The sequence below is a fragment of the Paraburkholderia sp. MPAMCS5 genome (assembly GCF_036016995.1).
Taxonomy (GTDB): domain Bacteria; phylum Pseudomonadota; class Gammaproteobacteria; order Burkholderiales; family Burkholderiaceae; genus Paraburkholderia.
In genome coordinates this window covers 342,779-458,121 of the sequence record NZ_JAYXBK010000005.1, presented here as the reverse complement: position 1 = coordinate 458,121, position 115,343 = coordinate 342,779, and the positions used below count along the sequence as shown (strand labels likewise).

The following is a 115,343-nucleotide window of genomic DNA, read 5'->3' as shown; positions in this document are numbered from 1 at the left end:
GCGCCGCTGCTGTCGTCGCGATTGAAGACGGCCGCGCGATTCGTGTCGCCGAGGCTCGATCCCGCCGTCATGGAGCCGAGCGTGACGATGACCTTGTCGCGTTCGCCAAGCGCAATGTCGGCGCGGCGATTGTCCTGTTCGCACACGATGGCGGCGACCCGCTTCAGCTCGCCACGCTCGTCATGGCGCAGATCGACGACCCGCGTGCCGTGGCGAAAGATCACGCCATGTTCGTCGAGCCATTTTCGCAGCGGCCGCACCATCGAATCGTACTGGTTGTAGACCGTGCGCATGACGCCGTGCAACTGGTTCAAGCCCGAGGCCAGATGCGCGAAACGCAGCAAATAACGCCGGAATTCGGCGGCGCTGTGCCAGGGCTGGAAAGCGAACGTCGTGCACCACATGATCCAGAAGTTCGTGTCGAAGAAATCCGGCGCGAAGTGATCCGAGATGCGGCTGTCGCCGAGCAGTGCCTCGGGTTCGAGCGAGAGCCGGCCGAGCGTCAGCAGATGCGTCTCGGCGAGCCCATACGCCGGCGCGCTTTCGCACTTGCCGTCGCGCACGAACCGCGCTTTCGACGACGTGCGGATCGTCTCGTTCCAGTCGAAGATTTCCTTTGTGACGCTGCTGCGGCCGTCGAGCGTGGGAATCGAGTCGAACAGATCGTAGGTGCACAGATACTTGCTTTCGAGCATGCGCCCGCCGCGCACGATGTAGCCTCGATCGGGCGAACCCGCACCGGCGGGACTGCCGCCTGTCTTGCCGAGCGCTTCGAGAATCGTGATGCGGCTGCCGGGCACATCGGCGTCGCGAATCAGGAATGCGGCGGCCGCGAGCGACGCAATGCCGCCGCCGACGAGATAGAAATGGGCTGGCGCGAGCGTGTCGTCGCGAGCCTGATCCGCCACCGGGTGCGCGCGAGCGTAGTGGGAGTTGTTCATGTTGAAATCTCGGTACGGTGATGGCCATGGAGCTATCGACCCTACCCGTGTAGCCGGGACGCTCGTTGCGCTGGGTCAACGGAAGGGCGACGCGATGCGCCCGCGTTGACGGCGGCGTCGTGCACAGACCTCCGGCAATGAACGACCAAAGGTGGCGGCGTTGCCGGTGTGGCTCGCGTCGTCGTCAGAAGAAGATTTCATAGAGACCGACGGCAATCAGCAGCGCGCCGGAGAGCACGCCGGCGGATCTTCCCGCCCAGCGCACGCCCACCCTCCCGAAGTAGATGCCGAGCCAGATCATGACGATGCTGGCGACAAAAACCACGGCGGTCATAGCGTAGATGTTCAAGCCCAACATCCCGGCGCCGATGCCGTTGGGAATGTTATTGATGCTCAGGCCGAGCGCTAACGCTAGCGCCTCTTTCACGTCGATATGGCCGGAGAAGTCCCAGTCGGCAACGATCGGATTGTCGAGAATCTGAGCGATATGGCGTAACCCGTATCGGGAGGGCTCGGCTTTCATAATCGGCTCTGATTCCCGAGGCTCGACGGCGCGGTGCAAGCACTTTTCCTGGAAGATGACCCAGAGCCCCGCCAGGATGATGATGACGCCTCCCAGCAAGCCATCCATTTTTTTGCTGGCGAACAGGTAAACGCTTTGCCCGAGAAGAATGGACAGAAATGTACCGGTGGCAGTGACCAGCGCGATCAGCAGGTTGGAGGTGATGGGGATGTTGATTTTCCTGACGCCGTAAGAGGCGCCCACCCCGATATTGTCGAGATTGCTCGAAACGGAAATCAGCAGGATCGACAGGATTGAAGCATACGAGACGACTTGGTTCATGTGGTGGCGCTACTTTTGAAAGCCGGCCATGCATGTTCGGTTCATGCCCAGCTTCGGTGATGGCTTGCGCGCTGACGGGGAGGGGAGTCGTGATCGCATCCTCGTCGTACGCATCCTTCAGCCGAGGGCTTCGGGCGATCCGCTGTTCGGCGAGCCTGTTCGCTTCGAACTGCATGGGACTGACTGCGACTGACGTGCTGGAGCGTCGAGTGTAGCCGATGGTCGTTACGATGGTCGCGATGCGGCGACACCGTCAATGCGTGCGGAGGTGGACTCGCCGGCACCCATTCCGGCACGATCAGTCAGTCGTACGCAACCGGCAGAATCGATCAGCCGTCCGGTCCTGCGGGTGGGGCCGGGCGGCGTAGTAGACCTGAACATCAACTGAGTCCCACCCCCGGCGACTATCACCGACGACGTCTACTGGAATATAGAAACGACAGTCGCAACAGTCGGCGTGCGTTCCGCCGCATTTGGCGCGTTGCCCGGTGGCGCGCAAGGCTTGGCTACCGTGCCGATGAGTACGCCGTCGAGCTTCGGTCCGACATACGACTGAGGCCCGGGTGGCGTGTGAGCGATGCCCGCTGGCGCGACGCGTCCCATCTTGCAGTGGCAGCTTGCTCAACAGGACGGACGGTTTTGCGCAGCCGTTTGGGACGGCGTCTTGTGGCATGTGCTGGCATCGGCACAACGGGCGTTAGATTTTGCCCGAAAGGCCAAGGACGAGATTCCGCTGAAAGAGCGGGAACAAACTTGTGCAAACCAACGGGGGCGCCTGAGGCGGCGCTTCGCAGGTTTGGTATTTGACATAATATAATTTATCAACGTTAGCGTTGTAGGAGCTTTTTAGTAATGTCCGCTTCTAGCCAAGGTTCAAATGTCCGCTTTCGCGGTGCGTATGCTGACTAGCGGCCGGTACCTCGGCGCTGGAGGCATCTCAGGCTGACGACAAGGCAGATCCGGCGTCTGGTTGCGCGACTGCGCGAACAGGGTCCGGCTGGTCTGGTGTCGCGCCGGCGCTCGATGCCCAGCAACAACCGGCTGGATCCAGCGAAGGCCGATCTGGCGCTGTCGGTCATTCGGGACCGTTACACCGATTTTGGCCCGACGCTGGCCTGCGAGAAGTTGTACGAATGCCACGGTATCCGTCTGACAAAGGAAACGGTGCGTCGATGGTTGCCAATAGAACCTGATTTTTTAGTTAGACATGCAAACCAAAAAGCGGAGCAGGCATCACACAGTCAGCGACACGAAGTAATGGCTGCCCCCGCGCGACGCCCGAATCAGGCGTGTCGCGCCGGGCAAGCGCGCGCTAGAACTTCGGATGACATTCGAAGCTCACCGACGACGCGTGCGTCGTCAGCATCTCCACCCCGCTCACCGTTTCCGCGTCGATGCTGCTTTGCATGCCGAGATGCTCGCAGTAATCGCGCGCCTCGTTGAGCGCCTCGCCGTGCGCGCGCGCCCATGCCATGCGGCCGCCCGTCGCGCTTGCCGCGACCGTGTAGGTACCGGGTTTATCGGTCGCGACGACCTGACCCGTGGACGCGCAGCCAGCAAGTAAAACGCCTGCGGCGAGCGCGGCAACGGCGACACGCGCCGGATCGCGAAGCTTGTCGAACATAATGCACCTGCTTTTCTTCTGATCGTTTCGCGGCCGCGCGCGTGAACACGCATGAACCCATGGCCAGGCCGCGAAAGGGGTTGGCTGATTTTCTTCGAGCCGGAATTATCCGGAATTGCGCGCGTGAAATCAGCCTCATGAATCGAAAACACTGTTGCCTTTGCCTGAACAATCGACGGCAATCGGAGTTTTGGCGCACATGAAGTGCTTAAAGCGCTTCCGGAATCGCGAGCGAGCGACTAGTCTGTAACGACCCCGCACAACCATCCGGACATTGAACTGGAGGAGACATTGATGGATCTCGAAACACGTACCATGAAACGTGTGATGGTTCGGCTCGTGCCGTTCCTGATCGTCTGCTACTTCATCGCTTATCTGGACCGCGTGAACGTCGGCTTCGCGGCCTTGCAAATGAACAAGGCGCTCGGGCTGTCCGCGAGCGCATTCGGCTTCGGCGCAGGCATTTTCTTTATTGCGTACTTCTTTTTCGAAGTCCCGTCGAATCTTCTGCTGGAAAAATTCGGCGCGCGCCGCTGGATCGCGCGAATCATGTTCACATGGGGCCTGCTCGCGGGCGCGATGGCGTATATCCCACATATCGCGCATTACACCGGGCTGTCGCCGGCGTATGTGTTTTACGGCTTGCGCATTCTGTTGGGCGTGGCCGAAGCGGGCTTCTTTCCCGGCATCATCTTTTTGCTCACATTGTGGTTTCCCGCGGCGTATCGCGGCCGCGTGGTCGGCTACTTCATGGCGGCGATTCCGCTGTCCACCGTGATCGGCGGCCCGATTTCCGGCGCGTTGCTTTCAATGGACGGCTTCGGCGGCCTTGCCGGCTGGCAATGGGTCTATCTGATCGAAGCCCTGCCCGCCCTGCTGCTCGCGATTGCCGTGCTGTTCTATCTGACCGACAAGCCCGCCGACGCGACGTGGCTCGCCGCCGACGAACGCAACTGGCTGGTCGCGCGCCAGAAGCAGGAGCGCGAGCATCGCGAGGCCGCGCGAGCTTTCACGGTGAAAGAAGCGCTCTTCAATCCGCGCGTGCTGGCCATCGCGCTCATCTACTTCGGTGCAAACGCAACGAATTACGGCCTGAGCTTTTTCCTGCCGCAGATCGTTAAGGCCTTTGGCTTGACCAACCTTCAGACCGGCTTCGTGACGTCGCTGCCGTATATCGTCGGCGTGGTCGCGATGTTGTACTGGGGACGTCACTCCGACCGCAAGCTCGAACGCAAGCGTCACGTGGCAATCGCGCTGACGGTCGCGGCGGCCGGCATCGCGGCCTCGGCCGGGCTCGACAATCCGGTGGAAAAAATGATTGCGCTGTCGATCGCCGGCTTCGGCATCTTCGGCTGTCTGCCGGTGATCTGGACCTTGCCGGCATCGTTCCTGTCGGGCGCGGCTGCCGCGGGCGGCATTGCGGCGATCAATTCGCTCGGCAATCTGGCCGGATTCTTCGGCCCTTACGCGATGGGCTGGATCAAGGACAGCACCGGCGGCTTCGGCGCGGGACTGCTGTGTCTCGCGGGCGCGGGGCTTGTCGGCGCGGCGGCCGCCCTGCTGCTGCATCACGATCCTTCACTCGAAACCTCGGCGGGCGTGGCGAAACCCGACACGGACGCGCGAGCGGGCTTCGCGGAATACTAGCCGTCAGGGCGACGCGGTGTTGCCGCTCGTCTGAGCTTCGGCGCCCACCGCATCCGGCGGTACGACGTCGTCCGGCGTGGGTGTCGGCGCCGAGGCCGCCGTGCCGGCGCCGCGCGCCTCGCCGTGAACGGGCTCGCTCGCGAAAGCCGTCGCCGATGCGGCATCAGGTGCGGAAAGCAGCGGCGGCAGCGGGCGCTGCGCCACGCTCGCGGACGAAGCAGCGGCCGACGCGGATTCCGGCGCGGCCGCCACCACCGGCGCACGCCTCACCGCGCCGCGAGCCGCGACGGGCGCCTCGGGCTTGACCGTCGACGTCGACGGGAACAGATTCCGGAACCAGTCGCGCAGTCTTTCGGAGCGCGCGGCGAACCAGCCCGGCTGCTGATCGGTGGCGAACTTCACGCGCGTGTCGATCAGCTTCGAGCGCTCGGCGCGCTGGAAGAAATCGCCCACAATCGGCAATGCGCTGTGCGCGCCCTGCCCCCAGTAATCGCTGCGCAGCGTGACGCGGCTGTCGTTGAAACCGATCCACGCGCCCGCCACCAGTTGCGGATGAATCAGGATGAACCAGCCGTCCGCGTTGCCCTGCGTCGTGCCGGTCTTGCCCGCCAGATCGCCGCGTACGCCGAAGCGGCTGCGGATCGCCGCGCCCGTGCCGCGGCTCACGACGTCGCGCATCACGTCGACGAGCGTGCGCGCGGTGTCGGCGGGCAGTTCCTGTTGCGGCGGCGCCGGAGCGAATTCGGCCAGCACGTCGCCCTTGCGGTTCTCGATGCGCGTGACCATCACCGGCTCCACATAGCCGCCGAGGTTGGCAATCGTGCTGTAAGCCGACACCATTTCCTTCAGCGTGACCGGGCTCGTGCCCAGCGCGAGCGACGGCACCGTCTCAAGCGGGCTGTCGCGCACGCCCATGGCGCGCGCGAGCCGCGCGACCTTGTTCGGGCCGACGGTTTGCATGAGTTGCGCGGTGATCCGGTTGCGCGAATAGGCGAGACCGTCGCGCAGCGTGATCGGACGCTCGCTCGGCTCGTCCTCGTCGCTCGGACGCCAGACCTCGCCGCCCGTCAGCTGGATTTCGACCGGCTGATCGATGAACGTGTCGCCCGGCTTCGCGCCCGCCTCGAACGCCGCCGCGTAGACGAACGGCTTGAAGGTCGAGCCCGGCTGACGGCGCGCCTGCTGCACGTGATCGAACGGGTCCTGGCTGAAATCGCGGCTGCCCACCCACGCCTTGATCTGCCCGTTGCGCGGGTCCATCGCGAGGAAATCGGCCTGCACGCGCGTCTTGGATTCGCAGACCGACTGCACGAGGCGGCGGTCGGACCACACGCGCTTGAGCGCGTCGTCGTCGCTCAGGCCCGCGTCTTTCGCGGCGCGATAATCGGGCGTTTCGCGCAGGAAGGTCGCGAGCAGTTCCTTGCCGTTCGAGCAGCCGGCGCGGCTGCCCCAAGCCGCATTGGCGATGCCTTGCAACTGATTGCCCTGCAAGGTCACCGCCTGCGTTGCCATGGTTTGCAGGCGCGAATCGATCGTGGTGCGCACCACGAGGCCGTCCGCATACATGTTGTAGTCGTTGCGATCGGCCCACGCGGCGAGCCACTTGCGCAATTGCTGCGCGAAATGCGGCGCGGGTCCGGGTGGCTCGGTCTGCCGTTCGAAGTCGATGCGCAACGGCCGGCGCTTGAGCGTCTCGAACGCGGCGGGCGTGAGCTTGCCGTACTTCACCATCTGCGCGAGCACCGTATTGCGCCGCTGCAATGCGCGCTCGGGATTGAGCACCGGGTTGTAGTAGCTGTTGCCCTTCAGCATGCCCGCGAGCGTCGCGCTTTCGAGCACGTTCAGGTCCGACGCGGATTTGTCGAAGTACGTGCGCGCCGCCATTTCGATGCCGTACGCGTTGTACAGAAACGGCACCGTGTTCAGGTAGGTTTCGAGAATCTCGTCCTTCGTGTAGAGCGCCTCGATCTTGAACGCGGTGATCGCCTCTTTCAGCTTGCGCGTAAGCGTCGGCGCGCGGCCGATTTCGTCCGGATACAGATTGCGCGCGAGTTGCTGCGTGATGGTCGAGCCGCCCTGGCGGTTGCCGGAAAACGTGTGCAGCGCGGCCGACGCCGTGCGCCGCCAGTCGAGGCCGAAATGCTGATAGAAGCGATGGTCTTCGGTGGCGATCAGCGCGTTCACCACATTCGGCGAGATGTCCTTGAGCTTCACCCACTCGCGATTCGACGGCTTGAATTCGGCGAGCAGCTTGCCGTCCGCCGAGAGAATCTGCGCGGGCTGCTCGATCTTGGCCTTGCGAATATCGCCGATGCCCGGCGTGAACGGAATCAGGATCAGCACATACAGCACGAACACCAGCGGCAGCGCCGCGCACGCCTTCAGCACGCCGCGCGGGGTCGGATGGCGCACGTGCCACCACGCTTGTGCGACAAGCGGATTCGCACGGGTCAACCCTTTTTCGAGGGCCTCCAGAAACATGGGAATAAGGCGCTTCACACTGGCTACCGTCTGCTGGAAAGGCTGAATCCTACCAAGATGTGCGGCGCCGGCGAACTTTTGCGGCGCAGGCGCCGCCAGAAGATACCCGCTCGTGGCCGCTCGTGCCCTCTTGTGCCCGCTCGTGCCCGATTGTGGCGACCGGCGGCCGATCCCGCGCGCCGCGCCGGGACGAGCGCGGGCCACTATAATGTCGCCAATTCCGACAAGAGGTGCTTCATGATCATCAAACCGCGCGTGCGTGGCTTTATCTGCGTCTCCACCCATCCGACCGGCTGCGAGGCCAACGTCAAGGAACAGATCGACTACGTCAAGGCACGCGGTCCCATCGCCAACGGCCCGAAGAAGGTGCTCGTGATCGGCGCATCCACGGGCTACGGTCTGGCGGCGCGCATCAGCGCGGCGTTCGGCTGCGGCGCGGCCACGCTCGGCGTGTTCTTCGAACGCGGCGGAAGCGAAACCAAGGCCGGCACGGCCGGCTGGTACAACACGGCGGCCTTCGAAAAATTCGCTGGCGCTGAAGGCCTCTACGCGACGAGCATCAATGGCGACGCGTTTTCCGACGAAGTGAAGGCGCGCACCATCGAGATCATCAAGCGCGATCTCGGCCAGGTCGATCTGGTCGTGTACAGCCTCGCCGCGCCCAAGCGCACGCATCCGAAAACCGGCGAAGTGTTCACCTCCACGCTGAAGCCGGTCGGCCGCGCGGTCAACCTGCGCGGCATCGACACGGACAAGGAAGTCATCAAGGAAACCGTGCTCGAACCGGCCACGCAAACCGAAATCGATCACACCGTCGCGGTGATGGGCGGCGAAGACTGGCAGATGTGGATTGACGCGCTCGCCGACGCCGGCGTGCTCGCGGACGGCGCGAAAACAACCGCGTTCACCTACCTCGGCGAAAAGATCACGCACGACATCTACTGGAACGGCTCGATCGGCGCGGCGAAAAAGGACCTCGACCAGAAAGTGCTCGGCATTCGCGCGAAGCTCGCGGCCAAGGGCGGCGACGCGCGCGTCTCGGTGCTGAAGGCGGTGGTCACGCAGGCGAGTTCCGCGATTCCGATGATGCCGCTCTATCTGTCGCTGCTTTTCAAGGTAATGAAGGAAAAAGGCACGCACGAAGGCTGCATCGAGCAGGTCTACGGCCTCTACAAGGAGAGCCTGTACGGCGCGACGCCGCACCTCGACGACGAAGGACGCCTGCGCGCCGACTACAAGGAACTCGACCCGGACGTGCAGAACCGCGTGCAGGCGATGTGGAACCAGGTGAGCAACGACAACATTTACGAACTGACCGACTTCGCCGGCTACAAGACCGATTTCCTGCGACTATTCGGGTTCGAGATCGCGGGCGTGGATTATGAGGCCGACGTCAATCCCGATGTGCAGATTCCGGGGCTGGTTCAGGTTTGATGCTGGATCTGTGCTGAGTTGTCGCTGAATTCTGGCGACAGCGGTCACGGGGCCTTCGTGGCCCCGTTTTTATTTTGTCTGTGTTTTCTCGTCGGGCGCTTACGGCGTGCCGTTGCGGCAATACGCCCGATACCCTTCGCGCTCGGCGAGGCGCGTCATATAAGCGGCAACCGCGGGCAGATCGTCGTGTTCGAACGGCGTTTCCAGCCAGCGGTTCACCGACAGCGCGATCGGAATATCGGCGAGCGAAAAAGCCGCGCCCGAGATGAACGCGCCCGTGCGCCGCAACTGCGCTTCCACGATTGCCATGTGCCTCGCCCAGTTCGCGCGCGATGCCTCGATCTGCTGCGGATCGCGGTGGGCCGGCGAGTGGCGCACGAGCGCAAGAAACGCGTAGCTCCACGAGCGGTTCAGTTCGCTCGCCTGCCAGTCGATCCACTGGTCGCAGCGGGCGCGCTCGCGGACGTCGCCCGGATAGAGCGACTCGCCGCGATAACGGCCGGCGAGGTAGCGAATGATCGAGTTCGACTCCCACAGCACGAAGTCGCCGTCCTCGATGACGGGAACCATCGCGTTCGGATTGAGCGCGAGAAACCCCGGATCGTTTGTCGCGCGAAACCCCGCGCCCCAGTCTTCCCGCTCGAACGCGAGCCCGAGTTCGGCGCACGTCCACAGCACCTTGCGCACGTTGATCGATGAAGCCTTGCCGAGTATCCGCACCATGAGTCTTCTAAATAAAAGGGTTGGGAAGGAAGCATAACGTCGGCGCGCGATGCGTTCGCGCTCCGACGCGCGGCGCAGCGTCAGCACGGCGGCGCGGCCGTGCAGGCGGAAAGCGCGCCGAAGGCCGCCCCGGCGGACGTTTCGGCCCGCGCGGACGCCGCTCGCAGCGCCGCGTGCGCCAGGGTACGCCCGGGAATTGCAGATGGTGAATTCTGCGTGATATTGTTAATCAATGCGGAGGACGGTCGCCCGCCGCCTTCCACCGGAAAGCACTTTACCGCAGCGAGCGTCGCCATGAGTGATGTACGCCACCTTCTCAGTCCGCGGGACCGCCTGGAGCTGTTGTGCTGGCTCACATGCGGCAGCCTCGGCGCTTATTACCTCAATGAGGACTGGCCCGACGCCGCGTTCCACGTGCAGGCCGCCCACAAGTGGCTCGACCGGCGCGCCCGCGAAGCCGACTGGCTCAGCATCGCGAAGTTGTCGGCCACCGCGCTGGAAATCGCGCGCCGCCACGCGCGTTTCGTCGACACCGACTGGGCGCGCGACGCCGTCGAAGAAATTCTCGATACCGACGAGCTCGATCCGCAAGCGCGGCTCGTCCGGCAGGTTCTCGCGGATTGCGAGAAGGCGCTGTCGGATCGGCGTCTGGCCGACTGATTTCCCTGCACGGGAAGATAGAACGCGGCTCGTCGACGAATCCGCTTGTCCGCCGCGCCTTCCGCTTTTGCGCAGACCTGAAAACCCCGCGAACAAAAGGGCCGCCGCGCTCGCGTCAAGCCGCCCGCCCTGGCAGCGCCGCCAGCTAGAATACCGGCCACATCGCGCGCCGCGCGCCCCTTCCGGTCCAACATCGTGAAACGCAAAATGCCCGCGCTGAACGCGCTCAAAGCCTTTGAAGTGGCTGGCCGCACGGGCAGCTTTACCCGCGCGGCGGAAATCCTGAGCGTCACGCAAAGCGCGGTGAGCCGGCAAGTGCGCCAACTCGAGGCGCAAATCGGCGAGACGCTGCTGCAACGCCATCATCATCATCTGGAACTGTCCGCCGCGGGACGGGCGCTTTTGCAAGCGCTGCAGCAATCGTTCGATCGGATCGAGCTGACCGTGCGCAGCCTGCAGGACAAAACGCACCGCAACCGCCTGCGGCTGAATGCGCCGCCCACCTTCGCGAGCCGCTGGCTGATGCCGCGCCTCAGCCGTTTGCGCGACGCGCATCCGCATCTCGAACTGAGTCTGTCCACTCGTCTCGATGACAACCTCGCCGAATCCGGCGTGCTCGACTGCGCGATCCGTTTCGGCGACGGCGAGTGGGAAGGTGTCGACAACCGGCTGTTGATGAACGAGCGGCACGTCGCCGTCTGTTCGCCGGCGTTGCTCGCGCGCGCGGCGGACCGCGATTCGATCGATCTCAACGAGTTCACGCTGCTGCACGTGCTGGCGCGCGCGGACCAGCGCTATCTCACGTGGCAACACTGGCTGAAGGCGGCCGGCATCGACAATGTCGATACGCGCGGCGGCTATGAATTCGATCTGCTTGACCACGCGATTCGCGCGGCCATCGACGGCCTCGGCGTGACGATCGCCGACCGTCACATGATCATGCGCGAACTCGCGGAGGGAAAGCTCGTGCAGGTGTTGAACGTGCACGTGGACGGCCACCAGTCGTATTGGTTCGTCACGCGCTCGGAGCAGGACGAACTGCCCCATGTCGCTCTTTTTCGCGACTGGGTGCAGGAGGAAATCTGGCTGGGCGAACGGGCTCTCGAAACGTCGGAAAGCGTGCCGTTCGACAACCCTGAATGACGGGCGTGGCGTTTTGACAGAACGCCGTGCCGCTCCCGCTCCGATAGTGGCCGCCGCGCGGGTTCTTCCGCCTGGAGTGAAGTCGAGCCGAGCCTGCCGGCGAGCACGCCATGCCGCATCGAGACGCATCAAGCCGCGGTGGCCAGGTGCGCGCTCTCCGCGCTCTCCGCGCTCGTTGCCCCTTCTGCCGCGGCGTCTTCGATAATCATGTCGGCGCCCTTTTCCGCCACCATCATGGTCGGCGCGTTGATGTTGCCCGACGTGATGTTCGGAAAGATCGACGCGTCCACCACCCGCAAGCCCGCCACGCCATGCACGCGCAAACGCGCGTCCACGACCGATGTGCGGCGGTCGTCGCCCATCGCGCACGAGCCGCACAAGTGGTAGATCGAACCGGATTGCTCGCGGAAATACCGCAGGAAGTCTTCGCGTGTCGTGACCTGCGGCCCAGGCGAGATTTCCTCGACGGTGATGTCGCGCAGCGCGGGGGACGCCATCACCTTGCGCACCAGTTCGCAGCCCTGAATGACTTCGTCGATGTCTTGTTGCGTCGTCAGCGCGTTGAGGCAAATTTTCGCGGCGTCTTCCGCGCGATCGGAGGCAATCTCGATCGAGCCGCGGCTCGTCGGGCGGCAAGGATTGAATGCGAGCAGGAAGCCCGAATACGGCTCCGGTTCGAGACTCGCCTTGTTGCTCTTCGGAATGCGATACGACAGCGGGTTGAAGTAAAGCTGCAGGTTGGCGTGCGTCTCGTGCTCGCTGCCTCTGAAGAACCCGCCCGACTGATTCACGCTCATTGCAAGCGGCCCCTTGCGCGTCAGCAGATACTGCAGCCCGAGCTTGAGCTTGCCGAGCAATGGACGCATTTCATCGTTCAGCGTCTTTACGTTCGCGCGATAGTAGAAGCTCACGCACAGATGGTCCTGCAGATTCCGGCCGACCGCGGGCAGTTCGTTGATGACCGCAATGCCGTGTTTCGCGAGCAACGCACTGTCGCCGATGCCGGACAGTTGCAGCAGCTTCGGCGAATCGACCGCGCCCGCCGACAGAATCACCTCGCGGTTCGCCATGAAGCGCCGCTCGGCGCCGTTGTGCATGACGCTCACGCCGATTGCGCGGTGCTTGCCCGCGAAAATCACGCGGTTGACGAGCACATTGTGCTCGACCTTGAGGTTCGCGCGCGCGAGCACCGGATGCAGATACTCGAAGCTGCTCGACGAGCGTTGACCGTTGCGCGTGTTCACATCGTAAATGCCCGCGCCCTCGAACTGCGCGCCGTTGAAGTCGTCGCTGCGTCGATAGCCGGCCTGATCGCAACCCTTCAGGAACACGCGGCAGATGGGATGCACGGATGCTTTCATCGGCGAAATGCGGATCGGACCGTCAGCGCCGTGATATTCCGTGTTGCCGAGCGGATGCGATTCGAGCTTGCGAAAATACGGCAGCAGGTCGCGAAAGCTCCAGCCTGGATTGCCAGCGGCGGCCCAATCGTCGAAATCGCGCGGCTGGCCTCGCACGTAAATCATTGCGTTGATCGAGCCCGAGCCGCCCTGAACCTTGCCGCGCGGACAATACAGAGGCCGGTTGTCGAGTTCCTTTTCGGGCTCGCTGTAGTACATCCAGTTGTAGGTCTCGTTGTAGTAGGTCTTGGTGAAACCCACTGGAATCTTGAACCAGAACGAAGTGTCCTTGCCGCCCGCCTCCAGCAGCAATACCGAGTATTGGCCCGACGCCGACAGGCGATTAGCGAGGATGCAGCCCGCTGAACCCGCGCCGACGATAATGTAATCGTAGTTCATGCTCTATGTCGCCAGACGGCGCTCAATGGATTGAATGCTGGTGAGAGGCCGAACCCGCGGTCAGCCTTTGGCCGGTGCGAGGTCTTTCACGTCGGCGGGTTGCGCGGCCATTTGCAGATGCAGACGCTCGCTCGTATAAGGCGTGTGCCCGGCGACGACCGTCATGTTCAGTTCGACGCCAAGCCCCGGCTCGCGCGACGGAATGATGTAGCCGTCTTCCCACTGAATGGGCTTTTTGAGTACGGCCGCGTGAAAACCGTCCCACGTGCCGATGCTTTCCTGAATCAGGAAGTTAGGCGTGCACGCTGCCAGCTGGATGCTCGCGGCCGCGCCAATCGGCCCGTTGTACAGGTGCGGTGCGATCTGCGCGTAATGCACCTCGGCCAGCGCCGCGACTTTCTTCGCTTCGAGCAGGCCGCCCACGCGCGCCACATTCAATTGCAGAATCGACGCGGCGCCCGCTTGCAGCAGCTTGAAGAACTCGTATTTCGTGGTGAGACGCTCGCCTGCCGCAATCGGAATGCTGGTGTGCCGCGCGACTTGCGCCATGGCGTCCTCCTGACCCGGAGGCACCGGCTCTTCGAACCAGAGCGGGTCGTATTTTTCGAGGCGCTTCGCCAGCCGGATTGCCGACGAAGGAACCATTTGCCCATGCGTGCCGAACAGCAGGTCGGCTTTGCTGCCCACCGCTTCGCGCACGCGGCGGCAGAACGTCTCGCAACGGTCCAGCACTTCCAGCGATAGCTGATGCCCCGAGTAAGCGGTATAAGGACCGGCCGGATCGAATTTCACCGCGGTGAAGCCGCGCTTCGCGTTCTGCGCGGCGCATTCGGCGGCGAGGTCGGGGTCGTCGTAGTCGTATTCGCCACGGCTGTTTTTCGGATACAGATAGGTATAGGAGCGCAAACGCGGGTTCACCATGCCGCCCAGCAGTTCGTATACCGGCTTGCCCGCCGCCTTGCCGATGATGTCCCAGCACGCCATTTCGAGGCCGCTCACCACGCCCATCATCGTCAGATCCGGGCGCTGCGTGAAACCGCTCGAATAGGCCTCGCGCCAAAGCCGCTCGATATGGTGCGGGTCTTTGTCGAGCAGATAGCGGCCGAAGACATCGTCGATGATGGGCGTCATGGCTTTCGGATGAAATGTCGCCGAATAGATTTCGCCCACGCCCTCAATGCCGCAATCCGTTTTCAGCTTGACGAAGATCCAGTACATGCCGCCCACATGCGGCGGCGGTACGGCAACGACATACGTGTCGAGCGAGACAACTTTCATTTACGCAACCTCTTTCCTGTTGAGCATGTTTCTCAGGGCGAGCCCGGCAAAGCCGCCGAGCGTCGCCATCGCGGCTATATAGCCGAAATACAGCTGATAGCCGAAGGCGCCGGGGAACGTCTGTGTCAGATAACCGTTGATGAGCGGCAGGAACACATCGGGCGAATAGCCGAGCACGGAAATGAGGCCGATGGCGAGACCCATGGTGGCGGCCGGAATGTTGCAGCGATCGAGCAGCGACCAGTACAGCCCGCGAATCGCGTAAGTCAGAATGCCGATGAACAGCACGAGGAACACCAGCAGCACATGGCTCGAAATACGCGGCGCGGCCATCAGGCCGACGAGCGAGAGCGCGGCGAGAAAGAGCGCGATCACCAGCACGGACACCTTCGAATAGCGGTCGCCGAGAAAGCCGCCGCCGATACCGCCGATTGGCCGCATCCACAACTTGAGCGTGGTGATCGTGCCGGCCATGACGACCGTCAGGCCAATATCGCCTTCATGCAGATAGGCGGAGAAGCTGTACGTCGCCCAGAACACCTGATAGCCGCAGAACACGATCGCGGCGACGAGCCACAGTTCGGGGATGGCGGCGAGCGTTCCCAGATCGGCGAGCACGTTGCTGCGCGGGCGCGCCGCGCGGTGCTCGCCATCCTCGCCTTGCGGGTCCTTCACGAGCGCGAGCACGACGCCGAGCGCGATGCACAGGAACGCGTACAGGTACACGACCATCCGGAAGCCGGTCGCGGCCGGCTCGCCTTTGGTCTGCGTCGCCCACGCGAACAGCGTGATCGCGACGGTGGCGAGCAGCGCTTCAATGAGCCCACGGCCGCCGTCGAGCAGACCGAAGAAGCGGCCGTGTTCGCCGGCACCCGCGATCATCGTCACGCGCTTGATGACGGCGGCCCAGAACGTCAAGCCGGTCGACAAGCCCCAGCCGCCGAAGATCATCATCAACATCGGGAATGAAGGCGCTGTCGAATACCAGAGTCCGAGCACGCCGGTGGCGATCAGCGAAAAGCAGATCAACAGGCGCGGCGCGATGCGATCCGCGAGCCAGCCGCTCGGCAGATAGCTGAGCAGAAAAATCGTGCCGAGGGACGAATAGAGGTAACCGAGTTGACTGTCGGTGATGTGGAACACGTCGAGCATCGTCGGCTGATAGACCTGCCGCAAATACAGGATCGGGTAAATTGCGCCTGCGGCGAGAACCAGCAACATGAGCTGCGTATAACGGCGCGCCTTGCAGTTTTGCGACGCGGCTTGCGCGCCGTTCAAGGCAAGCGCTGCCGGGCCTGAAGCGGATCGGGCGGATTGAGATGACACGTGAGTCTCCTGAGAGACGCGGCGTTGCCTGACGGCGCGCCGGCGTCTCCAATGAAATGTGTTGTTATGAATGGCAGCGCGCTCGCTGCTTCGGACGCGATCGCGAGTGGGATGTCAGTACTTCATGACGACGAGGCGCGTCTGCGTGAATTCGAGCATGCCGTGCTTGCCGTCGTCGCCGCCGAGGCCTGAGCGTTTCCAGCCCGCGTGAAAGCCCTGATACGGATCGGCCGGCGTGCGGTTCACATAAAGCTCGCCCGCCTCGATGCCGTTGGCAACCTTCATCGCGCTGCGGTAGTTCTCGGTGTAGAGCACCGACGACAAACCGAACTGATGATCGTTCGCCATGGCGAGCGCTTCGTCGAGCGTGCGGTATTTGACGACCGGCATGACGGGACCGAACGTCTCTTCCTGGATGATCTCCATGTCCTGACGGCAGTTCGAGAGCAGCGTCGGCGGATAGAAAAAACCTTTACTTCGCGCCGGATCGGGCAGTTTGCCGCCCGTTTCCAATGTGGCGCCCGCGGCCATCGCGCGCTCGACCATGGCGTGAATCGACTGACGCGACGCTTCGTTGACGAGCGGACCCATCAGCGAAGGCTGTTCGCTACGGTCGCCGAATTCCACCGCGCTCATGTGTTGCCGCAGCAAAGCGACGAAGCGGTCGTGCACGCTTTCCTGCACATAGACGCGTTCGATTGCCGTGCAAAGCTGTCCGCAATGCGTGCTTTTGGAGGCGACGAGTTCGCGCGCGGCCTTCTCCAGATCGGCATCGGCCTCGATGATGGCCGGCGTCTTGCCGCCCAGTTCGAGCGACGGCTTCGCGATATTCGCCTTGCAATAATCGAGCACCTTGCGCCCCGCGCCCACGCTGCCGGTCAAAGTGATCATGCCGACCTTCGGATGGGTGCAGAGTGCTTCGGCAGTCGCGTGGTTCATCGCGAGAATGTTGACGACGCCTGCGGGCAAGCCGGCCTGCTTGACTGCCTTGGCGATTTCGAACGCCGAGGTCGGCGTGTTGTTGCTCGGACGCACGACGACCGTGTTGCCCGCGATCAGCGCGGGCGCCACTTTGCGCATGAACGTGTAGACCGGATAGTTGAACGGAATCAGGCACGCAACCACGCCGATCGGCTCGCGATGCAACACGAGGTTTTCGTCGGGCGTGTCGCTTGGAATCACTTCGCCTTCGATGCGGCGCGCCCACTCCGCGTGGTAACGCGTGATCTGGCCGGCGTAGATGGCTTCGTTCGTGGCGTCGGCGAGGCTCTTGCCGGATTCGCCCGCAAGCGCCGCGCCGATAGCGGGCGCGCATTCGGTCAGCGCGTGGGCGAGTTTGTGCAGATAGGCGCCGCGTTCGGCGGAAGGCAGCTTGCGCCAGGCCTTTTGCGCGACGGCGGCGGCATCGACCGCGGCGATCACTTCGGTTTGAGTCGCGCCCGTGACGTGCGCAATAAGCGCCTCGGTCGCGGGGTTGTGGACGGCGATCAGTTCTTCATGCAGGGAACCGGCGCTCGCGGCCGGTTCGAGAAAGCGCCCATTGGCAAAGTTGCGGTCGAGTCGCACGGTCGTCTCCTTGTAATGCGGCAACGCATGGCCGCGCTCTGGCGGCTGCATGCGAATTTGCATGAAAGGAATTTTTGTCTGCGCCGTGATGGCCCACAAGCGAATAATTCGCGGGACAAACCTTCGAAAAAATCATGTTTGGCGAGGGTTCGATCCGAACAGCCGAATCGCCAATGCCGGTTCATGCCCCCCTTCTTCGGCGGCCTTAACAGGCAAACCCAGGCAAACCCAGGCAAATCCAGGCAAACTCAAGCGGCGGATGTTTTCTTCACGAAGGCGCTCACAACCGCTCTTCGAGTTCCTTCGTGATCGAAGTCATCACGCCGGCCACGACCGCGAACTCGCGACCCGTGACATCCGCGCGGCGTGCCGAACCAGCCGTTGATACGCCGCTTTATTCCGTTGCGTGAGCGTGCATCACGCCCGATTGCATCGACCACGCCATCCACGGGCGGCGCAGCGCGACGATCGCGACGAACGCGCAGGCGGCCAGCGCGCCGAAAGTCGCGAAGCCCATCTGATACGAACCGGTGCTTTCCTTCGCGATGCCCATCACGACCGGCAGATAAAAGCCGCCGATGCCGCCCGCCGCGCCGACGATGCCCGACATCAAGCCGGTGCGCCCCGCCCAGCGATGCGGCACGAGCTGGAACGTCGCGCCATTGCCGAGACCGAAGGCCACGTACAGGCACAGCAGCAGCGCGATGCCGCCTGTCATCGCAGGCATGGCCGCGGCAAACACGAAGTCGCACAGCGAAATAGCCGCGAGCAGCACGGTCAACGCGCGCACGCCGGAGACCTTGTCGGCGATCAGGCCGCCGAGCGGACGCACCATCGCGCCGGTTGCCGCGAGCAGCGCCATGAAGAGGCCCGCGTCGATCTTCGACAGTTGATAGAGATTGGTCAGCAGCAGCGAGACATACGAAGACATGCCGACAAAACCGCCGAACGTGATGCTGTACACGAGCATGATGACCCACGTGTCACGCTCGGCGAGCACCGAGCGGTAGCGCTTGGGCAACACGCCAATGGCGAGCAGCGCGCCGACCACCGGCAACAGCAGCACGCCGGTTTTGCCCGAACCGAACATGCCCGCTTCGACCAGCAGCACGAGCACGACGAGCCCGAAGAGCGTCACTGCGAAGCTGCCGAATGCGCGCAGCACGCTGCCAGTCTTCACGCCGGCGTCGTTGGCCCACAGATACAGCGTGATCGCGGCGATGGCGAGCAACGGCAGTGCGCCGCCCGCCGCCATCTGCCAGCCGTAGCGCGTGGCGAGCTGCGGGAACAGGAAGCCGTCGAGCACCGCGCCGATGTTGCCGGCCGCCGCCAGCCCCAGCACGAGGCCCTGCACCTTCGGCGGATAGTTGCTGCCGGCCATCGGCAATGCGACCGCGAAGCTCGCCCCGCCCACGCCGAGGAACACGCCGAGCACCAGCAGCGTCGTGTACGACGGAACGAACGGCAGCGCCGGCAATACGATAGTCGGGACCGCAGAAAGCAGCACACCGAGCAACGCGATGCGTTTGCCGTGCGCCGACTGATAGAGGTTGCCGAGCGTCACCCGCAGAATCGCCGCGGACAGCACGGGCACCGCGACGAGCAAACCCTGCTGCGCGGGCGTCATCGAAATGCTCTTGCTGATGAAAGGCGCGAGCGGGCCATATAGAACCCATACCGTGAAGCCGGTGTCGAAATAGAGGAAACACGCCACCAGCGCGCGCCAATCTCCGCTTTTCAGGGAGCTCATCACGTTTTTCATCAGACATCCTTATTAAACTGATTTTCGATTATCCGGCTGCTCGCAAGCTTCATCGCGCACCGGAATGTCACGTTGCTCGGTACCCGCCCAGTACATGCAACGTCCATGCCATGCGGGCCCTTCTGTCACCTTCTGTCAATGCCGCACTTCGTCAATACACGTCGCGTGCGTAGCGCTTTTCCTGCGCAAGACGGCTCACGTACTCGTTGGCCTTCTCTTCGCTCAGGCCGCCGTGCCGTGCGACCACTTCCTTGAGCGCCGCATCGACATCGCGGGCCATGCGGTTCGCGTCGCCGCAGACGTAGAAGTGCGCGCCGTCTTCGAGCCATGCCCACAGTTGCGCACCGTGCTCGCGCATGCGGTCCTGCACGTAGATCTTGTCGGCCTGATCGCGCGAGAAAGCCACGTCGAGCCGGGAAAGCACGCCGGCGTCGCGCAGCGCTTCGAGTTCGTCGCGATAGTAGAAATCGGTCGCGGCATGTTGTTCGCCGAAGAAGAGCCAGTTGCGTCCCTTGTCGCCGCGTGCACGCCGCTCGTGCAGAAAGCCGCGAAACGGTGCAACGCCGGTGCCGGGGCCGACCATGATCATCGGCGTATCGGATTGATGAGGAGGACGAAAATGCGCGGACTTTTGCACGAACACGGGAACGTTGACGTCGCCGGCTCGATCCGCGAGAAACGTCGACGACACGCCCTTGCGATGACGCCGCCCATTGTTGTAGCGCACCGCCGACACCGTCAGATGCACTTCGCCGGGATGCGCCTTCGGGCTCGATGCAATCGAATACAAACGCGGCTGCAAGCGCTTGAGCATGCCGGTCAATTCGGTGGCTGAGAGCTTCACCGGAAATTCGTGCAGCACGTCGGCCAACTGTTGTCCCCACAACCACTGTTTGAGGTCGCCTTTGCGCTCTGGCGTGAGCAGATCGCGCAGCGCCCCGTTGCTGCTGCGCGCGGCAATGAACGCGAGCGTGTCCGGATTCGGCCGCGCGATCTCGTAGTGCTTGCCGAGTGCATCCGCGAGACGCATGTCACCCGCGCCCGACACGTGCACCGGCGCATCGGCGCTCGCGCCCGCCAGCTCGACCAGTTCCTCGACCAGTTCGGGGCAATTGCTCGGCCATACGCCAAGCGCGTCGCCGGCTTCGTATTCGAGGCCCAAGTCGCCCGTGCTCAGTGAAAAATAACGTGTGTCCTTCGCTGCGCCGTGCCGGTTCAGGCGCAGGTTCGTGACGAGCCGCGAAGCGGCCGGCCGCGTTTTGGTCGGCACCGCGCCGGGCAGCACGGCGTTGATCATGCCGTCGGGCGGCACGGCATGCAGCGCGGCGTCTTCTTCCTTGATTCGCACGATTACGCGATCGAGCCACGCGTCGGCGCTCTCCTGATACTCGGCGTCGCAATCCACGCGCTCCATCAGACGCAACGCGCCTTGCGCGGCGAGGCGTTCGTCGAGCTGGCGGCCATGTCCGCAAAACTGATCGTAGTTGCGATCGCCGAGCGCGAGCACGGAAAAGCGCACGCCTTCCAGACGCGGCGCGCCGCCGCCTTGCAATTGCGTCCAGAAACCTTGTGCGTTGTCGGGCGCGTCCCCGTCGCCGAACGTGCTCGTCATCAGCAACACGTATTGCGCTTTCGCGAGCGTCGACATCGCGTAGTCGGCCATGCACGAGGTGCGGATTTCGAAGCCCGATTCCATCAGGCGCGTCGCGTAACGCTCGATGAGCGATTCGGTGTTGCCCGTTTGCGAGGCCCACAGCAGCGTCACCTTGGGACGCGTGCGCACGATGCGCACGCCCGACGCATGCGCGTCGTGCTGCGCGGCGGCGGGCGCCGTGCGCTCGGCGGCGGCGTGAGTCGCGCTGCGGCTGTAAAGGCCGGCGAGCAGGCCGTCCACATACAGACGGTTGCTGGATTCGAAAGGCGCATTGCCCGGCAGGATCGGCACGGCATTGACGCCATGGGCTTCCGCCGAACGCAATCCGCTGACAAAGCCCGACAGATAGGCGCGCTCGCTGTCGTTGAACGACGGCATGGGCGCCGCCGGCAATTGCAGCAGACTCGTGAGTGCGTCGATACGCGGCATATTTCCATCCTCGGCGCTTGCCGAAAGTGCAGTCGATGAAGCGGTGTTCGCTGCGGCGCCGCGCGCCGCGATTTCCGCCAGCGCTTCGCCCTCGTCCTCGAAAGCGGCTTGCATGGTGTCCACCTCCACGCGGCTCAGCGCGACCGCGCAAAACTTGAGTTCGGGTTGCTGCGAGACCGGATCGATCGCGTCGCTCGTCACCGCGTTGATGCACAGGTCGTCGCCGAACACGTCGTTCCAGTGCATCGGCGCAAAGCAGTTGCCCGCGCTCACGCGCTCGCTCACCACCGCGGGCAGGATCGCGCGGCCACGGCGCGAGCGGATCTCCACGGCGTCCTTCGGCTTGATGCCGAGCGTGGCCGCGTCTTCCGGATGAATCTCCACGAACGGCGCCGGGTTCAGCTTGTTGAGCATCGCGACCTTGCCGGTCTTGGTCATCGTGTGCCATTGGTGCTGCAAGCGGCCGGTGTTCAGCACGATCGGGAATTCGCGATCGGGCAATTCAGCCGGCGCGGCGTAGGCGCGTGCGAAGAACTGCGCGCGGCCGCTCGCCGTCGGAAACACGAGCCGCGCACGCGTGCCGTCGCCGTCTTGTTTGAGCGGCTGGCTCGCGCCATTGTGAAGGTAGCGAACCGGATTGCGCTCGGCGCAATCGTCGGCGGCGAGCGGCCATTGCAGCGGTGTTTCCTTTAGCCGGCGATAGCTCGCGCCGCGCAGGTCGTAACCCGTTTTCGGATTCGACGCACGCGTGATTTCGGCGAACACCTCTTCCGCGCTCGCGTAGTCGAAGGCCTCGGCAAAGCCCATTTCGCAGGCGATGCGCGCGATGATCTGCCAGTCGGGCAACGCCGCGCCCGGCGGTTCGATGCCCTTTTGCATCAGCGTGAGATTGCGCTCGGAGTTGATCATCACGCCTTCCGCTTCGGCCCACAGCGCGCCCGGCAACAGCACGTCGGCGTAGCGGTTCGTCTCGGTGTCGAGAAACGCGTCCTGCGCGATCACGAGTTCCGCCGCGCTCAAACCGGCAATCGCGTTCTGACGATTGGCCACGCTCGCCACCGGATTCGTGCAGATGATCCAGCACGCCTTGATCTCGCCCGCGGCCATGCGCGAGAACATGTCGATGGTGCCGTTGCCCACCTCGGTGCGCAGCGTCCCCTTCGGAATGCCCCACAGGTCCTCGATAAACGCGCGGTCTTCCGCGACCAGCACGGAGCGCTGGCCCGGCAAACCGGGTCCCATGTAGCCCATTTCGCGCCCGCCCATCGCATTGGGCTGGCCCGTCAGCGAAAACGGGCCGCTGCCGCGGCGGCAGATCTTGCCGGTCGCCAGATGCAGATTGCAGATCGCGTTCGTGTGCCACGTGCCGTGCGTGCTTTGATTCAGGCCCATGGTCCAGCAGCTGATCCAATCCTTAGCTATCCCGATCATCTGCGCGGCTGCGCGGATTGCATCGGCGGAAAGGCCCGTGATCTGTGCGACTTTCTCCGGCGTGTAGTCCGCGAGAAACGCGGGCATCGCGTCCCAGCCTTCGGTGGCCTCCGCGATAAAAGCGGCATCCGTATGGCCGTTTTCGTGCAGCAGGTGCAACAGGCCGTTGAGCAGTGCGAGATCGGTGCCCGGCTTGATCTGCAAAAACAGATCCGCCTTCTCCGCGGTGGCGTTGCGGCGCGGATCGACGACGATCAGTTTTGCGCCCGCCTTCACGCGGTCCATCATGCGCAGGAACAGAATCGGGTGACAGTCGGCCATATTCGCGCCGATCACGAAGAACAGATCGGCGTGGTCGATATCGTCGTACGATCCCGGCGGCCCGTCCGCGCCGAGCGAAAGCTTGTAGCCGCTGCCCGCGCTCGCCATGCACAAACGCGAATTCGATTCGAGGTTGTTGGTGCGGACAAAGCCTTTCGCGAGCTTGTTGACGAGGTACTGCGCCTCGATCGACATCTGGCCGGACACGTAAAACGACAGCGCATCCGGCCCATGTTCATCGATAAGACCGCGCAAACGCGCGGCTGTCGTGCTGATCGCCTGGGCCATCGGCAACGGCGCGGGGTCCTGCCCGCGCGCGTGGCGCACGAACGCGTCTTCGAGCCGGCCGGACTTGCGCAACGCGACATGGGCCGACTGTCCCTTCGTGCACAGTCGCCCGAAATTCGACGGATGCTCCTTGTCGCCGGAAATCTTGACGACCTGGCCGTCCTCGACGTGCAGCACCATGCCGCAGCCGACGCCGCAGTACGGGCACACGGTTTTCACGTTAGTCGAAGACATGGGCGGCAACGTCGCTCGAAAAGTAGTCGAAAAAGGCCATGACAATCCAGCGGCTCAAACGGCGACCCACACCTGGCCGTTTTCCACGCGCGTCGCGAAAGCGCTCACCGAATGCGACGGCGTTTCGAGGCATTCGCCGGTGCGCAGATCGAAGTGATGCTTGTAGATCGGCGAAGCCACCACCACGCGCTCGCCGAGGCTGCCGATCAATCCGCGCGACAACACGGCGGCATCCGAACCCGGATCGAAGTTTTCGATCGCGTACACGGCGGCCTGGTCTTCGTCCATGTTCACGTGAAATACGGCCACCTGTTCACCGTTGACGAGCGCGCACACGCCCGTGTTGGGGACAATGTCGTCGAGCGTGCAAACAGGCGTCCAGGTCTGCGGCAAGCGGTCGTTACTCATGGCGGAACTCCTTGTGGATTGACGCTGTGGATTGACGCGAAAAAATCAGACGGTTTCAACGACGACAGGAATCGCGGCGAGCTTCGATTGCCGCTCCTCGCGGGTCGCCGGACGAATCTGGCCGCGCTCCGGCACGAAGCTCACGGTGCTGTCGGCCTGATCGCTGTTGACGAAATGGCGGAAGCGCTTGCGGGTTTCCGGATCGGTGACCGCCTTTTTCCACTCGCATTCGTAGGTATCGATCACGCGCTGCATGTCCGCTTCGAGTTCGCCCGCGACGCCGAGGCGATCGTTGACGATCACGTCGGTCAGATACGGCAAGCCGCCTTCGAGGCTCTCGCGCCACACGCTCGTGCGTTGCAGACGGTCGGCGGTGCGCACATAGAACATCAGGAAGCGGTCGATGTAGCGCACGAGCGTCGCCTTGTCGAGGTCGGACGCGATCAGTTCCGCGTGACGCGGCTTCATGCCGCCGTTGCCGCACACGTACAGATTCCAGCCCTTGTCGGTGGCGATGACGCCGACGTCCTTGCCCTGCGCTTCCGCGCATTCGCGCGTGCAGCCCGACACGCCGAACTTGATCTTGTGCGGCGTGCGCAGCCCCTTGTAGCGGTTCTCCAGTTCGACCGCGAGGCCCACCGAATCGCCGACGCCGTAGCGGCACCACGTCGAGCCCACGCACGACTTCACGGTGCGCAGTGACTTGCCGTAGGCATGACCCGATTCGAAGCCGGCCGCGATCAGTTCTTCCCAGATGAACGGCAGTTGCTCGACACGCGCGCCGAACAGATCGACCCGCTGACCGCCGGTGATCTTCGTGTAGAGGCCGTATTTCTTCGCGACCTGGGCGACGGCGATCAGGCCGTCGGGCGTGACTTCGCCGCCGGCCATGCGCGGCACCACCGAATAAGTGCCGTCGCGCTGGATGTTGGCGAGGTAGTAGTCGTTCGTGTCCTGTAGCGACGCGTGCTCTTTCTTCAGCACGAATTCGTTCCAGCACGATGCGAGGATGCTGGCCACCACCGGCTTGCAGATATCGCAGCCGAGGCCGTGGCCATGCTTCGCGAGCAGTTCGCCGAAGCTGCGCACGTCCTCCACGCGCACGATGTGATAAAGCTCCTGGCGCGAATACGGGAAGTGCTCGCACACGTGGTTGTTCACGGCGAGGCCCTGCTTCTTCATTTCGGCCTTCATCACCTGCGTGACGAGCGGCACGCAACCGCCGCACGCGGTGCCCGCGCTCGTCGCGCACTTGAGCGCGCCGATGTCGGTCGCGCCCGCGCACACGGCGGCGCACAACTCGCCCTTCGACACGTTGTTGCACGAACAGATTTGCGCGCTCGCGGGCAACGCCTCGACGCCGAGCGCGGGCTTCGCGTTGCCGTCCGCTTGCGGCAGGATCAGGAATTCGGGGGAGGCCGGCAGTTCGATGCGGTTCAGCGTCATCTGGAGCAGCGTGCCGTATTCGCTCGCGTCGCCGACCATCACGCCGCCGAGCAGATACTTGCCGCACCCGGAGACCACGAGCTTCTTGTAGACCTGCTTGCGCTCGTCGCTGAACTGATAGGCGCGGCTGCCCGCCGTATTGCCGTGCGCATCGCCGATGCTCGCCACGTCCACGCCCATCAGCTTGAGCTTGGTGCTCATGTCGGCGCCCGTGAATTGGGCCTCTTCGCCGAGCAACTGTTTCGCGACGGCGCGCGCCATGTCGTAGCCCGGCGCGACGAGGCCGAACAACTGGCCGTTCCACAACGCGCACTCGCCGATCGCATAGATATGCGGATCGCTCGTGCGGCAGGCGTCGTCGATCACGATGCCGCCCCGCGCGCCGAGCGTGAGGCCAGCTTCGCGCGCGAGATCGTCGCGCGGACGAATGCCCGCCGAAAACACGATCATATCGGTATCGAGCTGGCTGCCGTCCGCGAACTGCATGCGGTGCGTGCCCGCTTCGCCGTCGACGATCGCCGTCGTGTTCTTCTGTGTATGCACCGTCACGCCGAGTTCCTCGATCTTCGTGCGCAGCACGCGGCCGCCGCCTTCGTCGACCTGAACCGCCATCAGACGCGGCGCGAATTCGACCACATGCGTTTGCAGGCCCATGTCGCGCAGCGCCTTCGCGCATTCGAGACCGAGCAGACCGCCGCCGACCACCGTGCCGGTTTTCGAGCGCGCGCCGCATTCCTGCATGGCTTCGAGATCGTCGATCGTTCGGTAGACGAAGCAATCCGCACGCTCGCGGCCCTGCACCGGCGGCACGAACGGATACGAGCCGGTGGCGAAAACCAGCTTGTCGTACGGCAGCGTCTCGCCTGTCGAGACCGTCACGGTGCGCGCGTCGCGGTCGATGCCCACGGCCTTCGCATTGAGCTTGAGCAGCACGTTCTGGCGCTCGAAGAAGCCGGGCTCGACGAGCGAGAGATCATCCGCGCTCTTGCCGGAAAAGAATTCGGACAGATGCACGCGGTCGTACGCTGGACGCGATTCTTCGCACAGCACCGTGATGTCGAGGCCGTGCGCGGCGTCCTGCGCCAGACACTCGACCAGTTTGTGACCGACCATCCCGTGACCGATAACGATGATTTTCATGACCGCGGCTTCCTCAATGTGCTGAATAAAAAACGGCGTCCCGCGAATCCAGTCGATGACTGAATCCGGGGGACGCCGTTGTCCTGACCTGGGTACTGCGGCGAGCGCGGTGTGTTGCGCTCGCGACGGGTCCACGTTGATCCGCTGACGGCATTAAACGCAAAGGCTGTGCCAATCGTGTTGAATGCGCGCGAAAGCCCCGCCGCGCGGGGCTTCACGGCTGCCGGCGCCTAACCGCGCGGGATTCGCCGCGCGACGCATTTCGATGCAGGCCGGCACAGGGATGGTGCGACGCAGCACTTTGCGCGTGCCAAAAGCGCGCGCTTTATCGGTGCGCGAGCGGGCGCCTCGCGATGTTTCGAATGGTCAGGCGAGACCTTGTGCAAACGCATTTTTGCGGGACGCCGGCGCTCTTTGCGATGGCAAGGCAGCACTTTGCGGGAGATCGGTGCCGCCCGTTGGCGTAATCCTTGCATAAGCATCGCGGCTATGAAGTCGCGACGGCACAACGTGGTGTCTCGCTCATCTTCGAACGATTCAACCCCACGCAGTAGCATTGGACAACGGCGTCCCTCGTGATGATCACGGGCGGACGCCTTTTTGTTTGACGGCGGCGGCAATGCTGCCGGCCACAGAGAACGAAGCTAAGGACATCGCGATGAACACGAACTCCGGCAAGGTCACCCTATTGAGCGCGGGCCCCGGCGACCTCGACCTGCTCACCTTGCGAGCCGCGAAAACGCTCGCCGCCGCCGACGTCGTCCTCCTCGACGATCTCGCGAATCCGGAGATCGTCACGCTCGCGCCGCGGGCGCGCGTGATTCGCGTCGGCAAGCGCGGCGGCTGCCGCTCGACGCCACAGGCGTTTATCGAGCGCCTGATGCGGCGTTACGCGCAAAAGGGCTTGCATGTGGTGCGCGTGAAAGGCGGCGACGCGCTGCTCTTCGGGCGCGCCGGCGAAGAGATCGCGAGCTTGCGCGAGGCCGGCATTCCGGTGGACATCGTCAACGGCATCTCATCGGGCTTCGCGGCCGCGGCGGGGCTCGGCGTGTCGCTCACGCATCGTCGTCATTGTCAGGGCGTCACGTTCGTCACGGCGCACAAGGAAGATCACGGCGAGCCGGATTGGGCCGCGCTCGCGGCGACGCGCACCACGCTCGCGATCTATATGGGAATGCGGCGGATCGAAAGCCTCGCCGCCGCATTGCTCGACAGCCTGCCCGCCGATACGCCGGCGGCGCTCGTACAGTGGGCCGGCAGCGTCGACGAGCGGCGCCTGCTCACGCGCCTCGACCGGCTCGCCGCCGACGCCGCGAGCGCGGGTTTCGGCAGCCCGGCCGTGATTCTGGTGGGCAGCGCGATGGGAGAAAGCGCCGAGCGTGTGTGGGAAGCAGGCGCGACGCCATCACGCGATGAAGCGGCGCACGCTCGCGCCGCGTGAAGCGCCTGCGTTGCTCCTTGCTCCTGTATTGCGCCTGCGTTGCACTCGCATTGCGCTCGCGCTTAGTTGCGGATCAGTCGCCGAAGGCCAGTTCCGCTTCGACCGTTTGGCCGACGCGCAGCCATGCGCCCGCTCCGCTCGCGACGAGCGCGTTGTTGCCGAACGTGAGCGCGCCGTCGCGCTGCGGATTCGCGCGATAGACGCTCATCGTGTCGGTCGGCTCGTTCGGCCACGCGGGATCGGGCGCGCCCTTCGTCTGGTCGATGGTGGGCATCGGACAGCGTGAGCAAAGCTTCACGAGGCGCAGTTCGACCGCTTGCTCGCCGTGAGTCGTGGCGGGCTCGACGCTCAGCGTTTCCACGAAGTCTTCTTCGTAGGCATCTAGGCCGTCCAGCACGACATTCGGACGGAAGCGGTTCATGGGAATCGACGGCGCGCCCTTTGCATGCAGACGCGTGTTGAGATCGTCGAGCGAGGCCTGACCGATCACGAGAAGCGGAAAGCCATCGGCGAAACGCGTCGTGGCGCCGCCGACGCTCTCCGTATAAACCGGATCGACCGTGCGCTCGCGCTCCGGATCGAAGCGCAACAACCGCGCGTTAATGCCGAGAAACGTGGAAAACCACGCGCCGCACGCGTCGCCGGTATCGAGCCCGTAGGCCGTGTCGCGCCACACTTTCGTGACGACCCTGGACCGCGCGGCGAGTTGCGCGGGATCGAGCGGCGTGCGCAACTCGGTCATACCGGGCGCTCGCAGCACGAGTTCGTGTTCGCCGATCTCCACCGCGATCAGGGCCATGCGCGGATACGCGCGCTGCGTGAGCATGTCGCCGTTCGAATCGACGGCCATCCAGTAGCGATCGTATTCGAGTCCCGTGGCAAGCAGGCGCGCTTCATTCAACGCGATGCCCGCGCACGATTTGACGGGATAGATAAAAAGCTCGCTGATGGTCGGCATGATGTGGGGCGTCAGTACGGGCGACGAGGGTGACTGGGGTGACAAGGGCGACAAGGGCGACAAGGCAGGCGCCGGCCGCGCTCACGCTGGTTCTTGTATGGAGGCTCGAATCAGCAAGCGATTGTAAATCGCCGCGCGCGTTACTCCCAGCCTTCGAGCCGTAGCGTCGCGCGCACGAGCCGCTGTTCTTCCTGTTCGATTTCGCGCAGGTTCGAGCACACGTTCGCAATGTGCTCGGACGCTGCCTTGCGCGCCTGCTCGGGCAGCTTGCCGGTGACGGCGTTATAAAGCCGCGCGTGCTGCCGGTCGATCACCCGTTTGTGCGGCTCGCGATGATAGAGGTTGTTCACCGACGCGAACACCGAACTCAGCAGCAGATCGGTCAGCGAACTCAATGTATGGACCAGCACCGGGTTGTGCGACGCCTCGCAGATCGCGAGGTGAAATGCGTGATCGAGCCGCGCATGCTGCGCCGCGCTCGTCTCCTTGTCGTGCGCGGCCAGCATTTCCTCGTAACGCCGCGTGATCAGCACGAAGTCGGCTGGCGTGCCGCGCAACGCCGCGAGCCGCGCCGATTCCGCCTCGAGCAGGCCGCGCACTTCGAACAGATCGTAGAGCGTGCGGGGCTGCGAGCCGAGCAGATGCATCATGGGCGTGGCGGCCGGCTGTGCGTTGAGACTCGCGACGAACGAGCCCTTGCCGTGCGATGTTTCGATGATGCCGCGCGCGCGCAGCAGCTTCAGCCCCTCGCGCAGCGCCGTGCGCGAGACGCCGAGCTTGTCGGTGAGGCGGCGCTCCGAGGGCAGCGCCTGCCCTGATTTGAGCACGCCGTCGACGATAAGCCGTTCGATCCGCTCCGCCACGACATCCGCGACCTGTCTTCCCGTGTCCTGATCCATTGTCTGCATGGGTATTCCTACTGGTATGACCACTGCTGGATGCTATCACGCCAATGTGACATGCAAGTCATTTAGCCCGATAAAACGGGCTGTTTTGCGTTCCAGACGCGAATCTCCGTGCAAAAAAACTGGTACGACCACCGTGAAGGGCCATCGACAGGCGCCTGGTTAGCCGCAACAATCCCGCTTCATATCCAGAAAGGGCTCGCGCGTCCGTGCGCGGCGCCAGGAGACGCCCTATGAGCTATCACTACGACGAAACCATCGACGGCCCGCTCGCGACGCATGACAAAAGCCGCGTCGTCGCGGAACTGCAGTCGCTGATTCCGAGCCTGCAACTGCTGCACGAACAGGAAGACTTGCGCCCGTTCGAATGCGACGGCCTCGCAGCCTACCGCACGACGCCGATGCTCGTCGCGCTGCCCGAGAACGTCGATCAGGTCGAGGCGCTGCTCGAGTTCGCGAACGCCCGGAAGATTCCCGTTGTCGCGCGCGGCGCGGGCACCGGTTTGTCGGGCGGCGCATTGCCGCTTGAAAAAGGCATTCTGCTCGTCATGGCGCGCTTTAACCGCATCCTCGAAGTCGATCCCGAGGCTTGCATCGCGCGCGTGCAGCCCGGCGTGCGCAACCTCGCGATCTCGCAGGCCGCCGCGCCGCATGGCCTCTATTACGCGCCCGACCCGTCTTCGCAGATCGCCTGTTCGATCGGCGGCAATGTCGCGGAAAACGCGGGCGGCGTGCATTGCCTGAAGTATGGGCTGACGGTCAACAATATCCTCAAGCTGGAAATTCTCACCATCGACGGCGAGCGCATCACGCTCGGCTCCGAGGCGCTCGATTCGCCGGGTTTCGATTTCCTCGCGCTGTTCACAGGCTCGGAAGGCATGCTCGGGATCGTCACCGAAGTCACGGTGAAGCTGCTCACGAAGCCGCCTGTCGCCCGCGCGCTGCTCGCGAGCTTCGACAATGTCGAACAGGCGGGCGCGGCGGTGGCGCGCATCATCGGCGCGGGCGTGATTCCCGGCGGCCTCGAAATGATGGACAACCTCGCGATCCGCGCGGCCGAGGATTTCATACACGCGGGCTATCCCGTCGATGCCGAGGCGATTCTGCTGTGTGAAGTGGACGGCGTGGAAAGCGACGTGCACGAAGACGTCGAGCGCGTGGAAGCGCTATTGCGCGAGGCAGGCGCGACCGACATCCGCATCGCGAAGGACGAAGCCGAGCGGCAGCGTTTCTGGGCCGGCCGCAAGAACGCCTTTCCCGCCGTGGGCCGCGTCTCGCCCGACTACTACTGCATGGACGGCACGATTCCGCGCCGCGAATTGCCGCGCGTGCTGAAGCGCATCGCGGAGTTGTCGAAGGAATACGGGCTGCAAGTGGCCAACGTGTTCCATGCGGGCGACGGCAACATGCATCCGCTGATCCTGTTCGATGCGAACGCCCCCGGCGAAACCGAACGCGCCGAAGCAGTCGGCGCGCGCATTCTCGAACTGTGCGTGGCGGTGGGCGGCAGCATCACCGGCGAACACGGCGTGGGCCGCGAAAAGATCAACCAGATGTGCGCGCAATTCAATCACGACGAGCTTGGCTTTTTCCACGCGCTCAAAGCCGCGTTCGATCCGGATGCGTTGCTGAACCCCGGCAAGAACGTGCCGACCTTGCACCGTTGCGCCGAATTCGGCTCGATGCACGTGCATCGCGGCGCACTGCCCTTTCCCGAACTGGAGCGCTTCTGATGCTCGTCGAACCTGTCTCTCTGGACGATAGCAAGCGGCTCGTCGCCGAAGTCGAAGAAGCCTTCGTGAAGCGCGCGCCGCTCGCGATTCGCGGTGGCAACAGCAAGGCCTTTCTCGGGCGCGCGGTGCAAGGCGCGACGCTCGACACACGCTCGCATCGCGGCGTGGTCAGCTACGACCCGACCGAACTCGTGATCACCGCGCGCGCGGGCACGCCGGTCGCCGAACTGAACGCCGCGCTCGACGCCGGCGGCCAGATGCTGCCCTGCGAGCCGCCCGCTTTCGACGACACCGCGACGGTCGGCGGCATGGTCGCGGCGGGCCTTGCCGGGCCGCGCCGGCCGTGGGCCGGCGCGGTGCGCGACTTCGTGCTGGGCTGCCGCGTGATCACGGGACACGCGAAGCATCTGCGCTTTGGCGGCGAGGTGATGAAGAACGTCGCGGGTTATGACGTGTCGCGACTGCTCGCGGGCAGCTTCGGCTGTCTTGGCGTGATCACCGAAGTCTCGCTGAAAGTGCTCCCGAAACCGCGTGCCGTCGGCAGCGTGACGCTCGAACTCGACGCGGGCGAGGCGCTCGCCGAACTGTCCGCATGGCGCCGCGCGGTGCTGCCGGTGAGCGGCGCCTGCTACGTGGATGGCCGCCTGCATGTGCGGCTCGAAGGTGGAACGGGATCGGTGGCCTCGGCGCTGGATCGCATCGGCGGGGACGAACTCGAGCCGGGTTTCTGGCGCGATCTGCGCGAACAGCGCCTTGCGTTTTTCGACGACCCGCGCCCCCTGTGGCGCATCTCGCTGCCCAACGCGTCGCCGCTCCTCGACTTGCCGGGCGACACGTTACTCGATTGGGCGGGCGCGCAGCGCTGGCTCAAGAGCGACGCGCCGGCCGCGACGATCCGTCAGATCGCGCACGCGGCCGGCGGCCACGCAACCTGCTTTACGCCGCACGGCGACGCCGAACCGTTCACGCCGCTGCCGCCCGCGCTGCTGCGTTTTCATCGGCAACTCAAGCAGCAACTCGACCCGCGCGGCCTTTTCAATCCCGGCCGTCTCTATGCCGACCTGTAATGCAGGTTAGCAGGACCGAAGCGAACTTTTCGAAGGCATTCATAGCATGCAAACCAATCTCAGCGATGCCGCCAGAACCCTGTCGCGCGCGGACGAAGCCGAGCAGATTCTGCGCTCCTGCGTGCACTGCGGCTTCTGCAATGCGACCTGCCCGACGTATCAACTGCTCGGCAACGAACTCGACGGCCCGCGCGGGCGCATCTATCTGATCAAGCAGATGCTCGAAGGCGAGCCGGTCACGCAGAAGACCCAGTTGCACCTCGATCGCTGCCTCACGTGCCGCAACTGCGAGACCACGTGTCCGTCCGGCGTCACCTATCACGCGCTGCTCGATATCGGCCGCGCGGAGCTTGAGCGGCGCATCGAGCGGCCCCTGTCCGAACGGCTGCTGCGCGAGGCTTTGCGCCGCTCGATCCCGCATCCCGCGGTGTTCGACGCGCTGCTGAAAACCGGCCGGGCGATGCGGCCGTTTCTTCCCGCCGCGCTTGGACGTAAAATTCCCCGACAAGGTGCGCGCCCGAAACCGCGGCCGTCGCCACGGCATCTGCGCACCATGCTGATGCTCGAAGGCTGCGTGCAGCCAGCGCTGTCGCCGAACACCAACGCGGCCGCCGCGCGCGTGCTCGACCGGCTCGGCATCAGCATCGCGAATGTCAGGGAGGCGGGCTGTTGCGGCGCGACCGATTATCATCTGAATGCGCAGGAGGCAGGCCTTGCGCGGGCACGGCGCAATATCGACGCGTGGTGGCCCGCCATCGAGGCCGGCGCCGAGGCCATCGTGCAGACCGCGAGCGGCTGCGGCGCGTTCGTCAAGGAGTATGGGCATTTGCTGCGCGACGATCCGCGCTACGCGTCAAAAGCGCAGCGGGTCAGCGAACTGGCGAAGGATCTCGTCGAGGTGCTGGCCAACGAGCCGCTCGAACCGTTGCAGGCGGGTCGAGCGGGCGAAGCGAGCCCGGCGCCGCGCAAGATCGCGTTTCACTGCCCCTGCACGTTGCAGCATGCGCAGAAGCTGGGCGGCGCGGTGGAGTCGATCCTGCAACGGCTCGGCTTCGATCTGACTGCGGTGCCCGACGCGCATCTGTGCTGCGGCTCGGCGGGCACGTATTCGATCACCCAGCCGGAGCTTGCGGAAAAATTACGCAAGAACCGGCTCGATGCACTGGAGAGCGGCAAGCCGGAGCTGATCGTGACGGCTAACATCGGCTGCCAGACACATCTGGACGGCGCCGGGCGCACGCCAGTGCGTCACTGGATAGAACTAGTAGAAGCATCCCTACCATGAACGAGACAGGACATTCATTATGCTGAGCAAACCCGTGTTGACCGTTGCCGAAACGACCCGCATCCTCGAAGCCGCGCGCGCGGAAGCCGAGAAGAACCAATGGGCCGTCGCGATCGTCGTGGTCGACGACGGCGGCCACCCGCTCGGCATGCTGCGTCTGGACGGCAGCGCGCCCGCGAGCGCCTACATCGCGACGGAAAAAGCCCGCACGTCGGCCATCGGCCGCCGCGAAACCAAGGTGTACGAAGACATGATCAACAACGGCCGCACCGCGTTCCTCAGCGCGCCGCTCTCGGGTACGCTGGAAGGCGGCGTGCCGGTGATCGTCGATGGTCAGGTGGTCGGCGCGGTCGGCGTGTCGGGTGTGAAGTCGGATCAGGACGCGCAGATCGCCAAAGCCGGGATTCAGGCGCTCGGCGTTTGAGTTTGCGCTCGCTGTGGATTGCTCATGCCGGCGCATCCGCCAGCGCGAATGCCATCGCGCCTGCGTTGTGTCCGGACCCGAAGCAGGTCACTTTGAAAGAAGCTTCTCAGTAGTAGCCCCAACACGGGCCGATGCCCCCTCATCGGTCCCACTAGACAGATGGAGCAGTCGATGACTCAGATGAACACGCGCGGCGGACTGCAGGTCGCCGCCAATCTCGACCAGTTCGTCGAAACCGAAGCCCTGCCCGGCACCGGAATCGACAGCGCCGCATTCTGGTCGGGTTTCGACGCCCTCGTGCACGAGCTGGCGCCCAAAAATCGTGCGCTGCTTGCCGAGCGCGACCGCCTGCAAAGCGAACTGGACAACTGGCATCGCGCCAATCCGGGCCCTGTGCGCGACTTGCGCGCGTATCGGGCATTTCTCGAAGGCATTGGCTATATCGTGCCGGCGCCGGCGAATGTGAAGGCCACCACCGCCAACGTCGATACCGAGATCGCCGAACAAGCCGGCCCGCAGCTCGTCGTGCCGCTGGCGAATCAACGCTATGCGCTGAACGCAGCGAACGCGCGCTGGGGCAGCCTGTACGACGCCCTGTACGGCACTGACGCAATTCCCGACACAAACGGCGCCGAGCGCCAGAAAGCGTTCAACCCGGTGCGCGGTGCCGCGGTGATCGCCTACGCGCGCAAATTTCTCGACGAGGCCACGCCGCTCGCGAACGGCTCGCATGCCGACGCAACGCGCTATGGCGTCGAAGGCGGCAAGCTCGTTGTCGCGCTGAAGAACGGCACGAGCGAACTCAAAACGCCGGCGCAGTTCATCGGCTATCAGGGCGAGCCGGGCGCGCCTTCGGCCGTGCTGCTCAAGCACAACGGCCTGCACATCGAAATTCAGATCGACGCGAACGATTCGATCGGCAAGACCGATGCCGCGCATGTGAAGGACGTCGTGGTCGAAGCGGCGGTGAGCACGATCATCGACTGTGAAGACTCGGTTGCGGCCGTGGATGCGGACGACAAGGTCCAGCTCTATCGCAACTGGCTCGGCCTCATGAATGGCGATCTGACCGAAGAAGTCACGAAGAGCGGTAAGACCTTTACGCGCCGTCTCAACGCGGATCGCGAATACGTCGGCGCGGACGGCAAGACGCCGGTCAAGCTGCATGGCCGCTCGCTGCTGTTCATCCGCAACGTCGGCCACCTGATGACCAATCCGGCGGTGCTGACGAAAGACGGCGCTGAAATTCCGGAAGGCATTCTCGATGCCGTCATCACCACGCTGTGCGCGCTGCACGACCGCCGAACGAAGTTGAATTCGCGCACCGGCTCCGTCTATATCGTGAAGCCGAAAATGCACGGTCCCGCCGAAGTCGCGTTTTCGAGCGAGCTGTTCGCGCGCGTCGAAGATGTGCTGAAGCTGCCGCGCAACACGATCAAGATGGGCATCATGGACGAGGAGCGCCGCACGAGCGTGAATCTGCTCGCGTGCATCGGCGAGGCCTCGGAGCGCGTGGCGTTCATCAACACGGGCTTCCTCGACCGCACCGGCGACGAAATGCACAGCGCGATGGAAGCTGGCCCGATGATGCGCAAGGGCGACATGAAGTCGAGCACGTGGATTGCCGCGTACGAGCGCAGCAACGTGCTGGTCGGTTTGCATGCAGGCCTGCGCGGCCGCTCGCAGATCGGCAAGGGCATGTGGGCGATGCCCGACCTGATGCACGCGATGCTCGAACAGAAGATCGGGCATCCGAAGGCCGGTGCGAACACCGCTTGGGTGCCCTCGCCCACCGCCGCGACGCTGCATGCGCTGCACTATCACCAGATCGACGTGCAGGCAGTTCAGCAGGAACTCGAACGCACTGACTACACCAAGGTGCGCGACGAACTGCTGGACGGCCTGCTGACGATCCCCGTCGTCGAAACGGCGAAGTGGAGCGCCGATGAAATCCGCGCCGAGATCGACAACAATGCGCAAGGCATTCTCGGCTACGTGGTGCGCTGGATCGATCAGGGCGTGGGTTGCTCGAAGGTGCCGGACATTCACGACGTCGGCCTGATGGAAGACCGCGCCACGCTGCGCATTTCGAGCCAGCACATCGCGAACTGGCTGTATCACGGCGTGGTGACGCGCGAGCAGGTCGAGGAAACGTTCAGGCGCATGGCCCAGGTGGTCGATCAGCAGAACGCGAACGACCCGTCCTATCAGCCGATGGCGCCGGGTTTCAACACCATCGCGTTCAAGGCCGCGCAAGCCCTCGTGTTCGAGGGACGCCAGCAGCCTAGCGGCTACACGGAACCGTTGCTGCACAAGTTCCGTCTGGAAGTGAAGAAAGGCTGAGCCTCATTACGGGCTGGCGGCCGCGGCTGGAACATCGGCCGCGGTTAAAAAAACGGGCGCCACGTGATTTCGTGGCGCCCGTTTTTCAATGCGCGCGAGATTCGGAATCTCGCACGCAGGTTCCGCGCGAGTTGCTGCAGCGTTTTGCTGCAAGTTGCCGCTTAAGCCGCTTAAGCCGCTTTAGCCGTGTACTGCGGCTGCACGTTCGCCTGCATATAGGCTTGCAGATACGCTTCGAAATCCGCCTTCACTTCCGGATGACGCAGCGCGAACTCCACCGTCGCCTTCAGATAGCCGAGCTTGCTGCCGCAATCGAAACGCGTGCCGAAGTAGCGATACGCGAGCACCTGCTCTTCCGTGAGCAGCGATTGCACCGCATCGGTCAGTTGCAGTTCGCCGCCCGCGCCCGGCTTCAACGCGCGGATATGCTTGAAGATGGTCGGCATGAGCACGTAGCGGCCGACCACGCCGAGGTCGGACGGCGCCTTCTCCGGAGCCGGCTTTTCGACGATGCCCGACATCTTGATCACGTTGTCTTCCCATTCGCGGCCATCCACCACGCCGTACGAGCGGCTGTCTTCGCGCGCGATGGTTTCCACGCCGATCACCGAGCTGTGATAGTGATTGAACGTGTCGACGAGCTGGCTCATGACGGGCTTCGAGCTGTGCAGGAGGTCGTCGGCGAGAATCACGGCGAACGGGCTGTCGCCCACCAGTTTTTCGGCGCACAGCACCGCATGGCCGAGACCGAGCGCTTCGGCCTGGCGAACATAGAAACAGTCGACATTGGCCGGCTTGATGCTGCGCACGAGATCGAGCAGCTTCTGCTTGTTGCGCGCTTCGAGTTCGGCTTCGATTTCGTAAGACTTGTCGAAATGATCTTCGATGGCGCGCTTGCTGCGCCCCGTGACGAAGATCATTTCGGTGATGCCGGCCGCAATCGCCTCTTCCACCGCGTACTGGATCAGCGGCTTGTCGACGATAGGCAGCATTTCTTTCGGACTTGCCTTGGTAGCCGGCAGGAATCGTGTCCCGAGGCCCGCTACGGGAAACACGGCTTTGGTGACTTTCAGCATGGTAGGCATTCCCAGATCAGTTAGAAATATTTGCGTTCGCGGGCATGACCCGTTCCACGTCGCCGGAAAGGCTAACAAAAAAGGCGCGCAAGATCACCCCTGAAAATTCTTAATTCGAAATTTATGAAACCGATTTACATCTATTGGCGGCGCAGCTGAAAATTCATCAGGCAACATTTACGTTGGAAAATCGGTTTATTTTTCAGCTAATCCGAAAAAATTACCCGTAAAAATGTCGGCGTGAGCGCCCGCCCAATGTGCGCGGCGAGGCTATTTTATGGGCGCGTTTCGTCGTTCTCGTCGAGTTGCGGCAGGCTGGCCGGATTGATGCAAAAGCGTCGGATTAGCGCTTGCGCAGCGCTTCGCGGTATGCGGACGCGGCCACGAAGACGAGCAGTGCGGCGAGGCTGGCGACCCCGCGCAGGTTCATCATGTCACCTCTCTTCAGGGAATCCTCGTTTGAAATAAGCATGACAAAAGCGATAAATAATTGTTCGCGCTGATTCTGGACCCTCAATTACAATTCGTCACAAAATCGACTGGAAAAATCCAGATTCCTGTTCGGATTTTTATCGACTTTTTGCGAGCGCGGTTGAACCGGCATGAGATGCACTGCGGGCGCAGACGGCGTGCGAGCAATCCGGCTTATCAGTTCGACCCGGGCAATTTCTGGGCGCGCCGGTTCGCGCGCATCTATCCGTTGCTGCTCACCCTCGCGTTCGACGGATTCAGTCTGCGATTGCCGCCTGTCAGCCTCGTGAAGCGGGGCGCGGGGCTTTCATGGCAGATGCCATCACTGCGCTCGTCACTCTCGTCCGTTCCGTTGATGGCCGATACCGCCCCGTGTTAGTGCGGGTTGCCCGGTTGCAAAGCACAAAACGTGGTCTCAAGCGTGCATGGGAGAATTTGTGCACGAGGCCTACCATCGTCAAGGTTTGCGTGAATAACGTTGAGCCGTGTTACCGCTTGAAGCAACCTGATTATTTCTCGCTCGATCATTTTTCGAAATGCCACAACGGAAACACTTTCACCATAACGAAACGACAAAATCCGAGAATAATCCGTTCGAGCCAGGCGATATCACAGCACACTCATTTCAGCGTAATTTTTTTGAGCCTTGCATACGCCGATTGGTTGTCGGCGCAGCGAATCGACAGTGCCGACGCTTCGTGACATGGACATCGCGGGAGAGACGCGCGCCAAGCTCCGTTTCCTTCTATTGCTGAGCGCCCGCCGCTGCCTTCACGTGACCGCCGCGCCTTCTAGCGGATCGGATTGGACGCCGCCGCGCCCGCCACGGTCGTCCATTCGCGCACGCGCCAGTGTTTGACAAGGCCGGCTTGCACATACGGATCGGCTTCCGCAAAGGCCTTGGCGGAAGCCGGCGAGTCGCCGCTGAACAGCAAAACGGCGGTGTCGGTCGGATCGGTCAACGCGCCGCCGAGCAGCAGTTCGCCACGGTCAGCCGCGGCCCACGCGAGCTTCAGATGCCGCTCGCGATGCTCGCCGCGCCGCTCGAGATAGTCCGGCACGAGGTCGTAGATCAATAGATAGTGCATGGCAGGCTCCTTAAAGATGAATGACACGAAAGGCCGGGCGACAACGCGATGTCTTTCCCGGACAATCGATGTTTCCGTTCGGCGTTAGGCCGTCTTCAGGCAATCCCCTACTGAATTTTCTTATTAACTACTCATCATGTTATGACGCAACACGCTGCAACGGTTCATGAATGAATTCTCACCATTTAGTCGATCTTAATTGGTCAAATACAGCCAAGCACATCGACAAGTAATTCGTAACGCACAAAACGCGTTCTCTCCGATTTTTAGCCTCATTCCATTTTCGCCAAATTCGGCGAAGCTCCTTTGTCAGGGAAAACGAGCGGCGGCCGCTGTCAACGCAGACGCAGATTTAACCGTTTATGCAGACGGCTTTTGCCATAATGGCTTGCCGAGGGCCGGATGCCGTCGACGCCCGCGTGCATGACGACCAAAACGTTTTCACACCGATGGAGTGTCACATGAAAATCCAATCCGCAATCGCTGCACTGGTACTCGGCGCCGTCCTCGTTTCCCCTGCCTTCGCGCAGAACAGTCAGCAGACCAAGATGGCCGACTGTAACAAGCAGGCCGGCGACAAGAAAGGCGACGAGCGCAAGGCCTTCATGAAAACCTGTCTGTCCGCGAAGCCGGCCGCCGCAGCGCCGATGAGCCAGCAGGACAAGATGAAGGCATGCAACACACAAGCCACGGGCAAGAAAGGCGACGATCGCAAGGCGTTCATGAAGAGCTGCCTGTCGTCCGCGCCGGCCAACTGAGTGTCGCGGCATTGCCGATAAACGCCGCGCCCTTCGCGCGGCGTTTGCGCTTAAAGCTCACGCCCGACGCCGCGTTTCGCCGCGTTTTCCGCTTCCGCGCGACGGCTTCCCCGTGGAGTGGCGCCGCCCGAGCGCGCCGTTTTTCTTCTATGATGGCTGCGGAGACGGCCCACCCCACACCACATTCCAACGGGCCGCCATCTTGTCGTTGATGCCGCAAAGCATCGATTGGAGGCAAGGATGGTATCGAAGCATAAAAACCGCTGGTTGAGGCGGTGGCTGGTCGTCATCGTATTCTGGGCCGTGCCCGTGGCGATCGTTGCAGTCAGCGAGATTCGCGAGGAAATGGCGTACAACGCCGTCGACCTCGAACGCGCGCTGACCACCTGGAATTTCACCGACGCCCAGCGCGCCGCGGGCGCTCCCGCGCGCTGTCATGGCAAGCCGGAAGAGGCGCAAGCCGCCGGTTGCCCCAACGACGTGCTCGCGGCCAATGCGCCGCGTCAGCAGGACGCGATTAACGAATACAGCGTGCGCCGGACCACGCTGATGGTGTATCTCTGGCACGCATTCGTCGGTTACTGGATCGTGCCCGCGCTCACGCTGTTCGCGATCGGCGTGGTGATCGGCGCGGTGCGCCGCGCGCTGCGGCGTCCGCCGGCGGTCAAGAGCCCTGCAAATCACGGCTGACGCTCGCTCAACGCCGCGCCATGGGAACGCGCTGCGGCGATCTGCTGCGTGCAGGCAACACTTTCAATTGAATTGCAAAGCGGATTCGCCGGGCTCGGGATCGGTAAAAATGAACGCCGGCACGCATGGCTCGCAATGGCGCGGCTGCGCGGCGCGCGTGAAAAACGCTTCGTCCGAAGTCTGCTCGAACGCGCTTGACGGGGCTCGCAAGCCGTGCTCCGGCAGCGGTCAAATTTACCGCAACGCCGTTTACGATCTGCCGCAAAGCCCCGTCGCATAAGGCTTTTCGCCCGTCGTCCGAGGGCGCCATTTGCTCATCCGTGTGATATAACTCAAAGGCGGCCGCGCGATATTCGACGGTTGCGCCCCGGAACCATACGGAGAAAAACGATGCAAAGACGACACTTCATGTTGAAGACTACCGCTGCGCTCGCTTTCGGAGGCCTTGCACTCGCCGGATGTACGACCAACACCGGCGGCCACGATACGGCCGCCACCGATTCGTCCAAGCGTCGCTCGATCGACGCGGACGTCGACGGCACCATGTCGCGGCTGTATACGACCGTGAAGGGTTCACGCGAACTCGTGTCCAAGGCGCGCGGCGTGCTCGTCTTCCCGTCGGTGCTGCAAGCGGGCTTTATCGTCGGCGGCCAGTACGGCGAAGGCTCGCTGCGTGTGGGCGGCAGCACCGTCGGCTACTACAGCACGATTTCAGGCTCGTTCGGTCTGCAGGCCGGCGCGCAGTCGAAGGCGATCATCTTCCTGTTCATGACGCAAGACGCGCTCGACAAATTCCGCAATGCCGACGGCTGGTCGGTGGGCGGCGACGCTTCCGTTGCGCTCGTGAAAATGGGCGCGAACGGCGCGATCGACAGCAATACCGCGACCGCGCCGGTCGAGGTCTTCGTGTTGACCAACGCCGGACTGATGGGCGATCTGTCGCTCCAGGGCACAAAGGTTTCGCGCCTGAAGATTTGAGATAGTCGTAGGAGGGCTTAGGCGGGTTGTGTGTGGCGGGCTGCTTTAACGCGGTCACGCCGCAGCCCGCTTGAGTCGGCCGCTGTTTGTGCGGCAGGCGGAATTGATTGGGCGGATTTGATTCGCTGGATTCGATGGGCGGCGAGCGGCCCGGATGCAGTCGTCGTCCAATCTATGCAATTGCGCGCCATCGCGGCAAAACCAAAGCCGCCAGCGCACTCATTGCCAAGAGAACTCCTGCCGGGCACTCCCGGCCGCGAGCTTTCGCCAAACGCTCTCGCCGCAGAACTCTGCCGAGACTTTTCGCCAGGCGCTCTCGCCGCGAACGCCCGCAAAGGCTAGCGCCCTCGCCTGCGCCAGCCTTGCCAACCAGCTCATGCAAGCCGCCTCCGCGGCGCTTAGCGCCCCGAACTATCCACCACCTTGAAGCGCGAACGCTTCTGCGCGCGAATCACCGATTGATACGCATCCACATACTGCTGCGCCATGCGGTGCGACGTGAAGCGCTCCTCGAAGCGCCGCCGCACGCCCGCGCGCGGCAACTTGTGCAGGCGGTTGACCGCCGCCACCGCGCCGATCTCGTCTTCGACGATAAAGCCCGTCACGCCGTCTTCCAGCACCTCAGGCACCGAGCCGCGATTGAATGCGACGACCGGCGTGCCGCACGCCATCGCCTCGATCATCACGAGGCCGAACGGCTCCGGCCAGTCGATCGGGAACAGCAGCGCGTGCGCGCCCGACAGGAACTCGGCCTTCTGATGATCCGCGATCTCGCCGATGAACTCGACATGCGGCAAATCCAGCAGCGGCCGGATATCGCGCTCGAAATATTCGCGATCCGCGGCGTCCACCTTCGCGGCAATGCGAATCGGCAGTCCGCAGCGCCCGGCGATCCGAATCGCGGTGTCGACGCGTTTTTCCGGCGAAATGCGTCCGAGAAACGCGAGGTACTTCTGCTCGACCGGCTGCGGCGTATAGAGCTGCTCGGGCAACCCGTGATAAACGGTGGTCAGCCAGCGCGCCTGCGGCAACGGATGACGCTGCGAATTTGAAATCGAGATAACGGGCGCGGTGTTGAACGTGTCGAACACCGGCTGTTGTTCGGGCAGATCGAGCCGCCCGTGCATCGTCGTGACGAACGGCGTGTCCTGGCGCTTGAAAACGGAGAACGAGTAATAGTCGAGGTGAAAATGCAGCACGTCGAATTCCTCGGCCTGGCGGCGCACGAGTTCCATCAGCAGCATGTGGGGCGCCACGCGATCGCGGATACCGGGGTCCAGGCGCAGCGCGCGCGGCCAGACGGGTTCGAGCTTCGCGCTCGTAACGGAGTCGCCGCTTGCGAACAGCGTCACATCATGGCCAAGTTCGACGAGCGCCTCGGTGATGTACGACACGACGCGCTCCGTGCCGCCATACAGCTTCGGCGGCACCGATTCGGTCAAGGGGGCGATCTGCGCAATCTTCATAGTTGTCTCCGTGAACTGACGGCCTGGGACTTGGCGTGCACCCGGTTTTACCCGAGCACTTCGACTTCGCCGCGCCGTCAGTGGCGCTGCCTCGCGCAGCGCCGGTCTTCGATCAATGCGCTGGTGGCCGCCCTACCTCGCACCTGTCTGCGCGACGCGTGCACGAGCACCACGAGCACCATGAACACCGGGTCCATTATTCCCTACCGGGGAACAAAAAGCGCCGGGTCTTGCATTTGTTCGGCGCTGTTACATCCAGTTTACATTGCCTGGGGCACCGAAATACTCTCCGCATCGCGCGAAGCCGCTCAGCGCGAAGGCCATTTCCACGCCGGGATGTCGCGCTCGTCGGCGTCGGCGATACGGGTCGCGCCGAAGTGCTTTTCGAGCAGTATCGATTCGCTCGCCTTCCCGCGTACGAGCGCCGCGATGAGCCGCGCCGCGTGCGACACGACAAGCACCTGCGAATGCTGCGCGGCCCGCGCGATCAACCGCGCCAGCGCCGGCAACAGGTCCGGATGCAAACTGGTCTCCGGTTCGTTCAACACCAGCAGCGCGGGCGGACGCGGCGTCAGGAGCGCGGCCACCAGCAGCAGATAGCGCAAGGTTCCGTCCGACAACTCCGCGCCCTTCAGCGGCCGCAGCAGGCCCTGCTGATGCATCAGCACCTCGAAGCGGCCGTCCTGTGTCGCGATGTCGAGACGCGAACCGGGAAACGCGTCGTCGATGGCGGCGTCGAGCGCGGCCGGATCGCCGATCTCACGGATGGTCTGCAACGCCGCGGCGAGGTCCGCGCCGTCGTCGGACAGCACCGGCGTATGCGTGCCGATCTGCGGCATGCGCGCGGGCGCGTCGGAATCCGTGCGGAAATGGTCGTAGAAGCGCCACGAGCGGATCTGTTCGCGCACCGTGATCATCTCCGGCGCGCAGCGCGGGTCGGCGAACTCCGTCATCATGCTGTCGAAGCTCGCGACGGGCTGCGGGACCGTTTGCCAGTCGCCGTTTTCATCGCGCGTGCGCAGCGCCGCGCCCTGCCGGTCGACCAGCAGCGCCGACGGCCGCAACACCGGCCCGCTCCAGATGCATTCGCGCTTGATGAGCGGATCGAGCACGAAACGGCTGGTGCCGGGAGGTGGCAGCCCGAGGTCGATTGCATAGCTGAACTGGCGGCCCGCGAAGCCGAGCCGCAGACTCACCGGCTCCGTGCGGCGCGTGCCCTGAACCTCGACTTCGCCGGTCAGCATGGCGCGTGAAAAGCGTTCGGGACCGGCCCATAACGTCGACGGCAAGCCGCCTTCGCGCGCCAGCGACGTAATCACGCCGCCGCGCGCCGTTTCCGCGAGCAGCCGCAACGAACGATAAACGCTCGACTTGCCGCTGCCGTTCGCGCCCGTGATCACGTTCAGCCCGCCGAGCGGCACGATCAGTTCGCGCAGCGATCGGTAACCGGCGATGGCGAGCGCGCTCAGCACGCGGTCATCCGCGAAAGGGAGTCACGCACGGCGCGCGCGCACGGCCGGAAGACGCGTTCCTTCGGCCACCTCATTACTTGTGCCCGCCGCCCTTGCCCGGCTTTTGCAGCGGCACACTGCGCAGATCGCGCAGGAAGCTGTCGCGCCATACGCCGAGATCGTTCTTGCGCAGCGCCGCCATGTTGATCTCGTGGCGCCGCTGACGCGCGTCGAGCGGCATTTGCAGCGCGCGCTGCAAGGCCTCGCACATGCCGATTGCGTCGTGCGGATTGACGAGCAGCGCGCCCGTCAACTCCGCCGCCGCGCCCGCGAAAATGGACAGCACGAGCACGCCCGGATCGTCGGGATTCTGCGCGGCGACATATTCCTTGGCGACCAGATTCATGCCGTCGTGCAAGGGCGTGACGAAACCGATCTGCGATTCGCGGAACAGCGACATCAGTTTCCAGCGGTCGTATTGCTGATTCAGATAGCGGATCGGCGTGTAGTCGAGGCCCGAATAGCGCCCGTTGATGCGCCCTGCTTCGTACTCCAGATCCTGGCGGATTTTCTGATAGGTCGCGACGTCGGAACGCGTGGGCGGCGCGATCTGCACGAGCGTGACGTTGCCGCGCCATTCGGGCGAACGCTCCAGCAGATGCTCGAAAGCGCGAAACCGTTCGACGAGTCCTTTCGAATAATCGAGCCGGTCCACGCTCATGATCAGCTTGCGGCCTTCCAGACTCTGCTTCAGTTCGAGCACATGCTGACGGCTTTCGTAGCGCTTCGCCTGCTCGGCGATTTCGTCCGGAAACACGCCGATGCGGTACACGCCCGTGCGCAGCTTGCGGCCAAACGCCTCGACATGCCCGTCCGACACCTTGCCGCGCGCGTGACGCGCCACGTAATCGTGGAACGCCTGTTCGTCGGTGGCGGTCTGGAAACCCAGCAGGTCGTAGCACGACAGCGACTTCACCAGCTCTTCGTGCGGCGGAATGTTGAGCAGGATTTGCGGCGACGGAAACGGAATATGCAGAAAGAAGCCGATGCGATTCGTGACGCCTTCGCTGCGCAACGCTTCGGCGAACGGGATCAAGTGATAGTCGTGAATCCAGATCACGTCGTCGGGTTCGAGCAGCTTGATGAGCTTGTGCGCGAGCCATGCGTTGACGCGCCGGTAGCCCGCGTATTCCTCACGCTCGTAGCGAGCGAGGTCGTTGCGATAGTGGAACACCGGCCACAGCGTCGCGTTCGAAAAGCCGCGGTAATACTGGTCGTAGTCCTTGCGCGTGAGGCCCACGGTCGCGAAGGTCACGGCGCCGTCCTGTTCGAGCGTGGGCCCCGCGTTGGCGACCGTCTCGCTGACCACGTCGCCACTCCAGCCGAACCACACGCCTCCGGCGTCCTTCAGCGCACCGAACACGCCGACCGCGAGGCCGCCCGCCGATCCTTTGGTTTCCGTCGGCGTTGCGACGCGATTCGACACGACGATCAGTCGGCCCATGTTGCTAGTCCTCCTTGTTTCGCGCGGCATCTGCCTGGGTGCGGACGGCGCTCGTCACGCATCGAGCGCCTCGACTGTTTTCTGCATGCCGCAACCCTGCCGCGCCGGATTGATCAGTGAGTGGACGGTTCGACTCCTTTGCCGGCCGATCGGTTGCATCGATTGCATCGGCTACGTCGTTTCCGTCGCTTCGCGCGAGAGGGTCCACCGGAACGCGTGGATCAAAAACGGCATGAAGGAAAGTCTCCTCCTCGCTCGAATGTGGACAGGCTGGCGGCGCCCGCGTGAGTGGCGCCCCGGCTCAGTTGAACGTGTGCGCTGCAAGCGGCACCCGCCAGAAAACAAACGCTACGACGAAAACGCTGTGAAGCACGCTTTTCGAAGCAATCGTCTCGAGGCAATCGTCTCGAAGCAATCGTCTTGAAGCCGGCGCTCGCGGCCTGATTGGCGAGGCCGCGAATCAGGCCACGAATCAGGCCGCGAATCAGGCCGCGATTCGCATCAGCACGTCAGCTGCCGCTTTTGCAAGGAAACGCCTTGCCGAGCCCGAGCGAAATCGCCGTGCTCGCGTTGTAGCCCGCGACGTTCGGATTTTCCGCGATGTACTTGCGTACCGCGTCGGTGAGCTGCGCCGAGCGCGCGTCTTGCGGCAGGCAGAAATACTGGCCGACGCGCGGCCCGGTCGTGCCGCCGATCGCGTCGATCGTGTTGAAGATGCCGTCGGCGGCGCCCTCGATATACGCGGCGCACGCGCTACGCGACGCTACGTCGGTCTTCGTGCACAGCTTGTTGAGGTCGCCTCCCGTGAACGCGGCTGCCGATAACGGTACGGCAAGCGCGCTGGCGAAAATCAAGGCCCGCAGCATGGTGTTCCTTTCCAGGGTCGTTTATCAGGCGGTCTGTTGCCGCATCGGGACGGCGCGCGCATGCCGCGCGCCAAAGTCGTCATTCTGCACTGTTTTACGATGCGGTAGCAGGCAGCCCGCCGCGATCTTCAGGCAATGTGAGGCGAACCGCGCACGGCGGCCGCCTCGCCGCGAGCCTCATTTCTGCTGCATCTGCTGGAGGCGCGCCGTCAAACCTTCGACCACGTCCGGCTCCTTGTAGGTCTTCGCGAAATCGAGCGCCGTCATGCCGATCTGGTTCTTCACCGTCAGGTCCGCGCCGTTGTCGAGCAACAGCTTCACCGTCGACACATGGCCGCCGCGCGCGGCCATCATCAGCGGCGTAGTGCCGTTCGGCGAGCCTGCGTCGACGTAAGCCGAATTGTCGAGCAGCAGCTTCACGATGTCGTCGTGGCCATTCGCGGCGGCGTAGTGCAGCGGCGCCCAGCCCTTCTTGTTGATCTCCGCTTCCTTGGCGATCAACTGCTTGACGAAGTCCAGGTCGCCGTTCAGCGAGGCCATCATCATGGCGTTTTCGCCGGCTTTGTCCTCGATTTCGACGTTGGTCTTCGGATTGGCGAGCAGCGCGGCGCCGACCTTGTCCGACTTCTCGCGCGCGGCGAGCACCAGCAGCGGAATACCCTGGTTATCGACGCTGTTCGGGTCCATGCCCTTCGCGAGCAGCGTCTTCACACCGTCGACGTCGTCGAACTTGACCGATTTGATCAACGAGTCGATCGGCGCGGCCTGCACGGGCGCGGCGACGAGCGAACCCAACGCGGCGCACACCAGTGTGGCCGCGGATGCAGCCCGGCTCAGCGTCATGGAAACAGTTTTCATGTTTTACTTTAGGGAGCGCCCCTATCCTATTGATATGTATGAATTTCACTGCACGCCGTTCGGCGCCGGAATCTTGAACAGGCGGAAGAAGTTCTGCGTTGTCGCGGCGGCCAGCGCCTCGTCCGCCATCTCGCGTTGCTGGGCGATGAAACGTCCGACATAACTCACGTACGCGGGTTCATTGGGCTTGCCGCGATACGGCACCGGCGCGAGATACGGCGAATCGGTTTCGATCAGCAGGCGATCGAGCGGCACACGCCGCGCGACATCCTGCACGTCCGTCGCGCTCTTGAACGTGACGATGCCCGACAGCGAGATGTAAAAATTCTGCGCGAGCGCCTGCTCGGCCACGGCCCACGGCTCGGTGAAGCAATGCATGACGCCGCCCGGCTCGCTCGCGCGCTCCTCGGCCATGATGCGCAGCGTGTCTTCCGACGAAGAGCGCGTGTGGATGATCAGCGGCTTTTTCGTCGCGTGCGCGGCGCGTATATGCGTGCGAAAGCGCTCGCGCTGCCATTCCATATCGGCGCTCGAGCGGCCTTCCAGACGGTAGTAGTCAAGCCCGGTCTCGCCGATCGCGACCACCTTCGGATGTCCGGCCAGCTCGACCAGTTCGGCGACGCTCGGCTCGCGCATGTCCTCGTGGTCCGGATGCACGCCCACCGACGCGTACACGTTCTCGTGACGGCTCGCGATCTCCAGCACCGACGGCAGCGTTTCGAGATCGACGGACACGCACAGCGCATGCGTGACCGAGTGGCTGCGCATGTTGTCGAGCACCTGCGGCAGGCGGTCGGCGAGTCCTTCGAAATTGATGTGGCAATGCGAATCGACAAACATGTTGATGTCCTGCAAATAAAAACCCGAAGCGGATCAGGCTGCGGCGGCGGACGCGCCAAGGCGCTTGCCGAGAATTACCAGATCGCGCTCCACGCCGTCCAGCACGGCCACGCGCGGCAGCGAGCCCCACGTGTCGAAGCCGAAGCCGCGGAACAGGCGCAGGCTCGCTTCATTGTGACCGAAGACGAAACCCAGCACCGTGTCGATGCCGAGCGCCGGCGCCACGTCGAGCGAAGCCGCCAGCAACTGCTTGCCGAGGCCCTTGCCGCGCGCGCTTTCGTCCAGATAGATGCTGACTTCGGCGCTGCGCTGATAGGCCGGACGGCCGTAGAAGTCCGAAAAGCTGAGCCAGGCGATCACGCGGCCGGGCTGTTGCGGGTCGTCCACCACCCAGAGCGGGCGTTTTTGCGGCCCATGCGCGTGAAACCACGCGAGACGGCTTTCGACGCTGACCGGATCGAGGTCCGCGGTGACCTGGCGCGAGGCCACCGTCGAGTTGTAAATGGCGACGATGGCGGGCAGATCGTCGAGCGTCGCATCGCGATAGGACAGGCTCATGGCGGGTTCAGGTTGAGTTTAAGGCGCGACCGGCGGATGAAACGGCGCGGCCGCAGGGTCTGGTGTCATGCAAAAAGCTCGCGGTAGCCGATAAACAGCTCCTCGAACACGAGCCGCGCATTCAGCGGATGATTCTCGACCGCGCGCTGGCGGGTCACGGTCCGCATGAAGCGGGCGAACGCGCTGGCGTCGGCTTGCGACGCGCAGCGCATCAATGCCGCCGATGCCTGCGGGAAATAGCGCGGCGCGCCGGCGGTGCGTTCCGCGAGCAGGTCGTACATCCAGCGCTGGAGCCAGCCGAGCACGAGCGGCACCGGCAGCTTTTGCAACGCCTCGCCGCAGGCGAAGGCGTCGCACTCGGGCCCGGCGGCCAGTTGCTTGAGCGTCCAGTCGCGCAGCGTGCGGTTTTCGTCGCTGGCGAGCGCGAGAGCGGCGAGCGGCGCGCCGCCGGCTTCGGCGAGCAGCGCGGGTGCTTCGGCCACGCCTTGCGCTGCGAGCCAGCGCGTGGCCGCTTCGGGCGCGGGCAGGCTCATCGGCCATTGGCGGCAGCGGCTGATGATGGTTGGCAGGAGGCGGTCGATGCGCGCCGACACCATCAGAAACACCACGCCCGCCGGCGGTTCTTCGAGCGTTTTCAGCAGCGCGTTGGCCGCGGCGATATTCAGCGCTTCCGCCGGATACAGCACGACCACGCGCGCGCCGCCGCGATGCGAGCCCACGCCGACAAAATCGAGCAAGCCGCGAATCTGCTCGATCTTGATTTCCTTGCTCGGCGTGCGGGTTTTCTTACCTTCGTCGGCGTCGGCTTTATCGGCTTTTTCTTCGGCCGCGCCGACTGCGCCGGCCTCGGCCGCCAACGCTTCCGGCACGACGATCCGGTAATCGGGATGGTTGCCCTGCGCGAACCAGTTGCACGCGACGCACGCGCCGCACGGCTCGCCGTTGGCCCGCTGATCCTCGCACAACAGCCCTTGCGCGAGATGCTGCGCGAAGCGCAGCTTGCCGATGCCCGCCTGTCCGTGCAGCAACAGCGCGTGCGGCCAGTGCCCGCGCAACTGCTGCAGACGGTTCCAGTCATCGGCCTGCCACGGATAAATCATCGTTTCTCTTTCTGCTTCAATGGGTTGGGAGCGTCACATCAGGTGCTGGGTGAAGTTCGGCCAGCGCAATAACGTTCGCTTATATGTATTTTTAATCAGATAGTTGCAATCAGTTCTTCCAGCTTCTTCTGAATACGGACAATGCTTTGCGAAGAGTCAATGATAGCGAAACGATACGGCGCTTCTTCCGCGCGGCGCAGATATTCCGTGCGCGTGCGGTCGAAAAACGCCGCCGATTCGCTCTCGAAACGATCCGGGTCGCGGGCCGCGCTGCGCCGTTCGTTGGCGATTTCCGGCGCGAGGTCGAACAGCACCGTCAGATCCGGCTGAAAACCGCCCTGCACCCAGCGCTCCAGCGTTTCGAGCTTGTCGCGCGGCAGGCCGCGGCCGCCGCCCTGATAGGCGAACGTCGCGTCGGTGAAACGGTCGGACAGCACCCAGTCGCCGCGCGCGAGCGCCGGCTCGATCACTTCGGCCAGATGCTGGCGGCGCAACGCGAACATCAGCAGCGCCTCGGTTTCGAGGTCCATCTTCTGATGCAGCACGATTTCGCGGATCTGCTCGCCAAGCGGCGTGCCGCCCGGTTCGCGCGTCATGACGACCGAGCGGCCGGTCGCCGCCACTTTCTGTTCCAGCCGCTCGCGAAACCACGCGAGATGAGTCGTCTTGCCGGCGCCGTCGATGCCTTCAAACGTAATGAATTTGCCGCGCGCCATTATTGCCCTCGAATGTATTTGTCCACGGCCTTGTTGTGATCGCCGAGGGTGTCGGAAAAGATACTGCTGCCGTCGCCGCGCGACACGAAATACAGCGCGGTGGTTTGCGCGGGGTTCATCGCCGCCTGCAGCGACGCGACGCCCGGCAGCGAGATCGGCGTGGGCGGCAGTCCCATCCGCGTGTAGGTATTGTAGGGAGTGTCCGTCTGCAGATCTTTCTTACGGATGTGGCCGGCATAACTCTCGCCCATGCCGTAGATTACTGTCGGATCGGTTTGCAGCGGCATGCCCACCCGCAGACGATTCGCAAACACGGCGGCGACCATTCCGCGGTCTTCCTTTTTGCCAGTTTCCTTTTCAACAATCGACGCCATGATCAGCGCGTCGTACGGCGTCTTGTACGGCAGGTTCGGCCCACGGGCGAGCCACGCTTCGTCGAGCCGCGCGCGCATCAGCCGGTAGGCACGGCGGTACACGTCGAGATCGCTCGTGTTCCTGTCGAACAGGTACGTGTCCGGGAAAAACAGCCCTTCGCCATTGCCGATCGACGCTTCCGGCGCGCCGATCGCGCTCATCAGCTGGGCGTCGTTCATCGTCACGCTGTCGTGCTTGAGCGCGGGATTGGCGTCCAGCTCGGCGCGCATGCGCTTGAACGTCCACCCTTCGATGATGGTCGCGACATACTCGTTGACATCGCCGCGCGCGATCTTTTGCAGCACTTCATACGGCGTCACGCCGGTCTTGAACTCGTAATTGCCCGACTTCAGTTCGCTCTGAAGGCCGAGGAGCCGCGTCATCAGCACGAACAGCTGGGGCTCGACGGGCACGCCGCCGCGGTTCAGTTGCAACGTGACGCTGCGCAGACTGCTGTGCGGTTTGACGGTGACGTCGAGTTGCGCGGGGTTCAGCTCGAGCGGGCTATTGGCCCAGTGGTATCCGCCAGCAACCGCGGCGACGGCCAGCACGACGACAATCGAGCCGGCGATGAAACATTTCTTGAAGAGGGACATGAAAACGTGGCTGGGTTGGACTGCATATAATACTTGTTTGCCTTAGCCAAAGTCAGAATTGACTGTTCCGGGAATCCATGAACACACCGCTCGCCACCGCTTCAGGTATGTCCTCAGGTATGTCTTCAGGCACAGCTTCCAGCGCCGCTTCGAGCCACGCGGCCACGCTGCTGCCGGCATTGCCGCGCCCGTCGGCCGATGAATTCGACGCCGTCCTCCAGCACGGCGCCTACATGCCGCTCACGCAGTTCGGCGTGATCGACGCCACCGGCGACGACGCCGCGAGCTTCCTGCACGGACAGTTAACCAACGACACGCAGCATCTGGACGCCGCCAACGCGCGCCTCGCGGGCTACTGCTCGGCGAAGGGGCGCCTGCTCGCATCGTTCCTGACGTGGCGCAGCGGCGACACGATCCGCCTGCTGGTATCGAAAGACGTGCAAGCCGCCGTGCAAAAGCGTCTGTCCATGTTCATCCTGCGCGCGAAGGCGAAACTCGCCGACGCGAGCGGCGAACTGGCGGTGCTCGCGTTGGCCGGCGACGTGCGCAAGGCGCTCTCCGGCGTGTTCGACGCGCTGCCCGACGGCGTCCACGTGAAGGTGGACGGCGCGGCGGGCTCGCTGATCCGCGTGCCGGACGCATTCGGGCGCCTGCGTTTCCTGTGGATCGGGCCGAAGGCGCAGATCGAAACGCACCTGCCCGCACTCGACGAAAAACTGAAGCGGGTCTCGCCCGCCGTGTGGGACTGGCTCGACATTCACGCGGGCGAACCGCGCATCACGCAGCCGGTGGCCGAGCAGTTCGTGCCGCAAATGGTCAATTTCGACGTGCTCGGCGCGGTCAATTTCCGCAAAGGCTGCTATCCCGGTCAGGAAGTGGTCGCGCGCAGCCAGTATCGCGGCACTATCAAGCGACGCACCTCGCTCGCCAACGTGGCGGGCGAACTGGACACGGTGAAGGCCGGCGTCGAACTGTTCCATTCCGACGACCCGAGCCAGCCCTGCGGCATGGTGGTGAACGCGGCGTCGGCGCGAGACGGCGGCGTGGATGTGCTGGTGGAAACCAAGCTCGCGGCGCTCGAAAGCGGCTCGGTGCATCTGGGCGCGGCCCACGGTCCGGCGCTGCAATTCCTGCCGCTGCCCTACGGATTGCCCACCGAAGTCTGACGCGCCGTCCCGACGGCGCGAAGCGGCGCTGCCAGCAAGCAGGCGCCGCTTTTGGGCGCCACCGTTCGAGCGGAATCTTCAGTTTTCAAAGCCTCCAACCGGGAGACGTCCCCGATGTGCCTGATCGTCTTCGACTGGCGACCCGACGCGGTCGACGGCCCGCTTTTCACGCTCGCCGCAAACCGCGACGAGTTCTTCCGGCGCACCGCCGAGCCGATCGGCTGGTGGAGCGACGCGCCGGCCGTGCTGGCGGGCCGCGATCTGCTGGGCGGCGGCACGTGGCTCGGCATGTCGCGCGACGGCCGGTTCGCGGCGCTGACCAATTACCGCGCGCCGCACGACATGCGCGCCGACGCGCCGACGCGCGGCACGCTCGTGAGCGACTGGCTCAGCTCGGGCGCCGCTGGCGCGAACAGCGGCGCGCATGACACGCATGAATCGTATGAAACGCCGCTCGCGTATCTGCGCCATGTGGCGCAAACCGGCGACATCTATAACGGCTTCAATCTGCTGGTCGGCGACTGGACGCGCCGCGAACTCGCCTGGTATTGCAACCGCTCGAACCTCGCGCCCGCTCTGCTCGCGCCCGGTACGCACGGCATTTCGAACGCGATACTCGACACCGCTTGGCCGAAGCTGGTCAAAAAGCGCGCCGAACTGGGCTCGCTGCTCACGCGCAATGCGATGCCGCCGCTCGAGCGCCTGATCGATCTGATGCGAGATCCGCGCGTCGCGCCCGACGACCAGTTGCCGTCCACCGGCATTGCGCTGGAGCGCGAACGGGCGCTGTCGGCGGCGTTCATCGAAACGCCCGAGTACGGAACACGCAGCACCACGGCCTTGCGGGTGACCGCGCTGGGAGACATCGTCAATGTGGCGGTCGCCGAACGCAGCGACGACAACGGCTCTCACCGCATCGTCCGGCCCGGCGACTTCGAACGCAGCTTCGCGTTCAACGTCGAGCGCGAAGTGGTCTGAACGCTGCGCCATCTTCGCGTAGTCACGCCACGCCGAACGCCGCGCGCAATGCAGCCGCCGCATCGGCGTGCGCCTCGGCCACATCGGGCACGTAGCCGCCCATCTTGAAGAATTCGTGGATCATGCCGGCATAGCGCCTGAGCGTGACCGGGTTGCCGAAACCGCGCAGCTTCTGCGCATACGCGTCGCCCTCGTCGGAGAGCGGATCGTATTCGGCGGTCGCGATCCAGGCCGGCGCGAGCCCACTGAAACCGGGCGCGCCGCGCGTGCCGTCGAGCGGCGCGAAACGCCAGTCGTCGCGATCGCTTGCATCTCGCACGTAGTGCTCGAAGAACCATTGGATTGTGTCGCCCGACAGCAGGAAGCCGTCGGCGAGACGCGAATGCGAATCCGTTTGCTGATGTCCGGTCGTGCCCGGATAGATCAGCAATTGCAGCGCGAGCGCGATGCCGGCGTCGCGTGCCAGCACCGCGCAGACGGCTGCCAGCGTGCCGCCCGCGCTGTCGCCGCCTACCGCGAGCCGGTTTGCGTCCACGCCGAATTCCGCGGCGTGCGCATGCAGCCAGAAGAGCGCGCCGGACGCGTCGTGAACGGCGGTCGGAAACTTGTGCTCCGGCGCGAGCCGGTAATCGACGGAGAGCACCGCGCACCGGCCGTCGCGCGCGAACATGCGGCACAACGCGTCGTGGGTATCGACGCTGCCCACCGTAAAGCCGCCGCCGTGGTAGTAGATCAATGCCGGAGCCGGTTCGGCCCAACTCGGCTCCGTGGCGTGATAAAGACGCGCGCGAATCGTCGCGCCGTCGCGAGTCGGGACGCGCAAGTCTTCTACGGCAAACATCGGCGCGTTCGGGATTTCCAGGATCGGCGCGCTTTTTTCATACGACGCGCGTGCTGCCTGAGCGGTCATTTCGTGAAGCTTCGGGCGCTTGGCGCGCGCGATCATGTCGAGCACCTGCTCGATCTTCGGATTCAGCGGCATGAGACATTGGGTGGCGCGTACGCGCCGAAGGTTGATAACAGATTGAAGCGCCGTCAAAGCGGGCTTGCGTTTTTCACTTCCGGTTTCAGCGACATCGGATCGGTCGGCTCGCGCAACTGCTCGATATCCTCGTGGCGCAGCTTCACCGTCGCCATGATCGCCGGGTGCGTGACGATATAAAACCGCCGCGCGGCGATGGCGTCGAACGTGAGTTCGGCGACCTCGGCGGCACCGAGCTTGCCCGATCGCACCGCGCGCTGCAGTTGCTTGCCTGCGGCGACCTGCGAGCGTGTCGGAGCACTCTCGTTGCGCCATTGCGCGGGCCGCGCGCGCTCGGCATCGGCGATGCCGGTCGGCGCGAAAGCCGGACAGAGCAGCGAGCAGCCGACCCGGCCGCTCGCCTCGCGCGCGGCCTGCGCGAGTTGCAAGTCGTGGTGGAGCGTCTCGGTGAGCGACACCACCGCATGTTTCGACGCGTTGTACACGCCCATGGCCGGCGGCGACAGCAGGCCCGCGACCGACGCCGTATTGACGATATGCGCGGGCTCGTTCTGCGCGAGCATGATCGGCGTGAAGACGCGCACGCCATGCGCGACGCCCATCACGTTGACGCCGAATACCCACGACCAGTCGTTCGCCGAACTCTCCCAAAGGAAGCCGCCCGCGCCCACGCCCGCGTTGTTAAAGAGCAAATGGACCTTGCCGAACGCATCGAGCGCGGCGTGCGCCAGCGCTTCGACCTGCGTGGCGCTCGATACGTCGGTCGGCACGCCGATCGCTTCGGCGCCTGCCGCGCGCAATGCGTCGACGGTGTGCGCGAGCGCCTCGGCGTTCACGTCGGCGAGCACGAGCCTCATGCCGAGCGCCGCGCCCTTTCGCGCGAACGCCTCGCCGAAGCCGCTTGCCGCGCCAGTGATGACCGCGACCTTGCCTGCGAATTCGAACATCCTTGACTCCGGTGCAAGAGAGTGTGGTTTGATCCGCGCGCTCAGATCAGCTTGACGAGCTGCTTGCCGAAGTTGCGCCCCTTGAGCAAGCCGATGAACGCCCCCGGCGCCGCATCGATTCCTTGAGCAATGCTTTCGCGATAATGCAGTTTTTTCTGCGCGACGAGCGTGCCGAGTTCCTTGAGCGCCTGCGGCCAGACATCCATATGCTCGGTAACGATGAAGCCCTGCGCGAGCAGGCGCTGCGTGAGCAACAGCGACGGATGTTTGAGCGGCAGCGGCTGGCCGTCATAGCCCGCGATGAAGCCGCACAACGCGATGCGGCCGAATGCGTTCATGCGCGCGAGCGTCGCGTCGAGCCCTTCGCCGCCGACATTCTCGAAGCAACCGTCGACGCCGTCGGGCGTCGCGGCCTTCAGATCCCGATACAGGTTGCCGGCCTTGTAGTCGATGCACGCGTCGAAGCCGAGCGTCTCCACGACGTAGCGGCATTTTTCCTCGCCGCCCGCAATGCCCACTGCGCGCGCGCCCGCCTGCTTCGCCAGTTGCCCCACCACGCTGCCGACCGCCCCGCTCGCCGCGCTGACCACGACCGTCTGACCCGCTTTCGGCGCGATGATCCGGTTCAAGCCGTACCACGCGGTCACCCCCGGCATGCCAACCGGACCCAGATACGCCGACAGCGGCACGTGCGTGTCGTCGACTTTCTGCACGCCCGCGCCGTTCGAGGTGCCGTATTCCTGCCAGCCGAACATCGCGACGACTTTGTCGCCCACCGCGAACTTCGCGTTCTTCGACTCGATCACCTCGCCGACCGTGCCGCCGATCATCACTTCGTCGAGCGGCTGCGGCGCCGCGTACGATTTGCTGTCGTTCATGCGCCCGCGCATGTACGGATCGAGCGACAGATAGTGATTGCGCACGCGCAGTTCGCCATCGGCCAGCGGCGCGAGCGGCGTTTCGACGAGGCGGAAGTTCTCAGGCGTGACGGCGCCTTGCGGACGCGAAGCCAGCACGAACTGGCGGTTGGTCTGGGTCATGACGATCGTCTCCTTGAGTGCCGGATTGTGAAGCCGGTGAGTGGTGGTTGGGTTGCGGAGTTGCTGAGTTGCGGCTGAGTTGCGGCTGAGTTGCGGCTGAGTTGCGGCTGAGTTGCGAGTGCTGCAGGTTCTGCTGCTACGGCAGAGACACGCCGCGCGCGTTGCACGCATGAGCGCGCGCCCTTGCTCAACCGTCGCTAGGACCCGGTTTCGCCGACGGGTCGCTGCGCAAGCGCTGGCGCGTCACGTCGCGGCCCACGGCGAGGCGGCGCATGTATTTGAACGTGCCGAGCGCCTTGGCGACGAAGTGCCCTTCGCTGTCGCGAATCTCGCCCTCGCAATAAGCCATCGTGGTGGATCGGTGCAGGACGCGGCCGGTTGCGCGCAATTCGCCGCGCCCAGGCTGCATGAAGTTGACCTTCATTTCGACGGTGACCACGCCGACGCCGTCGCCCGCGAGACTGCGCGCGGCCATCGCGAGCGCGACGTCGGCGAGCGTCATCGTGACGCCGCCGTGCGCGACGTCCCACGTGTTCATATGCTCGGGAAGCAAGGGCAGCAATACTTCGCTGACGCCGTCCGCCGCCGACACCAGTTGCGCGCCGAGCCGGTCGACAAAGGGACTTTCGGGCAACGACGCGCCGCCCGCGCTGGATGAAGAGGAATCTGAAGAAGAATCGGTCATTGCTGCGTTCACATTTCCCTGTCTTGATGTGGGCGCGGCGCGCGTTGCATCGGTGTCGATGCGCGCGCGAAACGTCGCGCCCGAAGAGCAGAAATGATACCCGCTATGGCGCTTCGCGGTGGCGGCGCGCCCATCGCGCCGATGCCTCGCTCACGGCGCCGCGCGCGGTATATCGCCAGCTACAATGCATGACCCCATTCGCTTTCCGAGGTGCTGGTATGTCGTTCGTCCGCCTGCTCTTTCGCTCGCGTCTTTGCGGCATGGCCGCGCTCTTCGCCGCGCTCGCATTGACGCTTGGCGGATGCGCCGGATGGTTCGGCGGCGACCCGTTGCGCGTGAGCGTGGCGGGCATCGAACCGATAGAAAGCGAGGGCATGGAAATGCGCTTCAACGTCAAACTGCGGGTGCAGAATCCGAATGAATCGGCGGTGAAATTCAATGGTGTGTCGCTTGATCTCGACCTGAACGGCAAGCCGTTTGCCAGCGGCGTGAGCGATCAAAGCGGCAGCGTGCCGCGCTTTGGCGAAACCGTGGTGAATGTGCCGTTGACGGTGCCCGCGTTCGCCGCCGTGCGCCAGGCGTTTGCGTTCGCCGGGGCCGCGCAGTCGGGGCAGATTCCGTACATTTTGCGCGGCAAGCTCGCGGGCGGCCTGATCGGCACGACACGTTTCGTCGATCAGGGCACGCTGAGCCTGCCGGGGCCCGGCGCGGCCCTGCCGTAATTACGCGACTTCGAAAAGACCCGCCGCGCCCTGCCCGCCGCCGATACACATCGTCACGACCACCAGCTTCGCGCCGCGCCGCTTGCCTTCGATCAGCGCATGGCCCGCGAGCCGCGCGCCCGACACGCCATACGGATGCCCGACCGCAATCGCGCCGCCGTTCACGTTCAGGCGCTCATGGTCGATCCCGAGCCGATCGGCGCAATACAGCACCTGCACCGCGAACGCCTCGTTCAATTCCCACAGGTCGATGTCCTCGACCTTCAGGCCTGCCTGCTTGAGCAGCTTGGGCACCGCGAACACCGGGCCAATGCCCATCTCGTCCGGCTCGCAGCCGGCCACCGCGAAGCCGCGGAAAATGCCGAGCGGCTGCAGGCCTTCGCGCTCCGCGACTTTCGCATTCATCACGACGCACGCCGACGCGCCATCCGAGAACTGGCTCGCGTTGCCCGCGGTGATGACGCCGCCCGGCATCGCCGTGCGAATCTTCGCGACGCCTTCGAGCGTGGTGTCCGCGCGAATGCCCTCGTCGCCGCTGACGGTGACTTCCTTCGTGTAGAGACGCCCGGTCGCTTTGTCGGCGACGCCCGCGAGCACCGTCAACGGCACGATTTCGTCCTTGAACCGACCGGCTTCCAGCGCCGCCGCGGCGCGCTGCTGCGAGCGCACGCCATATTCGTCCTGGCGCTCTTTCGAGATCGAATAGCGTTTCGCGACGTTTTCGGCGGTCTGCAACATCGACCAGTAGATTTCCGGCTTGTGCTGGCTGAGCCAGCCGTCGGCCATCATGTGGCGGTTCATCTCGTTCTGCACGCACGAGATGGATTCCACGCCGCCCGCGACGAACACCTCGCCTTCGCCGGCGATCACGCGTTGCGCGGCGAGCGCAATGGTCTGCAATCCCGACGAGCAGAAACGGTTCACCGTCATGCCCGGCACGCTGACCGGCAAACCGGCGCGCAGTCCGATCTGCCGCGCGATGTTCATGCCGGTTGCGCCCTCCGGATTCGCGCAGCCCATGATTACGTCCTCGACGCGCGCCGGGTCCAGCTTCGCGCGCTCGACCGCGGCCTGCGTCACGTGGCCGCCGAGCGTCGCGCCATGCGTCATGTTGAAACCGCCGCGCCATGATTTGGCCAGGCCCGTGCGGGCGGTCGATACGATTACAGCGTCAGTCATGCAAGTCTCCTGCCTGTAGATGTCGATGGTGGCGCGCGGCGCGACCGGCTCGCCGATGCGCGAGCCGGCGCCACCTCAGTGTTTCGATGCAAGCGGCGGCGTGCGCCGCGTCAGCCGTTGAAGCCGCGGCCTTGCGCCGCGAGTTCCGCGATGCCCGGCGCGAGCTGCCATGCATGGCCGTTCGGTTGCGCGGCATAGCGGCGGATCGCGCGCTCGACGTTGTAAAGGCCGACCGTGTCCGCGTACAGCATCGGGCCGCCGCGATAGAGCGGAAAGCCGTAGCCGGTCAGATAGACCATGTCGATGTCCGACGCTTTCGACGCAATGCCTTCTTCGAGAATCTTCGCGCCTTCATTCACGAGCGCGAACACGAGGCGTTCGACGATTTCCTCGTCGCCGATCTTGCGGCGTGCGGTGCCGGTGTCTTTCGAATACGCGACGATCATTTCGTCGACCAGTTTCGACGGATACGCGGTGCGGTCGCCCGCCTTGTAGTCGTACCAGCCGCCGCCGGTTTTCTGGCCGAAGCGCCCCGTCTCGCACAGACGGTCGGCGATCTTCGAATACTGCATCTCCGGATATTCCTGATAGCGGCGCTTGCGGATCGCCCAGCCGATATCGTTGCCGGCCAGATCGCTCATGCGGAACGGACCCATGGCAAAGCCGAATTTTTCGATCGCGCGGTCGACCTGCGCGGGCAGCGCGCCTTCGTCGAGCATGAAGAGCGCCTGGCGGATGTACTGCTCGATCATGCGGTTACCAATGAAGCCGTCGCAGACGCCCGACACCACCGCCGTCTTTTTGATCTTTTTCGCGAGCTTCATGACCGTGGCGAGCACGTCTTTCGCGGTCTCCTTGCCGCGTACGACTTCGAGCAGCTTCATCACGTTGGCCGGGCTGAAGAAGTGCATGCCGACCACGTCTTGCGGACGCTTCGTGAACGCCGCGATCCGGTTCACGTCGAGCGTCGACGTATTGGAGGCGAGAATCGCGCCGGGCTTCGCGACCTCATCCAGACGCCGGAACACCTGCTCTTTCACGCCGAGTTCCTCGAACACGGCTTCGACGATCAGATCCGCGTTCTTCAGGTCGTCGTAGGACAGCGTGGGCGTGATCAGGGCCATGCGCGCTTCCAGCGCCTCGGGCTTGAGCTTGCCCTTCTTCACGTTCGCTTCGTAGTTCTTGCGGATCGTCGCGAGGCCGCGTTCGAGCGCTTCCTGCTTCGTCTCCAGCAGCGTGACCGGAATGCCCGCGTTGATGAAGTTCATCGCGATGCCGCCGCCCATCGTACCCGCGCCGATCACACCGACCCGGGCGATCTCGCGCACCGGCGTATCGGCAGGCACGTCGGGAATCTTGCTCGCCGCCCGTTCGCCGAAGAACGCGTGACGCAGCGCGCGGCTCTCAGGCGTTTGCACGAGCGCGACAAAACATTCGCGTTCGAACGCGAGGCCTTTGTCGAAGCCGTTTTTCACGCCCGCTTCGACCGCGTCGATACATTTGAGCGGCGCCGGGAAATTCTTCGCGAGCCCCGCGACGCTATTGCGCGCGAACTGGATGAAGCCCTCGGCATTCGGATGCTCGATCTTGCGCTCGCGCACCTTCGGATGCGGGCCTTGCAGCGCGCCGACTCTGCGCGCGAACGCAAGCGCCGCCTGGCCGAGATCGCCTTCCACGAGTTCGTCGAAGAGGCCCGGCTGCTCCAGCCCGCTAGGGGCCAGCCCGCTATGGGCCAGCTTCTCCGACATCACCGGCGCGCCGGTCACGATCATGTTGAGCGCGGCTTCGAGGCCGATCGCGCGCGGCAGACGCTGCGTGCCGCCCGCGCCTGGCAGGATGCCGAGCTTCACCTCGGGCAGCGCGATCTGCGCGCCGGGCGCGGCGAGCCGGTAATGCGCGCCGAGCGCGAGTTCGAGCCCGCCGCCCATCGCGACGCTGTGGATCGCGGCGACCACCGGCTTCGCGCTGTTCTCGACGGTCTTGATGACGGTGGCGAGCGTCGGCTCCTGCATGGCCTTCGGCGAATTGAATTCGGTGATGTCGGCGCCGCCCGAGAAGGCCTTGCCCGCGCCGGTCAGCACGATGGCCGTGATGGCCGGATCGTTCTGCGCGCGCTCGATGCCGGCGACGATCCCGGCCCGCGTCGCCAGGCCGAGCCCGTTGACGGGCGGGTTGTTCAGCGTGATGACGGCCACGCCGTCATGGGTTGTGTAATCCACTGCCATCTGCCTGCCTCCGTGCGATGCATCGCATCCGTGGGATAAGGCGGCGCAGCGCGCGCCGCCCGTCCGGCTCGTCGAGCCGATTTGTCGTTCGACTCGGCTGCTCCGGCCTTCGGTTCAACTCAAAGTCAACGTCAGGTCGGATGATCCGGTGTCAGCAGGCAGAATACACAAAAAAGCACGCTCGTTCAATTTACGGCGACGCGGGATTTCCCTAGTGTCCGCCCGTCAGCGGGCAATCCTTTTCGTCTTCGAGCGCAGACGGCAGCACGTGCTCGCGGAACAGTTCGCGCAACTTGAGTTTCTGCAGCTTGCCCGTGGCGGTATGCGGCAATTCGTCGACGAACACGACGTCGTCGGGAATCCACCATTTCGCGACTTTGCCCTCGTAGAACGCGAGCAGTTCCGCGCGCGTCACGTCGAAGCCGGCACGCCTGACCACGACGAGCAGCGGCCGCTCCGTCCACTTCGGATGCGCGCACGCAATGCACGCCGCTTCCGCCACCGCCGGATGCGCGATCGCGACGTTCTCGACGTCGATCGAACTGATCCATTCGCCGCCCGACTTGATCACGTCCTTCGAGCGGTCCGTGATCTGCAGGAAGCTGTCGCGGTCGATGGTCGCCACGTCGCCCGTCGGGAACCAGCCGTCCACGAGCGGCGAGTCGTCCTTGCGGAAATACCGGTCGATCACCCACGGCCCGCGCACATACAGATCGCCGAACGCGACGCCGTCCCACGGCAAGTCCTCGCCGTGTTCGCCGACGATCTTCATGTCCACGCCGTACAGCGCATGTCCCTGTTTTTCGAGCAGCTTGCGCTGGTCGGCGAGCGGACGCTGCGATTGTTCCCACGTGAGCTTCGATAAGGTGCCGAGCGGCGACATCTCCGTCATGCCCCATGCGTGAATGACCTGAACGCCGTAGTCGTCTTCGAACACGCGCAGCATCGCGGGCGGACACGCGGAGCCGCCGATCACCGTGCGCTCGAGCGACGAAAAGCGCGAGCCCGTCTCGCGCAGATGGTTCAGCAGTCCTAGCCACACCGTCGGCACACCCGCCGAATAGGTGACGCGCTCCTGCTCCATCAACTCGAACAGCGACTTGCCGTCGAGGTCCTTGCCGGGAAACACGAGCTTCGCGCCGGTGAGCGGCGCGGCATGCGGAATGCCCCACGCGTTCACATGGAACATCGGCACGACGGGCAGCACGGAATCGCGCGCGGACAGGCTCATGGCGTCGGGCAAGGACGCGCCGAACGCATGCAGCACCGTCGAGCGATGCGAGTACAGCGCGCCCTTCGGATTGCCGGTGGTGCCGGAGGTATAGCAAAGGTACGAGGCCTGGCGTTCGTCGAGGGGCGGCCATGCGAAGTTGCCGTCCTGTGCGCCGACGAGCGTCTCGTAGCTGAGCACGGGCGTTTGCATGGCGGGCAGATGCGCTTCGCCGGCGAGCGCGATCCAGCCGCGCACTTTCGGACATTGCGGCGCGAGCGCGTCGACGAGCGGCGCGAACGTGATGTCGAAAAGCACGTAGGCGTCGTCGGCGTGATTGACGATGTAGGCGATCTGTTCCGGAAAGAGACGCGGATTGATGGTGTGGCAGACGGCGCCGAAACCGGTCGTGCCGTAATACGCTTCCAGGTGCCGGTAGCCGTTCCACGCGAGCGTCGCGACGCGCTCGCCGGGCTCGACGCCGAGCTTGATCAGCGCCTGCGCGAGCTGCTTCGCGCGCTTTTCGCAATCGCGATAGGTGTAGCGATGCACGTCGCCTTCGACGCGCCGCGACACGATCTCGGTGCTGCCGAAATGCCGCGCGGCATGCGCGAGCAGCGAGGACACGGTGAGCGGCACATCCATCATCTGGCCAAGCAGCGGCATCGTCATATAGGAATGTCCCTCGACTCGATTGGTGTCTGGAGTTTGCAGTTCCGGCCCGCCCACCTGCAGCGCCGCGGGTGCGGACTTACAATATCGGTTAATAGTGAGGCGCTCAACATGTCGTTTTCCCCAAGCATTGCAGGCCTGTCCGGGCCTTTGGCGGCACTTTCCGAAGCTCTTGTCACCTCCCCCGAAAGCGCGTTCGCGCGGCTCGGCAGCGCGTTTCTCACGCGCCTGCCGGCCACGCCGTTGAGCGCGCCGTACCTCGTCGGCTTCTCCGCCGAGACCGCCGCGCTGCTCGGCCTCTCGCCCGGACTGGAGAAAGAGCCCGCGTTCGCCGAACTGTTTTCGGGCAACGCCACGCGCGCATGGCCGGCAGAGGCGCTGCCCTATGCATCGGTGTATTCCGGACACCAGTTCGGCGTGTGGGCGGGCCAGCTCGGGGACGGCCGCGCGCTCGGGCTCGGCGAAATCGGACACGACGGCGAGTGCTTCGAGCTGCAACTGAAAGGCGCGGGCCGCACGCCCTATTCGCGCATGGGCGACGGCCGCGCGGTGCTGCGCTCGTCGATTCGCGAATTCCTGTGTTCCGAGGCGATGCATCACCTCGGCATTCCGACCACGCGCGCGTTGTGCGTGATCGGCTCCGATCAGCCGGTGCGGCGCGAGGAAATCGAAACCGCGGCCGTGGTCACGCGCGTCGCGCCGAGCTTCGTGCGCTTCGGGCACTTCGAACATTTCTATTCAAACGATCGCGTCGACGCGCTGCGCGCGCTCGCGGACCATGTGATCGAGCGCTTCTATCCGCATTGCCGCGAAGCCGACGATCCCTACCTCGCGCTGCTGAACGAAGCGGTGCTCTCGACGGCCGACCTGATGGTCGAGTGGCAGGCCGTCGGCTTCTGTCATGGCGTGATGAACACCGACAACATGTCGATTCTCGGCCTCACGATCGACTACGGCCCGTTCGGTTTCATGGACGGCTTCGACGCCGGCTACATCTGCAATCACTCCGATTCGCAAGGCCGTTACGCGTACCGGATGCAGCCGCAGATCGCGTACTGGAATCTCTTTTGCCTCGCGCAGGGACTGCTGCCGCTACTTGGCGAACGCTACGAGGAAAGCGCGCGCAACGACAAGTCGATCGAAGACGCGCAGCGCGTGCTCGCCGGCTTCAAGGACCGCTTCGGCCCGGCGCTCGAACGGCGCATGATGGCGAAGCTCGGTCTCGAAGTGGCGCGCGAAGGCGACACATCGGCGGGCGCGACATCGCCGGCCGACGCTTCATCGGGCGACGCCGCGCTCGTCAATCGCCTCTTCGAGGTGATGCATGCGAACCGCGCGGATTTCACGCTGACCTTCCGCAATCTGGCGCGCCTGTCGAAGCACGACGCGAGCGGCGACGCGCCGGTGCGCGATCTGTTTCTCGACCGCGCCGCCTTCGACGCCTGGGCGAACGACTATCGCGCGCGTCTGTCCCATGAAACACGCGACGACGCGGCGCGCGCCATTGCAATGAACCGGGTGAACCCCAAATTCGTTCTTCGCAATCATCTGGCGGAAACGGCGATCCGTCGCGCGAAAGAGAAGGATTTTTCCGAAGTGGAGCGGCTGGCGGCCGTGCTGCGCCGTCCGTTCGACGAACAACCCGAGTACGAAGCGTATGCCGGCTTGCCGCCCGACTGGGCGAGTTCGCTCGAAGTCAGCTGCTCGTCGTGACGCGCGAAATCCGAACCGCTCCCATCACTGCCCGAGACAGGAACCGACCATGAACAATCCCGACGACCTCAAGCACGACGCCCCCGCTGTGCAGAAAGACGACGCCGAGTGGCGCAAGCAGCTTTCCGACGTCGAGTATCAGGTGACGCGCCATGCCGCCACCGAGCGCCCGTTCACCGGCCGCTATCACGATCACTGGGAGCGCGGCATTTATGACTGCGTGTGCTGCGGCACGCCGCTCTTCGAATCGGATACCAAGTTCGACGCCGGCTGCGGCTGGCCGAGCTATTTCCGGCCGATCAACGGCGAGGTGATCGCCGAGAAAACCGACCGCTCGCACGGCATGCTGCGCATCGAGGTGCAATGCAAGAACTGCGGCGCGCATCTGGGTCATGTGTTCGAAGACGGACCGGCGCCGACCGGTCTGCGCTACTGCATCAATTCGGCTGCGTTACAATTCGAGCCCAAGTAACGCAGCGCGGCGGCGGGCGGCGGCGGACACTCAGGCGACTCAGTCGCGGGTTCGCCGCAAAGTGCCAAGTGCATGGACGCTCGCGAGGCAAATCGTCATGTTCGCGGCAAAGCCGCTGCATCGGCGGGCGCGCCGCGCGAGCTTCGCGCGGCGCTTCGCTCAGGCGCGCCGCACCGCGCCACCGATCATCCGACCCACACTCGACTCCCCGTCCAGACAATGAAATTTCTGTTCGATCTGTTCCCGATCATCCTGTTCTTCGTCGCCTTCAAGCTATGGGGCATTTTCACGGCGACGGCAGTGGCGATCGTCGCCACGCTGGTGCAGATCGCGTGGGTGGCTTTCCGCCACCGCAAAGTCGACCCCATGCTGTGGGTGAGTCTCGGCGTCGTCACCGTGTTTGGCGGCGCAACGCTCGTGCTGCACAACGACACCTTCATCAAATGGAAGCCGACCGTGTTGTACTGGGCGTTCTCGGTCGCGCTGATCGTCTCGCAGCTGGCCTTCAACAAGAACCTGATCGAAGCGATGATGGGCAAGCAGATCGCGCTGCCACACACGATCTGGGGCAAGCTGAACGTCATCTGGGCGATCTTTTTCGTCCTGCTCGGGCTGCTCAATCTGTTCGTCGCGTACAACTACACGACCGACCAATGGGTCAATTTCAAGCTGTTCGGCGCGACCGGCTGTCTGGTTGTGTTCATCGTCGGACAGAGTTTGTGGCTGTCGAAGTACATGAAGGAGGAATGACATGAGCGACCTGTTCATGCACGCCACCACCGCCGAGCGCGCCGCGCTGATCGAGGCGCGCCTCGCCGCCGCGCTCGCGCCTGTCGCGTCGATTCGCATCACCGACGACAGCGCGCAGCACGCCGGCCACGCGGGCGCCGCTGCCGGCGGCCATTTCAGTGTCACGATCGTGGCGCTCGCGTTCGCCGGCAAGCCCCGCGTGGCGCGGCATCGCATGGTGTATGATGCGCTGGCCGATGCCATGCAGCGCGGCATTCACGCCCTTGCAATCACGGCGTACACGCCCGAAGAATTCGCTTTGTTGCCCCGCTAGGAAAACTTCCGATGACCTTGAAGAAAACCCGCCTTTGGGTATTGCTGGCTGCGTTCGCGGCCGCACCTGCATTTGCACAGAACATCGCCGTCGTGAACGGCACGCCGATTCCGAAAGCACGCGCCGACGCGCTGATCGACCAACTGGTTCATCAAGGCCAGCAAAACACGCCGCAACTGCAAATGGCGGTGCGTGAAGAACTCGTTAACCGCGAAATTCTGATGCAGGAAGCGCTGCGTCGCGGGCTGCCGACTCATCCGGACATCAAGGCGCAAATCGCCGTCGCGCAACAGACGGTCGTGCTGCGCGCGCTGATCGAAGACTTCGTGAAGAAGAACGCGCCGAGCGACGCCGAAGTCACCGCGCGCTACAACGCGCTGATCAAGGACGCGGGCGGCAAGGAATATCACCTGCATCACATCCTCGTGGACAACGAGCAGCAGGCCAAAGACCTGATCGCGAAGATCAAGGGCGGCGCGAGCTTCGAAGATCTGGCCAAGCAATACTCGAAGGACCCGGGATCGGGCAAGAACGGCGGCGATCTCGACTGGTCGGACCCGAAGGCGTACGTGCCTGAGTTCGCGGACGCGGCCACGCATCTGCAGAAAGGCCAGATGACCGACACGCCGGTGCACACGCAATTCGGCTGGCACGTCATTCGTGTCGACGACGTGCGCGACGTCACGCCGCCGCCGCTCGAACAGGTGCGCCCGCAGATCGTGCAGCAGATCCAGCAGGAAAAGCTGCAAGCGTTCGAAGAAGGTTTGCGCAAGAACGCGAAGATTCAGTAAGCGTCGCTGCTGCGATTTTCAGCTTCATATGACAAAGCCGCCCGAGGGCGGCTTTGTTGTTTCTGCGTCTGGCGCATGCGGCGCATGCGGCGCTTGGTGAGGCCGGCGCTCGCGAAAACCAGGCCACGCGCAGCGGCCTCGTCTCGCGTGTATCGACGCCTATCAGTCCAGCCAGCGACGCGCGTTCTGGAACACCCGCAGCCACGGGCTCGCGTCAGTGCTGCCCTCGCCCCAGCCCGCCGGATGCCAGCTCATCTGCACCGCGCGATGCACGCGCTCGGTGTGCGGCATCAGCACCGTGAAGCGGCCATCCGGCGTGGTGACGGACGTGATGCCGTTCGGCGAACCGTTCGGGTTGAACGGATACTGCTCGGTCGCCTGACCACGGTGATCGACGTAACGCATCGCCACCGCGACCTTCGACGCATCGCCCTGCTGCGAGAAGTCTGCGAAACCCTCGCCGTGCGCGACCGCGACCGGAATGCGCGAGCCTTCCATGCCGGCGAAGAAAATCGACGGCGACGCCTCGACCTGCACCAGCGAGAAGCGCGCTTCGAATTTCTCCGATTTGTTGCGCGTGAACTTCGGCCAGGCCTGCGCGCCGGGAATCATGGACGCGAGGCTGCTCATCATCTGGCAGCCGTTGCAGATGCCGAGCGCGAAGGTATCTTCGCGGCCGAAGAACGCCGCGAACATCTCGGCCAGTTGCGCGTTGAAGCGGATCGCCTTCGCCCAGCCCTCACCGGCGCCAAGCGTGTCGCCATACGAGAACCCGCCGCACGCCACCGCGCCCGCGAAGTCCGCGAGATTGGCGCGGCCCGCGAGCAGGTCGCTCATGTGCACGTCGTGCGCGTCGAAACCGGCGCGGTCGAATGCGTAGGCCGTTTCCAGATGCGAGTTCACGCCCTGCTCGCGCAGGATCGCCACGCGCGGACGCGCGCCCTTGCCCACATACGGCGCGGCGACGTCTTCAGCCGGATCGAAGCTCAGCACCGGCGTGATGCCGGGGTCGGCGGCGTCGAGCAGCGCGTCGTATTCGGCGTCGGCGCAAGCGGGATTGTCGCGCAGGCGCGCAATGCGCCAGCTCACTTCGCTCCATGCACGATGCAGTTCAGTGCGCGGCGCTCCGTACACCTTCTTCGCGTCGCGATAGATTTCGATCGCGTCGCGATCGTTGATCTTGCCGATCACGTGCGAGCAGGCGGACAGACCATGCTCGCGCAACGCAGCGAGCACCGCGTCGCGATCCGCCGCGCGCACCTGCACCACGGCGCCGAGTTCTTCGGTGAAGAGCGCCCGGATCGTGCGGTCTTCGCGACGGCCGCTCGTCTGCTTCGCCCAGTCTTTCGCGTCGCCGTAATCCGACTCATGGTGCGGATCGAGCACCAGCATGTCCACGTTCAGCGATACGCCGACGTGACCCGCGAACGCCATTTCGCACACGGTCGCCCACAGGCCGCCGTCCGAGCGATCGTGGTAAGCGAGCAGCTTGCTGTCGCTGTTCAACGCCTGGATCGCGCTGAAGAAACGCTTGAGGTCTTCCGGATCGTCGATATCGGGCACCGTGTCGCCGATCTGCTGCGTGACCTGCGCGAGCACACTGCCGCCCAGACGATGCTTGCCGCGGCCGAGATCGATCGCGATCAGCACCGATTCGCCCACGCCTTCTTCGCCGCTCGGGCGACGCAGTTGCGGCGTGAGATGACGGCGCACGTCTTCAACGGGCGCGAAGGCCGAGATGATCAGCGAGACCGGCGCGACGACTTCCTTGGCCACGCCGCGCTCTTCCCACTTGGTGCGCATGGACAGCGAATCCTTGCCGACCGGAATGCTGATGCCGAGCGCCGGGCACAGTTCCATGCCGATCGCCTTCACCGTGTCGTAAAGGGCGGCGTCTTCGCCCGGCGCGCCGCACGCGGCCATCCAGTTTGCCGACAGCTTGAGTTTGTCGAGCGACGCGATCGGCGCCGCCGCGATGTTCGTGACCGCCTCGCCAACCGCCATGCGGCCCGACGCCGGTGCATCGATCACGGCGAGCGGCGTGCGCTCGGCCATCGTCATGGCTTCGCCGCGCAAGCCCGCGTAGTCCATGGTCGTAATCGCGACGTCGGCCACCGGCACTTGCCACGGGCCGACCATCTGGTCGCGCGCGGTCGTGCCGCCCACCGAACGGTCGCCGATGGTGATGAGGAACGACTTGCTCGCGACCGTCGGATGACGCAGCACGCTCACCGCGACCTCGGACAGCGCGATGCCGGTCACGTCCACTGGTTCGAGCTTCGTCTCGACGCGCTTCACGTCGCGATGCATGCGCGGCGCCTTGCCGAGCAGCACTTCCATTGGCATGTCGACCGGCTGGTGCGCGTTGTCGCCCTTCACTTCGGGATCGACCAGCTTCAGCTGACGCTCGGCCGTGGCCGTGCCGATCACCGCGAACGGGCAGCGCTCGCGCTCGCACATGGCTTCGAAGGCAGGCAGATCGGCCGGCGCGATGGCGAGCACATAGCGTTCTTGCGCCTCGTTCGACCAGATCTCGCGCGGCGACAGGCCACTTTCTTCGAGCTGGATCTTGCGCAGGTCGAAAAGCGCACCCTTGCCCGCGCCGTCGACCACTTCCGGGAACGCATTCGACAACCCGCCCGCGCCCACGTCGTGAATGCTCAGAATCGGGTTCTTGTCGCCGAGCTGCCAGCACGCGTTGATGACTTCCTGCGCGCGCCGCTCGATTTCCGGGTTGCCGCGCTGCACCGAGTCGAAGTCGAGTTCGGCGGTATTCGTGCCGGTCGCCATGGAGCTCGCCGCGCCGCCACCCATGCCGATGCGCATGCCCGGGCCGCCGATCTGGATCAGGAGCGAGCCTTCCGGCAAGTCGTGCTTGTGCGTGTGCTGATCCGAAATATTGCCGATGCCGCCCGCGATCATGATCGGCTTGTGATACCCGCGCACCACGCCCGCCACGTTCTGCTCGTACGCGCGGAAATAGCCGCCCAGATTCGGCCGGCCGAATTCGTTGTTGAACGCTGCGCCGCCGAGCGGGCCGTCGATCATGATTTGCAGCGGCGAAGCGATCCGGTCGGGACGGCCATATGCTTCGTGCTTCTCGTCCGGATTGCGATGCGCGAGCGGCTGGGCGACGTCGCGTGCGTTTTCCCAGCTTTCGTTGCCGTCCGGCAATTCGAGATTCGACACCGTGAAGCCCGCGAGGCCCGCCTTCGGACGCGCGCCGCGGCCGGTCGCGCCTTCGTCGCGGATCTCGCCGCCCGCGCCGGTCGCGGCGCCGGGGAACGGCGAAATCGCGGTCGGGTGGTTGTGCGTTTCCACCTTCATCAGCGTGTGGGTGAGTTCGACGCTGCGGCGATAGTGCTCCGCCAGCTCGTTGCCGCCGATCTCATCCGCCGTGCGCGGGAACCAGCGCTCGGCCATGCCGCCTGCCATGATCGCCGAGTTGTCCGAATACGCGACGATCGTACCTTGCGGATTCAGCTTTTCGGTGTTGCGGATCATGTTGAAGAGCGAGATGTCCTGCTTCTCGCCGTCGATAGTCCAGTCCGCGTTGAAAATCTTGTGGCGGCAGTGCTCGCTGTTGGCCTGCGCGAACATCATCAGCTCGACGTCGGTCGGATTGCGGCCGAGTTTCGTGAAGGCGTCGACCAGGTAGTCGATTTCGTCGTCGGCGAGCGCGAGGCCCAGTTCCACGTTCGCGGCTTCCAGCGCGCCGCGGCCGTGGCCGAGCACATCGACGGTTTGCAGCGGCTTGGCCGGCAGTTCGTCGAACAGATGCAGCGCATGGTCGCGCGACGGCGCGACGCTTTCCGTCATGCGGTCGTGCAACGCCACGGCGACGGCCTGGCGCGCTTCGTCGGACAGCGCCTTCTTGCCGCCGAGCAGGCCGCTCTTCAACGTGACCGTGTACTCGACGCCGCGCTCGATGCGGCGCACCTGCGTGAGTCCGCACAGATGCGCGATATCCGTTGCCTTGCTGGCCCACGGCGACACTGTGCCGAAGCGCGGCACCACCAGAAACGTTTCGGCCGCGCCGCGCTCTTTGGTGTCTTCGAGCGGGTGGCCGTAGTGCATCAGCGCCTCGATCTTCGCGTTGTCTTCAGCGGAAAGCGGGGTCTGGGCGTTGACGAAGTGCAGATATTGCCCGCGCACGCCCGTGATGTTCGGGTCGATGCGCGTAAGCGTTTCGAGCAGGCGGGTTTGACGGAAATCGGAAAGGGCCGAAGCGCCGGGGAAACACGAGAAGTGGGCCATGGACTTGACGTTGCGTCGCTCAATGATGCCGAAGAGTCGCGCGTGATGGCGACATGAGGCGGAAAGGAAGTCCGGGATTATACCCCGGGAACGCGCTTCCAGCGGGCCTCGCCGTGCGTCCGGCGCGCGTTCGGCGTGGGTTTCGCGCGGGTTCTCCACGGGTGTCGGGCAGGTTCTGGAGCGCTTCGGCGCGGCTTTGGCGCAAACGCCGGGCACGCCGCGAACGGCGCGCATCCACACGCCGCGCGTGACCGCGCGCGGGCTTTGACTGCTATCATTCGGCGTTTCATCAGATCGGCGTGAGCAAGGTTCGAGCCTTGCCGCCGGCGCCATGTCGCAAAGCGTGCGCGGACGAAATCCGGCCATCACGCATGCGCGTCAGGTCCGGCCGCGCCGCATGTCACGCCTCGCGGGGTTCGCCCATTGGCACCCCGCACGGCAAATCGAATCAGAAGAATGGATGTCATCGTCATCGGCGGCGGGATTGCGGGCGTCGCCACCGCTTATCAGCTGCGCGCGGCCGGCCATCGGGTCTGCGTCGTCGAGCGCCACGCCACCGTCGCGCAAGGCGCGACTTATGGGCACGGGGGCACGGTTCTGCCCACGCCGCTCGACGTCTGGTTCGGCCCGACCTTCATGGCGAGCCGCCACAATGCCAGAAACGGCGTGATCAGCAAGCCGGGCTTCAACGGGCCGGCGCGCCAGTTCGTCAAGACGCTCGCGCAATTTCAGCAGCCGGACCAGTTCGAGAGCCAGTACGGTCGGCTGCGTCCGCTCATCGAGTCGTCGCGCGAAACGATGGCGGACATGGAAGCGCGCTTCGGCTTCGAGTTCGAGCAGACGAACGGCGTCCTGTATCTGGTTCGCGCCGCCGAGGAGTGGGAGCAGTTGCAGCCCGCGCTCGGCCTGCTCGCGCGCTATGAGGTGCCGCACCATGTGCTGAGTCCCGCCGAATGCGCAGCCTACGAACATTCGGTACGCACGGAGCCGGAATTCGCGGGCGGCGTGCTGTTCGATCACGAGCGCACCGCCAATTGCCCGCTCTTCTCGAAACTGGTCAAGCAGACGCTCGATAGCCAGGGCGGCGTGCAGTTTCTGGTCGGCTGCGAGGTCTCGTCGATCCGCCTCGACGGCCAGCGCGCCGCGGTGGAACTCGCGACACGGCCGGGCGCGAAGTCCCGTTCGCGCGAAGTCGACGTGATCCAGGCCGACGCGGTCGTGGTCGCCGCCGGTCACGGCAGCCTCGCCCTGCTTGAACGGCTCGGCTTGCGGCTGCCGCTGCATCCGCTGCGCCTGCATACGCTCGTCGCGCCGATCGCGCATGAGGAATGCGCGCCGCACGTGGCGATCGTGGACGCTGTCAAGCGCATCACGATCAGTCGCATGAACCATCGCCTGCGGATTGCGGGCGGCGCCGTTCTGCAGAGCGCCGCTCAGATCGACAAGCCGCTCGGCGAAGCGGTGACCGAGGAAGCCCTCGCGCTGCTCGGCCAGGCGACGCACGACTGGATTCCCGGCGCGGCGCGCATTTCGGCGGCGTTGCCGTGGGAAGGCATCAGGCTGTTATCGCCCGACGGCTTGCCGGTGATCGGCAACGCGCTGCATCCAAGGCTTTTCGTCAATGTGGGACATGGTCCCGCGGGCTGGGGCCTCGCGTGCGGCGCGGGCAGGCTGATTGCCGATCTGGTCGCGGGGAAGGCGCCGGAGTTGCCCGAGGACACGCTCGCCGCGTTGCGGCCGGGGCGGTTCTAGGCGGCGTGCCGCGTGGTGGCGGCCGGGTTCGCGTCGGCGGTTCGGCCGCCCCCCGCCGACGCGCTGTGCCTTTCCGCAGCCCTCTGCGCCCTCTGCGCCCTCTGCGCCGTCTGCGCCCCGCCGTGCAAAATCGCCCTGCATTCAATCGACGCATGACGCGTCCATCGGCACTACCATAGCGATTCCAGAGCTTTCGCACCTCGCACGAGGTGCCCGCCTTGCCTCGCCATGACCGAAGCCGCCCCCACGCCGCCGACACTGCTCCGCCCTGACAGCCGCGCCCTGCCGCTGCTCACGCTGACCGACTTGCGGATCGCCGAATCGCAGTCCGCCGCGGTATTGCCCGCGCACACGCTGATGGGCCGCGCCGGCAAGGCGGCCGCCAGCTTCCTCGTCGAGCGGATCACGCGCGACACGTCGGTTGAAAAGTCGAAACAGCGCGTGTGGCTGATCGCCGGCCCCGGCAACAATGGCGGCGACGCGCTGATTCTCGCCACCGAGCTGCACAAGGCCGGCATCGCCGTGGAACTGTGCATGCCCGTCGACGCGAAACCCGACGACGCCCGCTGGGCGCTCGACGCCGCTCGCGCCGCCGGCGTCGCAATTACGGCGGCGCCGCCCGCTTCGCTCGACGCTTACACGTGGCTCGTCGACGGCATGTTCGGCATCGGCCTCACGCGTTCGCTCGAAGGCGTATTCGCGGCCGCCGCGCGCCTGCTTTCGCAACGAACCCAAGCGCGCCCGCGCACCGGCGGCGTGCTCGCGCTCGACGTGCCAAGCGGGCTCGACAGCGACACGGGCACGATCGTCGGCGATGGCGGCAGCGCCGTGCGCGCCACGCACACGATTACCTTTATCGCCGCCAAACCCGGCCTGTTCACGGCGCAGGGGCGCGACCTCGCCGGCGCGGTGACGGTCGCGCCGATCGGCGTCGAGTACAAAGCGCGCGGCGCCGTGCAACTGAACGCGCCCGAACTGTTCGCCGGCTTCCTGCCGCCGCGCGATTTCGCGACCAACAAGGGCACGTTCGGCAGTCTCGCGGTGGTCGGCGGCGATACCGGCATGTGCGGCGCGCCGATTCTCGCGGCGCGCGCGGCGCTCTACACGGGCGCCGGAAAAGTGCACGTCGCGCTGCTGGGCGCGGGCGCGCCGCCCTACGATCCGCCGCATCCCGAACTGATGATGCATGCCGTCGACGATTTGCCGCTCGACAAGATGGATGCGCTCGCGCTCGGCTGCGGCATGGGTCATGGCGAGCGCGCCACGCGCGTAATGCACGACGTGCTCCGGCTCGATGTGCCAAAACTCTTCGATGCCGACGCGCTCAATCTGATCTCGAAAGATGCGGCGCTCGCCGCCGAAGTGACCGCACGCGGCGCGCAAGGCGATCCGTGTCTGCTGACGCCGCATCCGCTCGAAGCCGCGCGCCTTCTCGGCACCGATGCCGCCGGTGTGCAGCGCGACCGCCTCGGCGCGGCGCGCGCGCTCGCCGCACGCTTTGCCGGCGTGGTCGTGCTGAAAGGGACCGGCACGATCATCGCCGCTCCCGACGGCCGTCTCACGATCAATCCGACCGGCAATGCCGCGCTCGCCACGGGCGGCACCGGCGACGTGCTCGGCGGGATCATCGGCGCCCTGCTCGCGCAACACCTGCCCGGCTATGAAGCGGCGCTGGCGGGTGTCTACCTGCACGGACTCGCCGCCGACACGCTCAGCGCAGAAGGCCACGGCCCGGCCGGGTTGACGGCCGGCGAACTCGCGCCGATGGTGCGGAGCTTGCTGAACCGGCTGTTCTATCCGCCGACGCAGCCGTGAGGCGACACTGAGCGGTCCGTGAAAGCCATGCGGCATGTGCCCACGTCAAAGCGCTGCCGCCCGTCACACAACGCCGTTATACTGGAGAACTGCGTGGCAACGACGTAGCGAGTACGTGCCGGCCGCGCCGCGGCAGCGCGGACGAACCGTTGAATTCACCGCGCAATTGCGCCGCGCGCGGCATCGAGTCCTCGCGAATTGCGACGAAACTGACAAGCGCTCACCACAGCCAGCTTCGGAAATTTCAGCGCGAACCGGGCCCGCGCGGCCTCGCTCTAACAGCATCGTTGCATCATCCTCGGCGGCGCTTCGCGCGCGCCTTTCTTCGTGCCCTTGGTTAGACGGACGCTATGACCCAGAACTCGCCCCCCTCCTGGTCCTCGCTGCAAACGCATTACGAGCAGATTCGCCATGCGCACCTGCGCGACTGGTTCGCCCCCGAGAACGATCCCGCCCCGACCCGCGCCGAGCGCTTTGCGTTCGCGGGCGGCGGTCTCGCGGCCGATTTCTCGAAGAACCGCATCACCGACGAAACCCTGAAACTGCTCGTGCAACTTGCCCGCGAAGCCGGTGTCGAGAAGCGTCGCGACGCGATGTTCGCGGGCGAAGTCGTCAATCCCACCGAAGGCCGCGCCGCGCTGCACACTGCGTTGCGCGCGAGCAGTCCGAACGCGCCGTTCCATGCCGAAGTGCAGGCCGAGCGCGCGAAAATGGCCGCGTTCGCCGAGCAGGTGCGCGGCGGCGCATGGACCGGCTATACGGGCAAGCGCATCCGTCATGTGGTGAACATCGGCATCGGCGGCTCGGATCTGGGGCCGAAAATGGTCGTGCATGCGCTGCATCACCTGGCCACGCCGGAGATCGCCACGCACTTCGTGTCGAACGTCGACGGCGCGGATCTCTACAACGTGATGCAGCAGATCGATCCCGAAGAAACGCTCGCCATCATCGTTTCGAAAACCTTCACCACGCTCGAAACCATGACCAACGCGCGCTCGCTGCGCGACTGGTTCATCGAAAAGGGCTGTCCGGAAAACGCGCTCGCCAGGCACTTCGTCGGCGTGTCGGCGAATCCTGCCGAGGTCGTCAAGTTCGGCATTGCGAAAGAAAATGTCTTCGAGATGTGGGACTGGGTCGGCGGCCGCTATTCGCTGTGGTCCGCCGTCGGTCTGTCGATCATGATCGCGGTCGGTCCGCAGCAGTTCGGCGAATTGCTCGCCGGCGCGAACGACATGGACGAGCATTTCCGCACCGCGCCGCTCGAAAAGAATCTGCCTGTGCTCTTCGGCATGATCGGCATCTGGTATCGCAACTTCTTCGGCTCGCAAAGCTATCTCGTCGCGCCGTATTCGGAAGCGCTGCATTTCCTGCCGTCGTATCTGCAACAACTGGAAATGGAAAGCAACGGCAAATCGGCGCGACTGGACGGCGCGATGGTCGACTATCCGACCTCCGCGGTGACGTGGGGCGAACCGGGCACGAACGGTCAGCATGCGTTCTTCCAGATGCTGCATCAAGGCCCGACCATCGTGCCGATCGACTTTATCGCCGTGTTGACGCCCGAGCACCCGCTCGTCAGCCATCACCCGAAACTGCTCGCCAACTGCTTCGCGCAGAGCGAAGCGCTGATGCTCGGCCGCACGCTCGAAGAAGCGAAAAAGGTGGCCGGTCCGGACAAGCCGGAACTCGCGCCGCACCTCGTTTTCCCGGGCAACCGTCCCACCACCACCCTGCTGGTCGACGCGCTCACCGCGCGTTCCCTCGGCGCATTGATCGCGCTGTACGAGCACAAGGTGTTGGTGCAGGCGTCGGTGTGGAACATCAACCCTTTCGATCAATGGGGCGTCGAGTTGGGCAAGATTCTCGGCAAGGTAGTCGAGGCCGATCTGACGGCGGCCAACGTAGACGAGAAGAAGCACGACTCGTCTACGTCGGCATTGATCGCGCGGGCGCGCGCGGCTTTGAAGCGTTGAGTTGCCTTGATCTGCGTGGTGTAGCGTGAAATGAAAAAGCGGGCCCTTCGGGGCCCGCTTTGCATTTGTTGGCGTCGCGCTTAAACGCTACGCGATGTTCACGCGAGACGCCCCGCCTCGATCGTCACCGTGGTATCGCAGCGGCGCGCCAACTCGACGTCGTGCGTGACGAGAATCAGCGTCGCGCCGTTCGCGCGGTTCATCTCGAACATCAGGTCGATCACTGCGTGGCCGGTGGCTGCATCGAGACTGCCGGTCGGTTCGTCCGCGAAAAGAATGGCTGGATGCGTGACGAACGCGCGCGCCAACGCAACGCGTTGCTGCTCGCCGCCCGACAACAGCTTCGGATAATGGGCAGTGCGCTGCCCCAGGCCGACCTGGTCGAGCAAGCCGCGCGCGCGCAATCCCGCCTCGCGTGTGCCGATGCCGCCTTGCAGTTCGAGCGGCAACGTAACGTTTTCGAGCGCCGTCAAATGCGGCATCAACTGGAACGACTGGAACACGAAACCGACCGAGCCGCTGCGCAGCGCGGCGCGCTCGTCTTCGTTCAACGTGGTGAGTTCGCGGCCGAGCAGCCGAACCGAGCCGGAACTCGCGCTGTCCAATCCTGCGAGCAGGCCGAGCAGCGTAGACTTGCCCGACCCGGATGCGCCGACTATCGCCACGCTGCTGCCGGCTTCGATAGCCAGGTCGATGTTGTCGAGAATCGTGAGTTCGCCAGTCGCATCCTTAACCTTCTTGCACAAACCCCGCACTTCAATGACTGGATCAGTTTTGTTTAGCATGGTGAAGCGTAGGTTGAAATTGCGCGCCATCAAGTTGCGCGCGAATGCGCTGACGAATGCGCACGCCAGCGTGCACCTCAGTGTGCACACCAAGGCAACGCGCCGAGCCGCAATCGGCTCAACCGTCGTGGCCGCCGCCTTCTTTTCAGCGACGTTCGCGGCGAAGGCCGCCACTGCGCCGGAGCCGGCCAAGCCGGTGATCGTGGTGCTCGGCGACAGCGTCTCCGCCGAATACGGCTTGCCCCGCGACACGGGCTGGGTTGCCTTGATGCGCCAGCGTCTCACTGAAGAGCGAATTGATTATAGCGTCGCCAATGCCAGCATCAGCGGCGACACGACGAGCGGCGGACGGGCCCGCTTGCCCGCGCTCATGCAACGTTTGAAGCCGAGCATTGTGATTGTCGAACTGGGCGCCAACGATGCCTTGCGCGGCGTGCCGCTTTCCACGACAGAAGACAACTTGCGCACGATCGTCGAAGAGGCTCAGCAAGGTCATGCGAAGGTCGTGCTGGTCGGCATGTACGTGCCGCCTAACTACGGCCCGGACTACACACAAAAGTTCCACGGCCTCTACGGGCAGCTCGCGAAGCAATTTCGCGTGCCGCTCGTGCCCTTCCTGCTCGCGGGTATTGCCGACAAGCCCGACATGTTCCAGGCCGATCAGATTCATCCGACACAACAGGCACAGCCGGTGCTGCTCGAAAACGTGTGGCCCTTCGTCAAGCCACTCCTTCGTACAAGTGCGCAGCGCTGACAGGCTGCGAGTCACTTGTTTCCGTAAATAGCGGGAACACGAGCCGGCGAGGTCGATCTGACGCTTTCGCCATCCCGTGTAACCGGCTCGATTTCGACCTATCAGGAGATAACGTGAAATACCTACCGTTAATCGCTTTGAGCGTGGCAATTTCTGCCGGCGCCGCTCAACCGCCCGCGGGCGTCCAGTCCGTCGGCCAAAGTCAGCACCCGCCGAAGGCTGTTGCCACCTGCATCGCGCACAAGTGGGCGGACGGCATGCAGCAGCAAGTCGTGTCGCAAGACACGATGGCCAACGATCAAGCTGTCGATGTGTACGTGCCCGGCCAGCAGCCGCCTAACGGCGCCGCCGCCGTGGTGCGTCCTGCACCCTCCGGAAAGGGCTCGTGGGTCGGCTTCCGCGCGAACGGCGCGGCCGGCAGCGACGCCACCAGCGCAATCAGTTCGTGCCTGTGATCGCGAGGCCGTGAGGCGCCAGTCTGAACGAGTATCCCGAAATGAAAAAGCCCCGCATTGGCGGGGCTTTTTTTGTGTTTGCGACGTTGCGCGAGTGTGTTGCGCCTGTTCTTACTCGTCGCCTGCCTGCGCGTTGCTGCTGCTGAGCGAGCCGTAGAACTTCACCTTGGAACGCTGGCGCAGCGCCTGAACGTAGGCCTCGGCTTCCGACTGCGATTCCACCTGCGCGATCTGCTGCTGCGCCGCGGCGAGACGCTGCGGCTCGACGGCACCGCCGGCCACAACTGAATTCACGCGATAGATCGCATAGCCATCGACGCCGAGATCCACGCCGACATAAGCAGGCAGCTTTTGCGCATCGGCCTTGTAGATCGCGCTCAATGCGGCGGGAGGCACGCCTTGCGCGTCATTGCGCGAGACTTTCAAGGGTGACGAGAAACCCGTGGTGGCCTTCGACTTTTCAAAGTCGGCGAGCTTTGCGATGCCGTCCTTATGCGCCGCATCGTCCGACTGAACCGCGATCACTTTTTGACGCACGGCGTCCTTGATCGTGTCGAGCGCCGGCACAGCCGCAGCCTTGTAGTCGGTGACGTGCGCCGCGATCAGCGTGTTGCTGCCGACGTCGATAGCCTGCGTGTTGTTGCGCGCCGTAGTCGAGTCGTTTGCAAACACCGCGGCGAGGAACTTCGCATTGTTCAGCGGGCTGTCGGGCGGCAGCTTCGGATCGGGCTGCGGCGTGATCGTGGCCGTCTGCACTTGCAGCTTGTACTTGTCGGCGGCGGGTTGCAGACTCTTCGCCTTTTCATACACGATCGACGTGAAGCCTTCCGAGTCGTCGTTGAACGCCTTGCTCGCGAGCTGCGTCTTGAGGTCTCGTGCGATCTGATCCTTCACTTCGTCGAAAGGCTTGGTCACCGCCGGCTTCAGGTCGGTCACCTTGACGATGTGATAACCGAAGTCGGTCTGCACGATGCCGCTGACTTCGTCCTTCTTGAGCGCGAACACCGCGTCGTCGAACGCCTTGCCGCCTGCGATCATGCCGGGGCCGAAGTAGCCAAGATCGCCACCCTTTGCCGCCGAGCCGGGATCCTGCGAGTTCTGCTGCGCGATCTGCGCGAATTGATCGGGATGCGCCTTGATCTGGGCGAGCAACTCTTCAGCCTTCTGCTTTGCCTTCGCCTTGTCGGCCGCGCTCGCGTCTTTCGGCGCGGAGATCAGGATGTGGCTCGCCCGCACCTGTTCCTCTGTGCGGAAATGGGCGATGTTCTCGTCGTAGTACTTTTTCAGATCCGCGTCGCCAGGCTGCGCGGCCACCGCGAGCGTGGCCGGCGACATCACGAGGTATTGGATTGTGGCCGTGGCCGGGGTGGCGAAGTCGTTGCGATGCGCGTCGTAATACGCTTGCACCTGCGCGTCGGTCGGCTGGACCTTCGCTGCATAGTCACGCGGATGGAACGCGATGCCCTGCACTTCGCGCTGCTGCTCGGCAAGCTCGGTCAGATGCTGCGCGAGTGTTTTCGATGTGAAGGCGCTGCCTTGAATGCTGGCGGGCAACTGCTGGGTCGCGATGCTGTAGCGCACGCGCTCGTCGTACTGATCCGGCGTCATGCCCTGCATGGCAAGCAGTTGCTTGTAACGGTCGACGTCGATCGAGCCGTCGGGATTCTTCAGCGACGAGATCACCGGATCGTTCAACAGCGTCCGGCGCACGGCGTCGTCCGACGCGGTGAGGTGCAGGCGTTGCGTTTCATCGGCCAGCACGCGCTGCTCGATCAGGCCATCCAGCATTTCGCTGCGGCGCTCAGGCGTGTCGAACGCCTTGATGTCGAACTGCGCGCCGAGCATCTGACGGGCGCGGTCGAGTTGCTGACGCATCGCGTTGTCGTACTCCGCCCGCGTGATCTTGTGACCGTTGACGCTCGCGACGTTTGCGCTTTCGTCAAAGAAGCCGCGAAAGCCCTGAATACCCACAAAACCCAGCCCCGGCACAATGACGAGGATGAGCATGACCATCATCAGGCGTTTGTGATTGCGGAAAAAATCGAGCATGCGTGAGTGCCAAAAACAGAACGCCCGATCTTACAACAGCGGGCAATAAAAAAGGCGAACCGGAGTTCGCCTTTCGAGGATATTGGCGGAGTGGACGGGACTCGAACCCGCGACCCCCGGCGTGACAGGCCGGTATTCTAACCGACTGAACTACCACTCCTTGTACTGCGCTTGTTACTGCGCTTGTTACTGCGCTTGTTACTGCGCTTGTTACTGCGCTTGTTACTGCGCTTATCACACAGTGACTGTGCACCGTGACAGCTACAAAACACACGGCGAAAGAAGATTGTAGCTGAAACAGCAATGTGTTCGCAACTTTTGCCGCTTTAGTTTGGCCACGAATAACGCGTGAAATGGCGACAGGGGAAACATCGTCACGCTGCACTACGCGCCGTTTTTTAACGCTTGAGCGCGGCCAATAAAAAACCCGCATAGCCAATAGCCGTGCGGGTTTTCAGATACTTCACATGCTCCCGAAGCAACGATCGCGAAACGAATGGTGGGTGCTGAGAGGCTCGAACTCCCGACCTACGCCTTGTAAGGGCGCCGCTCTACCAACTGAGCTAAGCACCCGTTTCGCAAATCTCCGCAAATGCTGCGGGCTTCTGCTTTGCTGCTTGTCGAGCCAGTGAAACCGGCGCTTCATCAAGCAGCAAGCCCGTTAGTTTAGCGCATCCTTCAGAGCTTTGCCAGGCCTAAATTTGGGAACCTTGGCCGCCTTGATTTTGATCGCGTCGCCGGTGCGCGGATTGCGACCCGTGCGAGCCGTGCGCTTGCCGACAGCAAATGTACCGAAACCGACCAAGGTCACCGAACCGCCCTTCTTCAACGTGCCTTTCACACCGCCGATCACAGCGTCGAGCGCGCGGCCGGCCGCCGCCTTGGAAATATCCGCTTGCTGCGCGATGTGGTCGATCAATTCCGTCTTGTTCATCCTACCCCCGAGAATGTTTTGGCAACCGATGCGGCGCTCTGTAGCGCCTGCAATCGTCTGGCCGGCGGGCAACGCCGGGCCGAGTCATTAGAAAGGGCCGAAACTGGCGTGTCAACCGGGATTGAGCCTGATTCTAAAGCCGATATTGATCAACCCACGTTGCTTCATTCGATGCGCGCACAACCAAATGCGCCCCTCATCGCGCCCCTCCTCAAATGATGGGAAAACGCGTGAACAAACGCGTCTTCTCGATTTACCCGGCGCATAAAAAAACCCGCGGTCGTTCAGACCGCGGGTTCTTGTCAGCGAAGCGTCTCGCTTAAAAGCTTAATGCTTCACAACGTCCGTCGCTCCCGATTCCTTGCCCGGCTCGGCCGCGACCGGCGACGCCGGCTTCGGCTCTTCTTCCGGCAACGGCGCCGGTACGCGCTCGAGGGCCAGTTCGAGTACCTTGTCGATCCAGCGGACCGGCACGATCTCGATCGAGTTCTTCACGTTGTCCGGAATCTCCGTCAGGTCCTTGACGTTTTCTTCCGGGATCAGCACGAGTTTGATACCGCCGCGATGTGCCGCGAGCAGCTTCTCCTTCAGACCGCCGATCGGCAACACTTCGCCACGCAACGTGATTTCACCCGTCATCGCGACGTCGGCGCGCACCGGAATACCGGTCAACACCGACACCAGCGCGGTCGTCATCGCGATGCCGGCCGAAGGACCGTCTTTCGGGGTTGCGCCTTCCGGCACGTGGATGTGAATGTCCTGTTTCTCGAACGCTTCGTCCTTGACACCCAGACGACGCGAGCGCGAACGCACGACGGAACGCGCCGCTTCGACGGATTCCTTCATCACGTCGCCGAGCGAACCCGTACGGATCACATTGCCCTTGCCCGGCATCACCGCGGCTTCGATGGTCAGCAGATCGCCCCCCACTTCCGTCCACGCGAGACCCGTGACCTGACCAACCTGATTTTCCTTCGCAGCCAGACCGAAGTCGTACTTGCGCACGCCGAGGAACGTGTCGAGATTGCTGCCGTCGACCTTCACCGCGCCCTCCGCCTTTTTCAGCAGAAGCATCTTCACGACCTTGCGGCAGATCTTCGACACTTCACGCTCGAGCGAACGCACGCCCGCTTCACGCGTGTAGTAGCGAATGATGTCGCGGATCGCCGTTTCGGTCACATCGACCTCGCCATCCTTGAGGCCGTTGTTCTTCTTCTGCTTCGGCAACAGATAACGCTGCGCGATGCTGACCTTCTCGTCTTCCGTGTACCCCGACAGACGGATCACTTCCATCCGGTCGAGCAGCGGCGGCGGAATATTCAGCGAGTTCGAAGTCGCGACGAACATCACGTCCGACAGATCGAAGTCGACTTCGACGTAGTGATCGGCGAACGTGTGGTTCTGTTCCGGATCGAGCACTTCCAGCAATGCCGACGACGGATCGCCGCGGAAATCCTGTCCCATCTTGTCGACTTCGTCGAGCAGGAAGAGCGGATTGCGCACGCCGACCTTGGTCAGGCTTTGCAGAATCTTGCCCGGCATCGAACCGATATACGTACGACGGTGGCCGCGAATCTCGGCTTCGTCACGCACGCCGCCCAACGCCATACGCACGAATTTGCGGTTGGTTGCGCGAGCGATCGACTGACCCAGCGACGTCTTACCGACACCCGGAGGCCCAACGAGGCACAGGATCGGCGCCTTGACCTTGTCGACGCGTTGCTGGACCGCGAGATACTCGAGAATGCGTTCCTTCACCTTCTCGAGACCGAAGTGATCTTCGTCGAGCACGCGTTCCGCATTCGAGAGGTCGTTGTTGACCTTGCTCTTCTTGCGCCACGGCAAGCCGATCAGCGTGTCGATATAGTTGCGCACGACCGTGGCTTCCGCCGACATTGGCGACATCAGCTTGAGCTTCTTCAGCTCGGCGTCGGCCTTCTTCTTGGCTTCCTTCGGCATGCGGGCAGCCGTGATGCGCTTCTCGAGTTCTTCGAGGTCCGCACCTTCTTCGCCTTCGCCGAGTTCCTTCTGGATCGCCTTGACCTGTTCGTTCAGGTAGTACTCGCGCTGGCTCTTCTCCATTTGACGCTTGACGCGCCCACGGATGCGCTTTTCGACCTGCAGGATGTCGATTTCGGCTTCGAGTTGCGCGAGCAGATGCTCGAGTCGCTCGATCACCGGGAACATCTCGAGGATGTGCTGCTTCTGGTCGAGCTTGAGCGGCAGATGCGCCGCGATGGTGTCGGCCAGACGCCCGGCTTCGTCGATACCCGACAGCGACGTCAGAATCTCCGGCGGAATCTTCTTGTTCAGCTTCACATACTGGTCGAACTGCGACACGATCGCGCGACGCAGCGCCTCGGTTTCAGCGCTGTCGGCGTGGTCGGGTTCGAGCGGCATGACTTCGCACGAGAACTGCGTTTCCTGTTCTTCGATGGAAAGTGTCTTCGCGCGCTGCAAACCTTCGACGAGCACTTTCACAGTGCCATCGGGCAGCTTCAGCATTTGCAGGATGTTGGCGATGCACCCTACTTCGTACATGTCCTTTTCGGTCGGCTCATCTTTCGCAGCCGTTTTCTGGGCGACGAGCATGATGTGCTTGCCGCCTTCCATTGCTGCTTCGAGAGCCTTGATCGACTTCGGGCGGCCTACGAAGAGCGGAATCACCATGTGCGGGAAGACGACTACGTCACGCAGCGGGAGCAGCGGGAGCGTAATGCGTTCCGGCGGGAGGAGTTGGGTTCCTGACATTTCATTTCCCCATGAGTGGAATCAGTTCGTTCGATAGGTGAGGCCGGCAGAAAATATTGCAAGCCTCCGCGTGTGGGAAAAGTTCAGTGACTCCGAAGTTTCAGTGACTCCATAGTGAAAACAACCATTCTGACCACACGATAAACGAAAAAGCCGTTCACGTCGCCATGAACGGCTTTTTGCAGTACCCGAAAGCCGATCAGTTCGAACCCGCGACTTTGGGCGCGTCTTCGTAGATCAATAAGGGTTTGCCGTCGCCGTCAATCACGTTGTCGTCGATAATGACCTTGCTGACGCCTTTCATTTGCGGCAGGTCGTACATTACGTCAAGCAACGCCTGTTCCAGGATGGAACGCAGCCCGCGCGCGCCCGTCTTGCGACGAATCGCCTTGCGCGCCACGGCTTGCAACGCGGCCGGGCGAATTTCAAGCTCGACACGTTCCATGTTGAACAGCTTGTGGTACTGCTTCACCAGTGCATTCTTCGGTTCGACGAGGATTTTCATCAACGCTGCTTCGTCGAGCTTCCCGAGCGTGGCAACCACCGGCAGACGGCCGATCAGTTCGGGAATCAAGCCGAACTTGATCAGATCTTCCGGTTCCACTTCGCGCAGCACTTCGCCGGCGTCGCGGTCCTGCTTGCTTTTCACGCTTGCGCCAAAGCCGATGCCGGTCTTTTCAGTACGATCGACGATGACCTTTTCGAGGCCGTCGAACGCGCCACCGCAAATGAACAGAATGTTGGTGGTGTCGACCTGAATGAAATCCTGATTCGGATGCTTGCGGCCGCCCTGGGGCGGCACCGACGCCATCGTGCCTTCGACCAGCTTCAGCAGCGCCTGCTGCACACCTTCGCCGGACACGTCGCGGGTAATGGACGGGTTGTCGGACTTGCGGCTGATCTTGTCGATTTCGTCGATATAAACAATGCCGCGCTGGGCCTTGTCCACTTCGTAATTGCAGTTCTGCAGCAGCTTCTGGATGATGTTCTCGACGTCCTCACCCACATAACCGGCTTCGGTCAACGTGGTTGCGTCCGCAATGACAAAGGGAACATTCAGAAGCCGTGCGAGCGTTTGTGCGAGCAAGGTCTTGCCCGAACCGGTTGGGCCGATCAGCAGGATGTTGCTCTTGGAAAGCTCGATCTCGTCTTTCTTGTCGAGATGCTTCAGGCGCTTGTAGTGGTTGTACACCGCGACCGCGAGAATTTTCTTCGCGCGTTCCTGACCAATCACATACTGGTCGAGGATTTCACGGATTTCCTGCGGACTCGGCAGATCGGACTTGGACAAGCCCGCTTCGATGCCCGCGCCCGCTGCTTCATCGCGAATGATTTCGTTGCACAGGTCGATACATTCATCACAGATGAACACCGACGGGCCGGCAATCAGTTTCTTGACTTCATGCTGGCTCTTGCCGCAAAACGAGCAATACAACAGCTTCTCGCTGTTAGAACCTTTTTTGTCCGCCATAGATGTGTGAGCCTCCGGACACTCGATTACATGATACGCCGTTTGCCCCAGCCACGCTGTTGGGCGCGGCCGGGCTGAGCAAGGTGACGGCGTTTGCCGCAGGCGCTCGGACGAGACTTGATTATTTCACAACAGATCAGATGCCGGATTTGCCCCGATTTAGCGCAAACCCGTACCCGATCAAGGACGCTTGTGGGCGACCTGGTCGACCAGACCGTAGGCTTGCGCGTCGTCGCCGGACATGAAGTTGTCGCGGTCGGTGTCGCGCGCAATACGCTCAACGGGTTGGCCAGTGTGGTGCGCCAGCAGGTGATTCAGCCGTTCCTTCAAATACAGGATTTCGCGCGCCTGAATTTCGATGTCGGACGCCTGACCGCGTGCACCGCCGAGCGGTTGGTGGATCATTACACGCGAGTTCGGCAGCGCGAAACGCTTGCCCTTCGCGCCTGCCGCCAGCAGGAAAGCGCCCATGCTCGCAGCAAGTCCCATGCACAGCGTGGACACGTCCGGCTTGATGAACTGCATCGTGTCGTAGATCGCCATACCAGCCGACACTGATCCGCCCGGGCTGTTGATGTAGAAGTAGATGTCCTTGTCCGGGTTCTCGCTCTCGAGAAACAGCATTTGCGCGACGACCAGATTGGCAGTCTGATCGTTGACCTCGCCGACCAGGAACACAATGCGCTCCTTGAGCAGACGCGAGTAGATGTCATACGAGCGCTCGCCCCGGCCGCTCGTTTCCACGACGATCGGCACCAGTCCGAGCGCCTGCGCTTCGAGATCCCGGGACGACTGGGAGGTCAACGTGTCCAGCATTTGGGCGCGAAAGGTCATGCAATGGGTCCTTGTCTGGAAATATTCTAAATATTAGATGCTAGACAGGTGTGGTCGACCGCCCCGTATTCAAGTGCACGCCAACTGCACTAAAAAGCAGCACAAAAAAACGGCGTGCGGGCCGTCGCTCCGACAGCCGGCACGCCGTTGCAGCGGCGCTTACGCTTGCGCCGTTGCGCTTGCCAGTTCTTCGAAGCTCACTTCCTTGTCCGACACCTTCGCCTTGCCCAGCACGAAGTCGACGACGTTGGCTTCAACGACGTACGCTTCCATTTCAGCAAGGCGTTGCTGGTTCGAATAATACCAGCGGACGACTTCCTTCGGGTCTTCGTAGCTTTTCGCGAACTCGTCGACTTCCGCGCGGATCTGCTCCGGCTTCGCCTGCAGTTCGTTGGCCTTCACCAGCTCGGCCAGCACGAGGCCCAGCTTGACGCGGCGCTCTGCCTGTTCCTTGAACATCGCGGCCGGAATCGGCGCGTCTTTCGCGTTCGGCACGCCGCGCTGCTCCAGATCCTGGCGAGCCATGGCGACGAGGCGTTCCTGGTCCTGCTCGATCAGCGCGTTCGGCACGTCGAGTTCGGAAATCTTCAGGAGTGCGTCCATCACCTGGTTCTTCACGATAGCTTGCGTGCGGCGCTTCGCTTCGCGCTCCAGATTGTCCTTGATCTCAGCGCGCATCTTGGTCTGATCGCCGTCTTCAATACCGAGCGACTTCGCGAACTCCGCGTCGATTTCCGGCAGATGCGGCCACTCGATCTTTTTCATGGTGATCGTGAATTGCGCCGTCTTGCCCGCCACTTCCTTGCCGTGGTAGTCGGCCGGGAATGCCAGGTCGAATTCCTTCGATTCGCCAACCTTCAGGCCCGTGGCTGCTTTTTCGAATTCCGGCAGCATGCGGCCTTCGCCCAGCACGAACGCGAAGTCTTCGGCACTGCCGCCCTGGAACACTTCACCTTCGATCTTGCCGACGAAGTCCACCGACACGCGATCGCCTTCCTTCGCTGCCGTGTCCGCGCCGCCGTCGCCGTGCTCGCCGGCTTCGCCGCGAGCGTGGAAGTGCACGCGCTGCTTGCGCAGGATTTCCAGCGTGCGGTCGATTTCCGCTTCGCTGATGGTCGTCGTGGTGCGCTCGATTTCAGCCGTGGCGACGTCGCCCAGCTTCACTTCCGGATACACCTCGAAAGTCGCGTCGAACGCGTAATCGCCTTCGGCGGCTTCGGCCTTCGGCGCGAAGCTCGGCTGACCGGCGACGCGCAGGTTCTCGGCGCGGCTGATATCGAAGAATTCCTTGCCGACCTTGTCGCTCAGCACTTCAGCTTCCACCTGGCCCGAATACTGTTGCGTCACCATCTTGAGCGGCACCTTGCCCGGGCGGAAACCCGGCATGCGCACGTTCTTCGCGAGTTGACGGATACGCGAGTCCACTTCCTTCTGCACGGCGTCCTTCGGCAGGGAAATCGTTACGCGGCGTTCGAGCTTGCCGAGGTTTTCAACAACGTTAGCCATGGCTTCAATCGTCCTAAAATTATTCGAGCGAATTCAGTTATCTTCTCCGTGCCGCATTTGCGCGCCTGCGCCGCGGGCTTGCAGGCCACCGGCAGCACGGTTGGGTCCAAAGAGCCGAATATTTTAGCAAACTATTTGCGCGCCTAACCGGGATTCGATGGTTGGGCGCATTTTTATCGGCATTCGCGGCCGGTTCCTGGCTCTTTTTGAGGTGGTTTTGCATTTTGCCGATCAGGCAGCGCGAGCCGTCGCGCACCTCGCGGCGCGTGTCCGACGTCACGGCGATCCTGCTTATGCCTTTCGGCATATTCAGTCGGCGCGCCCATGCTGATAAGCTAGCGAACGCGCTCGGGGTTGTACTTCGTCCGCTGCTTTTTGTGCTGCCGGCCTGAGCCGCCGTTTGGCCCGCCGCCTTGAGCCACCGCCTTACCGCCCGCAACGATACCTACTATCCAGAGACACCATGTCGAATTCGCCGTCCTCGCCTGTCGTCGTCATTGCTCCCGATTCATTCAAAGGCTCGCTCAGCGCCGAACAGGTCGCGCAGGCAATCGCGTCCGGCGTGCGACGCGCCCGCCCGGACGCCGACGTCCGTATCTGCCCGATGGCAGACGGCGGCGAGGGCACGCTCGACGCGATGCTCACGAAGGGCGGCGAGCGCCGCACGCTTGCCGTGAGCGGCGCGGCAGGCCCGGTGCGCGAAGCGCTCACGGGTGTGCTCGCAGACGGCAGCGCGATCGTGGAAACCGCAGAAGTGGTCGGCATCACGGACCCCGTTGGAATGGGCGTGCCGGTCGAATCCCGCAGCACGCGAGGCATGGGCGAAGCGATCAGTGCGCTGCTCGACGTGGGCGTGCGGCGCTTTTTCGTCGCGCTCGGCGGCAGCAGCACGAATGACGGCGGCGCGGGCCTGCTCGCTGGCCTTGGGCTCAAACTGTTCGACGCGCAGGACCGGCTGCTCGAACCCACGCCGGAACACCTCGCTCGCGTTGTGCGCGTCGACGTCTCCGGGCTCGACGCGCGCCTTGCCGACACGCAATTCGTCGGCATGTCGGACGTGGACAATCCGCTCACGGGCGAGCATGGCGCGACGGCGGTTTTCGGTCCGCAAAAAGGCGTTAAGCCGGACCAGCTCGTCGCGATCGACGCCGCCCTCGCCCGCTTCGCCGACCTGCTCGAAGCGGCGCTCGGGCGCACGGCTCGCAACCTTCCCGGCGCGGGCGCGGCCGGCGGCCTCGGCTTTGCGTTGCACATGCTCGGCGCGCAATTCGAGCCGGGCGCGGAAACAGTCGCGCGGGAAATCGGTCTCGACGCGGCGCTCGTGGGGGCGGACTGGCTGATCACCGGCGAAGGACGCTCGGACGTGCAAACGCTGCACGGCAAGGCGCCCTTCATTGCGTGCCGTCATGCGCGGTCGGCGGACGTCCCGGCCACGCTGCTTTCGGGTGGCGTGGACTCCGCCGCCTTGCCGCGTCTTTCCGAATATTTCAGCGGTTGCTTCTCGCCAGCACCCGGTCCTATCACGCTTGAATTCGCGATTCGCGACGCCGCACGACTCCTGGCGGATGAGGCCGAACAACTGACGCGTTTGAAGTACGGCGCGCGTTGACCCGGCGGCATGGTTGCGGCAACAATCACAGCGCCACAACCACGCCACTCATCACGGGAAGACCATGAAGGACTCCGCCAAAGCTGGCCTGGAACAGCTCCTCACCTATCGTCTGCATGTGCTCAACAAGCTCGCCGAGCGTGGTATCAGCGAGCGCTATCAGGACAAGCTCGGCGTGACTTTGCCGGAAGCCCGGGTCATTGCGTCGGTGGGCTCGTTCGGACCGTTCTCGATCATGGAGCTTGCGAGGCATGCCAATCTCGACAAGAGCCAGGCGAGCCGCGCCGCCGAGGCGTTGATCAAGCAAGGGCTCGTCAAGCGCGAGCCTAGCGCCGAAGACGGCCGTGTCGTGCTCGTCTCGCTCACGGTGGAAGGACGCGCGCTGTATCGCAGAGTGATGCCGATCGCCCGCAAGTGGAATGGCGATCTGTTCGATTGTCTCGACGAAAAGGAACAGCTCGCGCTCGGCGAAGCGCTCGACAAGGTGATTGAGAATATGGCCGCGCGTGACGCGTAAGTTGAGCGCGATCGACCTGCAATCATCAAACCATCCATCAGGCACGCGCAGAAAATTTCTCGCGGCCGACGCAGCGTTTGTCGCGACGACTTCGTTGCACCGGTCGCAATGCGGGGCTCGGGCTGGCGGTCGCGCGATCACGCGACTTCCCGATTGATTGCGACTCAGCCCTTGGCATCACCCTGAGAATTGCTTGGGGCCGCGTCCGCCTCACTGTTCGCCGCCTCGGATGCATTGGCACGACGCTCCCGCGCGCCGTCGAAACCGCCGCTCGCCGCAGCCCTTGGCACGACAGCCGTCGACAGCGGACGCACAACGGTGCGTGCAAGCCGCCACGCAATTGCCCCAAGCGAACCGACGGCGAAAATCAATGCCGTCCACAGCATGTAGCGGCGGTAAGCAGGGGCGTTTGCTGTCGGCTGCGCATTGGCATTTTCCGCGAGCTTCAGTGCTTCGCCGACGCGCGCCGTTGCGACAACGGAGGACGCGCCCGTCAGCAACGTGTCGCGGTCTACCGCCGCCGACACCATCGCCGCATGGCCCACGCCCAATGTATAAGGTGCCGAGCCGCGCGCGACGAACGTGAGCGTCGCCGGCCGCCAGCCCGCCACGACGGTCAAGGCTCCGGTCCCCAGGCCGCCGTTGCGCGTGTCGACGACCACACGCCATTGACGGTCCGAGTCGGGCATCAATTGCAAAGACAGGTTGTTCTGCTCGAACTCGCCGTTGTGCAGGCGGAACAGCGTCGCTCTCGACACCTCGCGCCACGCCGCGCCGAGCTGGCTGCGCGAATAGACAATGGCGGGCGCCACGGTGTTCGGTTGCGGCAGATTGAGCCGCAAGCGGTCGACGGGATAGGGGCCGCCAGTCGAGAAGAAATATTCGCCGGCCTTCGGGCCCGCCTGAGCGACGATGCCCTCGCGCCACTCGCGTTGTGTGTCGGCGAGTGGCAAATGCGGCGCGCCCGCGGCCTGCACTTCCACGTCGATCGTTTCGACATAAGGCGAGCCGTCGAGCCAACGCAAGCGCAGATAACGCGCGTGGGCTCCGTTCAGTTCGATGCGGTTCTGGCTCAGCGTGCTGCCGTTGTAGTTGACCTTGAGCAGTTGCGCGTCGCCGGCCGGCTGCCAGTTGCGAAGATCGTCGCTCGATTCGACCGACACGCGCCCCTGGTAATTGTCGTCGCGCAGATGAACGAGCAGCGCGCTCGCGCGGCCTTCGCGCGACGCCGTTCCTGCATCGACCAGATCTGTGTCGTGTTGCGCGCGGCCGGGCGGCGCGGCGCTAGCGTGCAACGAGCCGTCGGCCGCGATCGTCACGCCGGGCGGCGCACCCGCGCGCCCTGGCGACGCCGGCCGCAGCGGAAACCATCTGACCTGGCGCAGCGTGGGCGGCGTGCGGGCAGGCTCGCGCGGCGCTTCGAGCGAGTACGGGACGGCCTCGTCCGCGCCGTTGAAAACGCGCAGGTCGCCGAGATCGTTGCGCTGACTCGCCGCATAGACGGCCGCCGGCAGCGTCACGCTGTAATACGCGGCGCCGTCCTGGAGTTCGAGCGCAAAATGGCGCGCGAAATCTCCGGCGCAAGCGGGCGCCGCAGCGCACGCCGACACGAGCGCGACGCACCATCCGCTCACCGTGAGAACATGCTTCATTGTTCAGCTCCCTCGACCACGAGCCCGGCGGCAACCCACAACCGGCACGATCCGCCCGACGCCGGTCACGTGTGACAGGTCGAACAGGACCAGCTTGACGACGATCGCGCCGCACACTGCTCCGCATCGGACCGCATGCGAGGCGGATGACGCGGTTTGCTGGCGGTGTCGCCTGGGTCAGCGTCGCGAGTGCGCATACCTTCCAGAATAGCCGTACCGACGCCGGCCTGCGCATCGACTGCGCCATACTCGAAAACTTGCGTTCAGTCGGTTGGCCGCAGACATCCACCGCGATCCGATCGGCCGACAAGCACGCTCACACCCTCGCCTTCGTCGCAATCCATCAATCATGTCAAAATTCGCAATCGGCCACCGTGCCCGCGGTTATCCGCGAGGTCGCGCAAATTCACTCATCCAATTTATTCAGGGAAGTTTCAGTGGACATCAACAAACAGGTCGCGGCACTCACCGCGTCGGAACTGCAGACGGCCGGCGCGAGCCAGGCGACGGCAATTGCTGTCAGCGTGCTGCTGCGCCATTTGCGCTCGCCGGAACTGGCGAAGCTGCTGTCGTCTGCATTCGAAAATCATCAGGCGGTCATGCTGCAGTCGCCTTGGCCCGACCAGATGCTGCAGGCGTTCGAATCGACCCGACGCTTTCTCGAAGGTGCCGCGCAAGCCGAGTTGCCGGGCGCACCGGCGTCCTCGGAATCTCCGGACGCGAGCGTCTAGGAAACAAAAAACCCCGTCAGTCCAACGACTTGACGGGGTTTTTGCTACATGTTGCTGCCACGCGCTTTGCGGCAAATAAGTGGTGCGAGGGAGGGGACTCGAACCCCTACACCCTTGCGGGCGTCAGGACCTAAACCTGGTGCGTCTACCAATTTCGCCACCCTCGCAGCCGGACAAACGTTGCGCGTCTTGCCCGATGTCCTGCAGCTCTGCGCCGCGCAAAGATGCCCGCGCCGAAAAGCGTAAGCGCGAGATTCTAACGCATTGATTCCTGCTTGTCTGCAATTGCCGCGCATCTCCGCGCACGCCGCCGATGCTACAATTTTCGGCTTCACGCACGCACGCCGTGCCCTCTTTGCCCGCCCTTCCCCACACGCCAATTCCGTGAATTTCAACGACTATTGCCAGCAAAAAGCGGCACCGCCTGGATCGAGCACTTACTATGCGCTGCGGCAAGCGCCCGCAGCCAGTCAGCCGCGCTTGACCGCCCTCTTCGCGCTGCGCCGCGAATTAGAGGAAACGGTCAAGGAAGTCAGCGATCCGGCCATTGGCCGCACCAAACTCGCGTGGTGGCAAAACGAACTTGGCGCACTGGCTTCGGGCTCGCCTACGCATCCGGTTTCGAAGGCGCTGGCGGCCTCCTTGCCCGATGTCAAAGCCGAGTATGCCGCCTTGCAGGCCTTGCTCACGGGTTTCGAAATGGACCTCGACCAGGCCCGCTACCTCGACTATCCCAACTTGCGGCGCTATGTGCATGGAGTGGGCGGGACGTTTGCCTCGCTGGTGGCGCGCGCCGCAAGTGTAAGCACGTCTGCTAACCAGGCCGCGGGCAAAGCCACCAGCTCAGCCACAGACGGAATCCAGGCGCCGGCCTGGTCCTCGCCGCTCGGCGAAGCGCTGCTGCTTGCGCAACTCGTGGCCGAAACGGGCAATGATGCGCGCCACGGCCGCATCTACATCCCCATTGACGAAATGCAGCGCTTCAATGTGACAGCCGCAGACCTGATCAATCGAAAATATACGGATGCGTTCACCGAACTCATGCGCTTTCAGACGAAGCGCGCTCGCGACGCGTTGCAGACCGCGCTCGCCGCGGTGCCCGGCAATGAGCGCCGCGTGCAGCGGACGTTAGTGGCCGACGCCGCGCTGGCGTCGGCTTTGCTGGATGAAATCGAGCGCGACGGCTATCACGTGCTGCATCAACGTATCGCGTTGACGCCGATCCGCAAGCTGTGGATCGCCTGGCGCGCGAGATGAATGCAGGCGGCGGTGTGCCGCGCGCACGCCCCTCGCGTCGACCGCGCCGCTCGAAATCCACGCGTCAAACCCGCAACAACGGCAACGGTTCGAGTCGCTCGTGCATGATCGCCGACGCGCCGAGTCCCCACCATGGCCCGAGCACGGTCGCGTAAAGCCGGCGGAAATCGACGCCGGCCGGCAAATTCCCGTTGCCGTCGAGCTGCCCGAAGTCGGGTGCCAAACCGTGCAAGCCGCCGAGCACGCGACCGCCCATCAGGAAATGCGGAGCCGCCGTGCCGTGCTCGGTGCCATAGCTGTCGTTCTCACGCGGATGGCGCCCGAACTCCGCGTAGGTCATCACAAGCGTGTCGTTCCAACGGCCTAGCTCGATCAGCGCCGATCGCATCGCGGCGAGGCCATCGGCGAGTTGGGCCAGCAACAGTCGATGCCGCTCCGGCTGGTTGTAATGCGTGTCGAAGCCGTCCAGCGTCAGGCGGATCGCCGCGACGCCGTGGCTTCTCGCGGCGCGCACCTGGCGCGTCTGACGCGTGTGCGCCACCAGCATCTGCATCGCCTTTCTGATCGACTCGCCGAATGGGCTCGCGGGAAACATCGTCTCCAATTGCGATTCGCATTGCATGGGATGCGAGCGGCCGACCGTTTGCGCGGTGCCGTTCTCGCCGGCCCGCGCGTCGTTCGCGAGCGGTCCCATCTCAGCGCTGCCGATCACGACGCCGCCAGCGGTAAATCCCAGGCGCGCCGGCGCCGCTGCCAACGCGCGGGTGAGCCAGCCCTCGCGCAGATACTGATCGGCACGCGACGCGGTGTCCCATATTTCCATCGAACGAAAATGCGAGAGATTGGGGCGCGCATAGCCGACGCCCTGGACAATTGCGAGTTGCCGGTTTTGCCAAAGCGGCATCAACGGTTCCAGGGATGGATGCAGCGCGGTGCGCACGTCAAGTTGAATCGCCTGCTCGCGTTTGATGCCGATGTTTTTGCGCAGGCGATAGTACGCGGCATCGGCAAACGGAATCACGGTGTTCAGGCCGTCGTTGCCGCCCTTCAGTTCCACCAGAATCAGCAGCTTGCCAAACGGGCGATGCAGCGCTTCGATGGGCGCCGCCGCGCTCGCATACGCGCGCATGCTGGACACGCCGGGCATGCCACAGACGCAGAGCGTCGCGTCGGCGGCGCTCATAGAGAGAAAGCTGCGTCGTTTCATCTTGCGCTCGCTTCGGTTGCTTTTCGGTTGCCCGTTGATCGATAAGGCCGGATGCAACGACTCCTCGCGCGACACGCCAACGCTATGAGCAAGACTAAAACGAGGAGCTAGGAGCAGGAAGTGCACAGGAGCGCACAAAAAGACGGAAGGTAACCACCACCTGCAACAAGTGAAGCAAATCAACCGGAGCAACGCGAACAATCCGGCGCCCGATTACCGCAGGCAGCCTCGACTAGCGCTTATAAAGCTCGCGGACCGCGTCTTCGATATGCTGCCGCAACAAGCGGCGTTCGTCCGGCGTCATATGTCCATCGCGACGGCGTTGGTCGAGATCAGGGGGAACTGCCGTGCGCAACATCACGTCTGATGCGGGGCGCTCGCTGCTGGAACTGTGACGGCTCGCCCGCGAATTGCCGAGTCTGGACGCGCGCTCACTCGCAGCTCTGTCGGCAGAAGGCTGGGCGTAGGCGGGCGTGGGTCCCAATGTGCCTGCGAGCGTACCGGCAACCGCCAGTGCAATGACGCTCATGCGCACATTTGGCCAAACCCCTCCCTTCATATTGTTCCCTTCGTGGCGCGGCAACCGGCTACCTCAAATGCGTGTGACAAACCCGGTTAACGAGCCGGGCGCGTGGGTTTTAGTCGAGTGAAGTATCCACCGAACAGCCGCATTCAGTAAAGGACTCTAACGGTCCCGGCTTTACGTCGTGCCACAGTGCAGGTAAATTTTGTAACTGACTGTAACTCGATAAATGGTGCGAACGCGCACCTCTTTCTAATCGCGCTAAGATGCCGACCATGGAAACCAAAAACCCTTCGAAAATCCTCGTCGTCGACGACGACCCGCGCCTGCGCGATCTGCTTCGCCGTTACCTCGGCGAGCAAGGCTTCAATGTGTATGTAGCCGAGAACGCGCCATCCATGAACAAGCTGTGGGTGCGTGAGCGGTTCGATCTGCTGGTGCTCGACCTCATGCTGCCCGGCGAGGACGGCCTGTCCATCTGCCGCCGTCTGCGCGGCAGTAACGACCGCACGCCGATTATCATGCTGACGGCCAAGGGCGAAGACGTCGATCGTATCGTCGGCCTCGAAATGGGCGCGGACGACTATCTGCCGAAGCCTTTCAATCCGCGCGAACTGGTCGCGCGAATCCATGCGGTGTTGCGCCGTCAGTCGCCGTCGGAGCTGCCGGGCGCGCCGTCCGAAACGACCGAGGTCTTCGAGTTCGGTGAGTTCGCGCTGAATCTTGCTACTCGCACGCTTACCAAGGCCGGCCAGGAAATTCCGCTCACCACGGGCGAATTTTCGGTGCTCAAGGTCTTCGCGCGTCATCCGCGTCAGCCGTTGTCGCGTGAAAAGCTCATGGAGCTCGCTCGCGGCCGCGAGTACGAAGTCTTCGACCGCAGCCTCGACGTGCAGATCTCGCGTCTGCGCAAGCTGATCGAACCCGACCCGGGCAGCCCGCGCTTCATCCAGACCGTTTGGGGTCTTGGCTACGTATTCATCCCCGACGGCGCAGCCTGAGCTTGTTCACGCCTCCTGCATTTGTTTTCAGATAAGAAGGGCCCATGCGGATCGACCGGCGCCTCCTGACGCTCGCGTTCGGCGGCCTTTTCTGGCGGACTTTTCTGCTGATCGCGCTATTGATCGCAGTCAGTCTCGCCGCCTGGTTCCAGAGTTTCCGGGTGATCGAACGCGAGCCACGCGCCCAGCGCGTGGCGTTGCAACTCGTCGCGATCGTCAAGCTCACGCGCACCGCACTCCTTTATTCCGATCCCGACCTGCGGCGCGCACTGCTGCAGGATCTGGAAAGCAACGAAGGTGTGCGCGTGTATCCGCGCGAAACGACCGACAAGTACAAACTGCAACCCGATGAGTCACTGAACCGGCTGATCGAGCACGACATTCGCGGCCGTCTCGGCGACGACACGGTAATCGCGCAGAGCGTGAACGACATCCCCGGCGTCTGGATCAGCTTCAAGATCGACGACGACGACTACTGGGTCGCGCTCGACCGTGATCAACTGGACAACGCGACCGGTCTGCAATGGGCCGGCTGGGGCGTGTTCGCGCTCGCGCTGTCGCTGTTCGGTGCGGCGTTCATCACGAGTCTCGTGAACCGGCCGTTCGCGCGGCTCGCCATGGCCGCGCGCAAGCTCGGCTCCGGGCAGTCGCCGGAACCGCTGCCCGAGCGCGGCATGGGCGTGGCCGCCGAAACCAATCGCAGTTTCAACCAGATGGTGCAGGACCTCGAACAGCTCGAGGCCGACCGCGCGCTGATGCTCGCCGGCATCTCGCACGATCTGCGTACGCCGCTCGCGCGGCTGCGGCTCGAAACCGAAATGAGTCCGTCGGACCAGAGCACGAAGGACGCGATGGTCGACGATATCGAGCAGATGGACATGATCATCGGCCGGTTCCTTGACTACGCGCGGCCGGTGCAACGCGTGCCGGAACCGGTCGACCTTTCCGTGATCGCCGGAGAACTCGCCGCGCGTATGCAAAGCGAAGACAGCATGCGGCTGATTACGCGCCTCGCGCCGTCGGCGGTGATCGAGGCGGACGAGACCGATATGCGGCGCGTGGTCGGCAATCTGCTGGAGAACGCGCGCAAATACGGCTTGAGCGATGGCGACGGCATTCCGCACGTCATCCTCGAGACGCGCGTGTCGCATTCGCGGGTGGAATTGTCGGTGGTCGACGAAGGCCCCGGCATTCCCGAAGATCAGCTGGCGCTGGTCACGCGGCCTTTCTATCGGGTGAACTCCGCGCGCACGCAGGCGAACGGCACGGGTCTCGGCATGGCGATCGTGCAGCGGCTCGTCGGGCGCTACCGGGGTGCGCTGCGCCTGCGCAATCGCACGCCGGGCCCAGGGCTCGAAGTCACCATCGAATTTCCGCTGGCGAAGGGAACTTGAAGCGGAACTTGAAGCGGAACTTGAAGCGGAACTTGAAGCGGAACTTGATACGTTCCGCCGCACTTGCAATGCCCGCTCCGTTGAATAATAACTATCCGGGTCGTTAGAAAAAAACTATTGAGACGATAGTTCAATAGAGCTATAGTTGAAAGCCTGTAACGTGCTCGTGATCACGAGCTGGTAGCCTCAACATGCTGTTTTTCCAACACACGAAGGAGCACTCGCATGAAAACCGTTGGCGACAAACTCGAAGCGTTCACCGTCACCGCTGCCAAGCCAGGCTTTAACAATCATGAAGAGAACGGCGCCTCGGCGTTCGAAGAGATCACGGAGCAGTCGTTCCCCGGCAAGTGGAAAATCATCTACTTCTATCCGAAGGATTTCACGTTCGTGTGCCCGACGGAAATCGTCGAGTTCGGCAAGCTCGCGAACGATTTCGAAGAGCGCGACGCGGTGCTGCTCGGCGGCAGCGTCGACAATGAATTCGTGAAGCTCGCATGGCGCCGCGAACACAAGGACCTGAGCAAGCTGAACCACTATTCGTTCGGCGACGTGAAGGGGGAACTGATCGACCAGCTCGGCGTGCGCGACAAGGAAGCCGGTGTGGCACTGCGCGCAACGTTCATCGTCGATCCGGACAATACGATCCAGCACGTGTCGGTCAACAACCTGAACGTGGGCCGCAATCCTGAAGAAGTGCTGCGTATTCTCGACGGCCTGCAAACGGACGAGCTTTGTCCGTGCAACCGCGCAGTCGGCGGCGCAACGCTGTAAGCCGTGCCGGCCCGAGCCCGCTCAGCTTGAAAAAGCGGCGGGCTTTTTTATCGACAACCCGATAGGAGATGACAATGGAATTCTTGTCTTCCATTAAGGCGCTCGTGCCCGACTACGCGAAAGACATCCGGCTGAATCTCGACGGCACGATTGCGCGCTCGTCGCTCGAAGGCAACGACGCGGTCGGTGTCGCGCTCGCCGCGGCCTTCGCCGCCAAAAGCACAGCGATCGTCAATGCCATTCGCAACGCGGGCGTGCTCTCTCCCGAGGAGCTGAACGGCGCGCTCACCGCCGCCGCGTTGATGGGCATGAACAACGTCTGGTATCCGTACGTCGAGATGGCGGATAACGCGGACCTGAAATCGCAACCGGCGCAGTTGCGCATGAACGCCTACGCGTCGCACGGCGGCGTGGACAAGCGGCGCTTCGAAATGTATGCGCTCGCCGCTTCGATCATCGGCAAATGTCACTTCTGCGTGAAGTCGCACTTCGACACGCTGATCGCCGAAGGCATGAGTTCGACGCAATTGCGCGACGTGGGCCGCATCGCCGCCGTGATCAATGCGGCCGCGCAGTGCATCGCCGCCGAGTCAGGCGCCGGGTGAGTCGCCGGGCCAGGCGGCGAAGCGATCTCGCCGCTTGCGCCTGGACGGGCAAGGATCGCGTCAACTCTTGACCAGCAGCACCACGGCCTGCGCTTCGATACCCTCGCCTCGGCCGAGATAACCGAGCTTCTCGTTGGTCTTCGCCTTCACATTGACCTTCTCCACCGGCAGGCCGAGGTCGGCGGCAATATTCGCGCGCATGCCCTCGATATGCGGCGAGAGTTTCGGCGCCTGCGCCACCACGCTACTGTCCACGTTGCCGATCGAAAAGCCCGCCGCCTTCACGCGGGCCACGCACTCGCGCAGCAGCACGCGGCTGTCGGCGCCGGCGAACTTCGCATCGGTATCGGAGAAATGGCGGCCGATGTCGCCGAGCGCGGCCGCGCCGAACAGGGCGTCGGTGATCGCGTGCAGCAGCACGTCGGCGTCCGAATGGCCGAGCAGCCCGCGCTCATACGGAATCGTCACGCCGCCGATGATCAACGGACGTCCCGGCACCAGCGCATGCACGTCATACCCTTGCCCAATTCTGAAATCCATCTGCGTCAAGTCCTCAGGTCCACAAGTCTGTTAGCTGAAAATGAAACCGCCCGTCACGCCGCTGTTGCGCGCGACAGAATCGCCTCGGCGAGATCGAAGTCTTCCGGATACGTCACCTTGAAATTGCGCAAGCTGCCCTGCACCAGCCTCGGCGCATGCCCGGCCCATTCGATCGCGCTCGCTTCGTCGGTAAGATCGTGACCGTCGGCCTGCGCGCGCAAGATGGCGTCGCGCAAGATGCCGATGCGGAACATTTGCGGCGTCTGCGCCTGCCACAAGCCGTCGCGCGATTCGGTGCGGGCGATGCGGCCGTCATGAGACGTCGTGTCGATGCGCTTGAGCGTATCCGCGACCGGCAATGCCATGATGCCGCCCACCGCGTCGTCTTTCAGCGCGCCCGTGAGCGTGCGGATCAACGCGGGCGTGATGCCGGGCCGCGCCGCGTCGTGCACGAGCACCCAGTCGTCGTCGTGCGCGTGGAAGCCGGCGAGCGCATGCAGCCCGTTCAGCACCGACGCCTGGCGCGACGCCCCGCCCGAGCGGCTGACGGCAAAACGCAAGCCGCCGAAGCGGCGAGCGTCGAAGTGCGTGTCGTCGGGCGCGATGACAACCAGGGTCTGCGCAAACTCGCTGCAGGCATCGAATGCGGCCAGCGAATAATGCAGCATGTCGCGGCCGGCGACAGTGCGATATTGTTTGGGCATCGCGGCGCCGGAACGGCTGCCGGTGCCGGCGCACGGAATCAGGGCAAATAGACGGGAAGTCACGAGTGCGGATGCCGCGAAGTCAAATTAAAAGACGGATTTTATAATAGGTCCTTCGCATCCACGCCCCGACGCGCGTAAACTTGGCCGTTCGTGTGAGCCCGAGGCCGCCTTTTCTCTTCTATGCCAGACATCGCCGCATCATCGCAGTTCTCTTCGCCCGTCGCGCTCGTCAAAGCCGGCCAGCGTTTCGCCTTCGACGGCACGCACGGCTCGTCCGACGCCCTGCTGATCGCCCGCTACCATCTCGCCTGGCGCGAGAAGGTGCCGCTGCTCGCGGTGGTCTGCGAAAACGCTGTCGATGCACAGCGTCTGTCGCAGGAAATCGGCTTTTTCGCGCCCGAGGCGCGCGTGCGCCTCCTGCCCGACTGGGAAACGCTGCCGTACGACACGTTCTCGCCGCACCAGGACCTCGTGTCCGAGCGCCTCGCCACGCTGCACGATCTCGGCGAGGGGCGCTGCGACATCCTGCTCGTGCCCGCCACCACGGCGCTGTACCGCATGCCGCCCGCGTCGTTCCTCGCGGCCTACACGTTCTCGTTCTCGCAAGGCGAGCGTCTGGACGAAGCGAAGCTCAAGGCGCAGCTGACGCTCGCCGGCTACGAACACGTGAGCCAGGTGGTGCGTCCCGGCGAATACTGCGTGCGCGGTTCGCTGCTCGATCTTTATCCGATGGGTTCGCCCTTGCCTTACCGGATCGATCTGTTCGACGACCAGGTCGACTCGATCCGCGCATTCGACCCCGACACGCAGCGCAGCCTGTATCCGGTGAAAGACGTGCGGCTCCTGCCGGGCCGCGAGTTTCCCTTCGACGAAGCCGCGCGCACCGCGTTTCGCAGCCGCTGGCGCGAGACCTTCGAAGGCGATCCGAGCCGCGCGTCGATCTATAAGGACATCGGCAACGGCGTGCCGTCCGCGGGCATCGAATATTATTTGCCGCTTTTCTTCGACGACACCGCGACGCTCTTCCACTATTTGCCGCAAGGCGCGCAGCTCGCGTTCGTCGGCGATCTGGACGCAGCGATCCGGCGTTTTACCAACGACACGAAGCAGCGCTACAACTTCCTGTCGCACGATCGCGACCGGCCCATTCTGGAGCCGCAGCGCCTCTTTCTCACCGACGAAGATTTCTTCACGCTCGCCAAGCCCTTCGCGCGGCTCGTGCTGCCGGCCAACTCGGGCGGCGGCTGGTCCACGCCGCTGCCAAGCCTCGCGATCGACCGTCACGCCGACGATCCCGTCGCGGCCTTGCGCGCGTATCTCGACACCACGCCGAATCGCGTGCTGTTCGCCGCGGAATCGGCGGGCCGCCGCGAGACGCTGTTGCAGTTGCTCGCGGACAATCATCTGAAGCCCGCGTCGAGCGACAGCTTCCAGGACTGGCTCACCGGCGACGCGCGCTTTTCGCTGGGCGTCGCGCCACTCGCGAACGGTTTTGCCGTGCCCGTCGACGGAATCGCGATCATTACCGAGACCGAGCTTTATGGGCCGCTCGCGCGCCGCGCCGGGCGCCGCCGCCAGGAACAGGCGAGCAACGTCGATTCGATGGTGCGCGACCTGTCCGAGCTGAAAGTGGGCGATCCGGTCGTGCATTCGCAGCACGGCATCGGGCGCTATATGGGTCTTGTCACCATGGATCTCGGCGAAGGCGACACCGAGTTCCTGCATCTCGAATACGCGGGCGACAGCAAGCTCTACGTGCCCGTCGCCCAGCTTCACGTGATCTCGCGCTATAGCGGCGCGGACCCGGAAAGCGCGCCGCTGCACTCGCTCGGTTCGGGTCAATGGGAAAAGGCCAAGCGCAAGGCCGCGCAGCAGATTCGCGACACCGCCGCCGAACTGCTGAATCTGTACGCGCGCCGCGCCGCGCGTTCGGGCCACGCGTTCCCGCTCGAACCCAAAGACTATGTGAAGTTCGCCGAGAGCTTCGGCTTCGAGGAAACGCCGGACCAGGCCGCCGCGATCGCGGCCGTGATCGGCGACATGACGAGCGGCAAGCCGATGGACCGCCTCGTGTGCGGCGACGTGGGTTTCGGCAAGACCGAAGTCGCGCTGCGCGCGGCCTTCATCGCCGTGATGGGCGGCAAGCAGGTCGCGCTGCTCTCGCCCACCACGCTGCTCGCCGAGCAGCACACGCAAACCTTCACCGACCGCTTCTCCGACTGGCCGGTGCGCATTGCGGAACTGTCGCGTTTCAAGTCGACTAAGGAAGTCAACGCGGCGATCCAGCAGATCAACGAAGGCAGTGTCGACATCGTGATCGGCACGCACAAGCTGCTCTCGTCAGATGTGCAATTCAAGCGCCTCGGGCTCGTGATCATCGACGAGGAACACCGCTTCGGCGTGCGGCAGAAAGAGGCGCTCAAGGCGCTGCGCGCGGAAGTGGATGTGCTCACGCTGACCGCCACGCCGATTCCGCGCACGCTCGGCATGGCGCTCGAAGGCCTGCGCGATTTCTCCGTGATCGCGACCGCGCCGCAAAAGCGCCTCGCCATCAAGACGTTCGTGCGTCGCGAGGAAGACAGCGTGATTCGCGAGGCCATGTTGCGCGAGCTGAAGCGCGGCGGCCAGGTTTACTTTTTGCACAACGAAGTGGAGACGATCGAGAATCGCCGGCAGATGCTCGAAGCGCTCGTGCCCGAAGCGCGGATCGCGGTCGCGCACGGGCAGATGCATGAGCGCGAACTCGAACGCGTGATGCGCGACTTCGTGGCGCAACGCGCGAACGTGCTGCTGTGCACGACGATTATCGAAACCGGCATCGACGTGCCGAGTGCCAACACGATTCTGATTCATCGCTCGGACAAGTTCGGCCTCGCCCAGTTGCATCAGTTGCGCGGCCGCGTCGGACGCTCGCATCACCAGGCGTATTCGTATCTGCTCGTGCACGATCCGCAAGGGCTGACGAAGCAGGCACAGCGCCGTCTGGAGGCGATCCAGCAGATGGAGGAACTCGGTTCGGGCTTCTATCTGGCCATGCACGACCTCGAGATTCGCGGCACGGGCGAAGTGCTCGGCGACAAGCAGTCGGGCGAGATTCACGAGATCGGTTTCCAGCTCTACACCGACATGCTCAACGACGCGGTGAAGGCGCTCAAGGACGGCAAGGAGCCCGACCTCACGGCGCCGCTCGCCGCGACCACCGAGATCAATCTGCACGCACCCGCCATTCTTCCAGCGGACTATTGCGGCGACGTGCAGGAGCGTCTGTCGCTCTACAAGCGCCTCGCGAATTGCGAGCACAACGATTCGATCGACGGCATTCAGGAAGAGCTGATCGACCGCTTCGGGAAGTTGCCGCCGCAAGCGCATGCGCTCGTGGAAACGCATCGGCTGCGGCTGGCGGCGAAGCCGTTGGGCATCTCGAAGATCGACGCCGGCGAAGCCGTGATCGGCTTGCAATTCATTCCGAATCCGCCAGTCGACGCGATGCGTATCATCGAGATGGTGCAGAAGCACAAACACATCAAGCTCGCGGGTCAGGACAAGCTGCGGATCGAGACGCGCAGCCCCGATCTCGCGGTGCGCGTGGCGACGGTCAAGGAGACGCTGCGCGCGTTGGGTTCGCCAGGACGCGGCACGGCGGCGGCCGCCGCGGCGCGTTGAGACCGGGCGCAAACGGGTCGGGTGCAAATACGCGCTACGTCTAGCGTTTTTCTGTCATGCTGCGGTGCGCCAAGCGTGCGCCGCGGCATACGGGCCGGCGTTTTTTGGGTATGATCGAAAGACTCATATGCCGGAGTCCTGTCATGTCTCACGTCGCTGATTCAGCGCAGTCCTCGCCCACATCAGCAGGCGCTTCTTCTGCTGCCGCGCCTGTCTCGCTTCCCTGGGTCACCCGTCTTGTGTCGATAGACACGGTGAGCCGAAATCCGAATCTGGGTCTGATCGAAACCGTGCGCGACGAGCTTCGCGCCGCCGGCATCGAGGCCACACTCACGCACGACGTGAGCGGCAAATGGGCCAATCTCTTCGCCACCATTCCCGCACACGACGGCGAGACGAACGGCGGCGTCGTGTTGTCGGGCCACACGGACGTGGTGCCCGTCGACGGCCAGCAATGGGACAGTGATCCGTTCAAGCCGGAAATTCGCGGCGACAAACTCTACGGCCGCGGCACCTGCGACATGAAAGGCTTCATCGGCGCCGCGCTCGCGCTCGTGCCGGACATGCAGCGCGCGAAGCTCGCCAAGCCGATTCACCTGGCCCTTTCATTCGACGAGGAAGTGGGCTGCGTAGGCGCGCCGATCATGATCGCCGACCTGATCAGGCGCGGCGTGAAACCCGATGGCTGCATCGTCGGCGAGCCGACCAGCATGCGGCCCATCGTGGCGCACAAGGGCATCAACGCGTATCAATGCTGCGTGCGCGGCCAGGCGGCGCATTCGTCGCTCACGCCGAAAGGCTTGAACGCAATCGAGTACGCGGCGCGGCTCATCTGCCACATTCGCGACATGGCCGATCAGTTCCGCGAGCAAGGCCCGTTCGACGAACTGTATGACGTGCCCTTCAGCACCGCGCAAACCAGCACGATCGTCGGCGGCAATGCGATCAATACCGTGCCCGCGGAATGCCAGTTCCAGTTCGAGTTCCGCAATCTGCCCACGCTCGATCCCGAGCCGATCTTCGCGCGCATCGACCAGTACGCGCGCGAAACGCTGGTGCCGAAAATGTTGCGCGAGCATCCGTCGGCGGCCATCGAAATCACGAAGATCGCCGCGGCGCCCGGGCTCGATTCGTCCGAAGAGGCGGCCATCACGCAACTCGTGCGCGCGCTCACCGCCGATCAGGACAAGCGCAAGGTCGCGTACGGCACCGAAGCCGGACTGTTCTCGCTGGCGGGCATTCCGAGCATCGTGTGCGGCCCCGGCGACATCCAGCAGGCGCACAAGGCCAACGAATTCGTCGCGCTCGATCAGCTCGTGCAGTGCGAACGCTTCCTGCACAAGTTCATTCGCAGCATGTCGGTGGACGCGCATGCGCACTGAATCCGCCGGATAAACGCGCACTGTCACGCTCCGCGCGCTAACCTCCACGCCGTCTCTACCGGAACTGCCGCCACGCCATGTCAAGCGCCATGCCGCAACACACCGACCACACGATCGACGGCGAGCCGATCCCCACACTCGACGACATCGCCGCGCAGCACTTTGCGTTGACGCCGTGGGTCGCGCGAACGCCGGTGTTCGACAGGCTCGACTTCTCGTCGCTCGAAGGCACGGTGGTGAACTTCAAGTTCGAGTTGCTGCAAGTGAGCGGAAGTTTCAAGGCACGCGGCGCGTTCACCAACCTGCTCGCGCTCGACGAAGCGCAACGCAGCGCGGGCGTCACGTGCGTGTCGGGCGGCAATCATGCGGTGGCGGTCGCGTATGCGGCGATGCGGCTCGGCATCAGCGCGAAGGTCGTGCTGTTTCGCGCGGCCAATCCGGCGCGTGTCGCGCTGTGCCGGCAATATCGCGCGGAAATCGTCTTCGCCGAAGACCTCGCCGAAGCCTTCGAACTCGTGCGCCGCATCGAGGCCGAAGAAGGCCGCTATTTCGTGCATCCGTTCAACGGATATCGCACGGTGCTCGGCTCGGCCACGCTCGGCTACGAATGGACGACGCAAGCGCCCGACATCGAAGCCGTGATCGTGCCGATAGGCGGCGGAGGTCTCGCGGCCGGTGTCGCCACGGCCATGCGGCTCGCGAACCCGGGCGTGCACGTGTTCGGTGTCGAGCCCGAAGGCGCCGACGCCATGGGCCGCAGTTTCGCCGCCAAACACACGGTCAAGATGGGCCAGATGCACGGCATCGCCGATTCGCTCATGGCGCCGCATACGGAGGAATACAGCTACGAGCTGTGCCGCCGTCATATCGACGAACTCGTCACCGTGTCGGACGATCAATTGCGCGCGGCCATGTTCGTGCTGTTCGGACAACTGAAGCTGGCGGTCGAGCCCGCCTGCGCCGCCGCGACAGCGGCGCTGCTCGGACCGCTGCGCGACCAGTTGCAAGGCAAGCGTGTCGGCGTCCTGCTGTGCGGCACCAACACCGATCCGGTCACATTTGGCGCGCATCTCGAGCGCGCGCGACACAGCGCGTCGCAGTTTCCTGAATAGAAAAGACAATCCTCGTTTTTCCCAGTTTTCCGGCCAAGGGGCTAGCCTATCTGTCTGAGATTGGTATGATTAAGTCATCGATATCCGGGAGGAACCTCTATGAGCATGATCAAGGAATTCAAGGAATTTGCCCTCAAGGGCAACGTGATGGATCTCGCGGTCGGTGTGATTATCGGCGGCGCGTTTTCCACCATCGTCAATTCAATTGTGAAAGACCTGATCATGCCGGTTGTCGGCGTTGCCACTGGCGGCCTCGATTTCTCGAACAAGTTCGTTCGCCTCGGCGCGATTCCGGCCAGCTTCAAAGGCAGCCCCGAATCATATAAAGACTTGCAGACGGCGGGCGTCGCGGTATTCGGTTATGGCGCGTTCATTACCGTGGCCATCAACTTCGTGATTCTCGCGTTCATCATCTTTCTGATGGTCAAATTCATTAACAATCTGCGCAAGCCGCCCGAAGTCGCGCCGGCCGAACCGCCGCCCGCGCCCGAAGACGTGCTGCTGTTGCGCGAAATCCGCGACTCGCTGAAGAACGCGCCGCCGCGCCCCGGTGTCAGCGAGGTTTGAGCGAGGTTCGAGCGCCGCGCGCACTTGATCTCGCGCATAAAATTCGCGCAATAAAAAGGCCTGTTGCGATGCACTCGCAACAGGCCTTTTTCTTTGCGTGCGCGCTGTCTTACCGTTCCTTCTGCGCCTTGATGTTGATGGCGTTCTCGATCATGGTTTCGAGTTGTGCGAAGTTCACCGGCTTCGTCAAATGCGAAGTGAAGCCGGCGGCGAAGCATCGGCGCACGTCTTCGTCGGTGCCGAAGCCGGTCAGCGCAATAGCCGGCGCGTCCGAACTCGCGCGATACGCCTTGATGAAGTCGAGACCCGTGCCGTCCGGCAAGCCGACGTCGCTGACAATCAGATCGAAGGTCTGCAATTGCGTGGCAGCCAGTGCGTCGTCCACGCGGCCCACGGTCGTCACGTCGTGGCCGAGCGTGCGGATCAGTTGCGCCATGACCTCGGCCGTGTCGACGTGATCCTCGATCAGCAAAATGTTAAGCACACCGGCCGGATGCATGCGCTCGGGTATCACGACCTGCGAGGTTTGCGCGGGCGCCGCCGCGGTGGGCAGCGTGATCGTGAAGGTCGCGCCGCAATGCGGCCCCGGACTTTGCGCGGTGACGGTGCCGCCATGCACGTCCGTGAGCGCCTTCGTGATGGCAAGTCCGAGACCCAGCCCGCCGAACTGCCGCGTCATTTTCTGATCGCCCTGTTCGAACGCGTTGAACAGTTTGCCGATCTGTTCCGGCTCGATGCCGATGCCCGTATCTTCGACCACGATCTGCACATGCATGCGTTCGTCGCGCGTGCGCACGTAGATATGACCGCCGTCGGGCGTGAACTTCGCGGCGTTGCGAATCAGGTTCCACAGCATCTGCTGCAGGCGCGCGCGATCGGCGAGCACGTAGTGATGCTGCGCGTCCTTGTGCACGTGCACATCCTGCTGCTTGACCTGAATCTCGCTGCGGAACAGTTCGAGCACGCTGTCTATCACGTCGTGCACGTCGACCGTTTCCAGCGACAGACGCAGCTTGCCGTTCGCCACGCGCGTGAGGTCGAGCAGATCGTCGATCAGCCGCGCCTCGAGTTCGATATTGCGACGGATCATGCGCACGCTTGCGCGCGCCTGATCCGGCAGGTTGGGAATCATTTCGAGCACGCTCGCGCCCGCGAGAACCGGCGTCAGCGGCGTGCGCAACTCGTGCGACAGCATGGCGAGAAAGCGGTCTTTTGCGCGGTTCGCTTCCTCGGCGGTCTGACGCGCGGCCTGTTCCGAAGCAAGAAGCCGTTCGCGTTCCTGCATCGCCTCGCGCTCGGAATGGATGTCCGTGCAGCTGCCGAACCATTTGCTGATGTGGCCTTCGTTGTCACGCGTGGCGACCATGCGGGCATCGAACCAGCGGTATTCGCCGTCGTGGCGACGGATTCGCAGCTCGTGCCGGTAGGTGCCCGCATTGCCCGCCACGGCCTGAAGCCAGCTACGGCGGATTTCCTCGCGATCGTCGGGGTGCACGGCGTCGAGCCACGCGAGACCGTGCGAGGCGTTTTCGCCGAGGCCCGTGTAGTCGTACCACTGCTTCGACAGGAAATCGAAATCGCCCGCGCCGTTGCAGGTGAGCACGAGGTGCGGCAACGCTTCCGACAAATTGCGGTAATGCTGCTCGCGATCGCGCAACAGCAAGGCTTCGTCCGAAGCGCGCTGCAGGCGCACTTGCGACAACACCCGCTCCACGGCTTCGGGCAAATAGTCGAGGTAGTCGCCGGATTTCGGCACCACGTCCGACACGCCCGCGCGCAGCGCCTCGATGACACGCGACTCGTCGGTAAAGCCGGTCACGAGAATAGCGGGAATCCGCACGCCTTCCGAGCGCAGACGGCGGAAGAAATCGAGGCCGGTTTCCGGTCCGTTCAGCTGATAGTCGAGCACCAGCAGGTCGAGGCCGCCGCCGGCGAGCCGCTCGCGCGCCGCTTCCACGCTCGCGCAGACCGCGACCCGGCAGCCGGAGCGTTCGAGCGACTTGCGCGCGAGCCGCAAGATGCCCTCGTCGTCATCGACGACGAGAACATGGGCGGCAAGCTGAGGGGACACTTCTTCGGTCATGCGCACTTTGTGAATGGGGTCTGTATGGGCCGTGGGCAGTCTTGTCACGCGATCATGACGAAGCGAAGCGATGCCCCGACGGCAACTTCACCACCTGCAGGAAAAAGCCGAGGCGTCGCACCGCTTCGATAAAGGCATCGTACTCGACCGGCTTCGTAATATAGACGTTGCAGCCTAGCTCATAGCATCGCGCGATCTCGCGGGGATCGTCTGTGGTGGTCAACACGATCACGGGCACGGGCGCGGTCCGCGGCGATTCCTTCAGGCGCCGCAACACCTCGAAGCCGTCCACGCGCGGCATCTTCAGATCGAGCAGCACGACAAAATTCTTCAGTTGCTCGAGGCCCGGATGCGTGCCCGCCGCGCGGCCATCGGGCGCCTGAGACGGGTTGTCGCCGAAGAAATAATCCAGCGCCTGCTGACCGTCGCGAAAGCGCACGAAGCCGTTGGAAATACCGGCGCGGCGCAAATTGCGTTCGACGAGTGTCGCATGACCATCGTCGTCTTCGATCAGTACGATGCTGACCGTTTCCCCGTCGCTCATAGGTCCTCCGTTCTCTCGGTTCGTGCCCGGTTCATATAGATGCGGCGCTGCCCGCTCTGAATCTGATCCTGTCATGTCCGTCTGTCCAAGCTGCGCCAGTTTTTGTACTGCGGCTGCCGCGCATCACAAACGCGCGGGCTGTTCCGGCAACACGACGAAAAAGGTCGATCCCGCGCCTTGCGCCGACTCGACCCATACACGGCCGCCATGCCGCTCGACGGTGCGCCGCACCACCGCGAGGCCCACGCCGTCGCCGTTCGCCACGTCGCCATGCAGACGCTGAAACGCACGGAAGACTTTCGACATATAGGCAGCCGGAATCCCCAGCCCGTTATCGCGCACATAGTAGGTGCGCATGCGCACCGCGCGCGGGCCGTTTTCCTCGACGGGGCCGGGTTCGAGCGCGCCGACTTCGATGCGCCCGCGACGCTCCGGGTCGAGATAATTCAATGCATTGCCGATCAGGTTGCTGAAGATCTGCTCTATCGCGCTCGGGTCGCCCCACGCGGGCGGCAGGTCGCGCACGGTGATTATCGCCGCGCGCTGCCCGATGGCGCTCTCCAAAGTATCGACGACGCGTGTCACCACGCGCCCCACGCTCACCCGTTGCCATTGATATTCGAGCCGGCCGGCACGCGAAATCCGCAACAGCGCTTCGATGATCGCGGCCGCGCGCGTGACGGCGCTGCGCAAATATTGCAAGGATTCGCGTACGTCGCCGTCGAGAATATGCGTCATGCGCTTATGTTCGGCCTCGGGCAACCGCGCCTCTACGACGATGCTGTCCAGCTCGTCGCACGAGACCTGCAGTTCCTTCGAAAATCCCTGCAGATTCACGAGCGGCGAGCGCAAGTCGTGCGATACGCTGTAGATAAACATTTCATTGTCTTGCGTCTCCTGGCGCAGTTCCTCATTGACGCCGGCCAACTCCTGCGCACGCGCTTCGAGACGCGCTTTCAGCGACGTCTGTTCGGTCTCCGCCTCACGCAGACGCGCGCCGGTTTGATGCAGCACGGCGTCTAGCGCAGCGATTTCGTCGTTACCGGACAGGCGCGCCGCTAGCGGCCGCCCGTTGCCGAGACGCTCCGCGTTATCGGTCAACACCTCCAGCCGCCTGCCGATGCTGCGCGCGAACACCATCGCGGTGCCGGCCCAGACCAGCATGGAGCCGAGCACCGCGGCGATCAACGCATGCTGCTGACGCTCGCGACGCCGCGCGAGCGCGCCCGAGCGCTCCGTGTCGAGCCGCGACGCCTCTTCGCCGAATGCCGCGAGATCGTCGCGCAACGCGGTGATGGGCTGAGGCAGTGCGCCGCTCTCGAGCGCGGCCAGCGGCTTCGTACTGCGGCCTTCATGCAGCGCCTGCGACACGGTCGCGGTCTGCGCGCGGTACGCCTCGATAGCGCGCCGCATCTTGTGCACCCGTTCGACCTGCTCCGGCGTATCGGCAACCAGCGTTTCGAGCTTCGACAGACGGTCGCTGACCTCGACCCATGCCGTATGCCGGTCGATCATCGACGCGTCGCCGATCACCATGCCGGTACGAACCCGCGCTGCCTGACGCAGCAGTGGCTCGACAATTGCTGACGACTGGTAAAGGATCTGCTTGCTATTGGTGACCCGCTGCGCGGCCTGCTCCGTTTGCTCCTGGGTATCGAACACGACGCCAAGAAGCGTCAGTTCGACCAGGCTGGGCACTGCGATCAGCAGCAGGCCCTTGGTGAATAATTTCATGTTCGCGCGAAGGGTCATTCAGGCTGCGGCAGCTCGCGGGAACCCGCCAGCCGGACGGGCCATTATCGACGTGAATCGTCAATATTTCAATGTGACGGCATCATGCGGCGGCCCACATAAAAGTGACTTTTTTATTGGTGCAAGATGTTTTTTCGGCGCATCGTGCGTCTATGATGGAGTCAGATGTGCTGGGATGCGAAGGCGCGCAGCGAGGCGGTTCGGCATGATTCGTGCGGGAGGCGGTGAGGCGGCGGAGTCGTCGAATCATCGTGAATCCGGCCTTGTCGTATGCTATAAAAGATCGACGTGCGGCGCGCGAAGCCGGGAGTTGTCGCATGAGGACGCTGCGTTTCTTGCAATTCTTTTTCAGGCGAATTTTTATGTCCTTCCCGAAAAAGCGTAGGCGCGCGAAGGTGGACGGCGATGAGTCGTTCCTCGCGGTACTACGGCATTTCAAGCCATTCGGTCAACTCGACACCAAGATTGCGCGCGCTCGCGCACAAGACGAGCCGGTTCTTTACGCACATGTGCTGCCGGGACTCGACGTGCTTCTATGCAGCGTGCGCGGCGCACAGCCGCCCTATCCGGCTCCCGCGGAATTGCGGCGGCGCTGCATCGAATCCATTACGAATGCGCTGGAACAACCGCTCGACGGTCTCGAGAACGGCGGCTACTGGTATGAAGCCGACGGCTTCGGGTTCCTGGTCTTCGCAAGCCGCGCTCGCGGCAAGATCCTGACTGAATTCGGTGCGACACGCGTGGGCGCTCGTCGTGGGGTTCGCCGGCAAGATGCGGCGGGCGACGCTACGCCGCGTTCGTTGCGATAAGCTTCAATCGCCTGCTTTAATCCGCTCGTTCAATGGCCGCACGCCGCGGCGTCTCGCAATGAGACGCGCGGCGTTGCAAAGCGTGTTCGGGTTGTTCGCTTGCGTGGTTCGCTTCTGTTCTTTCCTTCCCTCTTCTTCGTCTGCGATCTTTTCGCGTGATCCGGTTCGCGCGGGATGAGCCGCGCTGCGTCAACGCTCAGCCGATGAGCCATAGAAAGATAAAAGAATGCCCGCTGCCGAAGGTGCGGCGCAATCAGTCGACGGGAAGACCGACGGGCATCAGCTTCCCTTGTATTCCGCTGCGCTCGCCGGCGATACCGCTGCCGGTTTGCGTCCGGTTGCGGCCGGCGTGGAGGCCGCGGCAGGCGCCGAAGCCGCGCCCGACGATCGCTTGTTGACGGGCGCGCCTTCGAGTGAGATCGCGGGCTTGGGTTGCTCCTTGACGCCCGGCGGCGGCGCTTTCGGCGCCTGCCGGACTTGCGACAGAAGCTGAGCGCACGGCAGAGGTTTGTTGTTGCTCGGCGCGAGCAACGGCAGCAACGCCGCGAACGGATTGATGAGGCCGAGGCCCACTGCCGCGCCGCCGCGCAGCGCGAGCGCAGCCGCGTTCACGCCCACATGCGGATTCTTGAAGGTGCCCTTCGCATACAGCGGCGAGCGCAGCGAGAAGATGCGGAAGCCCTTGGTATGCGGATGCACGCCGAGATCCATGGTTTCGTCGCGCATATTCACTGTGCCGTCGATGTCGATCACCGCGTCGTCGGTGTCGAGCGCGAACACGCGCGATTCAAGCACGCCGTTGGTCGCCACGAAATCGGCGGCGGCGCAGTTGATCTTCACGTCGCGATTGCCGAACAGTTTTTCATACACGACGTTCGCCACGTTCAGGCCGGCAGCTTCCATCAGCAGGCGGCTTACCGTGCCGTCCGTGACAAGCGCCTTGATCTCGCCGTTCGACGTCGCCGCGAGCGCCGCTGGCGAATTGCCCGTCGCCGTGAGCGCGGCGTCGCCGTTGATTTCGCCGAGCGCGTTCTGCATCGACTTGAAGTTCGGGAACAGTTCCTTCAGCTTCAGATGCCGCGCGGACGTCGCAAAGCGGCCCTTCAGCGGCGCCCCGCTGCCGTCCAGATGAATGTCCGACGCAAGCGAGCCGCCGGCCACGCCGAACTTCAACGGTTCGAGCGAGAGCACGCCGTCCTTCATCACGACATGCGTGTAGAGGTCCGTGATCGGCAGATTGACGTCCTTGATGATGCGCCGGCCGGTGAACTTCACGTCGGCGTCGATCGCCTTCCAGCGCTCGGTGCGGAATTCCTCGACCGGCAAGACCTTGTCGGCCGGCTGCTTCGCCGCATCGCCGCGCTTGGCCTTGCTCGCTTTCGAATCGGCGCCGATCACCGGCGCGAGGTCGGAGAACCGCAGCAGATGCGACACCAGTTCGCCCTGCAACAGCGGGCGCGGCTCGCGCGCCGTGTAAGTCAGCGAGCCGTTCAGGTCGCTGCCGCCTACGCGCCCTGTAAAGTTTTCATACTTGAAGACGTTGCCCGTGGATTTGAACTGACCGACCA

The 115,343-nt window shown here is 63.9% G+C and carries 92 protein-coding genes, 3 tRNA genes and 2 pseudogenes (2 of these 97 running past the window's edge); 42 read left to right on the top strand and 55 right to left on the bottom strand.

The genetic code is table 11. From position 1 onward, the window contains the following. On the bottom strand, window positions 1–941 hold the 5' portion of the coding sequence (locus VOM14_RS14910; RefSeq protein ID WP_327629470.1) for an oleate hydratase. Its footprint begins 700 nt before the window's first position; the window shows 941 of its 1,641 coding nt (coding positions 1–941); it begins with the start codon at window positions 939–941; its stop codon lies beyond the left edge, outside the window. Between the two features lie 184 nt (window positions 942–1,125). After that, entirely contained in the window at window positions 1,126–1,785 is a 660-nt protein-coding gene (ytaF, locus tag VOM14_RS14905; RefSeq protein ID WP_327629469.1) for a sporulation membrane protein YtaF, read from the bottom strand. A gap of 927 nt (window positions 1,786–2,712) precedes the next feature. Between ytaF and VOM14_RS14900 the strand changes: the two are divergent. Continuing rightward, window positions 2,713–2,967: pseudogene (locus VOM14_RS14900) on the top strand (helix-turn-helix domain-containing protein); the annotation flags it as partial. A 130-nt stretch (window positions 2,968–3,097) separates the two neighbouring features. Here the strand turns inward: VOM14_RS14900 and VOM14_RS14895 are convergent. Then, a complete protein-coding gene (locus tag VOM14_RS14895; protein ID WP_327629468.1) occupies window positions 3,098–3,409 on the bottom strand; it encodes a hypothetical protein in 312 nt (103 codons plus the stop codon). Window positions 3,410–3,703: 294 nt separating this feature from the next. Between VOM14_RS14895 and VOM14_RS14890 the strand changes: the two genes are divergently transcribed. Beyond that, complete coding sequence (locus VOM14_RS14890; RefSeq protein ID WP_327629467.1) at window positions 3,704–5,056, top strand: MFS transporter; 1,353 nt, start codon at window positions 3,704–3,706, stop codon at window positions 5,054–5,056. Window positions 5,057–5,059: 3 nt separating this feature from the next. Here the strand turns inward: VOM14_RS14890 and VOM14_RS14885 are convergent, their stop codons facing one another. After that, complete coding sequence (locus tag VOM14_RS14885) at window positions 5,060–7,555, bottom strand: penicillin-binding protein 1A (RefSeq protein WP_327629466.1); 2,496 nt, start codon at window positions 7,553–7,555, stop codon at window positions 5,060–5,062. 219 nt (window positions 7,556–7,774) lie between these two features. Between VOM14_RS14885 and fabV the strand changes: the two genes are divergently transcribed. Next, window positions 7,775–8,971: an enoyl-ACP reductase FabV gene (gene fabV / locus VOM14_RS14880; RefSeq protein ID WP_327629465.1), complete on the top strand. Its 1,197-nt coding sequence runs from the start codon at window positions 7,775–7,777 to the stop codon at window positions 8,969–8,971. Between the two features lie 99 nt (window positions 8,972–9,070). On the opposite strand, the gene VOM14_RS14875 is transcribed toward fabV, so the two are convergent. After that, window positions 9,071–9,694 (bottom strand): glutathione S-transferase family protein, encoded by a 624-nt coding sequence (locus tag VOM14_RS14875; RefSeq protein WP_327629464.1) that lies wholly within the window; start codon window positions 9,692–9,694, stop codon window positions 9,071–9,073. Between the two features lie 294 nt (window positions 9,695–9,988). Here VOM14_RS14875 and VOM14_RS14870 point away from each other — a divergent pair, with 294 nt between their 5' ends. After that, window positions 9,989–10,354 carry a hypothetical protein gene (locus VOM14_RS14870; RefSeq protein ID WP_327629531.1) on the top strand — a complete coding sequence of 122 codons (366 nt, stop codon included), beginning with the start codon at window positions 9,989–9,991 and terminating at the stop codon, window positions 10,352–10,354. A 207-nt stretch (window positions 10,355–10,561) separates the two neighbouring features. Next, on the top strand, window positions 10,562–11,497 hold the full coding sequence (locus VOM14_RS14865; RefSeq protein ID WP_327629529.1) for a LysR substrate-binding domain-containing protein: 936 nt from the start codon (window positions 10,562–10,564) through the stop codon (window positions 11,495–11,497). Window positions 11,498–11,625: 128 nt separating this feature from the next. On the opposite strand, the gene VOM14_RS14860 is transcribed toward VOM14_RS14865, so the two are convergent. From VOM14_RS14860 to nirB, 9 genes and pseudogenes are all read right to left on the bottom strand, one after another. After that, the gene (locus VOM14_RS14860) at window positions 11,626–13,296 is read right to left on the bottom strand and encodes a GMC family oxidoreductase (protein WP_327629463.1); all 1,671 of its coding nucleotides are present in this window, start codon (window positions 13,294–13,296) and stop codon (window positions 11,626–11,628) included. A 60-nt stretch (window positions 13,297–13,356) separates the two neighbouring features. Next, window positions 13,357–14,574 (bottom strand): mandelate racemase/muconate lactonizing enzyme family protein, encoded by a 1,218-nt coding sequence (locus VOM14_RS14855; RefSeq protein WP_327629462.1) that lies wholly within the window; start codon window positions 14,572–14,574, stop codon window positions 13,357–13,359. Beyond that, the gene (locus VOM14_RS14850; protein ID WP_442955544.1) at window positions 14,575–15,795 is read right to left on the bottom strand and encodes an MFS transporter; all 1,221 of its coding nucleotides are present in this window, start codon (window positions 15,793–15,795) and stop codon (window positions 14,575–14,577) included. A 219-nt stretch (window positions 15,796–16,014) separates the two neighbouring features. Continuing rightward, a complete protein-coding gene (gene aldA / locus VOM14_RS14845; RefSeq protein WP_327629528.1) occupies window positions 16,015–17,466 on the bottom strand; it encodes an aldehyde dehydrogenase in 1,452 nt (483 codons plus the stop codon). Window positions 17,467–17,714: 248 nt separating this feature from the next. Then, a pseudogene (locus VOM14_RS14840) lies at window positions 17,715–17,836 on the bottom strand (type IV pili methyl-accepting chemotaxis transducer N-terminal domain-containing protein); the annotation flags it as partial. Window positions 17,837–17,860: 24 nt separating this feature from the next. Next, window positions 17,861–19,228 carry an MFS transporter gene (locus VOM14_RS14835; RefSeq protein WP_327629460.1) on the bottom strand — a complete coding sequence of 456 codons (1,368 nt, stop codon included), beginning with the start codon at window positions 19,226–19,228 and terminating at the stop codon, window positions 17,861–17,863. 151 nt (window positions 19,229–19,379) lie between these two features. Next, on the bottom strand, window positions 19,380–23,585 hold the full coding sequence (locus VOM14_RS14830) for a bifunctional nitrate reductase/sulfite reductase flavoprotein subunit alpha (RefSeq protein ID WP_327629459.1): 4,206 nt from the start codon (window positions 23,583–23,585) through the stop codon (window positions 19,380–19,382). 54 nt (window positions 23,586–23,639) lie between these two features. Then, entirely contained in the window at window positions 23,640–23,993 is a 354-nt protein-coding gene (gene nirD / locus VOM14_RS14825; RefSeq protein WP_327629458.1) for a nitrite reductase small subunit NirD, read from the bottom strand. A gap of 45 nt (window positions 23,994–24,038) precedes the next feature. Then, on the bottom strand, window positions 24,039–26,579 hold the full coding sequence (gene nirB / locus VOM14_RS14820) for a nitrite reductase large subunit NirB (RefSeq protein ID WP_327629457.1): 2,541 nt from the start codon (window positions 26,577–26,579) through the stop codon (window positions 24,039–24,041). Window positions 26,580–27,237: 658 nt separating this feature from the next. Here nirB and cobA point away from each other — a divergent pair. Then, the gene (cobA, locus tag VOM14_RS14815) at window positions 27,238–28,020 is read left to right on the top strand and encodes a uroporphyrinogen-III C-methyltransferase (protein ID WP_327629456.1); all 783 of its coding nucleotides are present in this window, start codon (window positions 27,238–27,240) and stop codon (window positions 28,018–28,020) included. Window positions 28,021–28,093: 73 nt separating this feature from the next. Here cobA and VOM14_RS14810 read toward each other — a convergent pair whose 3' ends face one another. Continuing rightward, the gene (locus VOM14_RS14810) at window positions 28,094–28,978 is read right to left on the bottom strand and encodes an MOSC domain-containing protein (protein ID WP_327629455.1); all 885 of its coding nucleotides are present in this window, start codon (window positions 28,976–28,978) and stop codon (window positions 28,094–28,096) included. Between the two features lie 140 nt (window positions 28,979–29,118). Beyond that, window positions 29,119–29,886, bottom strand: coding sequence for a transcriptional regulator GlcC (gene glcC / locus VOM14_RS14805; protein ID WP_327629454.1), 768 nt, complete (start codon window positions 29,884–29,886; stop codon window positions 29,119–29,121). A gap of 230 nt (window positions 29,887–30,116) precedes the next feature. Between glcC and glcD the strand changes: the two genes are divergently transcribed. The 5 genes from glcD to VOM14_RS14780 all read left to right on the top strand — a co-directional run bounded on the left by glcD (window position 30,117) and on the right by VOM14_RS14780 (window position 36,735). After that, the gene (gene glcD / locus VOM14_RS14800) at window positions 30,117–31,616 is read left to right on the top strand and encodes a glycolate oxidase subunit GlcD (protein ID WP_327629453.1); all 1,500 of its coding nucleotides are present in this window, start codon (window positions 30,117–30,119) and stop codon (window positions 31,614–31,616) included. Beyond that, window positions 31,616–32,683 carry a glycolate oxidase subunit GlcE gene (glcE, locus tag VOM14_RS14795; RefSeq protein WP_327629452.1) on the top strand — a complete coding sequence of 356 codons (1,068 nt, stop codon included), beginning with the start codon at window positions 31,616–31,618 and terminating at the stop codon, window positions 32,681–32,683. The genes glcD and glcE overlap by 1 nt, the downstream gene beginning before the upstream one ends. A gap of 46 nt (window positions 32,684–32,729) precedes the next feature. Next, window positions 32,730–33,968: a glycolate oxidase subunit GlcF gene (gene glcF, locus VOM14_RS14790; protein WP_327629451.1), complete on the top strand. Its 1,239-nt coding sequence runs from the start codon at window positions 32,730–32,732 to the stop codon at window positions 33,966–33,968. A gap of 19 nt (window positions 33,969–33,987) precedes the next feature. Then, window positions 33,988–34,392 (top strand): heme-binding protein, encoded by a 405-nt coding sequence (locus tag VOM14_RS14785; protein WP_327629450.1) that lies wholly within the window; start codon window positions 33,988–33,990, stop codon window positions 34,390–34,392. Between the two features lie 171 nt (window positions 34,393–34,563). After that, complete coding sequence (locus VOM14_RS14780) at window positions 34,564–36,735, top strand: malate synthase G (protein WP_327629449.1); 2,172 nt, start codon at window positions 34,564–34,566, stop codon at window positions 36,733–36,735. Window positions 36,736–36,905: 170 nt separating this feature from the next. Here the strand turns inward: VOM14_RS14780 and galU are convergent, their stop codons facing one another. Further along, a complete protein-coding gene (galU, locus tag VOM14_RS14775; protein WP_327629448.1) occupies window positions 36,906–37,811 on the bottom strand; it encodes a UTP--glucose-1-phosphate uridylyltransferase GalU in 906 nt (301 codons plus the stop codon). A 490-nt stretch (window positions 37,812–38,301) separates the two neighbouring features. On the opposite strand from galU, the gene VOM14_RS14770 reads away from it, so the two are divergent. Beyond that, window positions 38,302–38,661 carry a hypothetical protein gene (locus tag VOM14_RS14770; protein ID WP_327629447.1) on the top strand — a complete coding sequence of 120 codons (360 nt, stop codon included), beginning with the start codon at window positions 38,302–38,304 and terminating at the stop codon, window positions 38,659–38,661. 412 nt (window positions 38,662–39,073) lie between these two features. Here the strand turns inward: VOM14_RS14770 and VOM14_RS14765 are convergent, their stop codons facing one another. Further along, window positions 39,074–39,370, bottom strand: a complete 297-nt coding sequence (locus tag VOM14_RS14765) for a YciI-like protein (RefSeq protein ID WP_327629446.1) — start codon at window positions 39,368–39,370, stop codon at window positions 39,074–39,076. Between the two features lie 461 nt (window positions 39,371–39,831). Here VOM14_RS14765 and VOM14_RS14760 point away from each other — a divergent pair, with 461 nt between their 5' ends. The 4 genes from VOM14_RS14760 (at window position 39,832) to VOM14_RS14745 (ending at window position 41,796) form a co-directional block, all read left to right on the top strand. Further along, the gene (locus VOM14_RS14760; protein WP_327629445.1) at window positions 39,832–40,128 is read left to right on the top strand and encodes a PsiF family protein; all 297 of its coding nucleotides are present in this window, start codon (window positions 39,832–39,834) and stop codon (window positions 40,126–40,128) included. A gap of 240 nt (window positions 40,129–40,368) precedes the next feature. Beyond that, complete coding sequence (locus VOM14_RS14755; RefSeq protein WP_327629444.1) at window positions 40,369–40,818, top strand: hypothetical protein; 450 nt, start codon at window positions 40,369–40,371, stop codon at window positions 40,816–40,818. Window positions 40,819–40,866: 48 nt separating this feature from the next. After that, complete coding sequence (locus tag VOM14_RS14750; protein ID WP_327629443.1) at window positions 40,867–41,016, top strand: hypothetical protein; 150 nt, start codon at window positions 40,867–40,869, stop codon at window positions 41,014–41,016. A 192-nt stretch (window positions 41,017–41,208) separates the two neighbouring features. After that, a complete protein-coding gene (locus VOM14_RS14745) occupies window positions 41,209–41,796 on the top strand; it encodes a BPSL1445 family SYLF domain-containing lipoprotein (protein ID WP_327629442.1) in 588 nt (195 codons plus the stop codon). 398 nt (window positions 41,797–42,194) lie between these two features. Here VOM14_RS14745 and VOM14_RS14740 read toward each other — a convergent pair whose 3' ends face one another. The 10 genes from VOM14_RS14740 to mltG form a co-directional block, all read right to left on the bottom strand. Then, the gene (locus VOM14_RS14740; RefSeq protein ID WP_327629441.1) at window positions 42,195–43,262 is read right to left on the bottom strand and encodes a glycosyltransferase family 4 protein; all 1,068 of its coding nucleotides are present in this window, start codon (window positions 43,260–43,262) and stop codon (window positions 42,195–42,197) included. Window positions 43,263–43,570: 308 nt separating this feature from the next. Then, entirely contained in the window at window positions 43,571–44,734 is a 1,164-nt protein-coding gene (locus VOM14_RS14735) for an AAA family ATPase (RefSeq protein ID WP_327629440.1), read from the bottom strand. A 73-nt stretch (window positions 44,735–44,807) separates the two neighbouring features. Continuing rightward, window positions 44,808–46,217: an alpha,alpha-trehalose-phosphate synthase (UDP-forming) gene (gene otsA / locus VOM14_RS14730; protein WP_327629439.1), complete on the bottom strand. Its 1,410-nt coding sequence runs from the start codon at window positions 46,215–46,217 to the stop codon at window positions 44,808–44,810. A gap of 509 nt (window positions 46,218–46,726) precedes the next feature. Continuing rightward, complete coding sequence (locus tag VOM14_RS14725; RefSeq protein WP_012432952.1) at window positions 46,727–47,083, bottom strand: Rap1a/Tai family immunity protein; 357 nt, start codon at window positions 47,081–47,083, stop codon at window positions 46,727–46,729. A 177-nt stretch (window positions 47,084–47,260) separates the two neighbouring features. Continuing rightward, the gene (locus tag VOM14_RS14720) at window positions 47,261–47,941 is read right to left on the bottom strand and encodes an ankyrin repeat domain-containing protein (RefSeq protein WP_327629438.1); all 681 of its coding nucleotides are present in this window, start codon (window positions 47,939–47,941) and stop codon (window positions 47,261–47,263) included. Between the two features lie 45 nt (window positions 47,942–47,986). Then, window positions 47,987–48,781: a TatD family hydrolase gene (locus VOM14_RS14715; RefSeq protein ID WP_327629437.1), complete on the bottom strand. Its 795-nt coding sequence runs from the start codon at window positions 48,779–48,781 to the stop codon at window positions 47,987–47,989. 33 nt (window positions 48,782–48,814) lie between these two features. Then, complete coding sequence (locus tag VOM14_RS14710) at window positions 48,815–49,339, bottom strand: GNAT family N-acetyltransferase (RefSeq protein WP_327629436.1); 525 nt, start codon at window positions 49,337–49,339, stop codon at window positions 48,815–48,817. Between the two features lie 65 nt (window positions 49,340–49,404). Beyond that, window positions 49,405–50,439, bottom strand: coding sequence for a DNA polymerase III subunit delta' (locus tag VOM14_RS14705; protein WP_327629435.1), 1,035 nt, complete (start codon window positions 50,437–50,439; stop codon window positions 49,405–49,407). Window positions 50,440–50,534: 95 nt separating this feature from the next. After that, a complete protein-coding gene (gene tmk, locus VOM14_RS14700; protein ID WP_327629434.1) occupies window positions 50,535–51,155 on the bottom strand; it encodes a dTMP kinase in 621 nt (206 codons plus the stop codon). After that, complete coding sequence (mltG, locus tag VOM14_RS14695) at window positions 51,155–52,165, bottom strand: endolytic transglycosylase MltG (RefSeq protein ID WP_327629433.1); 1,011 nt, start codon at window positions 52,163–52,165, stop codon at window positions 51,155–51,157. The genes tmk and mltG overlap by 1 nt, the downstream gene beginning before the upstream one ends. A 77-nt stretch (window positions 52,166–52,242) precedes the next feature. Here mltG and ygfZ point away from each other — a divergent pair, with 77 nt between their 5' ends. Then, entirely contained in the window at window positions 52,243–53,331 is a 1,089-nt protein-coding gene (gene ygfZ, locus VOM14_RS14690; protein WP_327629432.1) for a CAF17-like 4Fe-4S cluster assembly/insertion protein YgfZ, read from the top strand. Window positions 53,332–53,445: 114 nt separating this feature from the next. Beyond that, on the top strand, window positions 53,446–54,309 hold the full coding sequence (locus VOM14_RS14685) for an NRDE family protein (RefSeq protein ID WP_327629431.1): 864 nt from the start codon (window positions 53,446–53,448) through the stop codon (window positions 54,307–54,309). 22 nt (window positions 54,310–54,331) lie between these two features. On the opposite strand, the gene VOM14_RS14680 is transcribed toward VOM14_RS14685, so the two are convergent. The 4 genes from VOM14_RS14680 to VOM14_RS14665 form a co-directional block, all read right to left on the bottom strand. Further along, complete coding sequence (locus VOM14_RS14680) at window positions 54,332–55,291, bottom strand: alpha/beta hydrolase (protein WP_327629430.1); 960 nt, start codon at window positions 55,289–55,291, stop codon at window positions 54,332–54,334. 53 nt (window positions 55,292–55,344) lie between these two features. Next, window positions 55,345–56,238 (bottom strand): SDR family oxidoreductase, encoded by an 894-nt coding sequence (locus VOM14_RS14675; RefSeq protein ID WP_327629429.1) that lies wholly within the window; start codon window positions 56,236–56,238, stop codon window positions 55,345–55,347. A 41-nt stretch (window positions 56,239–56,279) separates the two neighbouring features. After that, entirely contained in the window at window positions 56,280–57,278 is a 999-nt protein-coding gene (locus VOM14_RS14670) for an NADP-dependent oxidoreductase (protein ID WP_327629428.1), read from the bottom strand. Between the two features lie 187 nt (window positions 57,279–57,465). After that, entirely contained in the window at window positions 57,466–57,963 is a 498-nt protein-coding gene (locus VOM14_RS14665; protein ID WP_327629427.1) for a PaaI family thioesterase, read from the bottom strand. A gap of 218 nt (window positions 57,964–58,181) precedes the next feature. On the opposite strand from VOM14_RS14665, the gene VOM14_RS14660 reads away from it, so the two are divergent. After that, window positions 58,182–58,685, top strand: a complete 504-nt coding sequence (locus VOM14_RS14660) for an LEA type 2 family protein (RefSeq protein ID WP_327629426.1) — start codon at window positions 58,182–58,184, stop codon at window positions 58,683–58,685. Here the strand turns inward: VOM14_RS14660 and VOM14_RS14655 are convergent, their stop codons facing one another. From VOM14_RS14655 to VOM14_RS14645, 3 genes are all read right to left on the bottom strand, one after another. Next, entirely contained in the window at window positions 58,686–59,864 is a 1,179-nt protein-coding gene (locus VOM14_RS14655; protein ID WP_327629425.1) for an acetyl-CoA C-acyltransferase, read from the bottom strand. Window positions 59,865–59,974: 110 nt separating this feature from the next. After that, a complete protein-coding gene (locus VOM14_RS14650; protein ID WP_327629424.1) occupies window positions 59,975–62,089 on the bottom strand; it encodes a 3-hydroxyacyl-CoA dehydrogenase NAD-binding domain-containing protein in 2,115 nt (704 codons plus the stop codon). Between the two features lie 211 nt (window positions 62,090–62,300). Beyond that, window positions 62,301–63,971, bottom strand: coding sequence for a 3-(methylthio)propionyl-CoA ligase (locus VOM14_RS14645; RefSeq protein WP_327629423.1), 1,671 nt, complete (start codon window positions 63,969–63,971; stop codon window positions 62,301–62,303). A 111-nt stretch (window positions 63,972–64,082) separates the two neighbouring features. Here VOM14_RS14645 and VOM14_RS14640 point away from each other — a divergent pair, with 111 nt between their 5' ends. From VOM14_RS14640 to VOM14_RS14620, 5 genes are all read left to right on the top strand, one after another. After that, window positions 64,083–65,684 carry a protein adenylyltransferase SelO gene (locus VOM14_RS14640; RefSeq protein ID WP_327629421.1) on the top strand — a complete coding sequence of 534 codons (1,602 nt, stop codon included), beginning with the start codon at window positions 64,083–64,085 and terminating at the stop codon, window positions 65,682–65,684. 49 nt (window positions 65,685–65,733) lie between these two features. After that, on the top strand, window positions 65,734–66,156 hold the full coding sequence (gene msrB, locus VOM14_RS14635) for a peptide-methionine (R)-S-oxide reductase MsrB (RefSeq protein WP_327629420.1): 423 nt from the start codon (window positions 65,734–65,736) through the stop codon (window positions 66,154–66,156). A 219-nt stretch (window positions 66,157–66,375) separates the two neighbouring features. After that, the gene (locus tag VOM14_RS14630; RefSeq protein ID WP_327629419.1) at window positions 66,376–66,906 is read left to right on the top strand and encodes a septation protein A; all 531 of its coding nucleotides are present in this window, start codon (window positions 66,376–66,378) and stop codon (window positions 66,904–66,906) included. A 1-nt stretch (window position 66,907) separates the two neighbouring features. After that, complete coding sequence (locus VOM14_RS14625; protein WP_327629418.1) at window positions 66,908–67,219, top strand: BolA family protein; 312 nt, start codon at window positions 66,908–66,910, stop codon at window positions 67,217–67,219. A gap of 11 nt (window positions 67,220–67,230) precedes the next feature. Then, window positions 67,231–68,010, top strand: a complete 780-nt coding sequence (locus VOM14_RS14620; RefSeq protein WP_327629417.1) for a peptidylprolyl isomerase — start codon at window positions 67,231–67,233, stop codon at window positions 68,008–68,010. A gap of 162 nt (window positions 68,011–68,172) precedes the next feature. On the opposite strand, the gene purL is transcribed toward VOM14_RS14620, so the two are convergent. Continuing rightward, on the bottom strand, window positions 68,173–72,267 hold the full coding sequence (purL, locus tag VOM14_RS14615; protein WP_327629416.1) for a phosphoribosylformylglycinamidine synthase: 4,095 nt from the start codon (window positions 72,265–72,267) through the stop codon (window positions 68,173–68,175). A gap of 456 nt (window positions 72,268–72,723) precedes the next feature. Here purL and VOM14_RS14610 point away from each other — a divergent pair, with 456 nt between their 5' ends. The 3 genes from VOM14_RS14610 (at window position 72,724) to pgi (ending at window position 77,807) form a co-directional block, all read left to right on the top strand. Further along, window positions 72,724–74,019, top strand: a complete 1,296-nt coding sequence (locus VOM14_RS14610) for an FAD-dependent oxidoreductase (protein WP_327629415.1) — start codon at window positions 72,724–72,726, stop codon at window positions 74,017–74,019. Window positions 74,020–74,247: 228 nt separating this feature from the next. Next, a complete protein-coding gene (locus VOM14_RS14605; RefSeq protein ID WP_327629414.1) occupies window positions 74,248–75,834 on the top strand; it encodes an NAD(P)H-hydrate dehydratase in 1,587 nt (528 codons plus the stop codon). Between the two features lie 350 nt (window positions 75,835–76,184). Next, window positions 76,185–77,807, top strand: coding sequence for a glucose-6-phosphate isomerase (pgi, locus tag VOM14_RS14600; protein WP_327629413.1), 1,623 nt, complete (start codon window positions 76,185–76,187; stop codon window positions 77,805–77,807). A 98-nt stretch (window positions 77,808–77,905) separates the two neighbouring features. Here pgi and VOM14_RS14595 read toward each other — a convergent pair whose 3' ends face one another. Further along, window positions 77,906–78,592, bottom strand: coding sequence for an ABC transporter ATP-binding protein (locus tag VOM14_RS14595; protein ID WP_327629412.1), 687 nt, complete (start codon window positions 78,590–78,592; stop codon window positions 77,906–77,908). Here VOM14_RS14595 and VOM14_RS14590 point away from each other — a divergent pair. Both VOM14_RS14590 and VOM14_RS14585 read left to right on the top strand, forming a co-directional pair. Continuing rightward, on the top strand, window positions 78,591–79,346 hold the full coding sequence (locus VOM14_RS14590; RefSeq protein WP_327629411.1) for an arylesterase: 756 nt from the start codon (window positions 78,591–78,593) through the stop codon (window positions 79,344–79,346). The genes VOM14_RS14595 and VOM14_RS14590 overlap by 2 nt on opposite strands. Window positions 79,347–79,459: 113 nt before the next feature. Beyond that, on the top strand, window positions 79,460–79,801 hold the full coding sequence (locus tag VOM14_RS14585; RefSeq protein WP_327629410.1) for a hypothetical protein: 342 nt from the start codon (window positions 79,460–79,462) through the stop codon (window positions 79,799–79,801). 111 nt (window positions 79,802–79,912) lie between these two features. Here VOM14_RS14585 and VOM14_RS14580 read toward each other — a convergent pair whose 3' ends face one another. The 8 genes from VOM14_RS14580 to tig form a co-directional block, all read right to left on the bottom strand. Continuing rightward, window positions 79,913–81,850: a SurA N-terminal domain-containing protein gene (locus tag VOM14_RS14580; RefSeq protein ID WP_327629409.1), complete on the bottom strand. Its 1,938-nt coding sequence runs from the start codon at window positions 81,848–81,850 to the stop codon at window positions 79,913–79,915. 83 nt (window positions 81,851–81,933) lie between these two features. After that, window positions 81,934–82,010 (bottom strand) — tRNA-Asp (locus VOM14_RS14575). Window positions 82,011–82,347: 337 nt separating this feature from the next. Next, window positions 82,348–82,423: transfer RNA gene (locus VOM14_RS14570), tRNA-Val, on the bottom strand. A gap of 88 nt (window positions 82,424–82,511) precedes the next feature. Beyond that, on the bottom strand, window positions 82,512–82,799 hold the full coding sequence (locus VOM14_RS14565) for an HU family DNA-binding protein (RefSeq protein WP_327629527.1): 288 nt from the start codon (window positions 82,797–82,799) through the stop codon (window positions 82,512–82,514). Window positions 82,800–83,111: 312 nt separating this feature from the next. Then, window positions 83,112–85,535 (bottom strand): endopeptidase La, encoded by a 2,424-nt coding sequence (gene lon, locus VOM14_RS14560; protein ID WP_327629408.1) that lies wholly within the window; start codon window positions 85,533–85,535, stop codon window positions 83,112–83,114. Window positions 85,536–85,734: 199 nt separating this feature from the next. Beyond that, window positions 85,735–87,006: an ATP-dependent Clp protease ATP-binding subunit ClpX gene (gene clpX, locus VOM14_RS14555; protein ID WP_006048928.1), complete on the bottom strand. Its 1,272-nt coding sequence runs from the start codon at window positions 87,004–87,006 to the stop codon at window positions 85,735–85,737. A gap of 180 nt (window positions 87,007–87,186) precedes the next feature. Continuing rightward, entirely contained in the window at window positions 87,187–87,840 is a 654-nt protein-coding gene (gene clpP / locus VOM14_RS14550) for an ATP-dependent Clp endopeptidase proteolytic subunit ClpP (protein WP_006048927.1), read from the bottom strand. 159 nt (window positions 87,841–87,999) lie between these two features. Next, window positions 88,000–89,346, bottom strand: coding sequence for a trigger factor (gene tig / locus VOM14_RS14545; RefSeq protein ID WP_327629407.1), 1,347 nt, complete (start codon window positions 89,344–89,346; stop codon window positions 88,000–88,002). A 463-nt stretch (window positions 89,347–89,809) separates the two neighbouring features. On the opposite strand from tig, the gene VOM14_RS14540 reads away from it, so the two are divergent. Then, complete coding sequence (locus tag VOM14_RS14540; RefSeq protein WP_327629406.1) at window positions 89,810–90,955, top strand: glycerate kinase; 1,146 nt, start codon at window positions 89,810–89,812, stop codon at window positions 90,953–90,955. A 64-nt stretch (window positions 90,956–91,019) separates the two neighbouring features. Beyond that, window positions 91,020–91,472, top strand: a complete 453-nt coding sequence (locus VOM14_RS14535) for a MarR family winged helix-turn-helix transcriptional regulator (protein ID WP_327629405.1) — start codon at window positions 91,020–91,022, stop codon at window positions 91,470–91,472. A gap of 164 nt (window positions 91,473–91,636) precedes the next feature. Here the strand turns inward: VOM14_RS14535 and VOM14_RS14530 are convergent, their stop codons facing one another. Then, complete coding sequence (locus VOM14_RS14530) at window positions 91,637–93,124, bottom strand: DUF3999 domain-containing protein (RefSeq protein ID WP_327629404.1); 1,488 nt, start codon at window positions 93,122–93,124, stop codon at window positions 91,637–91,639. A gap of 437 nt (window positions 93,125–93,561) precedes the next feature. Between VOM14_RS14530 and VOM14_RS14525 the strand changes: the two genes are divergently transcribed. Continuing rightward, window positions 93,562–93,855 (top strand): hypothetical protein, encoded by a 294-nt coding sequence (locus tag VOM14_RS14525; RefSeq protein WP_327629403.1) that lies wholly within the window; start codon window positions 93,562–93,564, stop codon window positions 93,853–93,855. 80 nt (window positions 93,856–93,935) lie between these two features. Here VOM14_RS14525 and VOM14_RS14520 read toward each other — a convergent pair. Continuing rightward, window positions 93,936–94,022, bottom strand: a tRNA-Leu gene (locus tag VOM14_RS14520). Between the two features lie 217 nt (window positions 94,023–94,239). On the opposite strand from VOM14_RS14520, the gene VOM14_RS14515 reads away from it, so the two are divergent. Next, window positions 94,240–95,112, top strand: a complete 873-nt coding sequence (locus tag VOM14_RS14515; protein WP_327629401.1) for a squalene/phytoene synthase family protein — start codon at window positions 94,240–94,242, stop codon at window positions 95,110–95,112. Between the two features lie 64 nt (window positions 95,113–95,176). Here VOM14_RS14515 and VOM14_RS14510 read toward each other — a convergent pair whose 3' ends face one another. Continuing rightward, window positions 95,177–96,319, bottom strand: coding sequence for a DUF1501 domain-containing protein (locus VOM14_RS14510; RefSeq protein ID WP_327629400.1), 1,143 nt, complete (start codon window positions 96,317–96,319; stop codon window positions 95,177–95,179). A gap of 232 nt (window positions 96,320–96,551) precedes the next feature. After that, window positions 96,552–96,878 carry a hypothetical protein gene (locus tag VOM14_RS14505; protein ID WP_327629526.1) on the bottom strand — a complete coding sequence of 109 codons (327 nt, stop codon included), beginning with the start codon at window positions 96,876–96,878 and terminating at the stop codon, window positions 96,552–96,554. A 230-nt stretch (window positions 96,879–97,108) separates the two neighbouring features. Between VOM14_RS14505 and ompR the strand changes: the two genes are divergently transcribed. The 4 genes from ompR (at window position 97,109) to VOM14_RS14485 (ending at window position 100,616) form a co-directional block, all read left to right on the top strand. Continuing rightward, window positions 97,109–97,843, top strand: a complete 735-nt coding sequence (gene ompR / locus VOM14_RS14500) for an osmolarity response regulator transcription factor OmpR (protein ID WP_006048917.1) — start codon at window positions 97,109–97,111, stop codon at window positions 97,841–97,843. 44 nt (window positions 97,844–97,887) lie between these two features. Then, window positions 97,888–99,237 carry an ATP-binding protein gene (locus VOM14_RS14495; RefSeq protein WP_327629399.1) on the top strand — a complete coding sequence of 450 codons (1,350 nt, stop codon included), beginning with the start codon at window positions 97,888–97,890 and terminating at the stop codon, window positions 99,235–99,237. 225 nt (window positions 99,238–99,462) lie between these two features. Further along, entirely contained in the window at window positions 99,463–100,011 is a 549-nt protein-coding gene (locus tag VOM14_RS14490) for a peroxiredoxin (RefSeq protein WP_327629398.1), read from the top strand. Window positions 100,012–100,085: 74 nt separating this feature from the next. Beyond that, a complete protein-coding gene (locus VOM14_RS14485) occupies window positions 100,086–100,616 on the top strand; it encodes a carboxymuconolactone decarboxylase family protein (RefSeq protein WP_327629397.1) in 531 nt (176 codons plus the stop codon). A 60-nt stretch (window positions 100,617–100,676) separates the two neighbouring features. Here VOM14_RS14485 and ispF read toward each other — a convergent pair whose 3' ends face one another. Together ispF and ispD are read right to left on the bottom strand one after the other, a co-directional pair. Beyond that, entirely contained in the window at window positions 100,677–101,156 is a 480-nt protein-coding gene (gene ispF / locus VOM14_RS14480; RefSeq protein WP_327629396.1) for a 2-C-methyl-D-erythritol 2,4-cyclodiphosphate synthase, read from the bottom strand. A 53-nt stretch (window positions 101,157–101,209) separates the two neighbouring features. Next, window positions 101,210–101,923: a 2-C-methyl-D-erythritol 4-phosphate cytidylyltransferase gene (gene ispD / locus VOM14_RS14475; protein ID WP_327629395.1), complete on the bottom strand. Its 714-nt coding sequence runs from the start codon at window positions 101,921–101,923 to the stop codon at window positions 101,210–101,212. Between the two features lie 120 nt (window positions 101,924–102,043). Here ispD and mfd point away from each other — a divergent pair, with 120 nt between their 5' ends. From mfd to mscL, 4 genes are all read left to right on the top strand, one after another. Beyond that, complete coding sequence (gene mfd / locus VOM14_RS14470; RefSeq protein ID WP_327629394.1) at window positions 102,044–105,526, top strand: transcription-repair coupling factor; 3,483 nt, start codon at window positions 102,044–102,046, stop codon at window positions 105,524–105,526. Window positions 105,527–105,669: 143 nt separating this feature from the next. Beyond that, window positions 105,670–106,908, top strand: a complete 1,239-nt coding sequence (argE, locus tag VOM14_RS14465) for an acetylornithine deacetylase (protein ID WP_327629393.1) — start codon at window positions 105,670–105,672, stop codon at window positions 106,906–106,908. Between the two features lie 77 nt (window positions 106,909–106,985). Beyond that, a complete protein-coding gene (locus tag VOM14_RS14460; RefSeq protein ID WP_327629392.1) occupies window positions 106,986–108,020 on the top strand; it encodes a threonine/serine dehydratase in 1,035 nt (344 codons plus the stop codon). 99 nt (window positions 108,021–108,119) lie between these two features. Beyond that, window positions 108,120–108,587 carry a large conductance mechanosensitive channel protein MscL gene (mscL, locus tag VOM14_RS14455; protein WP_327629391.1) on the top strand — a complete coding sequence of 156 codons (468 nt, stop codon included), beginning with the start codon at window positions 108,120–108,122 and terminating at the stop codon, window positions 108,585–108,587. Between the two features lie 109 nt (window positions 108,588–108,696). On the opposite strand, the gene VOM14_RS14450 is transcribed toward mscL, so the two are convergent. The 3 genes from VOM14_RS14450 to VOM14_RS14440 all read right to left on the bottom strand — a co-directional run bounded on the left by VOM14_RS14450 (window position 108,697) and on the right by VOM14_RS14440 (window position 112,948). Continuing rightward, window positions 108,697–110,670, bottom strand: coding sequence for a hybrid sensor histidine kinase/response regulator (locus VOM14_RS14450; RefSeq protein ID WP_327629390.1), 1,974 nt, complete (start codon window positions 110,668–110,670; stop codon window positions 108,697–108,699). Between the two features lie 52 nt (window positions 110,671–110,722). After that, window positions 110,723–111,214 (bottom strand): response regulator, encoded by a 492-nt coding sequence (locus VOM14_RS14445; protein ID WP_327629389.1) that lies wholly within the window; start codon window positions 111,212–111,214, stop codon window positions 110,723–110,725. A gap of 123 nt (window positions 111,215–111,337) precedes the next feature. After that, window positions 111,338–112,948, bottom strand: coding sequence for a sensor histidine kinase (locus VOM14_RS14440; protein WP_327629388.1), 1,611 nt, complete (start codon window positions 112,946–112,948; stop codon window positions 111,338–111,340). A gap of 335 nt (window positions 112,949–113,283) precedes the next feature. Here VOM14_RS14440 and VOM14_RS14435 point away from each other — a divergent pair, with 335 nt between their 5' ends. Then, window positions 113,284–113,775 carry a hypothetical protein gene (locus tag VOM14_RS14435; RefSeq protein ID WP_327629387.1) on the top strand — a complete coding sequence of 164 codons (492 nt, stop codon included), beginning with the start codon at window positions 113,284–113,286 and terminating at the stop codon, window positions 113,773–113,775. 279 nt (window positions 113,776–114,054) lie between these two features. Here the strand turns inward: VOM14_RS14435 and VOM14_RS14430 are convergent, their stop codons facing one another. Then, window positions 114,055–115,343 carry the final stretch of an AsmA family protein gene (locus VOM14_RS14430; RefSeq protein ID WP_327629386.1) on the bottom strand. 1,321 nt of this gene lie beyond the right edge of the window, so 1,289 of the gene's 2,610 nt are visible here — the last part of the coding sequence; its start codon lies off the right edge, out of view; the stop codon is at window positions 114,055–114,057.

Coding starts and splice junctions, on each gene's coding strand:
- glcF (WP_327629451.1), top strand. CDS start 32,730: ATGCAAACCAATCTCAGCGATGCCGCCAGAACCCTGTCGCGCGCGGAC.
- VOM14_RS14875 (WP_327629464.1), bottom strand. CDS start 9,694: ATGGTGCGGATACTCGGCAAGGCTTCATCGATCAACGTGCGCAAGGTG.
- VOM14_RS14580 (WP_327629409.1), bottom strand. CDS start 81,850: ATGCTCGATTTTTTCCGCAATCACAAACGCCTGATGATGGTCATGCTC.
- tmk (WP_327629434.1), bottom strand. CDS start 51,155: ATGGCGCGCGGCAAATTCATTACGTTTGAAGGCATCGACGGCGCCGGC.
- VOM14_RS14540 (WP_327629406.1), top strand. CDS start 89,810: ATGTCGAATTCGCCGTCCTCGCCTGTCGTCGTCATTGCTCCCGATTCA.
- VOM14_RS14610 (WP_327629415.1), top strand. CDS start 72,724: ATGGATGTCATCGTCATCGGCGGCGGGATTGCGGGCGTCGCCACCGCT.
- VOM14_RS14850 (WP_442955544.1), bottom strand. CDS start 15,795: ATGTTGCTGGTTCTCGCCGCAGGCGCAATTTACCCGATCCTGTATTTG.
- clpP (WP_006048927.1), bottom strand. CDS start 87,840: ATGACCTTTCGCGCCCAAATGCTGGACACGTTGACCTCCCAGTCGTCC.
- VOM14_RS14740 (WP_327629441.1), bottom strand. CDS start 43,262: ATGAAGATTGCGCAGATCGCCCCCTTGACCGAATCGGTGCCGCCGAAG.
- VOM14_RS14685 (WP_327629431.1), top strand. CDS start 53,446: ATGTGCCTGATCGTCTTCGACTGGCGACCCGACGCGGTCGACGGCCCG.
- VOM14_RS14445 (WP_327629389.1), bottom strand. CDS start 111,214: ATGAGCGACGGGGAAACGGTCAGCATCGTACTGATCGAAGACGACGAT.
- ygfZ (WP_327629432.1), top strand. CDS start 52,243: ATGAACACACCGCTCGCCACCGCTTCAGGTATGTCCTCAGGTATGTCT.
- VOM14_RS14530 (WP_327629404.1), bottom strand. CDS start 93,124: ATGAAGCATGTTCTCACGGTGAGCGGATGGTGCGTCGCGCTCGTGTCG.
- VOM14_RS14710 (WP_327629436.1), bottom strand. CDS start 49,339: ATGAGCCTGTCCTATCGCGATGCGACGCTCGACGATCTGCCCGCCATC.
- VOM14_RS14675 (WP_327629429.1), bottom strand. CDS start 56,238: ATGTTCGAATTCGCAGGCAAGGTCGCGGTCATCACTGGCGCGGCAAGC.
- VOM14_RS14440 (WP_327629388.1), bottom strand. CDS start 112,948: ATGAAATTATTCACCAAGGGCCTGCTGCTGATCGCAGTGCCCAGCCTG.
- mfd (WP_327629394.1), top strand. CDS start 102,044: ATGCCAGACATCGCCGCATCATCGCAGTTCTCTTCGCCCGTCGCGCTC.
- VOM14_RS14830 (WP_327629459.1), bottom strand. CDS start 23,585: ATGTCTTCGACTAACGTGAAAACCGTGTGCCCGTACTGCGGCGTCGGC.
- pgi (WP_327629413.1), top strand. CDS start 76,185: ATGACCCAGAACTCGCCCCCCTCCTGGTCCTCGCTGCAAACGCATTAC.
- VOM14_RS14490 (WP_327629398.1), top strand. CDS start 99,463: ATGAAAACCGTTGGCGACAAACTCGAAGCGTTCACCGTCACCGCTGCC.
- tig (WP_327629407.1), bottom strand. CDS start 89,346: ATGGCTAACGTTGTTGAAAACCTCGGCAAGCTCGAACGCCGCGTAACG.
- VOM14_RS14860 (WP_327629463.1), bottom strand. CDS start 13,296: ATGAACTACGATTACATTATCGTCGGCGCGGGTTCAGCGGGCTGCATC.
- VOM14_RS14865 (WP_327629529.1), top strand. CDS start 10,562: ATGCCCGCGCTGAACGCGCTCAAAGCCTTTGAAGTGGCTGGCCGCACG.
- VOM14_RS14460 (WP_327629392.1), top strand. CDS start 106,986: ATGTCAAGCGCCATGCCGCAACACACCGACCACACGATCGACGGCGAG.
- galU (WP_327629448.1), bottom strand. CDS start 37,811: ATGCTGAAAGTCACCAAAGCCGTGTTTCCCGTAGCGGGCCTCGGGACA.
- VOM14_RS14670 (WP_327629428.1), bottom strand. CDS start 57,278: ATGACCCAGACCAACCGCCAGTTCGTGCTGGCTTCGCGTCCGCAAGGC.
- VOM14_RS14590 (WP_327629411.1), top strand. CDS start 78,591: ATGGTGAAGCGTAGGTTGAAATTGCGCGCCATCAAGTTGCGCGCGAAT.
- nirD (WP_327629458.1), bottom strand. CDS start 23,993: ATGAGTAACGACCGCTTGCCGCAGACCTGGACGCCTGTTTGCACGCTC.
- argE (WP_327629393.1), top strand. CDS start 105,670: ATGTCTCACGTCGCTGATTCAGCGCAGTCCTCGCCCACATCAGCAGGC.
- VOM14_RS14665 (WP_327629427.1), bottom strand. CDS start 57,963: ATGACCGATTCTTCTTCAGATTCCTCTTCATCCAGCGCGGGCGGCGCG.
- VOM14_RS14660 (WP_327629426.1), top strand. CDS start 58,182: ATGTCGTTCGTCCGCCTGCTCTTTCGCTCGCGTCTTTGCGGCATGGCC.
- VOM14_RS14650 (WP_327629424.1), bottom strand. CDS start 62,089: ATGGCAGTGGATTACACAACCCATGACGGCGTGGCCGTCATCACGCTG.
- VOM14_RS14890 (WP_327629467.1), top strand. CDS start 3,704: ATGGATCTCGAAACACGTACCATGAAACGTGTGATGGTTCGGCTCGTG.
- VOM14_RS14725 (WP_012432952.1), bottom strand. CDS start 47,083: ATGCTGCGGGCCTTGATTTTCGCCAGCGCGCTTGCCGTACCGTTATCG.
- VOM14_RS14745 (WP_327629442.1), top strand. CDS start 41,209: ATGCAAAGACGACACTTCATGTTGAAGACTACCGCTGCGCTCGCTTTC.
- VOM14_RS14720 (WP_327629438.1), bottom strand. CDS start 47,941: ATGAAAACTGTTTCCATGACGCTGAGCCGGGCTGCATCCGCGGCCACA.
- VOM14_RS14640 (WP_327629421.1), top strand. CDS start 64,083: ATGTCGTTTTCCCCAAGCATTGCAGGCCTGTCCGGGCCTTTGGCGGCA.
- VOM14_RS14595 (WP_327629412.1), bottom strand. CDS start 78,592: ATGCTAAACAAAACTGATCCAGTCATTGAAGTGCGGGGTTTGTGCAAG.
- VOM14_RS14495 (WP_327629399.1), top strand. CDS start 97,888: ATGCGGATCGACCGGCGCCTCCTGACGCTCGCGTTCGGCGGCCTTTTC.
- ispF (WP_327629396.1), bottom strand. CDS start 101,156: ATGGATTTCAGAATTGGGCAAGGGTATGACGTGCATGCGCTGGTGCCG.
- VOM14_RS14680 (WP_327629430.1), bottom strand. CDS start 55,291: ATGCCGCTGAATCCGAAGATCGAGCAGGTGCTCGACATGATCGCGCGC.
- VOM14_RS14705 (WP_327629435.1), bottom strand. CDS start 50,439: ATGATTTATCCGTGGCAGGCCGATGACTGGAACCGTCTGCAGCAGTTG.
- VOM14_RS14810 (WP_327629455.1), bottom strand. CDS start 28,978: ATGCCGACCATCAGCGAGCTTTTTATCTATCCCGTCAAATCGTGCGCG.
- VOM14_RS14755 (WP_327629444.1), top strand. CDS start 40,369: ATGGTATCGAAGCATAAAAACCGCTGGTTGAGGCGGTGGCTGGTCGTC.
- VOM14_RS14450 (WP_327629390.1), bottom strand. CDS start 110,670: ATGACCGAAGAAGTGTCCCCTCAGCTTGCCGCCCATGTTCTCGTCGTC.
- VOM14_RS14630 (WP_327629419.1), top strand. CDS start 66,376: ATGAAATTTCTGTTCGATCTGTTCCCGATCATCCTGTTCTTCGTCGCC.
- VOM14_RS14870 (WP_327629531.1), top strand. CDS start 9,989: ATGAGTGATGTACGCCACCTTCTCAGTCCGCGGGACCGCCTGGAGCTG.
- clpX (WP_006048928.1), bottom strand. CDS start 87,006: ATGGCGGACAAAAAAGGTTCTAACAGCGAGAAGCTGTTGTATTGCTCG.
- VOM14_RS14760 (WP_327629445.1), top strand. CDS start 39,832: ATGAAAATCCAATCCGCAATCGCTGCACTGGTACTCGGCGCCGTCCTC.
- VOM14_RS14835 (WP_327629460.1), bottom strand. CDS start 19,228: ATGAAAAACGTGATGAGCTCCCTGAAAAGCGGAGATTGGCGCGCGCTG.
- VOM14_RS14625 (WP_327629418.1), top strand. CDS start 66,908: ATGAGCGACCTGTTCATGCACGCCACCACCGCCGAGCGCGCCGCGCTG.
- ytaF (WP_327629469.1), bottom strand. CDS start 1,785: ATGAACCAAGTCGTCTCGTATGCTTCAATCCTGTCGATCCTGCTGATT.
- lon (WP_327629408.1), bottom strand. CDS start 85,535: ATGTCAGGAACCCAACTCCTCCCGCCGGAACGCATTACGCTCCCGCTG.
- VOM14_RS14485 (WP_327629397.1), top strand. CDS start 100,086: ATGGAATTCTTGTCTTCCATTAAGGCGCTCGTGCCCGACTACGCGAAA.
- VOM14_RS14855 (WP_327629462.1), bottom strand. CDS start 14,574: ATGAAAGTTGTCTCGCTCGACACGTATGTCGTTGCCGTACCGCCGCCG.
- msrB (WP_327629420.1), top strand. CDS start 65,734: ATGAACAATCCCGACGACCTCAAGCACGACGCCCCCGCTGTGCAGAAA.
- fabV (WP_327629465.1), top strand. CDS start 7,775: ATGATCATCAAACCGCGCGTGCGTGGCTTTATCTGCGTCTCCACCCAT.
- cobA (WP_327629456.1), top strand. CDS start 27,238: ATGAACACGAACTCCGGCAAGGTCACCCTATTGAGCGCGGGCCCCGGC.
- VOM14_RS14605 (WP_327629414.1), top strand. CDS start 74,248: ATGACCGAAGCCGCCCCCACGCCGCCGACACTGCTCCGCCCTGACAGC.
- purL (WP_327629416.1), bottom strand. CDS start 72,267: ATGGCCCACTTCTCGTGTTTCCCCGGCGCTTCGGCCCTTTCCGATTTC.
- glcC (WP_327629454.1), bottom strand. CDS start 29,886: ATGCAGACAATGGATCAGGACACGGGAAGACAGGTCGCGGATGTCGTG.
- VOM14_RS14510 (WP_327629400.1), bottom strand. CDS start 96,319: ATGAAACGACGCAGCTTTCTCTCTATGAGCGCCGCCGACGCGACGCTC.
- mltG (WP_327629433.1), bottom strand. CDS start 52,165: ATGTCCCTCTTCAAGAAATGTTTCATCGCCGGCTCGATTGTCGTCGTG.
- VOM14_RS14765 (WP_327629446.1), bottom strand. CDS start 39,370: ATGCACTATCTATTGATCTACGACCTCGTGCCGGACTATCTCGAGCGG.
- VOM14_RS14785 (WP_327629450.1), top strand. CDS start 33,988: ATGCTGAGCAAACCCGTGTTGACCGTTGCCGAAACGACCCGCATCCTC.
- glcD (WP_327629453.1), top strand. CDS start 30,117: ATGAGCTATCACTACGACGAAACCATCGACGGCCCGCTCGCGACGCAT.
- VOM14_RS14780 (WP_327629449.1), top strand. CDS start 34,564: ATGACTCAGATGAACACGCGCGGCGGACTGCAGGTCGCCGCCAATCTC.
- mscL (WP_327629391.1), top strand. CDS start 108,120: ATGAGCATGATCAAGGAATTCAAGGAATTTGCCCTCAAGGGCAACGTG.
- VOM14_RS14895 (WP_327629468.1), bottom strand. CDS start 3,409: ATGTTCGACAAGCTTCGCGATCCGGCGCGTGTCGCCGTTGCCGCGCTC.
- VOM14_RS14620 (WP_327629417.1), top strand. CDS start 67,231: ATGACCTTGAAGAAAACCCGCCTTTGGGTATTGCTGGCTGCGTTCGCG.
- VOM14_RS14535 (WP_327629405.1), top strand. CDS start 91,020: ATGAAGGACTCCGCCAAAGCTGGCCTGGAACAGCTCCTCACCTATCGT.
- glcE (WP_327629452.1), top strand. CDS start 31,616: ATGCTCGTCGAACCTGTCTCTCTGGACGATAGCAAGCGGCTCGTCGCC.
- VOM14_RS14505 (WP_327629526.1), bottom strand. CDS start 96,878: ATGAAGGGAGGGGTTTGGCCAAATGTGCGCATGAGCGTCATTGCACTG.
- VOM14_RS14645 (WP_327629423.1), bottom strand. CDS start 63,971: ATGACGATGCCGCTGCTTGGCCAGATGATGGATGTGCCGCTCACCGTG.
- VOM14_RS14715 (WP_327629437.1), bottom strand. CDS start 48,781: ATGTTTGTCGATTCGCATTGCCACATCAATTTCGAAGGACTCGCCGAC.
- otsA (WP_327629439.1), bottom strand. CDS start 46,217: ATGGGCCGACTGATCGTCGTGTCGAATCGCGTCGCAACGCCGACGGAA.
- nirB (WP_327629457.1), bottom strand. CDS start 26,579: ATGAAAATCATCGTTATCGGTCACGGGATGGTCGGTCACAAACTGGTC.
- VOM14_RS14435 (WP_327629387.1), top strand. CDS start 113,284: ATGAGGACGCTGCGTTTCTTGCAATTCTTTTTCAGGCGAATTTTTATG.
- VOM14_RS14655 (WP_327629425.1), bottom strand. CDS start 59,864: ATGACTGACGCTGTAATCGTATCGACCGCCCGCACGGGCCTGGCCAAA.
- ompR (WP_006048917.1), top strand. CDS start 97,109: ATGCCGACCATGGAAACCAAAAACCCTTCGAAAATCCTCGTCGTCGAC.